Source organism: Aeromonas rivipollensis (assembly GCF_037811135.1).
Lineage (GTDB): Bacteria > Pseudomonadota > Gammaproteobacteria > Enterobacterales > Aeromonadaceae > Aeromonas > Aeromonas rivipollensis.
Genome location: NZ_CP149130.1, coordinates 3,738,983 through 3,830,000 on the forward strand (window position 1 = coordinate 3,738,983; position 91,018 = coordinate 3,830,000).

A 91,018-nucleotide genomic window follows, 5' to 3' on the forward strand; every position below is an offset into this window, starting at 1 on the left:
AGACCAGCAGACTCTCGCTGCCGTTGTCGAACACCCAGCGATCTTCGCCAAGCGACTCAATCAGATAACCTTCCATCTCCACTCTGGACTCGGCTTGCCAGGACGGCGCAACGGAATCACGGCTCTCGATGAAATCCCCCTGAACACCAAAACTGGCCAGCCCCCACAGAATGGAGAGCCCGACGATGGATGACTGCATCTCTCTCTCCTCTCATGAAACTGTGGGGCCAGTATGGAAAGGGAAGCATGAGTGCACCATGAACAAGGCCGCAAAGTGCAGGCGAGATCGCGAAAAAAACCGGCCAAGGGGCCGGCTGTGTCATTTTATGGCGTCTGGATCACACTATTTGGCAGCTTCCTCTGCCATTCGAACCGCCCTTGGCTTATTCGTCCACATGGCCAGGCCGCGGTGATCCGCGCAGATCCCCTCGTCAGTGGCGGCCCGAACCCGGACCCCGTCCTTGCAGAGGGCCTGCCAGGCATCGGCATCGTCGATCTGCAGTTCGGAGCGGGGATAGGAGGTGTCGGCGCAGCCACTTAGCAGCAGAACAAGCAAGGGTAACCAGGGTTTCATCGGATGGCTCCAGGCAAGAAGGGAGAGAGATCAGCGCCCGAGCTGGGTCGCCACGCGATCGCAGAGTCGCTTGAGCTCGGCCAGCTCGGCATCGGCCAGATCCACCTGGTTGCGCAAGTTGTCCGCCAGACAACACTCCCTGACCCCCTGCTGCAACTGGCGCCCCGCCTCGGTCAGGCGGATGCATTTTTGCCGCTCGTCTTCGCTGGAGACGGTGCGGGTCAGCCAGCCCTTGCTCTCCAGCCGCTTGACGATGGGGGTCAGGGTGCCCGCATCCAGGCCGGTCTCCTGACCAATCTCCTTGAGACTGACCTCGTCCCGCGCCCAGAGCGACAGCATCACCAGGTACTGGGTGTAGGTCAGATCCAGCTTGTCCAAGAGCGGCCGATAGGCACGCATCACCGCATTGGAGGCGCTGTAGAGGGCAAAACAGACCTGCTTTTTCAATTCACTCATGGGGCACCTCGCTGACGACTGGGGCCAGTATACCCCAGGACAACTGAGGTCTGAATAATTTGCACACAAAACAGTTGTCACCCCGTCTTTTCGGGATTAACCTGATTTTATTTTGCACACAAACAGAATGCCCGAGCCGCCACCTCAGCCCACTGGCTGGCGCGGCGCCGACGGCCCCCTACCCCGCTGGAGAACGACCATGACCCCGATCAGCCATCAGATTCAACTGCTCCGTCGCCCGACCGGCCTGCCCACCCAGAGCGACTTCATCTTGAAGGAGGTGCCTTTGCCCGCGCTTCAGGAGGGAGAGGTGCAGGTGGCCAACCAGTGGCTGTCAGTGGACCCTTACATGCGTGGTCGCATGAGCGAGGCCAAGAGCTATGTGCCCCCCTTCCCCCTGAACGGCCCCCTCGACGGCGGTGCCATCGGCACAGTGCAGGCCTCCCGTCACCCCGACTTCAAGGTGGGTGACCAGGTGAGCAGCATGCTGGGCTGGCGGGATGCCTTCGTCGCCAAGGGGGAGCAGCTGACCCGGTTGCCCGCCACGACGCTGCCGTCCCAACTCTTCCTCGGCGCCCTCGGCATGCCGGGCATGACCGCCTGGGCGGGCTTGCACAAGGTCGCCCGCCTGCAGGCCGGTGAGACCCTGCTGGTCTCGGCCGCCTCAGGCGCGGTCGGCACCATGGCGGTGCAGCTCGCCAAGCGGGCCGGTGCCAGGGTGATCGGCTCCACCGGCTCAACCGACAAGGTCGCCTATCTCAAGACCCTGGGCGCCGATGCGGTGATCAACTACAGGGAGACGCCGGATCTCGACGCCGAGCTGGCCCGCCTCGCTCCGGAGGGCATTCAGGTCTATTTCGAGAACGTGGGAGGCGCCATGCTGGACGCGGCCCTCAACAACATGGCGCTGCACGGGCGCATCGTCCTGTGCGGCCTCATCGAGCAGTACAACAGCAATGGCGAGGCAAAGGGCCCGCGCAACCTCTCCCAGATGATCCGCAAGCGCATCCTGATGCAGGGGCTGCTGGTCTCCGATCACTGGCAGCACTACGGGGACTTCCTGGCCGAGACCATCCCCGCCTTCGAGGCTGGCGCCCTGCAGGCCGAGGAGACCATCAGCGAGGGGCTGGCCAGCATGCCGCAGGCCTTTATCGGGCTGTTCGAGGGCCGCAACACCGGCAAGATGCTGGTCAAGCTGAACTGACAAGCGGCCGGCACCGGCCTTTATCGACAGTGGCAAGCCGAGGGGCATAGCGCCGGCAAGAGGCCGGTCAAGCTGGACTGACGGCCTGCCAGCCACAGTGGGGCCCCTGGCTGGGTATTTACCATCTGCCCGGCAGATGTGATATCGCGATAGCCATCTGATTGGCAGATAGATAAACGGCAAGATCCTGTCTCCCCGGGATCATCCAGCGGCAACTTGCGAAACGGGCCCATCCGTCCTAAGGTGGGCCCGTTTTTATAGTGTCATCCCGTTTCGGCAAGGAGCTCTTCTTATGTCCACTCCCTATCCTCGCGTCGGGGTCGGTGTCATCCTCGTCAACCATCAGGGCCAGGTGCTGCTTGGCAAGCGCCAGGGGAGCCACGCCCCCTACTGGTCCATCGCCGGTGGCCACCTGGAGCTTGGCGAGAGCTTCGAGTCGGCGGCCATCCGGGAGGTGGCAGAGGAGACAGGTTTTCTCATCACCAACCCCAGCGTCATTGCCGTCACCAACAACCTGGAGACCTGGCGCGAGAGCGGGCTGCACTACATCTCTGTCACCCTGCTGGCCGAGGTGGAGGGCGAGCCGCAACTGCTGGAGCCGGACAAGTGCGAGGGCTGGGTCTGGTGCGATCCCCGCGCGCTGCCCGAACCCCACTTCGATGCCAGCCGCCAGTCCATCGCCTGCTGGCTGGCCGGACGCTGCTATCTTCCACAGCCGGGCCAGCCGACAGAGTGACCATCCCCTGCTGGCTGGCCGGACGCTGCTATCTGCCGCAACCGGGCCAGCCGACCTAATCCCCATCGCCTGCTGGCTGGCCAGGCGCTGCTATCTGCCGCAGCCGGGCCAGCCGACCTAATCCCCATAGTCCACTGGCTGGCGGGGCACTGCTATCTGCCACAGCCGGGCCAGCCGACCTAATCCCCATCCCCTGCGGGCCGGACACTGTTACCTGCCGCAGTCGGTCGCATAAACACCGCCCCCCGCCGTAGCCAGCAACCCAGCCAGAATTGTCATAAAAAAGTCATCACTCTGTCATATCATCCCTGTCCATCTGCGATGACGACAGGGAGTAAGTGGTGGGACAGGTATTCCTTCAATTTCTGTGGCTGGGCTGCATCAGCTTCGGCGGGCCGGCCGCCCATATCGGCTACTTCCAGCGCACCTTTGTCCAGCGTCTGGGCTGGCTCAGCCAGGCCGAGTATGCCCAGCTGCTGGCCCTGTGCCAGCTGTTGCCAGGTCCCGCCTCCAGCCAGCTCGGTTTTGCCATCGGCCGCCACCGGGCCGGCCTTGGGGGAGCGCTCGCCGCCTTCATCGGCTTCACCCTGCCCTCCTTCCTGCTGTTGCTGGTTGCCGCCATCGGCGTGGGCCAGCTAGGCAATAACCTCTGGCTGGATGGGGCCCTGCACGGCCTCAAGCTGCTGGCACTGGTGGTAGTGGCCGATGCCGTGCTCACCATGAGCCGCCAGTTCTGCAAGACGGTGTTGCAACAGGGAGTCATGGTGGCGACCGCCGCCGCCCTCTGGTGGCAGCCCGGCCTGCTGACCCAGCTGGGAATGCTTTTGGGGGCGGCCCTGCTCTGCGCCCAGCGGGAGGCGGTCGGCGCCCCTCCTGCAGCGCCACAAGCCCGCAGCGCCCCCCACTGGCCGACCCTGCTGCTGTTTGCCCTGCTGTTTGTCGGCCTGCCGCTGCTGGCCCAGGGCCCCGCCAGCCAGCTGATCGCCGACTTCTATCGGGCGGGCAGTCTGGTGTTCGGCGGCGGCCACGTGGTGCTGCCCCTGCTGCAGGAGAGCGTCGGCCACAGCCTCAGCCAGCAACAATTCCTGACCGGCTACGGCCTGGCTCAGCTGGTGCCCGGCCCCATGTTCACACTGGCCTGCTACCTCGGCGCCCAGCTGTTGCCCGCCGCGCCGCTGGCGGGCGCCCTGCTGGCAACCCTCGCACTATTCTTGCCGGGCTTTTTGCTGCTGTGGGCCCTGGGCCCCTGCTGGCAAAGCTGGCTGGCCCACCCCAGGCTGGCGGGGGCCGTGGCCGGCATCAACGCCGCCGTGGTGGGGCTGCTGCTGGCTGCCCTCTATCAGCCGGTGTGGCAGAGCGCCGTGCTGGCACCGACCGATCTGGCGCTGGCCGCCGTCGCCTTCTATCTGCTGCGCGTCATCAGGCTGCCCATACTGGCGCTCGCCGCCCTGCTGGTGGGAGCCAGCCTGCTGCTGATCTGAGGGCCAACCAGGACCCTATAAAAAATGGCGCCTCCGCAAGCGGAGGCGCCATTTTTCATTTCTAACGCTTTCAGGCGTCGGTATCGGGCTCGAAGTCCAGGCTCAGGCTGTTGACGCAGTAGCGCTGGCCTGTTTCGGTCGGCCCGTCCGGGAAGACGTGCCCCAGGTGGGAGCCGCACTGGCTGCAGGTGATCTCCACCCTTGCCATGCCGTGGCTGCGATCTTCTGTGTAGGTCACTGTCCCCGCGATGGCCCGATCGAAGGAGGGCCAGCCGCAGCCGGAGTCAAACTTGGCATCCGCATGGAACAGTACGCTCTTGCAGCAGACGCAGAGGTAGTCACCGCTCTTGCGATTGTGCAGCAGGGCGCCGCTGTAAGGGCGCTCTGTGCCCTTCTCCCAGCAAACGTGAAACTGTTCGGCACTCAATTTGCTGCGCCATTGCTCGGGATTGTTGCCCTTCATACCGACTCCTTGCCTTTTATCACGGCGCCCAGCATACCCACTCGGACGCCCCGACTCTACCCCGCCAGCGGGAACTGTGATCCCGTTGGCAACACGGCGGCAACATCCGGCGTGGCGACCACCCCTTCCTTGGCCAGCGCCACCGCCGGCAGCGAAACCCGCTCCAGCAATTTGAGGGAGTGGGCACGCCCCACCGCCACCTGCCGCTTGATGTCGTCCGGCAGGAAGGGCAGGCCGTCGTTGGTGGCGGTGTCTATGGTCTGGATCCACTCCAGCCCTTCCCCCGGCGGCGGCAGGCGGAACTGGATGTCGTAGTCGCTGGCATTGAACAGCACGTACCAGCGCTCCCCGCCGCACGCCAGCATGCCGATGTCCATGGCGAACGCCTGCCCCATGGGAGCGTGCCAGTCCTGATCGGTGAGCTGATGGCCATCGGGGTGATACCAGTTGACCCTGTGACAGCTGGTTGCCTTGCCATTCCATTCATCGTCACTGAGTTGCAGGTTGGCGAAGACCCCCGACTCCGCCCGCAGCGCCATCATCTGGCGGGTGAAGGCGAGCAGCCGTTCATCCTCGGGGCGCAACTGCCAGTTGACCCAGCTTATCTGGTTGTCCTGGCAGTAGGCGTTGTTGTTGCCAAGCTGGCTGCGGCCCATCTCGTCCCCGGCCAGGAAGTGCGGCGTACCCTGGGAGAGCAGCAGGGTGGCAATGAGGTTGCGCTTCTGCTGCTGACGCAGGTTGTTCACTCTGGGGTCCAGGGTCGGCCCCTCCACCCCGTGGTTGTAGGAGAGGTTGTTGCCGTGGCCGTCTCTGTTGTCCTCGCCGTTGGCCTGGTTGTGGCGCTGGTTGTAGGAGACCAGATCCTCCAGGGTGAAGCCGTCGTGATAGCAGAGGTAGTTGACGCTGGTGTGGGGGGAGCGCCAGTTTTTCGGGAAGAGATCCCGCGACCCCGCCAGCCGGGTGGCGAAGTCCCCCATCTTGCCCGCATCGCCGCGCCAGAAGGCGCGTACAGTGTCGCGATAGCGGTCGTTGATCTCCAGCCACTGGCTCGGGAACTGGCCGAGGCGATAGCCGAAGGGGCCTATGTCCCAGGGCTCGGCAATCAGCCTCACCCGCGCCAGCACGGGATCCGCCAGCAGGGCCTTGAAGAAGGCGCTCATGGGATCGAACTCCCCCGCCTCCCGCGCCAGGGTGACCGCGAGATCGAAGCGGAAACCGTCTACCTGCATCTCGGTGACCCAGTAGCGCAGGGCATCGAGCACCAGTCGCAGGCTGTTGGGGTGATCCAGGTTGACGCTGTTGCCGCAGCCGGTGACGTTGGCGTGGCGCTGATAGTCAGGGCCATGGGCCCCGGTCTCGAAGGCGTAGTAACCCGCGTTGTCGAACCCCTTGAGGGACAGCATGGGGCCGTCGACACCGGATTCGGCGGTGTGGTTGTAGACCACGTCCAGTATCACCTCGAGCCCGACCCGGTGCAGCTCGCGCACCATGGTCTTGAACTCGGTCACCGCCTCCCCCGCGCCGTAGCGCGGCTCGGGGGCGAAGAAGGCGATGGGGTTGTAGCCCCAGTAGTTGGTGAGGCCAAGCTGCTCCAGGCGGGGCTCCGACATGAAGGCGGCCACCGGCATCAGCTGCACCGAGGTGACCCCGAGAGAGAGCAGGTGTTCGATCATCAGCGGGTGACTGACCCCCAGATAGGTGCCCCGCAGCGCCTCGGGCACCCCGGGATGCTGGCGGGTGAAGCCCTTGACGTGGGTCTCGTAGAGCACGACCCGCTCGGGCGGGATCCCGGGCTTGCCGACCCCCTGCCAGTCGAAGGCATCGTCCACCACCACCGACTTGGCCACCATGGCCGCGCTGTCCCCCTGATAGAGGTCGTCATCCCAGCGGGTCGCCCGGCTGAGCGCCCTGGCATAGGGGTCGATCAGCAGCTTGTCGGGGTCGAACAGCATGCCCTCCTGGGGCATGCCATGAACCCGGTAGCCGTAACGCTGACCGGCCCGCACCCCGCGCACATAGCCGAATCTGTATTGGCCACGCCGGCCGGGCAGGGCCAGCCGGACCAGCTCCTGCTCCTGCTCGTCGAACAGACAGAGCTCCACCTTGTCCGATTGGGGGGCCCAGACACAGAAGTGGCAGCCTGCCTCGTCGAGCCGGGCCCCCAGTGGGTAGTCCACCCCATTTTCCATTACAAACATCAGGACTCCTGTTTGATGAACAAGGTCGCGAGCGGCGGCAAGTCCAGCACTATGCTGTGCGCCATCCCCTGCCAGGGGGTCGGCTCGGCGACGAAGGTCAGACCCACATCATAATTGCTGCCCCAGTAATGCTCGCTATCTGTGTTGAGCACCACGGCATAGCGGCCCGCCTCCGGCACCCCGAGGCGATAGGCGAGGCGCGGCACCGGGGTGAAGTTGGAGGCGATCACCACAGTATTGGCCCCCTGCTTGTCGGCGCGCAGCCAGGCGAAGATGCTGTTGTCGGCGTCGTTGTGATCCAGCCAGCGGAAACCACCGCGCTCATAATCCGCCTGATACAAAGCAGCTTCATGACGATAGAGCTGGTTGAGATCGCGGATCAGCCGTTGCTGGCCGCCGTGCTTGGGGTATTGCAACAGGTGCCAGGGCAGCTGGGCATCGTGATTCCACTCGTTGCTCTGGGCGATTTCGGTGCCCATGAAGTTGAGCTTCTTGCCCGGATGGCCATACATGAAGCCCATGTAGGCACGCAGGTTCGCGGCCTGCTGCCACTCGTCACCCGGCATCTTGTAAAGCAGGGAGTGCTTGCCGTGCACCACCTCGTCGTGGGACAGGGCCAGGATGAAGTTCTCGTCATAGTGATAGACCATGGAGAAGGTCATCTCGTTGTGGTGATAACGGCGGTGGATCGGCTCCTTCTGCATGTAGCTCAGGGTGTCGTGCATCCAACCCATATTCCACTTGAAGCCAAACCCTAGGCCACCCAGGAAGGTGGGTCTGGAGACACCGGCAAAGGCGGTGGACTCCTCGGCGATGGTCATGGTGTGGGGATACTTGCCGTATACCTCCTCGTTGGTCCACTTCAGCAGGCTAATCGCCTCGTAGTTGTGGTTGCCCCCGTCGACGTTCGGCACCCACTCACCGGCGTTGCGGGAATAATCCAGATAGAGCATGGAGGCCACCGCATCCACCCGCAGGCCGTCGATGTGGAACTTGTCGAGCCAGAACAGGGCGCTCGCCACCAGGAACTGGCGCACGTTGTTACGACCGAAATCGTAGATGTAGGAGTTCCAGTCCGGGTGCCAGCCACGACGCGGATCCTCGTACTCGTAGAGCGGAGTGCCGTCGAAGCGGGCGAGACCATGGGCGTCGGCCGGGAAGTGTGCCGGCACCCAGTCGAGGATGACGCCGATGCCGGCCTGGTGGCAAGCGTCGACGAAATGCTTGAAATCATCGGCACTGCCGTAGCGACTGGTGGGGGAGAACATGCCCACCGGCTGATAGCCCCAGGAGCCGCTGAAGGGGTGCTCGGAGACCGGCATCAGCTCGATGTGGGTGTAGCCCATCTCGGTGACGTAGTTGACCAGTTCCACCGCCAGCTCGCGCCAGTTCAGGCTGTCACCGTTGGGGTGACGCTTCCAGGAGCCCACGTGCAGCTCGTAGATGGAGAGCGGCTGCTCCCGCTTGTCATTGCGCTGGCTCTCGCGCCAGGCGGCATCCTGCCACTGGTACTGCTCGTGGTCGTGGATGACGGAGGCGAACGACGGGTACTGCTCGCAGTAGAAGCCGACCGGATCGCTCTTGTGGGGCAGGCGATGGCCGGCCGGATCTTTCAGCTCGAACTTGTAGCGATCCCCGGCCTTGAGGCCCGGCACGAACAGCACCCAGTGACCGCACTGGCTGCGCTGCATGGGGTGGCGACGGCCATCCCAGAAGTTGAAATCACCGATCAGGCTCACCGCTGTGGCGCTCGGCGCATAGACGGCGAAGCGCACCCCCTCCACCCGCTGGCCGAGGTGCTCCACGGTGCGCAGCTGTGCGCCCAGGGTGTGGTAGAGGTTTTCCGGCTGGAAGCCGAGCTCAGCCAATCCTTCCCAGGCGGCAGCCTGGAATTGGTAAGGGTCGATGGATTCGGCACTGGCATCGGGGTAGCTGGCGATCAGCTGATAGGGGAAGGGATTCTTGCGGCGAGTGAAAACAGTTTCAAAGAGGCCCGCTTCGTCGGCGGAGGTCAGGGTGGCAACTATCTTGCCTGACTTGAGGTCCCTGACCCGGACCTCGAGCGCATCGGGCAACCAGGCCGTCAGTTTCAGGCCTGGCCCATCCGGATTGGCCAGCAGGCCTAGATGGGAGAAGGGATCGGCACAGCGGGCGGCAACCAAACGTTCAACGGGCATCGACATTTCCTTTCATGGCTGAACATCCGCTCCGGCCTGGGCCGAAGCGGATGAAAGTGAGTCACATGTTGGCAGCAGGGGCTCAACGACTGGCCTCGTCACGGGCCTGGCTCATCTTGCCCGCCAGCGCCTTGAGCGCCTCATCGGCAAAAATATCTTCCAGATCCTTTGAAAGCTTGCGACGCCAGTTCGGGTATTCGTAACTGGTGCCCGGCACGTTGACCGGCTTGTCCATCTCCAGCCAGTCTTCCAGCTGGGTGCTGAACAGGGCACAGCTGCCGCGGGACATGTGCAGTTGCAGGCCATGGTTGAGTTCGGTGTTCATCCCGACCCAGTTCACGTCATGGCTGATGTTGCCAGAGATGACCCCATGGGCATGCAGGCTGTCAAGGATCCGCTGCTTGGCCTGGTGGCGATCAGCATACAGGGTCTTGAGAACCTCTTCATCCGGGTACAGGCCCAGCTCGCGGCCCAGCGCCAGATCGTCGCAATGCCAGAAGCCCTTCAGGGTCGGCATGTCGTGGGTGGTCAGGGCCGACATCGCCTGCTCGGTGTAGTGCGCCGGGGAGATGAAGCCGCCGTCCCCCTTGGAGCGCTCGAAGAAGAACACCTTGTAGGAGTGAACGCCGTTCTCTTTGAGGGTCACGTCTATGCCTTCCGGCACTGTGCCGAGATCTTCACCGATCAGCAGGCACTGGTTGCGGTGGGATTCGAGGGCCAGGATCCCCAGCAGGTCGTTGACCGGATAGTAGATGTAGGCGCCCTTGGCGGCGGACGCTCCGGGCGGTACCCACCACAGGCGCAGCAAGGCCATCACGTGATCGATGCGCAGCGCGCCGCAGGCACGCATGTTGGCGCGGAACAGATCCACCATGGGCTGATAGGCCGCCTCGAACAGCTGGTTCGGGTTCATGGGGGGCAGGCCCCAGTTCTGACCGAGGGGGCCGAGGATGTCGGGCGGCGCACCGACCGAGGCTTTCGGGCAGTAGAGATCCCGGTTGGCCCAGATCTCGGTGGAGCCTTCGGAGACACCCACCGCCAGATCCCGGTAGATCCCCATCACCATGCCGGCCGCCTTGGCGCGGGCATCGGCTTGCGCCAGCTGCTCATCGGCCAGGAACTGCAGATAGAGGTAGAAATTCACATCCTGGCTGTGATCCTGCATCCAGGCAGCAACTTCTGGGTTGTGGTAATCGCGGAAGGCATCCGGCCAGACCGGCCAGCCCCAGGCGTTCTCACCCTTGCCATAGAAATGGGCCTGCAAGGCATCGAAGGCAGCCTGCTGTTGCAGGCTGTCGCCACCGGCGGCCACGAAGGCATCGAAGGCGGCCTGACGCTCGGCGCTGAACCTGGCCTCATCGAACACCTGGCGCAGCATGCCGATCTTGGTCTGGATGACGCCGGTGTAATCCACGTTCTCCTTGGCCCGCAGGGAGGCAAGATGCTGCTGGAAGGCCGGGCTCGCCACATCGGCCTTGAGCCGCTCGTTGGCGAGAAACTCGGGCACGGCTTCCACGTTGATGTAGGCCACGTTGAGCCAGCGACGGGAAGAGGGGCTGTAGGGGCTGGCACTCTCGGGATTTGCAGGATAGAGGGCATGGATGGGGTTCAGCCCCACGAAATGGGCTCCCCAGGCGGCGGCCTTCTCGACCAGCTGGCCGAGATCGCTGAAATCACCGATGCCCCAGTTGTGGCGGCTGCGCAGGCAGTAGAGCTGCACGCTCGGGCCCCACACCTTGCGGCCGTTGGCGATGGGTGCCTGCTTGTAGCAGGACTTGGGCGCGACTATGAGGCGCATGGTGGCGAGCGGCTCGTCGTTGCCCTCTTCCAGCAGCACCAACTGGTGATAGCCGAGCTCCGGCTGCACATCCAGCGCGACCCTATAGGCCTGACACTCCATCTCCTCGAATTCGGCGACGCCGACCAGTTCCCCTTCGATGGGTGTCAGCTGGCCGGACAACAGGGCACCCTGCTCCAGCACTATCTGCCAGTGGAGGGCGTCGTTGACGAACTCTATGGGCAGACGAACCTCGAGGCTGAGGGGATCGCCACTGCGCACTACCATCACGGGATCCAGAGGCCGCAACCAGTGCTGACGGTGCTCCTGCTCCAGCTGCTCGGTCAGGGCTGCCTCGTCGTCGACGCGGTAGCCCATGGCGCCCAGCATGGCGGCCTTGCTCTCTTCGGATACCTGGGCCGGGTGGCCCCAGGCATCAACATACTCACTGGCGATACCTTTGGCGGCAGCCAGCTGTTCAATCAGGGTGGTCATAGTTTGAGAATTCCCGCTGTGGATTCTATCTACACTATTTGTGATTAATTTTTATGGGTGGTACTTGAACAGTGGCTCTTTGGCCATGCTAAACCGCGCACATTTTTACATATCTCCCCGGCCGGATGTGTGACCGGGCAGGCACTATTGTTGATCTCTGCGACCAGATCCGCTGATGATGCATTCGACAAAAGTTGGTAGCCAGTTACATAAAACGAAAATAAATTTCACAGTTTTTCATGATATAGCGCAATTTCGCGCAGATTGTTGGTTGACTCACAGGTGAGTTCTAGTAAATTTACAAACGGAATTTTCTTTGACTACTGAACAGTTAGGTAACCAATTATGACTATCAAAGTAGGTATTAACGGTTTTGGCCGTATCGGTCGTTTCGTTTTCCGTCTGGCCGCTGAGCGTGCTGACATCGAAGTGGTTGGTATCAACGATCTGATCGACGTTGACTACATGGCTTACATGCTGAAGTACGACTCCACCCACGGCCGCTTCAAGGGCACCGTTGAAGTCAAAGACGGCAACCTGATCGTCAACGGCAAAACCGTACGTGTTACCGCTGAGCGTGACCCGGCAAACCTGAAATGGGATGCAATCGGTGTTGACGTTGTTGCCGAAGCTACCGGTCTGTTCCTGGACGACGCCACTGCTCGCAAGCACATTGCTGCCGGTGCCAAGAAAGTCGTACTGACCGGCCCGTCCAAAGACGCTACCCCTATGTTCGTCATGGGTGTTAACGACGCCACCTATGCTGGCCAGGACATCGTTTCCAACGCTTCCTGCACCACCAACTGCTTGGCCCCGATCGCCAAGGTTCTGAACGATACCTTCGGTATCGAATCCGGCCTGATGACCACTGTCCACGCTACCACTGCTACCCAGAAGACCGTTGATGGTCCGTCTGCCAAAGACTGGCGCGGTGGCCGCGGTGCGGCTCAGAACATCATCCCGTCCTCTACCGGTGCTGCCAAGGCTGTTGGCGTTGTTATCCCGGAACTGAACGGCAAACTGACCGGTATGGCTTTCCGCGTACCGACTCCGGACGTGTCCGTTGTTGACCTGACCGTCAACCTGAAGAAAGCTGCCACCTACGCAGAAATCTGCGCAGCCATGAAAGCAGCCTCCGAAGGCTCCATGAAGGGCGTACTGGGCTACACCGAAGATCAAGTGGTTTCCACCGACTTCCTGGGTGAGCGTCAGACCTCCGTGTTCGATGCCAAGGCTGGTATCGCACTGAACGACAAATTCGTTAAAGTCGTATCCTGGTACGACAACGAAATGGGCTACTCCAGCAAGGTTCTGGACCTGATCGCTCACATCTCCAAGTAATTTGGGATGCGCAATCGCGTAGCTTGAAAAAAGGCGGCCATTGGCCGCCTTTTTGTATTCTGGATCTGCCGACCTCTTTCTTGAATGTGCGCGAGCACAGGAGTCTCCATGCAACCGACACGTACTCTGACAGCCCACTGTACCCTCAGCCACCCTGCTGGTGGCCAGCCTCTGCTGACCATCGACAACGAGCACGCCAGGGCGGAGATCTGCCTGTTTGGCGCCCATGTACTGCGCTACCAGCGCCATGGCGAACCCGCCTCTCTCTGGCTCAGCGACAAGGCAGTGCTGGATGGCAGCAAGCCTATCCGGGGCGGCATCCCCCTGTGCTGGCCCTGGTTCGGCCCCTCCCCCGCTCGCGTCGGCAGCGGCAAACCGGCCCACGGCTTCGCCCGCACCAGCCTGTGGACCCTGGATGGTGTCTCCGATCACGGGGATGGCACCCTGGTCCATCTGTCTCTGCGTGACACCGACGCCAGCCGTGCCCTCTGGCCCCACGCCTTCGAGCTGGAGCTGGATGTGCTGGTAGGCAAGGAGCTCTCCCTGGTGCTGACCACCCGCAACACAGGCAAGACGCCCCTCACCTACAATGCGGCCCTGCACACCTATCTGCAGATAAGCCGCCCAGAGGCCGTCAGCGTGACCGGCCTGGGTGAGCCTTATGCCGACAAGCTGACGGGTCAGGATGGGCAGCAGCAGGGCGCTCTGACGCTCACAGCTGCCATTGATCGGGTCTACCACCAAGCCGAGGCCATGGTGATGGTCAAGGACGGCGATCGCACCACTCAGGTGGTGAGCGGCAACAACGACAGCGTCGTGGTCTGGACCCCTTGGCTGGAAGGGGCCACCGCCATGGCCGACATGAGCGACGATGGCTACCGCACCATGCTCTGTGTCGAGGCGGCCATCACGGCCGAGGCTGGCGTCGTTATCGCGCCGGATGAGGAGCACAGCTTCTCTACCGTGATCATCTGATCTTTGTCTTCGCGAAACCCATAACGAAAGAGGGCACCCCAACGGGTGCCCTCTTCTATTCAGCCTTTCTATTCAACTCTTCGCACACTCAGGCGTTGCCCTGGGTCTTGAGCTTGAGCTCGGCGGCGAAGTTCAGCATGCGATCCAGCGGGATCAGCGCCTTCACCCGCAACTCCTCGTCCACCAGGATCTCGTGACGCTCCGCGCCATCGGTCAGCGCTTCCTTGATCGCCACCAGGCCGTTCATCGCCATCCAGGGACAGTGGGCGCAGCTGCGGCAGGTGGCGCCATCGCCACCGGTCGGTGCCTCCACCATCTCCTTGTCCGGGCAGGCCTGCTGCATCTTGTAGAAGATACCGCGATCGGTCGCCACGATCAGCTTCTGCTGGGGCAGCTCACGGGCCGCCTTGATGAGTTGGCTGGTAGAACCCACCGCATCCGCCAGTTCGATGACGGAAGCCGGGGACTCCGGGTGCACCAGCACGGCCGCGTCCGGGTTCTGGGCCTTGAGCTCGCGCAGGGCCTTGGCCTTGAACTCGTCGTGGACTATGCAGTGACCCTGCCAGCGCAGCATCTCGGCGCCCGTCTTCTTCTCGATGTAGGCACCCAGGTGTCTGTCCGGCCCCCAGATGATCTTGTGGCCCTGGCTGTCTAGGTGCTCGACTATCTCGAGCGCTATGCTGGAGGTGACCACCCAGTCGGCCCGCGCCTTCACCGCCGCAGAGGTATTGGCATAGACCACGACTATATGGTCGGGATGGGCATCGCAGAAGGCGGAGAACTGGTCGATGGGGCAGCCCAGATCCAGGGAGCACTCCGCCTCCAGGGTCGGCATCAGCACCCGCTTGTGCGGGCTCAGGATCTTGGAGGTCTCCCCCATGAAGCGCACACCGGCCACGATCAGGGTCTGGGCGGCGTGATCACGACCGAAGCGAGCCATCTCGAGGGAGTCGCCGACGAAACCGCCGGTGGCCTCGGCCAGCGCCTGGATCTCGGGATCCGTGTAATAGTGGGCAACCAGCACGGCCTGACGCGCCTCGAGCAGCGCCTTGATCTCGATGATCAGGGAAGCTTTCTGTTCGGCAGTCAGGGGAGCCGGTTTGACCGGAAAGGGATAGTCCATCTCGATGACCGGAGGGACACTGCTCAGTGCATTGCTCATTGCGACTGTTCCATCAACGCTTGGAAAGGCCAAAATTATAACCAGAAGCCGCGCACAAACCCATCAACAAATCCAGTACAGTAAAACAGTCAGAACCCGCCCGGATTTATCGTTGTCATTCTTGCCAAAAGGAGTTGTCGAATGAAACAACGCTCGCTCAAAACCAAATTGTTGCTGCTCACCCTGGGTCTCTTTCTCGCCAGTGGTGTCGCCATGACGCTGATGCAGTCTGCCTCCCTGAACACCCTGCGCAATGACATCATGACCCAGACTAGCGGCGCCCTGGAGCAGGAGGTATCGCGCACCCTGCAGTTCCAGGCCGAGCGCTATGCCGTGCAGATCGCCGACCTGTTGCAGCAGTCTTACCAGATACCGCTGGGGATGGCCGCACAGCTCGAAGGCAGCATGGCACAGCCGGACCTGATGCCGAGCCGCCCTCAGGTGGAGCTGCTGCTCGGCAGCCGCCTTCGTCAGGCTGACGGGATCAGCTCCATCTATGCCCAGTTCGAACCCGATGGCTATGACGGGCAGGATGCCAGCTGGCAGACGGGGGCAACGCACTCGGTCGCGGGCAAGGGCAGCCTGGAGGTGTACTTCACCCGTGAGCAGAATGGCCAGATTGCGCAGCAGCAGATAGATGCGGCAACCAGCGAGGCCAAGTTTGACACCTCGCGCAACGAGTTCGGCATTCGCAACAGCGAGTGGTATCTCTGTGGCCGTGACAGCCTGCGCCCCTGCCTGATGGAGCCCTACCTCTACGAGATAAGCCCGGGCAAGCAGATGCTGATGACCAGCCTGACGGTTCCCATCCTCAAGGAGGGCAAGTTTGTCGGGATCACCGGGGTCGACATGAACCTGCCCATCTTCCAGCAACTGGCCGAGCGTCTCGGCAAGAGCCTGTATGACAATCAGGCCGAGGTGACCCTGGTCAGCAAGATGGGCTTTATCGTCGGCAGCAACCGCCATGCCGACAAGCTGGGCCGTCCGCTGACGGAGGCCGGGCTGGTGGCGCCAGACGGCAAGCCCAGGGATAGCGACAGCGACTTCATCCTGCAGCAACCCATCAAGATCGACGCCGCCGACAGCCAGTGGTGGCTGATGATCAAGGTGCCCAAGGCACTCGCCCTCAGTCAGGCCAACACCATCAGCAACCAGCTCGGCAGCCTGCTGCAGGCCACCCAGCAACAGCAGCTGATGACCATGGTCGTCATCACCCTGGTGGCACTGGGTCTGCTCGTCTGGTTCATTCAGAGCATCACCGCCCCCCTCTCCCTCATCAGCCGCCACGTCTCACACCTCGCCAGCAATGAGGGGGATCTGACCCAGCAGATGCGCATCGACACCCACCAGGAGCTCATCGAGCTAGGCAGACACCTCAATGCCTTCCTCGGCAAACTGAGGGCCATGGTGCAGGGCAGCAAGCAGGTTGGCCAGCAGGTACACCAGCAGGCGCGGGGCATGAAGCAGACGGCCAATGCCATGCGCAGCAGCCTGGACGAGCAGAGTCTGGAGCTGGAGAGCGTGGTCAGTGCCATGCACGAGATGAGCACCACGGCGGTCAGCGTGGCGGGTTACGCCGAGCAGGCGGCGCAAGAGTCGGAAGCGGCCACCCATCATATCCAGACGGCCCAGCAAAGCTTGAGCCGGGCCCGCGGCGAGATCCACACCCTGGTCGAGGACATGCACCAGGCGGACAAGGCGGTGGCGCAGGTGGCACAACGCAGTACCAACATCAGCCACATTCTCGACGTGATCCGGGCCATCGCCGAACAGACCAACCTGCTGGCACTCAATGCGGCCATAGAGGCGGCGCGGGCTGGCGACATGGGCAGAGGCTTTGCCGTGGTGGCAGATGAAGTGAGAGCCCTTGCCAACAAGACCCGGGCCTCCACCGACGAGATAGGCCAGCTTATCGGCAGCCTGCAAGCCGAGGTGAGCAGCAGCCAGCAACTGATGAGCACGGGCATCACCCGATCCGTCAGCACGGTCGAGGGGACAGAGCAGGCCTTCGAGGCGCTCAATCAGGTGGTGAGCCAGATCCAGCAGATCCATGATCACATCAGCCAGGTGGCGACCGCCGCCGAGCAGCAGAGTGCCGTCAGCGATACCATCAACCAGAATCTGATGCGCATTGGGGATACCGCCACCTCCCTGGGGCAGGAGGCGAGTGCCAGCCACCTCTTAAGCGAGGAACTGGAGCAGGCGGCCACCACGCTGGCCAGCGAACTCGAGCGACTGCGCACCTGACAAGCGAATACAAAAAAGCCCGCATTGCAGCGGGCTTTTTTTCAATCTGGTGGTCGTTACTGGGCTCGAACCAGTGACCCCCTCCTTGTAAGGGAGGTGCTCTCCCAGCTGAGCTAAACGACCTGGGATAAAGCTGAATGATGGTGGGTCGTGCTGGATTCGAACCAGCGACCAATTGATTAAAAGTCAACTGCTCTACCGACTGAGCTAACGACCCATCTGTATCATTTTTTCTTTCTATTTCAAGAAAGTGGTGGTCGTTACTGGGCTCGAACCAGTGACCCCCTCCTTGTAAGGGAGGTGCTCTCCCAGCTGAGCTAAACGACCTGGGATAAGGCTGAATGATGGTGGGTCGTGCTGGATTCGAACCAGCGACCAATTGATTAAAAGTCAACTGCTCTACCGACTGAGCTAACGACCCATCTGTATCATTTTTTCAAAGCATGGTGGTCGTTACTGGGCTCGAACCAGTGACCCCCTCCTTGTAAGGGAGGTGCTCTCCCAGCTGAGCTAAACGACCTGGGATAAGGCTGAATGATGGTGGGTCGTGCTGGATTCGAACCAGCGACCAATTGATTAAAAGTCAACTGCTCTACCGACTGAGCTAACGACCCATCTGTATCATTTTTTCAAAACATGGTGGTCGTTACTGGGCTCGAACCAGTGACCCCCTCCTTGTAAGGGAGGTGCTCTCCCAGCTGAGCTAAACGACCTGGGATAAAGCTGAATGATGGTGGGTCGTGCTGGATTCGAACCAGCGACCAATTGATTAAAAGTCAACTGCTCTACCGACTGAGCTAACGACCCATCTGTATCATTTTTTCAAAGCATGGTGGTCGTTACTGGGCTCGAACCAGTGACCCCCTCCTTGTAAGGGAGGTGCTCTCCCAGCTGAGCTAAACGACCTGGGGTATTCTGTGGTCAAGATTGGTGGGTCGTGTAGGGATCGAACCTACGACCAATTGATTAAGAGTCAACTGCTCTACCGACTGAGCTAACGACCCACACCTTGAACCTGTCACCGCCTGCCGTGGCAGACCGTGTTAAAACTGGTGGTCGTTACTGGGCTCGAACCAGTGACCCCCTCCTTGTAAGGGAGGTGCTCTCCCAGCTGAGCTAAACGACCTGGGGTATTCTGTGGTCAAGATTGGTGGGTCGTGCTGGGTTCGAACCAGCGACCAATTGATTAAGAGTCAACTGCTCTACCAACTGAGCTAACGACCCACACCTTGAACCTGTCACCGCCTGCCGTGGCAGACCGCGTTAAAACTGGTGGTCGTTACTGGGCTCGAACCAGTGACCCCCTCCTTGTAAGGGAGGTGCTCTCCCAGCTGAGCTAAACGACCTGGGAATTCTGTCTTCACCCGTTGTGAAGAAATGGTGGGTCGTGCTGGATTCGAACCAGCGACCAATTGATTAAAAGTCAACTGCTCTACCGACTGAGCTAACGACCCTCACCACGACCAGCTCCGAGCGCACTGCTGCACCGGCTCTGACGGCGGCCTATATTACGGATTTATCATCCTGGCGCAATAGAAAAATCTTAAATTAAATCTGTTTGTTCACTGCGCATACAAAGCAGAGCCGTATTTACAAGACTGTTACGAAAACAGTGACCTACAGCAATACTACAGCTTGCCGAGGCTCTGCTTGGCCAACTGGGCCGGCGAGGTATTGGGGTAACCCTTGATCACCTGCTCATAGAAGGTCTTGGCTTCCGCTTTCTTGCCATCGAGCTGCGCCAGCATGCCGAGTTTCAGCAGGGCATCGGCCCGCTTGGGCGACTTGCTGTACTTGTTCGCCACAGTGGAGAACTGGCTGGCGGCACCGGCTCTGTCACCCTTGTTGAACATCAGCTGGCCGAGCCAGTAGTGCGCATTGGGAACATAGCTGGAGCTCGGGAACTGTTTGATGAACCCCTCGAAGGCAGGAATGGCCTTGTCGTAGTTCTTCTCCTTGAGCACCATGTTCACGGCTGCGTCATAGGCCTGGTTCTCGTCCTGATTGGTCGAGTAGTTGGCCGCTGCGGCAGGCGTCGTAGCACCGGCTGCCGGGGTCGCAGGCGCGGCGGCGGCAGGCTGGCTGTTGGCCACCTTGTCGAGCTCCTGATAGAGCTGGCGCTGACGCTCTTGCGACTGCTCCATCTGGTAGGTCTGCTGCTCCAGCTGACCACGCAGTTCGGAGACTTCACCTTGCAGGGAGTCGACCTGTTGCTGCAGCTCGGCCTGCAGGCGCAGACGAGCGTTCAGGGTGCGCTCCAGCAGGGCGACTCTGTCTTCCAGGCTGCCCGTGGGCACTATGGCACCGTTGTTGCCGCTCAGCACCACACCGCTGCCGGAATCACCGCCCAGATCGCTGACCGGAGCCGCGGCATGAGCACTGACTGCAAATAAAACGGCCATCGAAATGGCCGCTTGCTTAGACACGAATTTCATTCGGATCAAACCTTAGTAAACCAGGACCGCACGGCGGTTTTTGGCAAAGGCATCCTCGGTGTGGGACAGATCCAGCGGCTTCTCTTCGCCATAGCTGACGATGGAGAGCTGCTCAGCCTGCACACCCAGGGTTTGCAGATACTTGGCAACGGCCTTGGCACGACGCTCACCCAGAGCGATGTTGTATTCCGGAGTACCGCGCTCATCGGCGTGGCCTTCGATCAATACCTTGACGCTCGGACGCTCACGCAGGTAGCTGGCATGGGCATCCAGCAGGTCGGCGTACTGACCCTGGATGTCGTAACCATCGTACGGGAAGTAGATCACGTTATCGCGCTGCAGAGCTTCGAACTTCTGACGCATCTGCTCTTCCGGGGACAACATGCCGTTGGCGCCACCGGTTTGTACACCGCCCATGCCGTCGGTCATGCCAGACTCGGCGCCTGCGGCGTCGGAGTCGGAAGAAGAACTACAGGCAGCCAGGGTGAACAGTGGCAGTGCGATGGCCAGACCCTTGAGCAGTTTATTGAGTTGCATGCTATTTCCTTAAACCTTTATAACAAAACAAAAAACAATCGATTTTTTTATCAATTCAAGAAGGGCGACCAAGCTGGTGCACGAATTTCACCGCTACTGGTCGGAAGCACTGCCTTGAAACGACCATCGGTCGACACCAAAGCGAGACTCTTACGACCCTGATAGATGGTGGCATAAATGATCATGCTGCCATTGGGTGCCACACTTGGCGACTCATCCAGAGCACTCTGGGTCAGTACCAACATGGCTCCGTTCTCCATATCCTGGCGAGCGATGCGATATTGTCCCTGAACCCGGGTCACCATCACCATGGACTTGCCGTCCGGCGTGATGGATGCCCCCTGGTTGGAATCCCCTTCCCAGGTCATCCGGCGAGTGACGCCAGTCGCCAAATTTACGCTATAAATCTGGGGTTTGCCACCACGTTCAGAGGTGAACAGCAAAGTTTGCCCGTCCGGCATCCAGGAGGGTTCGGTGTCTATGGTACGGTTATTTGTGACTCGAGTGAGTTGCTTGCTAGCAACATCAACAACATAGAGATCAGGCTGCCCATCTTTGGACAAAACAATAGCCAAACGGCGACCATCTGGTGACCACTCGGGGGCACCGTTGATGCCGCGGAAACTGGTGATCAGACTGCGTTGCTGGGTATAGATGTCCTGCACATAGATCTCGGACTTCTGGTTCTCGAAGCTCACATAGGCCAGCTTGCTGCCATCCGGCGACCAGGCCGGCGACATCAGCGGCTCGCGGGAGCGCAGCAGGGTCTTCTCGTTGTAGCCATCGTAATCGGAGATACGCAGCTGGTACGGGAACTGGGTACCCTGCTGGACGGAGACATAGGCCAGACGGGTCAGGAAGGCACCACGCTCACCGGTCAGACGTTCGTAGACGATGTCGGAGATACGGTGGGCGAACTGGCGCATCTGGGCACCCGGTATGGTCGCCATGCGGCTGTCGAGGATGTAACCGTTCGCTTCCCCGCCCTGGGTCTTGGCCAGCTGGCCCTTCAGCACGTCGACCAGCTCGAAGTTGATCTTGTAGGTGCCATCACCCACAGCCGCGATGGAGCCGACCACCACGGCCTCCACACCCTGGGACGCCCAGGGGGCGAAGTTGATCTCGCCACTGGTGCTCGGAGTCTGCGGCATCTGGCCACGGGCCAGCGGCTTGAACTTGCCGCTGCGCATCAGGTCGTTGGAGACCACCTCGGCGATGTCCTGTGGCAGTTGACCATTGCCCTCCCACTTGAAGGGGGCGATGGCGATGGGGCGCGCACTGTCAATACCGCCGGTGATGACGATGTCCAAGGCCGCCTGAGCGCTCTGGCCTAGCAGAAGGCAGCCAACCAAAGCAAAAAACACTTTTCTTATCATGGCTTAAATACTCTGTTCCAATAAAAATGAGAGGTGAAATTCCTTTATCAGCAGATGCTGCCAACCACGGTCAATGACCCCGTTTTATCACGTCTAGATGCTAGGTTCTAACTTGAGGTTAAACTCCTTCAACATCTCGAACGCCGCCGGATCCTTCGGCACCGGCAACTGATTCGCCTTCAGCACGGCAGCCTTGCCGGAGCGGCAGACCGCCGGGTCACCCTGGCCGTTGTCCACCGAAATGACGAAGCCGGTACTGGCCAATTTGACACCGATAGTACAGGTTTTGCCCCGCATGGTGGGATCCAAAATCATATAGCGCTCGACCGTTGCCTTGATGAGAGCGGCGTACTTGTCGACCTCCCCCTTGGCGGCAGCCGATGCGGCCTGGCTGCGGGAATTGGCTTCAGCCTCCAGCTGCTGCTGCATCATGGCTTCCATCTCTTTCTGCAACTTGGCCTCTTCGGCCGCCTTGCGCTTGCGCTCCGCCTCTATCTTGGCCTTCTTGTCAGCCTCGGCCTTCGCCTTCTTCTCTGCGTCAGCTTTTGCCTTCTTGGCGGCTTCATCTGCAGCCTTTTTCTCTGCCTCAGCCTTGGCCTTCTTCTCGGCTTCCGCCTTGGCTTTCTTCTCAGCCTCGGCCTTGGCCTTCTTGTCGGCTTCAGCCTTCTTGGCCGCATCCGCCTTTGCCTTGGCTTTCTCTTCGGCCTGCTTCTTCTCCAGCTCTTCTTTCTTTTTCTTGAGCGCCAACGCCTTGGCGAGTTCTTCTTCCTGGCGCTTGGCGTCAGCCTGCTTGGCCTTCTGCGCCTCCAGCTTGCGGGCTTCCTCGGCCTTCTGGGCCTTCTCTTCCGCCTGCTTCTGTTCGGCTACCTTCTTCTGCTTCTCGGTCTCGGCCTTGCGGGTGGCCTCCTCGGCCTCCTTGCGCTTGGTCTCGGCGATGCGCAGACGCTCCTGCTCCTTCGCCAGCTCGCGCCGGGCCTGATCGGCGTCTTCCTTGTCCTTCTCTTTCTGCTGCTGGGCAGCCTTGGGCTGAGCTTTCTGCTGCTGGATCTGCTGTGCCTGTTGCTCCAGGAACTCGCTGTCCAGCATCACTGCATTGACGATCTGTCCCTTCGACTCGGGGCGCTTGGGCTTGCTGAAGTCGACGCCGACCAGCAGTATGATGCCGATGATCAGATGCAGCAGCAGCGACGCGACGAGATAACCGGAAATACCACGCTTCACATCCATCTCCGTCAGTTCACCGGATCCGTCATCAGGCCAACCTGAGGCACACCGGCTTTCTTGAGGGCCACCATCAGCAGGATCACCTCTTCGTAACGCACGGACTTGTCACCCGCCACCACCACGGGAGCGTTCTGGTTGATGGCCAGATAGCCCATGGCCTTCTCGGTGATGTATTGCTGCATCGCCTCGGGTGTGCCGCTTGGCACTGGCTCGTCATCCGCCTCACCGGCCTTGATGACGTACTCACCTTCGGTGTTGACGCTGACGATGAAGGGGGGCTTGGCGTCCTCGGGCAGTTGCTCGGACTCCGCCTGGGGCAGATCCACCTTGACCCCCTGGGTGATCACCGGCGTCACCGCCATGAAGATGATGAGCAGCACCAGCATGACGTCGATATAGGGCACCACGTTGATCTCGGCGACCTTCTTGCGCCGGATCCGCTGATAGGTTTGCATTTACTTGTCACCCTGCTGCTGTGCAATCTGACGGTTCAGTATGGTGGTGAACTCGTCCATGAAGTTGGCGTAGGCGTTCTCCAGCTTCTCTACCTTGTTGGTGAATCTGTTATAGAAAATAACAGCGGGAATGGCCGCGAACAGACCCATGGCGGTGGCGATCAGCGCCTCCGCGATGCCCGGTGCCACCATCTGCAGGGTCGCCTGCTGCACCTGACCCAAGGCAATAAAGGCGTTCATTATGCCCCATACGGTACCAAACAGACCGATATAGGGGCTGATGGAGCCAACGGTTGCCAGCACTGGCAGGTTGGATTCCAGCTCGTCCACCGCACGGGACAGGGAGACGCGCATGGCGCGATAGGTACCGTCCATCACCGCATCCTGGCCACGGGCGCCAGCCTTGAGCAGGCGGGCATACTCCTTGAAGCCGGAATAGAAGATGTCTTCCATGCCTTCGATGTCATCGCGGCGGGAGGAGGACTCCTGATAGAGACGGTTGAGGTCGACGCCGGACCAGAATCTGTCTTCAAACTGCTCCGAGGCGAGGTTGGCCGCCTTGATGACCTTGGAACGCTGGATGATCAGCGCCCAGGAGACGACCGACATGCCCATAAGGGTCATCATGACCAGTTTCACCAGCAGACTGGCTTGCCAGAACAGACCAATAAACGAAATTTCAGCGTGCACTTAACAGCACTCCCTTGATTTTTTCAGGTATTGCAACAGGTTTCATTTGCGGATGACTGACACAGGCAATCTGTACCATGGCCTGGGTGATCAGTCGTCCATCAGCCGCCAGGATCTGCTGTGAAAAGCGCATGGAAGCACGTTTCACTTCAGTCACTTGCGTCAATACGGTCAGCAGTTCATTGAAGCGGGCCGCGGAGCGGAAATCGATCTCGGTGCGACTCACCACGAAGGCGATCCCCGCCTGCAACAGCACATCTTGCTCGATGTCGCCGGCGCGCAGGAACTCGGTGCGAGCCCGTTCCATAAACTTGAGATAATTGGCGTTGTAGACGATGCCTCCGGCGTCTGTGTCTTCGTAGTAGACACGTACCGGAAACTCAGAGACTTCCCCCATAAAAATCTGTGATCCATTCGACAGTCAGATGGGGGGCTATCATAGCGCAGGGCTGAATAGGAAAGAAGCAGGGGGAGACAGGGAAATCCCATCTCCCCCTGTTTTTTATGGCAGGCAATAACGACCGATCCGCCGGGGGCAAAACCACGGCCGCACTGCGGGGTACAAAAGCAGAGGGAGGCAGAGCATGTCTGGCCTCCCTCTGTGTTTATGGCAGGTAATAACCGCTGGTCAGCCAGAGCCCGTACAACAGGCTTGGCAAGGCGAGCCAGGGGAAAAACAGCACGCGGCCAACCAGGCTGCGGGGGTGGAACCCCAGTCCGTGCATGACGCCGCAGCAGACCGCCCACATCAGCCAGGGGGCCAGCCAGAGACCGTGGTCACTGGTGTTGGCGGCCACCAGATTCGGTGCCTGCAAGATGGCGACGCCCAGCAGGGCCGCCGCCAGCAACATCAGACCTTGCCATGGCTGGCGCTCCAGGGGAGCGGCCAGCCGGGCGAGCCTGTCACTTGTCTTCATCGATCTGACGATCCAGGTTCTCGGTGTGCTCCAGCCAGAGCGCATTGATGATCCCAAACGCACAGGCCAGCAACAGCCCCAGGATCCAGGTGAAATACCACATATCAGGGCACCTTCTTAGTAGAGCGATTGTTGGTTGTCTTCGATGTGCTTGTTACTCACCCGGCCAAACATCTTGATGTAGGTCCAGATGGTGTAAGCCAGCACTGTCGGTACGAAGACGACTGCGACTACCGTCATCACCTTGAGGGTGTTGAAGGAGGCGGTGGCATCCCACATGGTCAGGCTCTGGGACGGCTCCAGGCTGGAGGGCATCACGAACGGGAACATGGAGAAGCCCGCGGTCAATATGATGCCGGCAATGGCCAGGGAGGAGAACAGGAACGCCATCCAGCCCTTGCCCAGCTTGGCCGCAAGCGCGGTCAGCAGGCTCATCACCAGACCCAGCACGGGGGCGGCAATCATCCAGGGGTAGAGGTTGTAGTTCTGCATCCAGGCACCGGCCTGCACCACCACTTCCTTGTGAAGCGGGTTGGTGACGGCGTCGGTGGCGACGGCGCCCACGATCACATAGCCATCCATGCCGCTCACCCAGACACCGGCCAGGGCAAACAGCACCAGGGTCAGCAGGGAGAAGATCATGGCGGCGGTGCGGGAGCGGGCCAGCACTTCACCTTCGGTCTTCATCATCAGCCAGGCAGCGCCCTGGGTCACTATCATGAACAGGCTCACCAGACCGGCCAGCAGGCCGAACGGGTTGAGCAGGCCGAAGAAGTTGCCGTGGTAGGTCAGCATCAGGAACTGGTTGAAGCTGAAGGGAACCCCTTGCAGCAGGTTGCCGAAGGCCACCCCGAAGATGACGGGGGGAATGGCACTACCGGCGAACAGCGCCCAGTCCCAGTTGGTGCGCCACTGGGCGCCTTCCTGCAGGGAGCGGTACTTGAAGCCGACCGGACGGAAGAAGAGCGCCATCAGGGTCAGGATCATGGCGATGTAGAAGCCGGAGAAGGCTGCCGCATAGACCATGGGCCAGGCCGCGAACAGGGCACCGCCCGCGGTCACCAGCCAGACCTGGTTGCCTTCCCAGTGCGGCCCCATGGTGTTGAGCATCACCCGACGCTCCACATCCTTCTTGCCGACGAAGGGGAGCAGGGCACCGACCCCCATATCGAAGCCGTCGGTGATGGCGAAGCCGATCAGCAGCACGCCGACCAACACCCACCAGACCAGACGCAACATTTCGTAATCAAACATGGGTTACTCTCCTTATGCCTTGCTCTGTTCGAAGTGGTACTTGCCCGTCTTCAGGCTGCTTGGGCCCAGACGCGCATACTTGAACATCAGGTACATCTCGATGATCAGCAGTACGGTGTAGAACAGGCAGATCCCGATCAGGGAGAACCAGATCTCGGACGCAGGGATATTGGATGCGGAGACTGAGGTCGGCAGCATCTCGGCTATGGTCCAGGGTTGGCGACCGTACTCGGCGACAAACCAGCCCGCCTCGATGGCGATCCAGGGCAGCGGGATGCCGTACAACAGCGCCTTGAGCAACCACTTGCGCTCACCGATCTTGTGGCGAGTGCTGTCATAGAAGGCCAGACCGATCAGCACCAGCATCAACATGCCGCAGGCAACCATGATGCGGAAGGCGAAGAACAGCGGCAGCACCTGCGGGATGGAATCATCCACGGCGGCCTTGATCTGATCGTCTGTCGCGTCGGTCACGTTAGGGGTGTAACGCTTGAGCAGCAGACCGTAGCCCAGATCCTGCTTCACTTCGTCGAAGCGAGCGCGGGTCTCGTCTGACTTGTCGCCGGATTGCAGCTTGGTCAGCAGATCGTAGGCGGTCATGCCGCTGCGCACGCGCACTTCATGCTCGCTCTTCAGATCCTTGAGACCTGTCACCTGACCGTCCAGGGAACGGGTCGCTATGATGCCAAGGGCATAAGGAATCTTGATGGCGTAGTCGGTGCGCATCTCTTCCTGGTTCGGAATGCCGAACAGGGTGAAGGATGCCGGAGCAGGTTCTGTGTTCCACTCGGCCTCGATGGCCGCCAGTTTCACCTTCTGCACTTCCCCGGTCTCGTAGCCGGACTCGTCACCCAGCACCAGCACGGAGAGGATGGAGGCCATGCCGAATGCGGCCGCGATGGCGAAGGAGCGACGGGCGAAGGCCACATCACGATTCTTCAGCAGGTAGTAGGAGGAGATGCCCAGCACGAACATGGCGCCCGTGGTGTAGCCCGCCGCCACTGTGTGGACGAACTTGACCTGAGCAACCGGGTTGAACACCAGATCGGCGAAACTCACCATCTCCATCCGCATGGACTCGAAGTTGAATTCGGCACCGACCGGGTTCTGCATCCAGCCGTTGGCGACCAGGATCCAGAGGGCGGAGAGGTTGGTCCCGAGTGCCATCAGCCAGGTTGCCGCCAGATGCTGGCGCTTGGTGAGGCGATCCCAACCGAAGAAGAACATGCCGACGAAGGTGGACTCCAGGAAGAAGGCCATCAAGCCTTCGATGGCCAGCGGGGCCCCGAAGATATCGCCGACATAGTGGGAGTAGTAAGCCCAGTTGGTACCGAACTGAAACTCCATGGTGAGCCCGGTGGTAACCCCAAGGGCGAAGTTGATACCAAACAACTTGCCCCAGAACTTGGTCATGTCCCGGTACACTGTGTTGTTGGTCATCACATAGACAGACTCCATGATCGCCAGAATGAAGGCCATTCCCAGCGTCAGGGGTACAAACAGGAAGTGATAAAGGGCCGTCGCAGCGAATTGGAACCGCGATAGGTCTACCACATGCTCAGCAATCATGATGTTTCCTCACCGATTATTGGCACGGCTATTTTAAGTTTTAAGGACAAAGCTTCCATTGGAAGTCCCCGAATGGTCGATCACCCCTCGCGGACTGACCGGATTCGACTGCCACCACATTAACAACAAGGCAATATAGAGGAACAAAAAAAGCTAATGTTTAACATCTGGTAAACATTAACTGCAGTTCTATTCTCGCCTATAATGATGGCTGTTTTATATCATCTTTATTTGATTGAAATCAATGTAAACCCATCATCAATACATGCCTTTTCAAGGCACCTTACAAGCCATTTCCCATTAATATTGGGAGCTTGCTCACAAAAAACATCAAACCGTAAATACTTGATTTAAATCAATTTTAACTCTCGTAAAAATAGTTTCAATTCTGTTAAGCAAATAGACAAGGTGAGCAGGCTCGCCCTTATCAATCCGGTATTTCGAGAATGACGCAGGCCATCATGAAATCAATTTAAAACCAACAAAAACACATGTTTATGCGGATTGATTCGCCTCGCAAAATCATTAATTTATCTAATCCGAAACACATAGATTTTCTTGTTTGTCCGGCCCGGCAAGAGCTCCTACAATGCGCCTCGCAGTGAGGGCACACCTCTGGATACAGGCCGGTCATTCCGGGTTCCCGGTACGTATTCGATGAACATTTCGAACCTGTTTGTTGGGATTAATGATGAAAAAGTTTGTTGCCAAGACCATCCGTTACTACAAGCTTTCGTTCGTTCAACTCTATCAAATGAACCGACTCTGAGGCCTCGCGACGGCTCCTTTGTTTTTTCCCGACCGGTCTGCAGACGCACTCACTGTCTGTGAACATCCATCCTGAATTGTCTTTGCCCACCGCATCCGCCGTGGGCTTTTTTTTGCCCGGATAATAAAAAACCGCCCTTGGGGGCGGTTTGTCGTTCAAAGGCTGCTTTTACTGCTCATCTGGCCGTTGCAGGCCAAAGTGCGCATAAGCTCTCGGTGTCGCGATCCGCCCTCTGGGTGTACGTTGCAGATAGCCTTGCTGGATCAGATAAGGCTCCAGCACGTCTTCTATGGTGTCCTTCTCTTCCCCTATGGCGGCGGCCAGGTTGTCGAGCCCCACGGGCCCCCCCATAAACTTGTCGATGACGGCCAACAATAGCTTGCGGTCCATGAAGTCGAACCCCTCGTTGTCCACGTCCAGCATGTCCATGGCGCGGGCCGCTATGGGTCCATCAATGCGACCATCGGATTTCACCTGGGCGAAATCCCGCACCCGTCTTAACAGACGGTTAGCAATCCGCGGGGTTCCCCGGGAGCGGCGAGCCACCTCCAGCGCACCGTCTCCCGACATGTCGAGCCCGAGGCAGCGGGCGCTGCGGGAGACGATGTCGGTGAGATCCTTGACGTTGTAGAACTCGAGACGTTGGACTATCCCGAAACGGTCACGCAGGGGGCTGGTCAGGGAGCCGGCCCGGGTGGTGGCCCCGATCAGGGTGAAGGGAGGCAGATCGAGCTTGATGGAGCGGGCGGCAGGCCCCTCTCCTATCATGATGTCGAGCTGGTAATCCTCCATGGCCGGATAGAGCACCTCCTCCACTACTGGGCTGAGGCGGTGGATTTCGTCGATGAAGAGCACATCGTTCGGTTCGAGGTTGGTGAGCAGCGCGGCGAGATCCCCCGCCTTCTCCAGCACGGGCCCCGAGGTGGTCTTGATGTTGACCCCCATCTCGTTGGCCACTATGTTGGCCAGCGTGGTCTTGCCGAGCCCCGGCGGGCCGAAGATCAGCAGATGATCGAGGGCCTCCCCGCGCTGGCGGGCGGCCTCTATGAAGATCTCCATCTGGTCGCAGACGTGATCCTGCCCGGTGTAATCCGCCAGCTTCTTGGGCCGGATGGCCCTGTCGATGACCTCGTCCTCGCGGGCGGCACCGGCCGAGATGAGACGATCAGCTTCAATCATGCACTACCTCACGCTCTGCATCCCCGCGGTCACAGTAGAGTGATGCAGGATGGTCCGCTTGCTTCATTGTCATCCTCACACCAGGCTGCGCAGGGATTCACGGATGATGGCTTCCACCGACATGCCCTCGCTGGCCACCTTGGCCACGATCTGGCTGGCCTGCTGCGGCTTGTAACCGAGCGCCACCAGGGCACTGGCCGCCTCCTCACTGGCATCGGGGGCCCGCAGCTGGCTCTCCTGGGCGGGCAGGCTGATGGCGGCAGGGGAGAAGAGATCGTGGCTGACCCAGCCCTTGAGGCGGTCCTTCATCTCCACCACCAGCCGCTCGGCGGTCTTTTTGCCCACGCCGGGCAGCTTGACCAGAGAGCTTATCTCCTCGCGCTCGACGCTCATCACGAACTGGGTGGCCGTCATGCCGGAGAGAATGGCCAGCGCCAGTTTGGGGCCGACGCCGTTGGTCTTGATCAGCTCGCGAAACAGCGCCCGTTCCTGCTTGTGGTTGAAGCCATAGAGCAGCTGGGCATCTTCGCGCACCACGAAGTGGGTGTGAATGGCAGCTTCCTTCCCGAGCTCGGGCAGGTCGTAGAAGCAGCTCATGGGCATATGCACTTCATAACCCACGCCTCCCACCTCGAGCAACACCTCGGGGGGATTCTTCTCAATCACAATGCCTCTCAAGCGACCGATCACGGCTTATCTCCTCAACCAACACAGCTAGCAATAAAGTGGCTCCTAGCATAAAGAATAACTGGATAAGTATCCAGCATAGGGCCGCGGAGGACAGCAAGGGAGACTGGCTACCCTGATACACTTGGCGCAGATCTGAGCAGTCACTTTATTTTCCAGCGGGAATGGCGCATCTTGGCCATTGAGCGAACACTCAGTGGGCTTGTTCGGAACCAAGGAAGGTCCTGCATCATGAAAATTGTCACGACATCGAATCTTGGGCTCACTATCCTGCTCGGCTGCACACTGGGCATGGGGGTGATCGGCTGGTATGGCAGCCAGCGGCTGGCCGATTTGCTCTCCTATGTATTGGGTGCCGCCTGGCAAACGGCCGATGGCGCCATGGAGGGATCCATCGAGCTGGGCAATCAGTCGCTCTATATCCAGAAAATGCTCAGAGGCATGCCCCTTGACGAGCCCGAGCTGCACCGGGCCAAACAGGCGGGCACCGACGCCTTGCGACGGGTAGAGCAAGGCAAGCTCATCGATGCGACGGCGCTCGGCACCCTGAACCGGCATGAAGAGGGCTATCAGCAACAGCAGGAAAAACTGCTGAGGCTCTACCGCACCTTTACCGATGTTGATCAGGCGCTGCGCGCCACTTCGGAGCGCATGTCACGCCTCTCGACCCAGCTGGAAGTGATCGGTGATGGCGCGGTCGAGAGCCTCACCCGGTCACCGGATCAGGCCATCAGCTGGAATGGCGGCCTCGCCACCCGCTGGCAGGCGGCCGACGGCGGTATGGAGGCCAACATAGGTTTCCTGCGTCAGCTCTATGCCCTGGAGAAGATGCAGAGTGAAGGCCCCACTCCCGCCATCCAGGCCGAACTGGCCGAGGCCACCCGCTTCTACCAGGAGGCGGTCGACGGCATGCTGGCGACCGGCCTGTTCGATGTGCCCGGTGAAGGGGAGTTCGCCGGCCAGTCGCTCGCCACCCAGTATCGTGCCCTGCAGGCCGACAACACCCGCCTGATCCGTGAGTGGATCTCCGCCCTGACCGATTACCAGAGCCAGCTGACTCGTTACGACGGCAGTGCCGAACAGCTCAAGCAGGCACTGGTCGAGGTCGAGGCCAAGGGGGATGCCACTGTCGAGGATCAGGTGAATCAGCTCAATACCATCATCGGCCATACCAGGAACCTGATCCTGGGCGCCCTGGTGTTGAGCCTGCTGATTGTCGCCCTCTGCGGCATCTGGCTGGTGCGCACCATAGTCCGCCCCCTGTTGCAGGTTGACCGGCGCATGCAGGACATAGCCGCGGGCGACGGGGATCTCAATGCCCGCATCAACCTCAAGCGAAACGACGAGCTGGGCTCGCTGGCCGGCAGCGTGGATCGCTTCATCGAGAAACTGCAGCAGATGATCCGCGCCACCATGGACAACAACCAGCACATCAACCAGCACGTGCACACCTCGGTCAACCGGGTCGAGGCCATCAGCCAGAGCAGCCGTCAAACCGCCATGCATGCCCAGGCGCTGCACCACGACAGCGAGCAGATGGTGCAGGTTGCCACCTCCATCTCTGACAACTGCGGCCTGGCCGCGCACAATGCCAACGAGGTCCGCCAACTGACCACACAGAGCAGCCAGTATGTGACCTCTGCCAGCGCAGGCATGCAGCGCGTGGTGGTGGAAGTGGGCGAGTGCGCCACCGCCATCAATGCCCTCAAGGAGCAGGCGGGACAAATTGGCCAGATCATCTCCACTATCAGCAGCATCTCGGAGCAGACCAACCTGCTGGCCCTCAACGCCGCCATCGAGGCCGCCCGGGCGGGTGAGATGGGTTGCGGTTTTGCCGTGGTGGCCGATGAAGTGCGCACCCTGGCCAACCGCACCGCCGCCTCCAGCGCCGAGATAACCGAGGTGATCAGCAGCATCCAGCAGCAGACCGGGCAGGCCTATCTGATGATGCAACGCAACCTGAAAACCGTGGAATCAGGCATGGCGGATTCCGACAACACCAAGCAGATCCTGTTCAAGGTAGAGGAGGCCATCGACCAGTTGGCAGACATGGTGCAACAGGTAGCGGATGCCACCAGCCAGCTCTCCCACACCCTGAGCCACACCACCGACAAGGTCTCGGACATCAGCCTGCAGGCCCAGACCGGTGAGCAGGAGGCGCAGGAGTGCCTGCAGCTGGCCTCCTCCCTCCATCAGGCCAGCTTGCAGCAGCAGCGACTGCTGTCGCAGTTTCGGGTCTAACGTAAGCGGGGGTCCGCCCCCGCTTTCTCCCGCTGTGCAAATTTAGCCCTTGGGCAGCAACGCCCGGCCTGTTAAAATTCCGCACTTGAAATTTTCCAGGGCCCAGCGGCCCGTCTCACGTTAAGGTTCATCGCGATGCGTACCAGCCAATATCTGCTTTCCACTCTCAAGGAAACCCCCTCCGACGCTGAGGTCATCAGCCACCAGCTGATGCTGCGTGCCGGGATGATCCGTAAACTGGCCTCCGGCATGTACGCCTGGCTGCCAACCGGTCTGCGGGTACTGAAAAAGATCGAGAACATTGTTCGCGAAGAGATGAACAATGCTGGTGCCATCGAAGTCTCCATGCCGGTGGTGCAACCCGCCGAGCTGTGGCAGGAGTCCGGCCGCTGGGATGACTACGGTCCCGAGCTGTGCCGCCTGACCGACCGCCACAACCGCCCCTTCGTGCTGGGCCCGACCCACGAAGAGGTGATCACTGCGCTGGTGCGTTACGAAGTGAACAGCTACAAGCAGCTGCCGCTCAACCTCTACCAGATCCAGACCAAGTTCCGTGACGAGGTGCGTCCCCGTTTCGGCGTGATGCGCGGCCGCGAGTTCCTGATGAAGGATGCCTACTCCTTCCACATCGACAAGGCCTCGCTGATCGAGACCTACGAGAAGATGCACGCCGCCTACTGCGCCGCCTTCACCCGCATGGGGCTGAACTTCCGTCCGGTGCAGGCCGATACCGGCTCCATCGGCGGTACTGGCTCCCACGAATTCCAGGTGCTGGCCGAGAGCGGTGAAGACTTGATCGCCTTCTCCGATACATCAGATTACGCCGCCAACATCGAGATGGCCGAAGCCCTGGCACCGGCTGGCGAGCGCGCTGCTGCAACCAAAGCCCTGACCAAGGTTGCCACCCCGAATGTCCATACCATCGACGAAGTGGCCGCCTTCCTGAACGTGGCCCCGACCGCCATCGCCAAGACCCTGCTGGTACTGGCGGAAGCGGACGAGCACGGCAAGCAGGCCGTCATCGCCCTGGTGCTGCGTGGCGACCACGAGCTGAACGAAATCAAGGCCGAGAAGCTCCCTGGCGTGGCCAACCCGCTGACCTTCGCAGGCGACGAGCAGATCAAGGCTGCCGCCGGTTGCGACGCAGGCTCCATCGGCCCGGTCGGCTTTGCCGGTCGCATCATCGTCGATCGCAGCGCCGCCCACCTGGCGGACTTCGTCTGCGGTGCCAACGAGACCGGCTTCCACCTGACCGGTGCCAACTGGGATCGCGACATCGCCACCTATGACGTTGCCGACCTGCGCAACGTGGTGGAAGGCGACCCCAGCCCCTGCGGCCAGGGCAAGCTGCTGCTCAAGCGCGGTATCGAAGTGGGCCACATCTTCCAGCTGGGTACCAAGTACTCCGAAGCCATGAAGGCGAGCGTGCTGAACGAGGGCGGCAAGTCCGTCACCATGGAGATGGGTTGCTACGGCATAGGTGTGTCCCGTCTGGTGGCGGCCGCCATCGAGCAGAACAACGACCAGTACGGCATCATCTGGCCGGAAGCCATAGCCCCGTTCGAAGTGGCCATAGTGCCAATGAACATGCACAAGTCCGAGCGCGTCGCCGAGCAGGCGCAGCAGTTCTACGCCGAGCTGAAAGCCGCCGGTGTGGACGTCTTGTTCGACGACCGTAAAGAGCGCCCGGGCGTGATGTTCGCCGACATGGAGCTGATCGGTGTGCCGCACGCCATCGTCATCGGCGACCGGGGTCTGGACAACGGCGTGGTGGAGTACAAGTGCCGCCGCACCGGCGAGAAGCAGGAAGTGGCGATCAGCGAGATCGTTGCCATGCTCAAGGCCAAGCTGGGCCGCTAATAGCGCCTGCTAACTCTGCTTTTCGTTTTCGATAAAAAGGCCCCGGGTGTGAATTTCACTCGGGGCTTTTTATATGTTGCCTGTCTCTGCTGCTCATCACAAAAGCAAGGGTCCAGCAGCATCTCGATATTGCGCTGTACATGAAGTAGCAGATTTTCTAGACTGACGTTCTTTATCCAGATTGCCCGAGAGATTATGTCCACTGCCTTAGCCAATACCGTCGTCGTGCTCGATTTCGAGACTACCGGGCTCTCACCAGGACAAGGTGATAGAGCGATCGAAATTGGCGCCGTCCGGATTGAAAACGGTCACATCAGTGAACGTTTTTCGGCGTTGATGAATCCTGGCTTTAACGTAAGCAGCTTTATTGAGCAATATACCGGGATCAGTAATGCCATGCTGAAACAGGCGCCACCTTGCGGCGAGGTGATGGCGGACTTCGTCAAGTTTATCGGTGATGATAATCTGGTCGCCCATAATGCCTCCTTCGACAAGCGCTTTCTGGATGCTGAAATAGAGCGGCTGTCGACGCACTATCCTGGGCAGTTCGCCTGCTCCTTGCTGCTGTCGAGACGGTTATTCCCCGAGGCGCCGAACCATAAGTTGGCTACCTTGGTGCAATACCAGAATTTACCCAATGACGGGGTATTTCACCGCGCCTTGGCCGATGCCGAAGTGACGGCGCATCTGTGGCTCGCTCTGTTAAAGGAATTAGAGTGCCGGCATGGCATTTTCAACCCTGATTTTGAATTGCTGCTAACCCTTGGCAAAAAATCAAAGCATGCAGTTCAGTCTTTCCTGCAGGGATATGCGACTAAAAAATGAGTCACTCAGATACAATTAACCCCCACCAGAATTTAAATATGATTCCGTATGGGACTGGATATACATTCGTTATATTCTAAAAATGAAACGCTGGAGTGGTAAGTTGCGATAACACATTATAAAAATAGGTGCTTTTGTCATTTCACTCTAAACTTTTATTTTTACACATTGATAATGCCAACCTTAATTAATACATTGCATTGTCGGCCTTAAAATATATCAATCATTCCCACATCCCATTGCACAACATATTACCCATATCCCGCTGGCGATGCCCCAGAGCATCGGCGACCGGGGTCTGGACAACGGCGTGGTGGAGTACAAGTGCCGCCGCACCGGCGAGAAGCAGGAAGTGGCGATCAGCGAGATCGTTGCCATGCTCAAGGCCAAGCTGGGCCGCTAATTCCGCCCCTTGCCACCATAAAAAAGCGCGCCTGATGGCGCGCTTTTTGTTTCTGCTTTCGTGAACGACGGGAGCAGGATGGCAGAACACCGCCTCAGGCGTTGCGACCGATAAAGAGATCGGTCACGTGGCAGCTGCTTCTCGCCTCCAGTGCATCCAGCATGTAGGCCGCCGCGTCTTCCGGAGTCATGAAGCTGCTCGGGTCCACATGATCCGAGTTGTCCCAGAATTCGCTGCGGATGCCGCTCGGGTAGAGGTTCACCAGCCGCAGGGGCGAGCCCTTGAGCTCGGCCCGCAGGGACTCCAGAAAGCCGCGCATCCCCCATTTGGAGGCGCAGTAGAGGCTCTCGTTGGCCTTGCCGGTCTGGGCAGCGGAGGAGAGCACATTGGCCAGCACCCCGCCTTGTTCGCCGATGAGGCGCACCGTCTGCTGGGCCACCAGTATGGTAGAGACGAGATTGCTCTCCACCACCCGGCGCACCTGCTCGGCGGTGTAGACACCGACAGGGCCGAATTCCCCGACGCCGGCGCAATGGATCACAAGGGAAGGCAAGCCGCCCCAGGCCACGGCGGCACCGAAGGCCATATCCACCTCTTCGTGGTGCGCCAGATCGGCGGCGATGCCGACCACGGCGCTGCCGAGCCGCTGCTCCTGCTCCTGCAACTTGTGATAACGGCGCCCCATCATGGAGACGCTATGACCGCGCTCAACCAGTCCGATTGTCAGAGCGCGCCCAAGGCCGGAGCCCGCGCCAGTCACTATGATATGGCCCATTATCTCTCCTCCTCACCCTTGCCCGTCAAACACGCCCGGGGGGCGCATAGCCACCCTTCGTCAGATTAGAAGGTGAATTCGCCACCGATGAACCAGCCGTCGATGGTCTGGTCGACGCGGTCGAAGTCCAACTCGGCTTCACGCCAGCCGGCACGGATCTTGAGCGGCACTGTGGAGAACTTGTAGGAACCACCCAGGCGGTAGTCATAGTTGTCGGCATCCTGCACCCGCAGATCACCAAAGGCGGCAAAGCCGGTACCCGGGATGCGCACTTCACCACCGGTGTAGGCCATCAGCACATCCTTGTCGTAGGAGTAGTGCTGGGTGTTGAAATCGCCATCGTAGCGACGACCGGTCAGACCCAGATCGAGCTGGAACAGGTCGTTGTTCATCAGGCGGTAGTAGAGGCTCAGATCATAGGCCAGCAGATCGTTGCTGAAGGAACCGCCGCTGGTGCTGAAATCGGACATCTCGAACTTGGCGTTCGGCAGCAGGAAGATGCCGTGCTCCAGCTGCAGGTAGCCGCTCCAGTTGTAGTTGTCGTCGTAGCTGCCATCGGCACCGACGCCGCTGACCTGGCCGCTCCCCTGGGAGTTCCACATATCGGCACCCGCCGCGAAACGCCAGTCATCGGCGGCCATGGCTGCATGGCTGAACAGGGCAATCAGGCTGCCGGCAATCAGGGTCTTCTTCATTACATAGCTCCATTATGGACTGGAAAGACCATCATTTTACCCGGTGAGCAAGGAATACCTAGAGTAAAAAGCTGAACAAGCGTCCATTAATGTCAGTGCTGCATGCCCTTCATCGGCTCGACCGGCTTCACCGGCAGACTCAGGCTCAGGGTTTGGCCATCGTCCAGGGTCAGGGTCAGGGGGAAGGGCCTCTCCTCCGAGAGATCCCGCACCTCGAACAGCATGATGTGGAGGCTGCCGGGTTTGAGGACGCCTTCCCCCCTGGCCGGGATTTCTATGCTCTCCACCTGGCGCATCTTCATGACGCCGTTCTCGTGCAGATGGGTGTGCAGCTCGGCACGGCCCGCGTCAGGGGAGGCCACCGCAGTCAGGGCCACCGGTTTGTCCGCATCATTCTTGAGCACCATGAAGGCCGCCGTGTTGGGCGAACCCGGGGGGAGCAGGCGCACATAACCGTCGACGGCCTCGACCTTGGCCAGTGCGGGGGCGACCAGGAGCAGGGCAAGGCTTGAATAAAACGCACGTTTAAACATGGTTGAAATCCTTTTATGATGTTGTTAAACGAAGCAAAGCTTACCCCTGTGGCAAGCTTTTGGCAGCCCCCGAACACAAGGATTCAGACATGGCCCTCACAATTCTGGCCGAGCAGCAGGATGGCTTGCTCCTCCTGACCCTCAACCGGCCGGACAAGCGCAATGCCCTCAACACCGAGATGTACCTGGCCCTCACCGAGGCCTTTCGGCAGGCCGCCCTGGACGAGAGCGTGCATGTGGTGTTGCTGCAAGGGCAGCAGGAGTGCTTCACCGCGGGCAATGATCTCGCGGACTTCATGGGCAAGAGCTGCCTGGAAGCGGATGACCCCATCTTGCAGTTCCTCCACACCCTGGCCGACTTCCCCAAACCGGTGATCGCCGCCGTGGGCGGCCCGGCGGTGGGCATAGGCACCACCCTGCTGCTGCACTGCGATCTGGTCTATCTGGGGGAGAACGCCCGGCTGCAACTGCCCTTCGTCGAGCTGGGGCTGGTGCCGGAATTTGCCTCAAGCCTCTTGCTGCCCCGCGCCGTGGGCCACCTGAAGGCGGCGGAGCTGCTGTTGCTGGCCGAGGCCATAGACGCCGGGGAGGCGCTGCGGCTCGGGCTGGCCAACCGGGTGCTGGCGGTGGAGGAGCTGCTCCCCTTCGCCCGGGCCCAGGGAGTGAAGCTCGCGGCCAAGCCGCCCAAGGCACTGCAAAAGAGCAAGGCGCTGCTCAAGCAGGAGCTCAGGCAGGCGGTGCATTTCGTCATCGATCTGGAGGCCCGCGCCTTCTCCCTCGCCCTGCAAGGGGAGGAAGCCCAGAGCCGCATCGCACGGCGGCTCGGGCGCACAACCGCTAGTTGAGGCGAAAGCGGCCTATCAACTCGCAGCCCTGCACCTTGTCCTGCACCTGGATCAGCCTGGCGATCTCGGGGTTGGGGTGGCGCTTCAAGAAGGAGAGCAGGGCGGCGCGGCAGCAGCCCAGCTCGCTGATGAGGGACTCGCACTCCCGGTTCGGACACTGGGGCACCAGGGCGGTGACCAGCTCGGAGGCGAGCTTGAGGTAGCGCAGCTCATAGGCGGGCTCCTCCATGGCACGCCAGAAGTCGGCCATACGGTGACAGGTGGCGACCCGCATGCTGGCCAGTTCGTCCAGATCCCCGGACGCCAGCTCATACACCTCACCCAGGGCCTGCTGATAGAGGCAGATGGCCGTGCCCAGTGCCCCCTTGCCAAGGGCATTCTCCGCCTCCAGCATGTAACGCTGCCAGTTCTGATTCGTCATTGTCCTCTCTCCTGCCGATACGAGTGGAGCCTGTATCATGGCTAATCGAGAATAAATATCAACCAGACCCTTTGTGCAGGTTTTGACCAACCCCTCCCCCTGCGCCTTGGCATCGCCCTCCCCATCCCTTACCATCCAGCTTCTTCTGTCGGGAGCCCTTCCTCATGCAACGACCCCGTTTACCCCAGGCGCTGGGCTGCTCCACCCTGTGCGTGCCCCGCCTGCTGGTCTGGATCTATTAGCTGCGCCAATCCGCACATCCAATACCGATCCATTCAACGAGGAACACAGCCATGCCCATCTGCCAACATTGGTCGCAGGTCGAGTACCTGCACCTGACGGTGACCAATCCCAACATCTGCCTCAAGGGGCGACACAGCTACTACTCTGGCGCCTGGGACGGCCCCTTCGAAGAGGAAGCCGTGCGCTATTTGTACGGCGACAGCTTCAGCCGCAGCCCGGAGACCGGCTGGGAGCCGCTCTGGCACATCGACCGGCTCCATCTCGGCGACTACGTGCAGATAGCCGCCGGGGTGAAGATCATCATGGGGGGCAACCACACCCACAACACCGACTTCATCAGCACCTATCCGTTCGCCGAGATGGCGGCGCTCAAGCGCAGCTACAGACCCGCGGGCGATACCCGCATCGGCAATGACGTCTGGATCGGCATGGAAGCCATGATCATGCCGGGTGTCACCATAGGGAATGGCGCCATCATAGCTGCCCGGGCCCTGGTCAATCAGGATGTGCCGCCCTATGCCATGGTGGCGGGTACCCCGGCCAGGGTGGTGCGGATGCGCTTTGGCGAAAACGAGATTGCCCGGCTGCAGGCGATCGCCTGGTGGGATTGGCCGGATGACAAGGTGCAGGCCCTGCTGCCGCTGATCCAGCAAGGAGAGGTGGCCCTGCTGGAACAGGCCGCCGCCCGCTGGCAAGGTGCCAGTCAGGGATTGTGACGAGGGGGCGCCTGGGCGCCCCTTCCTGATCCCGCGTCAGCTGCCGCTGCGTGGCGGGTTGAGGCGACACTGCTTGCCGGGATAGCCAGGCAAGGCACTGGCCTTGCTATTGCAGGCCAGGCGCTTGGCCTCGGCGAGGCGATCCGCCAGATTGGCGGCATTGACCGGCTGCCAGGCCATCTGCTGACCGAGCCAGCTGGCCCAGGCGAACTCGACGAAGTAGACCTGATCCTGCTTGCTGAAGTAGCCCGCATCCTGCAGCAGGCCCGCCAGGGTACGGTAGGGATAATCCGGCAGCTCGCCGATATGGCCGGGCAGCTGTTCCGGGGTGAGCGGCTGGCCCCGCTCATCCTTGAGCCAGGCCCAGTGATTGTTCTGCATCTGGCTCCAGAAGCTGGCCCTGTCCTGCAAGCGAGCGATCACCTTGACCCTCACCGTCTTCACCCCCTGTTGCCACAGCGCCTTGGTCAGGTGATGCCTGTCCACCAGCCAGTAGCCGCCATCGGGGGCTATGACCACGGGTATCTCTTTCTTTTTCATCAGCTTGTCGAGTTGCTTCTCGCTCTTGTCCGCCAGTTCAGCCACTGTGGTGTCGACCTGCAACTGCCCCACCCCGCCCTGAGTCGGATGCAGTTGATCTATGCTCACCTCGCACCAGCTCCCCACCTGGCTGCCCTTCTCGCAAGGGACCAGTGCCCAGGCACCCTGGCTCAGCACACAGGCCAATAAGATCCATACTCTCATCGTTTACTCCTCTTGCCCGCGCTCAGGGCGGGTGCACATAGGGTTGCAGCCCCGGATATAATGGGACTCACTCTGGCGGTCTGACCAGCAAAGGGGATATCATGATTCCCCGTCTGCCGGCGATGAATTCTCGCCGAGTTTTCTCCTCGCTTCACACAATTTGAAGGATTCGCCATGAAAGGATGGAGCCCCCTGCTGGCCCTGCTGGGCTGTGTCTGTGTCCAGGCCGCCGACGTGCCGGCTGGCACCCAACTCGCCGCCGAACAGGCCGTCGTGCGTCATCTCAAGGACGAACCGACCAGCCTGAGCCCCCTCAAACTGGTCGGCCTGCCCGAACTGCAGGTATTGCGGGATCTCTATGAGGGGCTCTTGACCCAGGGGGCGGACGGCAAGGTACTACCCGGTGTGGCCGCGAGCTGGGAGAGCAAGGACAACCGGCAGTTCACCTTCCATCTGCGGCCGGATGCCCGCTGGTCCAACGGGGATCCGGTGCGCGCCAGCGACTTCGTCTACGGTTGGCGCAAGCTGGTGGACCCCAAAGAGGCGGCCACCTTCGCCTGGTTTGCCCAGCTGGCCCACTTCGACAAGGTGGACGAGATAGTCGAGGGCAAGCTGCCTCCCGAGGCGCTCGGGGTGCAAGCCCTGGATGAGCACACCCTGCAGGTGACCCTCTCACAGCCGGTGCCCTACTTCCTGAGCCTGCTGACCCATCCCAGCCTCTCCCCCCTGCACAGGGCCAGCATGGAGCAATATGGCAACCAGTGGACCCAGCCGGGCAAGCTGGTTGGCAACGGCGCCTTCGTCCTGAGCCACAGGGTGGTGAACGAGAAGCTGGAGTTGACCCCCAACCCCTATTACTGGGATCGCGCCCATACGGTACTGACCAAGGTCACCTTCGTCCCCATCAATCAGGAGAGTGCCGCCACCAACCGCTATCTGGCGGGGGATCTGCACATCACCGAATCCTTCCCCAAGGAGCAGTACCACAAGCTGATGAAGCAGATCCCGGGGGAGGTTTATACCCCGGAGCAGCTTGGCACCTATTACTACGCCTTCAACACCCAGCGGGCTCCCCTGAACGACGTGCGGGTGCGTCAGGCGCTCTCCTACACCATCGATCGAGCGCTCATCGCCGACAAGGTGCTGGGCACCGGGGAAAAACCCGCCTATCACTTCACCCCGGACGTGACCGCCGGCTTCGTCCCCAAGCCCAACCTGCTCTCCACCAGCAGCCAGCAGGCGCTGGACGAGAAGGCCAGGGCGCTGCTGACAGAGGCGGGCTATGGTCCAGGCAACCCCCTCAAGCTCACCCTGCTCTACAACACGGCTGAAATTCACAAGAAGATGGCGCTGGCCATCGCCAACCTGTGGAAGCAGAAGCTGGGGGCCCGGGTCGAGCTCACCAATCAGGAGTGGAAAACCTACCTCGACAGCCGCCAGAGCGGCCAGTTCGAGGTGATCCGCTCCTCCTGGGTCGCCGATTACAACGACCCTTCCGCCTTCCTCGGTCTGTGGGGATCCCACCACAGCGGCAACATGGCCCGCTTCGCCAACCCCGGTTACGACGCCCTGCTGACCCGGGCGGCCAGCAGCCAGGATCCCGCCGAGCGGGCACGCCTGTTCGACGAGGCCGAGGCCATCTTGCAGGAGGAGGCGCCCATCGCTCCCATCTACCAGTACACCAACGCCCGTCTGATCAAGCCCTGGCTCAAGGGCTATCCCATCAACAACCCGGAAGACGTGGCCTACAGCCGCCAGCTCTACCTCGTCAAGCACTGATCCCTCGGGGGCCAGCCCGGCTGGCCCCCTCTTCGCACTGTACCCATTCAAGTTCCCGGCATAAAATGCCGCCTCTCTTCGTCCATCAGTCCGTCAGATAGATCTCCCTATGCGTTGTCTGCTCCTGCTTGCCCTGTTGTTTGCCCTCCCCGCCAAGGCCGCCGATGAAAGCCAATGCCGCCAGGCCTTCCTCGAATGGATGCTGAGCCAGCAGAAGCAGTTCAGCGATCGCAAGGCCAGCAAGATGGAGCGCCGCAATGCCGAGCGGGCCATCGATCAGGCCCGTGACGAGTTCGCCAAGCAGGAGAGCTTCTGCCAGGCCATGGCCTGGGTCTCCCGCGATCAGAGCCAGGATCCCCGCTTCAAGCCCCGGACGGGGGAGATCCACGACTTCACCCCCCGCAGTTGACCCCGCCCTGAAGTCGCCCTTCATCTACTACTTTTTTCAGTCGTCATAGTGTTGGTTTATTGACCCAAGCCAAGATGGCCACTTGGGTCGTCCCTACAATGAAGCCGTAACAACAACACACAATAAAAACAAACTTATCAGTTACTTGGCTCATTCAGGATGCGCACATGACCATCACCCGACAAGAAGGGGAGATCCGTTTCCCCGATCACATTTCATTGATTTCGACCACGGACCCCGCCAGCCAAATCACCTATGCCAACCAGCATTTCTGCGACGTGGCTGGCTACAGCGCCGCCGAGATGGAAGGGGTTCCCCACAACCTGGTGCGCCACCCCGACATGCCCAGGGCCGCCTTCGCCGACATGTGGCAGCGGCTGCAGCAAGGCAAGAGCTGGATGGGACTGGTGAAGAACCGTGCCAAGAGCGGCCAGTTCTACTGGGTCAATGCCTACGTCACCCCCATCCTCAACGAACGTCAGCAGATCATCGAATACCAGTCGGTGCGCACCCGCCCCCAGGATCACGACATCGCCTGGGCGGAGCGACTCTATGCCAGGATCCGGGCGGGCAAGGCACTGCCCTGGCAGAGTCGCTTCACCCTGGAGCCGGGGCAACTCAGCCTGCTGCTCTCGGGCACCGCCCTGGTCGGCATGGGGGTCAGCCTGATGACGGGTCAGGCCGGATGGGGCGGGCTCACCCTGCTCTGCCTGCTGGCCCAGATGGGGCATGGCTGGCACCTGCAACAGCGGCTGGCCCGGCTGCTGGCCATGGCGGGGGAGGATCTGGGCACGCCCCTCTGTCAGGTGCTCTATGCCAGACGACGGGACAGCCTGGCGGCCCTCGAACTCTTGCTGCGCATGAAGAAGGCCGAGCTCAGGGCCGTGGTGGGGCGCAGTGCCGATACCAACCAGCAGATCCTGCAGGCGGCGGAAGATGACAGGGGACATATCCAGACCATAGACACCCACCTGCAGCAGCAGCGGGCCCAGAGCGAGCAGCTGGCCGCCGCCATCACCCAGATGAGCCAGTCGATCCGCGACGTGGCCAACAACGCCCATCAGGCCAACGCCCTGGTGAGCGAGGTGCAGCAGGTGTCAGCCAGCGGCCAGCAGGCGCTGGCCACCACCCGCGCCTCGGTCAACCAGCTCCACCAGGAGCTGGATGCCAGCCAGGGGGTATTGGCGCGCCTGACCCAGGACAGCCAGAAGATCAGCGGGATCCTGGAGGTGATCGGGCAGATCGCGGATCAGACCAACCTGCTCTCCCTCAACGCGGCCATAGAGGCGGCCCGGGCCGGCGAGCAGGGGCGCGGCTTTGCGGTGGTGGCGGACGAGATCCGGGCGCTGGCCCAGAAGACCCGCAGCTCCACCGGCGAGATCAGCGACATGATAGGGGCGCTGCAGCAGAGTACCCGGCAGCTCTCCGACGGCATGACCCAGGGGGCCCAGACCTCTGTCCTCTGCCAGCAGCACATGGGCGCCACCGCCGAGGTACTCGACCAGATCAACCAGATGCTGGCCCAGGTGACCCACACCAGCGACGAGATAGCCCAGGCGGTCAGCCAGCAGGCGGATGTGACCAGCACCCTGGATCAGGGCATTCACCAGATCCACCAGCTGGCCAGCCACACCGCCGACAACAGCAGGCAGGCCCTCGATGGCATCACCCTGCTGGTGGAGCGGCTGCAGAACCTCTCCCGCCTGATCAACCAGTTCCACGACTGAGCTTGCCCCCCCTGTAGCCCGGCGCGTCTCTGGACGCGCTGCCCTTTCCCTTCCGACACGCCGCTGACCCCTTCATCTCCTTGTCACGAAAATCTGGGTGAATGGATCCCGTTCCCCTGCTCCCGGCGAGCCTCGACAAGGATCCCATGATGCCCAAGCCTCTCGGTTATGCCGCCCTGTTGAGTATGCTGTTGCTGCTCCATCTGGCCTGGCAGGAGCCCTCTCCCGGCGGGATATGGCAAGGGTGGGAAGAGGCGATGCGGGGAAGCCTGAGCCGCCACTTCCCGCAGGCCGAGGGCAGCATGGCGCTGTGGCTGCCAGCGGAGCAAGGTGCCCGCTATCAGCAACGGCTGGCCGAACTGGAGCAGCAGCTGACGGCGAGCCGGGGTGCCATGGGCGGCGAGCGCTGGCAGCAACACAGGGAGGAGGTATTGAGCCAGTGGCGGCGTGACTTCTTCGCTCAGGAGCAGGCTCAGCGCTAGACCAACCACCGAGCGGCGCCATGCGGTGCCAACTATTAGCCAGAAAGAAGGGCCCATGTGCGGGCCCTTCTCTTGTCACACAAAGCCATCAGGCCAGGGGATAGCTGGCATCCAGCGCGTTCTCACAGCGCCAGTTGGCCCAGAGCTTGCCATCGCTGCCCATCTGCAGGGTGGCGAAGTTGCGGGTGCGCAGATAGACGGGGGCGCCAAACGGCTTGATGAGCTCGGTGCGGATCAGCCGGCTCTCGTCGAGGTATTCGGGGTTGTCGTTGGTCATGGCGAGGATCCCCGTCCACTGGAACTGGGTCGGGCAAGGATGCACTATGCCGGAGGAGACCAGCTGGTGCACATTCAGCCCTCCCTTCACCCGCCTGTCCTGGATGACGCCGAGACAGCCCACATGCACATCGCCGGACAGGATCAGGGTCTTCGACTCGACCTTGCCAACCTTGTCGTTCTTGCGCCGCAAGCGGGCATTGTCCAGCAGCCGCATGATGAGGCGAGCCCGCTCCCCCTCGTGGGCCTTGGCGCGCCAGTGATCCTTGAGATCGTCGGTCAACTCCTCTTCCCAGGGGGTGGCATCCATCGCCGCCTCGGTGAAGGAGAAGTCCCGATAGACCACGGGCACCCCTGTCATCACCAGCAGGTGCCCCGAGTCGCAAGCGGCCAGCGCTGCATTCACCTGATCCCACTGCTCCCGGCTCATAACCTGGGTCAGGGTACGGGTCGCCCTGCTATCCAGGGCCAGGATCTGGTAGCCCCTAAAGCTCAGCCGCCAGGAGTGATTGCCCAGGCTGGCATCGAGCAGTGAAGCATTGGCGCCGGAGCGTAGCTGGAACAGCCGGAAGTATTTGGCCGCGGCGGCGTAGATGGCCTGATAGACCTCGCAGCCCTGCAGGTCGGCGGGGTAGCTGCCCCAGCCATCGAAGATGTCGTGATCGTCCCACATCATGGCGCTGGGAATGGAGGCCAGCATGCGCGCCACCTCGGGGCGGCCCCACTGCTTGCAGTAGAGCTCGCAATAGAAGCGGTCGAGCTGCTCCGCCATGGTCCGGGTCGCCTTGCGTTTGACCTTGTCCGCCCGATCCAGCTCGTTCCAGGTCTTGAGGGTCGGCACCGTGGTCCAGAGGGAATCGGCATAGACCTGATCCCCGCCCATCAGCAGCAGAGCGAAGGGGTTGTCCCCGTGCTCGGCGGCCAGCCTGTCCCACATGGCGTAGGGCCTGGGGGTGGAGGTGAGCAGCTTGAAGTCGGAGAAACCGTTGCAGGAGGCATAGCCGATGTGCACCTTGTCCTGTTTCCCCGGCAGATGAAACTGCCACTGGCTGGCCCCCGCCAGATCCTGGGCAGGTTCCCCATCCAGCAGGATCTCGTAGCCAACGGTGCTGCCCTCGGCCTTCAGGGGCGCCTTCCAGACCGCTCGCCAGAAGCCCCCCTTGGGGGTGTCCGCCTGCTTGCTGGCGGCCAGCGACTTGCCATTGACCCTGACGCTGGCCTCCTTGCAGCTCGCCTCCGCCAGAAAACAGAGACTGTATTGCGTCTCCGACTCTAACCCCAACAGGGGGCCCATTACCAAAGCTGCCATCCGCTATCTCTCCATGATTGAACCCATGGAGCATAGTGAAATCGGTGCCTTTTGATACTGCCCAGCCGGGCAGCCGGGCCGAAAACCAGCCTGGAGGGCTAGGGAAGCGTCAGACCTTGCCCTTGAACTGCTTGACGCTGCGCTTGTTGGCGGTACGGCGGTTCGCCTGCTTGTCCCGAGGGGCCCGTTTGCCCTCCCCGCTCGCAGGCTGGTCGGTGACCGGGAAGCCTTCAAGCTCGGCCAGCGGCAGCGCACGACCGGTCAGGGTGCGGATGGCCGCGAGCGTCTCGGCCTCGCCGTGGCAGACCAGCGACATGGCCAGCCCCTTGCGACCGGCGCGGGCGGTGCGGCCGATGCGATGCACATAGACGGGGGCATTGGCGGGCAAGTCCAGGTTGATCACCACCGGCAACGCCTCCACATGGATGCCGCGCGCCATCAGATCCGTGGCCACCAGCACCCGCACCTTGCCCGCCTTGAAATCGGCAAGCGCCTGCTCCCGCACCACCTGATCCTTCTCCCCGTGCAGGGCCGCCACCGCTATGCCCGCCTTGGCGAGCTTTCTGGCCACGGCGTCGGCATCGTCCCTGGCGCTGATAAACACCAGCACCTGGGACCACTCCTGCCCCTTGAGCAAGGCGATCAGCGCCGGCACCTTGCTGCTCTTGTTGACCAGATGGAGCCGCTCCTCGATGTCGTCGGCCACGCTGTTGCGAGGATCCGCCTCCACCCGCACCGGCTCGTTCAGCAGGCTGCTGGCCAGGGTTTCGAGCTCGGGGGGCAGAGTGGCGGAGAACAGCAGGGTCTGCCGCTCGGGCGGCATGGTATTCATCAGCCACTGGATGTCGGGCCAGAAGCCCATCTCCAGCAGGCGATCCGCCTCATCCAGCACCAGAGCACGGAGGTTGCTCAGTCCCAGCAGCCGCTGGGCCAGCAAGTCCCGCAGTCGCCCCGGGGTCGCCACCAGCAGTTGCGGCCCCAGGGCCAGCTCGGCCTGTTGCTGCTCCTGGGACACCCCGCCACACAGGGTCAGGAGACGCAGCCCCAGCGCCTCGGCCACCCCTTGCAGCGCCGCGCTCACCTGGGTCGCCAGCTCCCGGGTCGGTACCAGCACCAGCCCCTGCACCCGGTCGGATGCCGCGTCCAGCCCTTGCAGCAGCGGCAGGCCGAATGCCAGTGTCTTGCCGCTGCCGGTCCTGGCCAGCGCCAGCAGATCCCGCCCTGCCAGAGCGGCAGGAATGGCCAGCTGCTGGATGCGGGTCGGGGTATGCAATTCGGCAGGCAGGGCGGCCAGCAAGGCGGGATCGAGGTGGAGTTCGTTAAAAGTCATGGGGCTACGCGGCAGGAAGAAGTGGGAGGCGAAGTCTAGCCAGCCTGACCCCATAAGTAAAAGGTCGGTGAGAAGAAGTGGGGGGTATAAGGGCCAGTCAGTCTGAACACCTCAACCTCGAGGGCCACTGCGCCCGCAATAAAAACGGCCTGCATCGGCAGGCCGTCGGCAATCAGGGCAAGACGAAACTTACAGAGCGGCCAGGGCGGCGGCGTAGTTCGGCTCGTCGGCCACTTCGGCCACCAGCTCGCTGTGCAGCACCTTGTCGTTTTCATCCAGCACCACGATGGCACGGGCAGCCAGACCCACCAGCGGGCCGGAGGAGAAGGCCACGCCGTAGTCCTGCAGGAAGGAGACGCCACGCAGGGTGGAGAGGTTCACCACCTTGTCCAGACCCTCGGCGCCGCAGAAACGAGCCTGGGCGAACGGCAGATCCGCGGAGATGCAGAGCACCACTGTGTTGTTCAGGGCGCTGGCCTGCTCGTTGAACTTGCGCACGGAAGTGGCGCAGGTCGGGGTGTCGACACTCGGGAAGATGTTCAGGATCTTGCGCTTGCCGGCGAAGGTCGCCAGGGTCGCATCGGACAGATCGCCAGCAACCAGGGAGAAGGGCTTGGCCTGCTCACCGGCAACGGGGAAGTGGCCGGAGACGGAGACGGGGTTGCCTTGCAGGGTGACGGTATTGCTCATGTTAGGTCCTTGATTATCGATGGGGGATCCAGGGTTCCCAGTATAGGCCCAGCGGCAGGGGACAAACACCCGCTAACAAGAGGGATTTGTTGTCGTACTCGCTTACCCGTCCCGAAGAGATGGAGAGGATAAGGGCTTGACCTTGGACTTAACACCAATGTTTACACTGGGCTCAGACACAAGGGATCCCGCAGGGGCGGGATCCACTCAAGAGGGACTCATCATGAGCAAATCCTGCTGCAGCCATTCCCATGCCGCTCCCATCAAGGCGGTCAGCAAGGCAGCCGCGCCTCAAGCCGAGCACAGCCACGACAGCCACTGCTGCGACAATGTCGCCTCTGCCAGTTGTTGCGCCAGCCCGGCGCCCCAGGATCACCAGGCGCACGGGGTAGACGAGGGGCCCGGGGATGAAGACCCCCCCATAGGCCATGACGCCGGGGACAAGCCTTCTCATCCTCACGACCATGATCATCGCGCCCATGGAGCGGCGGCCGAGGGCCCCCTGCCCGCACCGACCCGCGACAGTCGCCGCCACAGCTGGCAGGTGCTGGGGATGGACTGCCCCAGCTGCGCCCGCAAGATAGAGACAGCCGTCAGCCGCGTCGAGGGCGTCACCCAGGCGCGAGTGCTGTTCGCCACCGAGAAGCTGGTGGTGGATCTCGCCCCGGGGCTCTCCCCCGACCCCGTCACCGCCGCCGTGCTGGCCGCGGGCTTCCGGCTCAAGGGCGAGGCCAGTGCCAAGGCCGCCGATGACAAGCATCGCAGCCCCTGGCTGGCGACACTGGGCAACTTGTTCGGCAAATATGGGCAGCCCCTGTCACTCGCAACCCTGATGGGGGTGGCCGCCCTGCTGCCGGCCCAGTTCGGCCAGCCGCTCTTTACCCTGGCGACCCTTTGGGGGCTCTGGCCAGTGGCTCGCAAGGCCTGGGCATTGACCAAGAGCGGCTCCCCCTTCGCCATCGAGACCCTGATGACGGTGGCGGCGCTCGGCGCCCTCTTCCTCGGGGAGACCGCCGAGGCGGCCATGGTGCTGCTGCTCTTCATGCTGGGGGAACATCTGGAAGCCTACGCCGCCGGCCGTGCCCGCGCCGGTGTCACCGCCCTGATGGCCCTGGTGCCCGACAAGGCGCTGCGCATTAGTACCACCGCAGAAGGTGAAATACGGGAAGAGGTGGCCGCCGATGAACTGCGCCCGGGCGACATCATCGAAATCGCCCCCGGCGCCCGCTTAGCCGCAGACGCCCGCCTGATCGATGCCCTCGGCGCCTTTGACGAGAGCGCCCTGACCGGCGAGTCCATCCCGGTGGAACGCCGCCAAGGTGACAAGGTGCCCGCCGGCAGTCTGGCCGCGGATCGGGTGCTGCGCCTCGAGGTGGTCTCCGAGCCCGGCAACAACGCCATCGACCGCATCCTGCACCTCATCGAGGAGGCCGAGAGCCAGCGCGCCCCCATAGAGCGCTTCATCGACCGCTTCAGCCGCTGGTACACCCCGGCCATGATGCTGGTCGCCCTGCTGGTGATGCTGGTCCCCCCGCTGGCCTTCGGTCAGGGCTGGGATGAGTGGATCTACCGCGCCCTGGCGCTGCTGCTCATCGGCTGCCCCTGCGCCCTGGTGATCTCCACCCCGGCGGCGGTGACCTCGGCCCTGGCGGCGGCAACCCGGCAAGGAGCCCTGATCAAGGGCGGTGCGGCCCTGGAGCGACTGGCCCATATAGACACAGTCGCCTTTGACAAGACAGGCACCCTGACCCTGGGCAAGCCGCAGCTGACCGAGCTGACAAGCCTCGATGGCCGACCGGAGGCCGAACTGCTGGCCCTGGCCGCCGCCATAGAGCAGGGTTCCCACCACCCCCTGGCCCGCGCCGTGGTGGCTGCCGCGAGCGAGCAGGGACTGACCCTGGCCAACGCCCGGGATCTGCGCGCCCTGCCCGGCATGGGGGTGGAGGGGCGCATCGACGGCACCCTCTGGCAACTGCTGGCCCCGAGCCGGGTTCCCGCTCTGGGCGAGGCAATCGAGGGGCAGATCGCCGCCCTGGAGCGTCAGGGCAAGACGGTGATTTTACTCTGCCGGATGGGAGAGGCGCCCAGTGCCCTGCTGGCGTTGCGGGACCAGATCCGGCCAGAGGCCGCGGCGGCTCTGCGGGAACTCAAGGCGCTGGGGCTTGGCAGCATGATGCTGACCGGGGACAACCCGCGCGCCGCCGAGGCCATTGCCGGTGAGCTCGACATGGAGTGGCGGGCCAGCCTGTTGCCCCAGGACAAGGTGGAGGAGATAGCCAGACTCGCAAAGACCCGCAAGGTGGCCATGATAGGGGATGGCATCAACGACGCCCCCGCCATGAAGCGGGCCAGCATCGGCATCGCCATGGGGGGCGGCACCGACGTGGCGCTGGAGACCGCCGATGCGGCCCTGACCCACAACCAGCTCGGCGGACTGGCCGCCATGATCCGGCTCTCCCGCGCGGCGCTCGCCAACATCCACCAGAACATAGCCCTGGCGCTGGGGCTCAAGGCCATCTTCCTGGTCACCAGCCTGCTCGGCATCACGGGTCTGTGGATAGCCGTGCTGGCGGATACCGGCGCCACCGCCCTGGTCACCGCCAACGCCCTGCGACTGCTGCGCAAGCGCTGAGGCACTTGGCCCGGACAGGCGCAAACAAAAAGCCGCAACCCTGGGTTGCGGCTTTTCTTTATGCGGGCGCCGAGGCTTTGCCCAAAAAATCAAAGCGCGGCTGATGATGGCAGTCCGCGCCTTGTTCTTACTCTCTCGGTTTATCCCACCCTTGGCGAGGTGGAATTCAACCCGGGGCTGCCGAGCCAGCCCCGGACTCGATGGGAAGGCTTACTTGGCACTGCACTCCTGGATCACGGCAGTGCCCGGCTTGGCTGCAGCCGGATCCACCTTCACCAGCACGCTCCACAGACCCTGCGGCAGGGTGATCTTGTTGTTGGCGCTGGCCGGCTGGGAGAAGGCAAACGGATAGCCTGTCTCGGCCTGGACTTCACCACCGCCATTGATCAGGTACTCCTTGCTCCAGTCCTCGTTGGCCACCTTGAACTCTGTGGTGCCGGTGTAGTTGAACGCGACCTGATAGAGGGCGAGATCCCCCTCCATCCCCTTGTAGCTCAGCTGGTACTGAGGCTGGGGATTCCAGCCGGACAGCTCACCCTTGACGAACAGGTTGTAGCCGAGCGGGTTGCCGGCGACCGTGTCCAGTACCTTGCAGCCCTGCACCGGCTCGGTGTAGCTGACGCTCAAGGTCGGCTTGTCCTTGTTCATGGCGGTGAAGACGAACTTGTAGGTACCGGCCTTGGCCAGATCGAGCCCGATATTGCCGGTATCTCCCCCCTTGCACAAGGTCAGCGGCGTGCCCACCACCAGCTTGTCAGCGGCGTTGCAGCTGCCGTAGTTGACCGGCCCCCAGCTGGCGTCGGCGATCTTCACTTCCGTCGTGCCCAGCTTGTCGGTTGCCACTTCGGTGGTGAACTCGTACATGAAGTTGGTGGTGAAGCTCATCGGGTTCGCTTCGCCCCACTCCCCGAGGAAGCCTTTCAGATAGACAGCGGTGTCACCGAAGGGAGGCAGGGTGCTCAGGTCCGTCTTCTTGCCCACCGGCAGACCCGCGCCCTGGGCGCCACTCTGCGGCTTGACGAAGACGGCAGCAGACCAGGCACCGAGCGTCAGCTGGCCGTTGTCATAACCGGCACCACTGGCGATGCTGTCGGCGCCACGATGGGCACCGCTCAGCACCATGCCGGAGAGATCGATGGGCTGGTCATTGCCATCGCGGAAGTCGCCGATGCTCTGGGCAGCATTGGTGGCGTTGATCATCACCACCAGGCCGTCGATGGCGGGATCCAGATCCGCACCCGCGCTCGCACCGTCGTCCACGCTCATCACGATGAGACCCGGCACCTGATCCGGCCCGGTGTTGCGGAAGTCGACCCGCTTGATCACCTCAGCACCGCTGCCAAGACGCAGCAGACGGGAGGATTGACGCAGCTCGGAGAGCTCCTGGTAGAAGCTCACCATCTGCGCCATCTCGGCCGAGCCCGGTTTGGCGTGCTGGCCGAGCACCTGCTCGATCAGCGCGTAGTTGGCCTCGTCCTTGTCCTTGCGCGGCAACCCCTTGTCGAAGTTGTTGTCGCCGAGGGTGTAATCGACCCTGTTGTACCAGTCACCGGAGTCGTAGCTGTCCCGCTCCATGGACTTGGATCGCAACAGTTCTACCCCGGCGTGGGTGAAGGGGATCCCCTGACCCAGCATGGCGGTGGCCAGCGACACCCCCTGCATCCGCACCAGATCGGCCCCTGCGGCTGCCTTGTAGACCAGGTTGTCGAACAGGGTCTGGTTGTCGTGCTTGTCGACATAGTTCTGAACTTCGGTCGGGTCCTGGGCATAGCCCGCCGGTTGACCGTTGTAGTCGATGTCGGCCCCCTTCTTCGGCACGCCGTCCTTGTCGGTCAGCACGAACTCCTTGAGGTTGCCAGCCATGCCGAGGCGCACCAGGTCGGACTGATGCAGGGCGGTGGCGAGATCCACGCCGTCCAGCTCGTTGGCATCCACCAGGGCGCCGTTGCCGAAGCCCTGGGTCTTGCGAATGGCCTCGCCGCCGTCGAACGGGCTGCCGCCGCGCACCGCATCCCGCAGCCGATCGGAGAAGGAGCCGATGCCGGTGCCGGCCAGGTGTTTCTGGGTCGCCTGCACGAAGCGCTTGTCATCCTGCACTTCGCCGAAGTTCCAGCCCTCGCCGTAGAAGTACATCTCGGGGTTGACCTTCTTCACCTCGGCCAGGGCCTGCACCATCTGATCTTTCGGGTGGTGACCCATGAGATCGAAGCGGAAGGCATCGATCTTGTAGTCCCGTGCCCAGGTCACCAGGGAGTCGTCCATCAGCTTGGCGAACATGGCATGTTCAGGCGCCGTGTTGGAGCAGCAGGTGGAGTTCTCGACCGAGCCGGTCTCGGGATTGAGGCGCTGGTAGTACCAGGGCACTATCTTGTCGAGCACGGACTTGGGCCCCAGGCCGGCCTCGTTGGTGTGGTTGTAGACCACGTCCATCACCACGTTCATGCCGATGTTCTGCTTGATGGCCTTGACCATCTCGCGGAACTCCTTGATCCGGGTCGTCCCCTCCGCATCGGTGGCGTAGGAGCCTTCCGGGGTGCTGTAGTGGTAAGGGTCATAACCCCAGTTGAAGGAGTCCACCCCGCGCAGATAGCCGTACAGCTCCTGCACCACAGGATTATCCTTGCTGTCGCTGGCTTGCAGATCTGCCAGCACGGCCTCGATGGTCTGGCCGCCGCCGCAGTGGCTCGCAAACTTGGAGTTCTTGACCTCGGCATTGACCTCGCACAGCTTGCTGAAGTCGTCGCCGATGTTGGCCACCTTGGCCGGATCCTCGTTGACGGTGGCGATGTCGAACACCGGCAGCAGGTGCAGGTGGCTGACGCCGCTCTTGGCCAGGGACTTGAGGTGGGTGACGGGGACGCTGTCGGGCTGGGTCAGGCCGAGGAACTTGCCGCGCTTCTCTGCATCGGTCGAGGCGTCGTTGCCGGTCAAGTCCCGGACATGGGCCTCATAGATGGTGATGTCGGCGGGATTGGCCTGGCTGTGGGGCGCCTTGAGGCTGTCCCAGCCCTCGGGTTTGAGGGCAGGATCGTCGAGATCCACCACCTGACTGAACTCGGAGTTCATGGCCAGGCTCAGGGAGTAGGGGTCGGTCACCTGGTAGGATTCCAGCTTGCGGCTGACCGGATGATAGACCTCGACGGCATAGCGATAGTACTTGCCCACCAGGTCGCTGCCGCCCTGCAGGCTCCAGCTGCCGCTGGCTTCGTCCAGGGTCATGGCGCGTTCGCCGAGGGCCTTGTGCTGCTCGTCAAAGAGCGCCAGCTTGACCGACCTGGCGGTCGGTGCCCAGAGCCGGAAGGTGACGTTGCCCCCCTCGACGATGGCGCCATAGGCCAGCTTGGTGGCGGCATCGGCATAGAGGGCATCGAGGGCACCGGCGCTCTGCACCAGGGTAGCCCCCTGCAACACCCCCTCGTCATCGGTGCCTATGGCCACCAGCTCCCCCTTGAGCAGGGGTTTGAGATCCGCGCCCGATGGCAGGGCAAAGGCAGCGGCATCCTTGAGGTGCGGGTACTTGGCCTGCTGCTCGGCACTGAGGCTGGTCGGGGTCAGCTTGATATAGGGGAAGTCGAATACCCCTTCGGCATTGGCGGTGATGGTGCCTGATTCGGTGTGGTAGAGGCGCACATAGGGCTTGTCCTTGCCTCCTTGCCAGATCAGGGTGTTACCGTCGATGAGGTGGGCACTGGCCCCCGCCACGCCAAAGGCGGCGGTGAAGGCCTCGGCCCGGCTGCCGAAGATCTCGTTCTTGCCCGCGACTATGGCCACAGTGCGATCCGGGTGATCGCTGAAGATCACCTTCATGTCGCTGCCGGTCAGGTTGGCCAGATCGCCGTTGCGCGCGATGAAGTTGATGCAGCCTTCCATCTTGGCCAGCGGCACCACCCAGGCCGGGCCGAAGCTGTCCGCCGCCGCCGGGGTCTTGCTGGCGTCATCCCAACCTGTGTTGAGTCCGCTCTCCGCCGTCCCGCTGCAGGCGTCGTTGTTCCACAGGTGCAGGCTGTGGCTGGCGAAGGGGCCGGTGATCCCGCGCGCCGCGCTGCTCTGGGTATCCACCAGGGCAATCACCGCCTGATCGGGACCGGCCACCAGCAGCTCGGCCGGGGGCTGGACGTTGGGAAGACGAGCGACAGGCTCATCCTGAGGGGTGGGGGTAGGAGTCGAAGAACTGTTGTCGTTACAGCCTGACAAAAGCGCGAGCAGTGAGGCTGTTACCAGCGCCACTTTGGTCTTTTTCATATCCATTTTTTTATAATTCCCGCTGTAGTTGGTCTCGATACTCGAGGTACCCGGTCGTAACCGGGCGATGCCATATTAATCAGCGGAGATTGTTGTAAATGTGAGCGACCGGGCAAAAAAAACCAACCCGTTTCAACAAGATAACGTTTTCATAACGAAAATTGGATCGCGCTCACAGACCCGCCCCCCGCTTTGGGCCCATACCAGCAGAGAGAGGGGTTCATGGCGGAAAAATCAATTTCCGTTCAAATGGATAGCAAGGAGTCATGGCCTATGAAACGGATCGAGGAGCAGGCAAAACGGCTGGATCAGGAGTATCAGGGGATTGCCCAGCTGTTCCACCAATTTTGCCAGCAGGCCGGGGGGCTCGCCGAGCAGTATCACTTCTTCAGCTGGCCCGATTACGAAGAGACGCCGCCCCTCTGCCGGGCCTTCACCCTGCTGGGTGAGCCGCGCGAGCTGCGGCTGCGCTGTCAACCCGGTGAGCGAGGAACCCTGGTCGGCATCATCCAGATCCTGGACGACGAGGGAAAGACCCACGCCAGCCTGGGCTTTCGCGCCGACGGCCACCTGCTGCTGGAGCCGGGTCGACTGCTGGATGATCCCCCTGGGTTGCTGCTCAAGCTGATGCTGGGCTCGCTCTGGCAGGATCAGGCCAAGGGGGAAAACGAGCGCCCGCCACACTGAAGCCAGGCCCCGGGGCCCCGGCTGGCCAGCCTCATCCCTGCGCAATCTCTATGGTCAGGTGCACCAGCTCCTCGTGGATGGCGAGCCGTTCGCGGATCGCCTGGGCCGGGATCGGGACCGCCATTCGCAGCGACAGCACGGCCGCATACTGCACCTGCCCCACCCGCCAGACGTGCAGATCGCGGATCTCGGCGTCAGGCAGTTCGGCTATCACCTCGCGGATCTCCGCCACCAAGGGAGCGTCCATCTCCGCATCCAGCAACACCCGCCCCGTGTCCCGCAGCAACCCCCGGGCCCAGACCGCCACCAGCACGGCCCCCACTATGCCCATCAGGGGATCCAGCCAGTCGGCTCCCCACAGCATGCCCCCCACCAGGGCCAGGATGGCCAGCACAGAGGTCGCCGCATCCGCCAGCACATGGAGGTAGGCGGCACGCAGGTTCAGATCCTGATGGCCGTGACCCTGGGTGTGAGCATGGGAGTGAGCATGATGGTCGTGACCCTGGTGATGATCGTGATGATCGTGATGATCGTGATGATCGTGATGATCGTGATGATCGTGATGATGAGCATGACCGTGGTGATGGCCCTGATCATCCTTGAGCAGCCAGGCGCAGGCCAGGTTCACCAGCAGGCCGACAGTGGCGATGCCGATCGCCTGCTGATAGTGGATAGGGCTGGGATCCAGCAGCCGGGCCACCGACTCGAACAGCATCAGGCCCGCCACCCCCACCAGCAGCAGGGCGCTGCTGAAGCCCCCCAGCACCTCTATCTTCCAGGTGCCGAAGCTGAATCTGTGATCCCGGGCGAAGTGGCGGGCGGCGCGATAGGCCACGACGGAGAGGCCGAGGGCCAGGGCATGGGAGCTCATGTGCCAGCCATCCGCCAGCAGCGCCATGGAGTTGTAGAACCAGCCGCCACCTATCTCCGCCACCATCATGACGAGGGTGAGCAGCACGGCCCAGCGGGTTTTCTGTTCCGCCAGCGGATTCCCTTCATGAACGACGGGTTGCTGGCAGTGGGATGAAGCGAGGGATGACATGGATTTCTCCTGGGCGCGGCAATGATTTATACTATACCCCAGTATAGTTTTATAGCGCGAGAGGATCCTGCATGTCACACACTGTTCATGACAAGAAGAAGCTGCTGGCCAGGGTCAGACGCATCAAGGGACAAGCCGGTGCCCTGGAAAACGCCCTGGAGCAGGAGACAGACTGCGCCGCCATCTTGCAGCAGATCGCCGCCATTCGCGGCGCCGTCAACGGCCTGATGCTGGAGGTGCTGGAAGGCCATATGCGCGAGCACCTGGGGGCACCGGAAGCGACCCCGGCCGAGCGGCTGGAGGATCTGGATCAGGTGGTGAGGGTGCTGCGCTCCTACCTGAAATGAGTGCGCCCGGGCAAGCCGGGCGCAGGAGTCAGTCGAAGTCCGCGTAGGGGGTCAACGGCCGGGGTGGCATGTCGAGATCCCCCTGCCAGGGCTTGAAGGTGTAGCGCAGGAAGAGGGTGGCATGGCTGGGGGCATAGTCATCCGCCTGCTGGATGTCGATCCGCCCGCCGATGCGCCAGTGCTCGGTCAGGCGATGCTCCACCACGGCATTCAGGGTATAGCCGAAGCCGCTGCTGCTGCCGCCCTGCACCGGCTCGTTGCGGTCCGGCAAACCGGCTGGCAGCAGGCCTTCCAGGGGGTAGCGACGGCTGTCGTCGGTGCGGGAGCGGGACCAGGATCCCGAGCCCCCCAGCTCCCATGACCAGTCGGGGGTGCGCTGCCGGTAGCTGACCGGCACCGAGATCGAGAAGTACCCTTGCGGGCTGTAATAGCCCCCCTGACCCAGGGTATAGCCGCTCAGATCCTGCTGGTAATGCCACAGCATGCTGCTCAGCCCCACGCTGGCCCGGCGGTTCGTCTCGTTGATGAGCTTGTAGTAGCCGCCCCCCATGAGCCGGGTACGCCAGTTGTCCGGCACGTTCTTGCCCGTCAGCAGGTGTTGCTGGGCGCTGCCCCAGAAGCCGACGGCGCCCCCCAGATCATGGCTGAGATCGAGGCGAACCCCGTTCGCTCGCACTCCGCCCCAGCTGATGCCGGTCCCCGGATCCACCGTCCCCGCATAGGAGAGCAGCGAGCTGCTGACGGGCCGCCTAGAGAGGGTGAGCCCCCACCCCAGCTCGCGCCAGTCTCCCGTGACAGTCGCACCGCCGACCCAGTCCACCACCTCGAAGCCGAGGGGCGTGGTGCCCAGATCGAAGGCCCAGGCCCCCTTGTGCCAGCCCGCCGCCAGGGTGGTGCCCCGGCTCTGCTGGTGCTCCCCTCCCCGGCAGTCGCGGGCGGCGCAGGTGCCGAACTTCTCCCGGTAGGGGGAGTCCGGCAGCTGGCCCGCATCCATGTCCACCAGCTCGAGGCGGCCAAAGGCGGTACCGCCAGCCAGGGGGGTATCCAGTTGCATCATCTGGGTCAGGGCCCGCAGATCGGAGACGCCGCCGGTGCCGCTGGATCCCCAGTAATCGCTGTCGAGGGAGACAGTGGTCTGGCTCTGCCGGTAATGCCTGTCGAGATCGCTGCGCAGCCCGGAGGCCAGCCACTCCTCGCCGTCGCGACTGCGGGCGAACGCGGTCAGGGCGCCCCCATCCAGATCCTCCCTGGGGGCCAGACCTGCCGCTACCAGTCCCTTGCGATCCCGCGCCAGGGCGCCCTCGGCGTCGCCGGTGGCGAAACGCTGGCGGGCGGCGTCACGCCAGAACAGGGCCGTCTGCCGGGAGGCGGGCTGCGTCGACACCAGGGGTTCGTAGCCGGTGAAGATGGCCTGGGCCGTCTCCCCCTCCCCCAGTGCCTGATAGAGGTTTGCCACCTGGCGGTAGTAGTTGAACTCGTCCGGGGGCAAGGGGCTGACCGGCCAGACCGGCAGCCAGTGGCGAGCCGCGGCCAGATCCCCCCTGGCCTGCGCCAGTTCGGCCATGCCGAGCCTGGCCTCGGGGTGCTGAGGCGCGTGCGCCAGCACCTCTCGGTAATGGCGCTCGGCCCCGGTGGCATCCCCCCGCTCGGCGGCCCAGCCCGCCAGCATCAGGGTCACCTCATCATCGGGCTGCAACGGTTGCAGCAGGCGCTCGGCGCCCGCCTCATCCCCTTCCTGGTGCAATTGCCTGGCGTTGGCCAGCAGCTCGCCACGGGCGAGGCGGCGATCCAGCTCCTGCATGTCAGTCGACCAGCGCGCAGCCGGCACCTCGGCCAGCACGGCGCGGGCCTGGGACGACTGATCCTGCCCCGACAGGTAGAGGGCTGTGGCGTAGCGCAGGCTGTCGTTCTGTGGCTGCGCCGCCAAGCGCCCCCGCAGCAGCCGCTCCCCGCCGGCCGCATCCCCGAGACGGGCCTGGGTGGCGGCGACCCGGTAGGTCAGCCAGACATCATCCGGCATCAGCCCCAGCGCCTCCTGGCGCTGGGCCAGGGCCTGGGGCAGCTTGCCGGCCTGGTCGAGCTGATCGGCCCGCTCCTGCAACAGCTCGGCCCTGAGCCGCTTGCCCTCGGCCTGCATGGCCGGGGTGCCGTGCCGATCCAGCAGGGCCAGTGCCCGCGCCGGATCCTGCCCCTTGTAGAGATCGAACAGCCGGGCCAGGGCCCGATCACGGGCTCCCGGCATGGCGAATGCCTTGCGATAGGCGGCCTCGGCCTCGCCGTCGCGATGACGGCCCCGCTCGCTGTCTCCCAATCCGAGCCAGGCCTCCGGCTCCTTGCCATCCAGAGCGATGGCGCTGTGATAGCGGGTCGCCGCCGTCTCCCACTGCTGCTGCTCCATGGCCTGGGAGCCCTGGTTGACCAGCAGCCAGTAGCGGTTGGTGGCCAGCAGGCTGGCCCACTTCTCCTTGTCGGTCACATCGGGATGGCGCAGCACCCGCTCGAACTGGGCGATGGCGAGGGCGCGCTGATCGTTGCGGGAATAGGCCTGACCCAGGGCCCCCATGAGTTCGGGATCCCCGGGATTGGCGGCGAGGGCCCGCTGCAGCTCGGCGATGGTGGCCCCGCCGCCGCCGGTACGGGCCAGCGCCAGCTGACGGGAGCGATAGGCCGGAGAAGCCCACTGCGCCTGCTGGGTGGCGAGCAGCGCCTCGGCCTTGTCAGCCTCCATCTCGGTACTGAAGAGGGCTATGTATTGCTTCAATTCGTCGATGCTCTGGGGCCCGACAGCCATGACCTCGATGTCCGCCAGCCAGATCTCGGCCGCCTCCCCGCGGCTGTTGTCATCCTGCGCCATCTCCCGCAGCAGCCTCAGGGCCTGCTGGCGCCGCCCCTCGGCCAGGTAGTGGCGGGCCAGCCCGCTGCGCACCCGTGGCTCACCCGGATATTGCCGGTTCAGGCTCTCCAGCGAGGCCATGCCCCTGGCTCTCAGGGCGGGCATGCGCATCTGCAGCAGGGCATATTCCACCGCCACCTCGAGATTGGGGGCCAGCTCCCCCACGAACAGGGAGCGATAGAGGTGCTCGGCCTCCTCCAGCCGGCCGGCATTGGTCAGCAGCCGCGCCTGTTGCAGTTGCTGGCGCTGGGCCGAGTCGCTCAGGGCAAGATTGGCCATGCCCTGGCGGTAAATCGGGGAGTCCGGCGCCAGCTTGCCGAGCCGGGCGAGCAGCGCCTTCGCCTCCCTGGTCTTACCCTGACGCAGGGCCTGGCGCGCCTGGGCCGCCAGCAGTTCGGGATGATTGGGCTCCACCAGGGAGAGGGAGTAGAGGCTGTTGCTGACGAGATCCTCACGCCCCCTGGCCTCCCCTATCCTGACCTGCTCGAGCAGCCAGTCCACCGGCTGCACAGCCCCCAGCGCCAGGTTGCCGCTCATCAGGCAGGCGAGCAGGCAACCCAGGGTCAATCTGCTTGGCATGACTCGCTCCAGCCTGGCTGCAGGGTGCCGTCCGCGGCGAAGCGATAGCGCCCCTGATCCCAACCTGCGCCAAACAGGGTCAGGACGCTGCCGTAATAGGCGTCGGCCTGCTCACCCTGCTGTTTCACCTGCTCACGCAGGCTGGCCAGCATCGGCTGCCCCTGGGAGAGGGGCAGCAGGGCGGCGGCAAAGCCGACCGGTCCCCGCCCCTGGGTCTGGCCGCTCTGGGTGTCGACCCGCTCGGGGACGGCGCCAAGGGCCGCCGTGCTCTCCAGCATGGGGGCGAAGTGTGCCACCAGGGGCGCCTTGGCGGGATCCTCGTCGTTCAGCATGCCGAGCCAGAGATAGACCCGGATGGCGTCATAGCTGCCCTGGGGCCCCTTGTCGGCGGTCACCTGCCAGCCCTTCTCCCCCTGCCAGTCCACCCAGTCGGGGGCAAAGCCACGGGGGGCGCTGTCGCGCAGCAGCCTCGGCAGTTGCCCACGCATCTCGCGCCAGGGCCCCTGCTGCGCCGCGAAGCGGGCCAGCAGCTGGGGCGGCAGATAACTCGGGTTCAGGGTCCAGCGCCCCTCCCCCGTATAGCCGTGGGCGCCGGGCAGCAGCACCGGGCCCAGACCGGGGACTGTGGCGACCTCCTCCCGGGCGATGCGCCGCAGCAGCAGGGTGCCGATGGACTCGTAGCTGTGGTTGTCCCACAGGCGCCCCGCCTCCAGCAGGCTGTAGGCTATCCAGAGATCCGAGTCGGACGCGCTGTTCTCATCCAGCACGCCCCAGCTGCCATCCTCCTGTTGGCCCCAGAGCCAGGATGGCAGGAAGCCGGTGAGATCCCCCCGGGCGAGCCGCCGCTCCGTCCAGTCGAGCAGGCGGGCGAAGGTCTCCCTGTCGTTGTTGACCAGGGCGAAGAAGAGGCCGTAGCTCTGGCCTTCCGAGGTGGTGATCCGCCGACCGTCGGCCGGATCTATGACCCTCCCCTCCTCGCTGATGTAGTGCTGGCGGAAATGCTGCCACGCCGGCCAGTCACAGGCCGCCAGGGCAGGCAGGCTACACAGGGCCCAGAGCAGCAGGGCACCACAGGCTTTTTTCATCTGAGTCATCTCTTAATCTTCCTTCAGGCGGCTACGGCTGGCACCGGCCAGCAGCACCCGCAGGCCCCAGCCCAGCACCAGCATGCAGAGCAGCGTCAGTCCGGCGAGGCGCAGCGGGTACTCGGCAAACAGCTGCCAGACTCGCTCCCACCAGGGCAGATAGCCCACCTCATAACGCTCCCCGACCTCCAGGCTCTTCACCCCGGACTCCCGGATGATGGCCACCGAGCCCGCGACCTGGCCGCGCAGGGTGGCATTTTGCAGGGTGTTGTTGAGCAAGGTGACCCCGTCCGGACCGTCGGCCAGCAGGGCCACCAGGCTGCGCTGCTCGTGGGTCGGCGATTGCAGGCCCAGGATGACCGCGATGGCGCGGTTGCCCGTCATGCCGACCCTGGCCTGGGGCTGGCGATCGGCCATGCTGTGCAGCAGATCCCCCTGATGCTGGCGAGTCGGCTCATTGACCCAGCTGCGGGTGGCCTGCAGCAGGGCGTCTGGCGCCAGATCCCCCTGAAACTCCTCGGGCAGGGTGCCGATGAGCAGGGTATCCAGATCGGCGGTGCGGGCCTGCTCCCAGTCATCAAGGACTCGCAGGGAGAGGGCCGGATAACCAGTCTCGGCCCCGATGGCCCCCACGGCATCGAGCAGGGTGGTGATCTGTGCCGGGTGCGCCCTGGCGGGCATGACCACCTGGCTGTCGGCGAGATCCGCCATCCGGCTGAACGGGAAGCCCGCATAGGCGAAGGCCTTGAGGTTCGGCATCTCGATGAAGTGGCGATAACCGCTGAAGTCGATGGTGGAGCCATCGTCGATGCGCACCTGATGGGCAGGGGGCAGCACCAGATCGCAGCGGCCGTTCTCATTGCCCCCCTTCATCTCCCTGGCATATTCAAACGAGAAGCTCAGGCTGTTGGACTGGGTGGTCTTGAGTCCGGGCATCCGCAGCGCAGTGGCTGCGTCATCGGCAGCAAACCAGAGCGGCAGGGTGAGCAACTGCTCACTCTTGCCCTCACCCGGTTCGAGCGGGAACGACTTCATGAACTGACCGTTGACCGCCACGTCCAGGCGGGAGCCGTCCCGCTGGGTCGGCGCCGTGTGGTGGTACTTGAGATCCGTCTTGATGCCGTTGGATCCCAGCAGATAGAGATCCGGCGGCAACCGCAGCGTCAGGCTCATGGGCCAGAGCCGGTTGCCCGTGGCCTGCAGCTGGCCCGGATAATCGGTCAGTTCGTCGAACCGCATCTTGCGATCGAGTCGCACCCAGTTGGGGGCGTCATAAGGCTGGCGCGGGGCCAGGGGTTTCACCTCGTCCACCAGCACGCTCTGGCCGCGCAGCAGCACCTCACCCTGAGCCAGCCCCTTGGCCGCGGTCAGCAGATCCTGCTGATCCCGCCCCAGGATCAGCAGCAGCTTCACATAGGGGTTGTCGGGGGAGCTGATCATGTCGATGGTCGGTCCCTTCACCTTGGGGTAGTCGACCAGGAAATCGGGGCGGGCGTCATTGGTGGCGAAGATCACGGCGTTGCGATCCGGCAACTGGTTGATGAGCACAGGGAAGTGCTGACCCCGCCACTGGGCCTTGGTACCGAACCAGGACGCCAGCACGGCCGCCGCCTGCTGTTGCAGGAGCGGGACTGTGCCGCTGAACACCATGGGCAGGATCAGCTTGCCATTGTCCCGCACGTCGAGGAACGGCATGGGGAAGAAGGAGAGCTCGTTGCGCACCGGCAGGGTCTGCAGTTGCAGGCTCAGCTTGCTGTCCCGGTTGACGTTGAGCCACAGGGTGTCGCTCGCCGGGTTCTCGCACACCTTCTGGTAGTGGCCGACGAAGCTCACCTTGATCCGGTTGAAGTCCTTGGCGTAGCGCGGATCCAGCTCGATGCGGGCATGGGTACGCTCCCCCATCTGCTCCTTGGTGAGGGCGGTGACCCCCATCAGCTCGTCATTGAGGTAGACCTTGATCTGGGAGAGCAGCGGCAGCAAGGAGGGGGACGGAGTGAAGTCGAGATCCAGGCTGGCCCGAGTGACCACCTCGTCCCGCCGCACCGTGAAGTCCGCCTGACCGTCAGGCGCATTGCCACGCAGGGAGAGGGTGCCAGGAGACGAGGACATCTGTTCGAAACTCAGGTCCTGGCTGCGCACCGGTGCGGGTACCGGCGGCAAGGGACCGCTGGCCTCGGCGGCCAACGCACTCTGCGTCATCAGCAGGAGAGGGATAAGGTAGCGTTGTGGTTTCATCATCCTTTCACTGTCTGTGTGGTCGGAGCCCCTGACCGGAAATCCGGCGAGACGCGACGAGGAACGAAAGAGAGCAGCCAGCGAGCCAGCTTCTCAAACAGGATACAAACAAAGCCGATGGGTGAGGTGCGCGCCAGGCGCCAGTAGGCCCCCCAGCCGAGCAGCGTGATGTCGAGCAGACTGTGGAGCGGGCGATCCTTGCCGAGGCGCTGCTGCCACAGGGACCAGGTGTCGGCCCGGGCGAAGGTGCACTGGATGAAGGCGATGTGCTGGGCCTGCGCCATGGGCTCCAGCTCCAGCCCCAGCTTGCGGCCGAACACCCGCTGCACCTTGGCGGCGAAGGCCTGCTCCCGCTGGCCGTGGCGCAGCAGCAGCCAGACCCTCTCCTTGTCGGCCAGGGGCAGGGCGTCCTCGAGCAGGACGCCGACCCCGCCATTGGAGTAGTCCTTGAGGGTGCAGGGGTAGAGGTGGCCGTTGGCCAGCTTGATGGCCGCCGGCATCACCATCTCCACCCTGGGATTGGTGCGCACCTGGCGCGACTCGAACGCCACCGCCAGCGCACCGCCCAGTATGGTCATGTTGTAGAGGGTCCACAGCATGCCGAGGATCAGGGTCAGCACCTCGTCGGCCGGGCCGGTGCAGATGCGCCAGATGCCAAAGCCCAGCCCGCACAGGTTGAGCAGGATCAGGATCAGATAGGGCCTGGAGACCGACAGATCCAGATACAGCTCCTCCGTCATGCCCCCCTTGGCGGTGACGTTGAACTTGCCCTTGTGGGGGGCAAACAGCGCCACCGTGGTCGGCCGGGCTATGTACCAGGCCAGCACCGTCTCGTAGACCTCCCCCCAGAAGGAGTGGCGCACCTTGCCCTGCAGCCGGGAGTTGGTCAGGGCGCTGTGGAAGATGTGCGGCAACATGTAGAGGGCGATGGCCGCCGCCGGGGCATAGATGATGTAGGCGTGCAGGATCAGGAAGGCGAGCGGCGCCGTCAGGAAGATGAGGCGCGGTATGCCCGACAGGAAGTGCAGCATGGCGTTGAAGTAGCAGAGCCGCTGCCCCAGATTGAGCCCCTTGCCAAACAGGGGGTTGTCCAGGCGCAGGATCTGCACCATGCCGCGCGCCCAGCGGATGCGCTGCCCTATGTGGGCGGAGAGACTCTCGGTGGCCAGCCCCGCCGCCAGGGGGATGCGGATATAGGCGGAGGTGTAGCCAAGGCGGTGCAGCCGCAACGAGGTGTGGGCATCCTCGGTGACCGTCTCCACCGCTATGCCGCCGATCTCGTCCAGGGCAGAGCGCTTGATGACGGCGCAGGAGCCGCAGAAGAAGCTGGCGTCCCACATGTCGTTGCCATCCTGCACCAGGCCGTAGAAGAGGGCCCCCTCGTTGGGCATCTTGCGAAACCGCTGCAGGTTGTGCTCGAACGGATCGGCGGAGAAGAAGTGATGGGGGGTCTGCACCACTCCGAGTTTGGGATCCCGGTAGAACCAGCCCACCGTCATCTGCAGGAAGGATCGGGTCGGCAGGTGATCGCAGTCGAAGATGGCGACCAGATCCCCGCTCGCCTGCTTGAGGGCGTGATTGATGTTGCCCGCCTTGGCGTGCTCGTGGGTCGGCCGCGCCACGTAGCGGATCCCCGCCTCTTCGGCGAAGGCGCGAAACGGCGCCCTATCCCCGTCATCGAGCAGCCAGATGGTCAGCTTGTCGGCGGGCCAGTCGAGGGCCAGGGCCGCGTAGACAGTGCCCTTGACGATGGCGAGATCCTCGTTGTAGGTGGGGATCATCAGATCCACGCTGGGCCACTGTGCCGGGTCCGCCGGCAAGGGCGCCGGGGGGCGATTCAGCGGCCAGGCCGTCTGCCAGTAGCCGAGCAGCAGCACTATCCAGGCATAGGTTTCGGCGGCCAGCAACAGCAGGCCGCAGGTGAGACTGACGGGATCGAACCAGTCCAGGGTGGAGGTGTAGCGCCACCAGATGTAGCGGCAGGAGACGGTGAGGGAGAGCACCATCATCATCAGCATGGGGTAACGGCCCGGCACGGCGCGCAGTATGAAGGCCATCCCCATCAGCATGATGACGAACACCAGCTGGGCCTCCAGGGTGAATGGCTGGGTAATGCAGAGCAGGGAGAGGGTGCCTGCCACCGCGCAGAGCAGCACGCTCTTCCAGCGCGCCTCCCGGGGGGTGGCCCTGGCCGCCGCCAGCCCCCTCTCTTCCTGCCGGATCAGGAAGCGGCCGAGGGCCTGGGTGCCCCATTGCCAGGCCCGCTGCCAGGAGGCGGGCCAGCGCAGGGGGATAGGCTTGGGGCGGCGCACTATGATCCAGACACTCTGCAGCAGGATCCGCAGGGGATCCCCGACCCGGGGCCGGGCCAGGTGGGGATAGAGCCCCTGGGCGTGGCCCAGCACCCACTGCCAGCCATGGCGCTCCAGAGGGAAGAGGGTCCAGGCCAGCAGCCACACCAGGGTCAGACCGGCGGACCCCAGCCGGGAGCCGCCCTGGCGGCGCAGCGCCTGGTAACGCCGGGAGCACCAGAGGCTCGCCGTCGGCGTCAACAGCCGGGCTAGCATGGCTCGTTGCCCCCGGCGCCCAGACACCAGCTGGCCAGGGAGGCCAGTTCGTGGGCGATCAGGCTGGTGGGGGCATAGCGGCCCACCGGCTGCTTGGCGGCCATGGCTTCGGCCATCGCCTCGTCCCGGTGCAGACGCAGGCCGAGCAGGGGCAGGCCGGCCGCCTGCCAGAGATCCAGCAGATCCTGCTGCAGGGCCCGGCGACTGCTGAACTGGGTCACCAGCAATCGCTCCCCGGCTGCCCAGGCATGGCGATGGAGCCGCACATGGCAGTTGGCATCGGCATTGACTATGGTCAGCAGTCGGCAAGGGAGCGCGTGAACCGGGCCCAGGGGCAAGTCCAGCAGCACCAGATCATAGCCTTCGAGGGCCTGCAGCCAGTCCCCTGCGGATGCCCCCTGCTGGCCGCCATGGGGCAGCAGATCCAGCCCCTCCTCATAGTGATGGAGCGCCGATCGCCACTCCAGTGCCGGATCCGCCAGCCGGCTCCAGCCCCTGGCATCGGCATGGGGCAACCCCAGATGGATGCCAAGCAGGTTGTCATGGCACAGATCCACCGCCAGCACCCGGGCCCCCTGCTCCCGGGCCGCCAGCGCCAGGCCGGCGACCAGGGAGCTGGTGCCCACGCCGCCACGGATCCCTTGCAGGGCAACGTAATTCATTCAGGCCCCCTCATCTCCAGCTCCGCCAGCAGGGGGAAGCGCTCGCGCAAGGCGACGAGCCGCTCCCTGAAGGCGATGTCCTGATAGGAGAGACTCACGCCGAAGGCCTGCTGCACCATGGCCACGTCGCTCATCATGCCGCCTTCGACCGGCACACCGAAGGGGGTTGGCGTCAGGGGTCGTCGTTCACTCTGCATGTCAGCCTCCGGTGTCATTGGGGATAGGGGACCCAGTCCCCCTGCCCCAGCTTGATGTGGAACTTGTTCTGGTACTCGATCACGACCGAGCCCTGGTTCTCCGAGACCGAGGGGGTCTCGGGCAGGCCGCCCAGCAGCGCATCCCAGTCGATGGTGTCAGTGCCAAAAATGTTGCCCCCCACCAGCCGGGACACCAGCTCGGACACAGCCAGGAAACTGCTGGGGGTGTCGATGTTGCGGGTCGCCTCGTGCTTCGCCTTGGTCCCGAGCAGGGCTACCCCCACCGGTACCTGGGTGATGCTCGGGCTCGGAATGTCCCGCAGCCCGGGCATCTGCATCTTGTCGCCGGCCAGCGCGGCCCCGTGCTCCGGCACCATCACCACGGCCACCTTGCGACCGGATTGCTCCAGCGTCGTCATGAAGTCGTCCAGTTGATCCAGCAGCACCTTGAGCCTGGCCTTGTAGGGGGCAATCTGACGGCTGGCCGCGTAGCGGTTGCCGTCGTGCAGGGCGATAAGGTTGAAGAAGGTCATGTTGCGCGCCGCCTGACTCTTCTTCCGCTCGCTCAGCCAGCGTCCGAACAGGGCATCATCCCGATAGATGGGCTCCCCGTCGAAGGAGGCGAGATCGTGGGCCAGCCCCTCCTTGCTCATCGGCGTGATGTCCAGCCCGGCGTACTGCTGCAGGCCCGTCAGGTAGTTGCCAAAGGCCCCCGAGTGATCCATGGCGACCTGCTTGTCGAAACCGAGCTGGGCCAGGTTCTCGAACAGCAGGCACTGGCTGGGGGCCGTCACATAAAGCCCCTGGTGGCTGGTCTGTCCGCAGCTGGCCCGCAGTAACCGGATGGAGCTCGGGCCGCTGTAGGAGGTCGCGGAGTTGAAGTGGTTGAAGCGAATGTCGAAATGGCGCCAAACCGGGTGCCCGGTCAGGCCGCTGGCCTCCACATCGCTCCAGGCCAGGGAGCAGACGTTGATGATCAGCACATCGAAGGGCGTCGCATCCGCCGGCAGGGTGCTCGGGAAGCGCACCAGGCGCTCCTGCTCCTCCCGGTAGAAGTCATCGAGATAGGCGTTGAGGTTCTCGTTGGTCGGCGGGGCGCTCTGATCCAGCTGCTCTTCCATCGACCCCTGCCGCGCTGTGGACTCGGCTTGCGGGGATGTGATCGTGCCGGAGGCCACCGCATCACGGGAAGCAAAGGGATCTCCCACCAGGGGAGAGAGCCATAACCAGAGCAGGGCAAGCAGGACCCAGGGGGTGAAGCGCAGCCACTGGGCGATGAACAGATAGAGGGTCAGCATCACGAAGCCGGCCCCGACCATTTCCCAGTTGATGAAACGCCCGAGCAGCTCCAGCCAGTAATCCAGGGTGAAGGAGAAGACCTGCCCCCCCTGGGCGCGGATGCTCTCTATCCCCGGCAACCAGGTGTCGTGATAGAGGATCCCCGCCCCGACAGGCAGTGCCAGCCAGTGCCGGATCCGCCGCAACCCCGCCCAAGGAAGGGGAAAGATCAGGAAGGCGGCAAACACCAGATTGATCAGCGGATGAAAATTGAGGTAGCCCGCCCAGAGCAGGGCAAACTTGGCAAGGAAATAGATATTCCAGCCACCCAGGCCGTGCCAGTCCAGCCAGGGGGAAGCGGCATCAGAAAAGTGTCGAGTCATCGGTGATGGGTCACCCGTTATGGTGGGGCCCTCAGCAGGACCCAGGCACACTGCAATGGTTGTCAGAAAATACGCAGTTTATTATGCAACTAAATACCTGTCTCAGGTGGCCCCGCATGACATCCGGGTAACCGGTTGACCCTCATGACCGAGCGCCATATGTGCGATTATGTTATCCAAGTGACACTATAAAAGGCACCCTCAACAACCAAAATGGGGGGGACTGATGCCATGACCGGCATTTTCTATCTCGACACCGGTGTCCGCTTGCTACGACAACAGCTGTCACCCTTGCCGCCATGCCGAACAACTTGAGGCCACATCCAGATTACGCCATGATAACGGCCCCGGCCTTGGGCCGGCGAAATTGGACAGTCAACCTCAAGGACCCCCCATGTTTGAACACGTCGATGCCTATGCTGGCGACCCCATACTCACGCTCGTCGAGACCTTCCACAAAGACACCCGCGAGCAGAAGGTGAACCTGGGGATCGGCCTCTATTACGACGAGCAGGGCCGCATTCCGCTGCTGGCCTCGGTACAGCAGGCCGAAGCCCAGCGCGCCGCCGCGCCGGCCCCGCGTCCCTACCAGCCGATGGAAGGCGCCGCCAACTACCGCACCGCGGTGCAGCACCTGCTGTTCGGTGCCGATCACGAGGCGGTCAAGGCGGGTCGCATCGCCACCATCCAGACCATCGGCGGCTCAGGCGCCCTGAAGATCGGCGCCGATCTGCTCAAGCGCTACTTCCCGGCCTCAGAGGTGTGGGTCAGCAATCCCACCTGGGACAACCACAAGGCGATGTTCGAGGGCGCCGGCATCAGGGTGCACGACTACCCCTACTACGATGCGGCCACCGGCGGCGTACTGTTTGACGCCATGATCGACTGCCTGAGCAGCCTGCCGACCAGGAGCATAGTGCTGCTGCATCCCTGCTGCCACAACCCGACCGGGGTGGATCTCTCCCGCGCCCAGTGGGACCAGGTGATCGCGCTGGTAGTCGAGAAGAACCTGATCCCCTTCATGGATATCGCCTATCAGGGCTTCGGCGACGGGCTGGAAGAGGATGCCTACGCCATTCGCGCCATGGTGGCCGCCGGCGTCAGCTTCTTCGTCAGCAACTCCTTCTCCAAGAACCTCTCCTTCTACGGCGAGCGCTGTGGCGGCCTGTCGGTCATCTGCAAAGATGCCGAAGAGGCGAGCCGGGTGCTGGGCCAGATGAAGGCCACCGTGCGCCGCAACTACTCCAGCCCGCCCACCCACGGCGGCCAGATCACCGCGGCCGTGATGAACGATGCCAGCCTGCACGCCCTCTGGGTCGGTGAGGTGACCGAGATGCGCACCCGCATCAAGGCGATGCGCGAGAAGCTGTTCGAGGTGCTGAGCGCCAAGGTGCCGGGCCGCGACTTCAGCTACTTCATCAACCAGCGCGGCATGTTCAGCTACACCGGCTTCACCCCGGAGCAGGTGGACCGTCTGCGCGAAGAGTTCGCTGTCTATCTGGTGCGCTCCGGCCGCATGTGCGTGGCGGGCCTCAACAGCCGCAACGTCGACTATGTGGCCGACGCCATGGCCGCCGTGCTCAAGGGCTGATCCCCGCAAGCCCCGCTTCGGCGGGGCTTTTTGTTTGCTCCGTCTGGAGGGGCAATCCCGGCTGCCAGACGCTCCCCTCATCCTCGCCCGCACGGGCTTAATCCCGGGAGGTTTTATGGATCTCATCGCGCTTTCCCGCCTGGGCGGTCGTCATCTGGTCACCCTGCACCTGCTGCTGGACACCCAAAGCGTCACCCGCAGCGCCGAGCGCCTCTGCACCACCCCCTCCTCCGTCAGCAAGACCCTCAACCAGCTACGGGATCTGCTGGGGGATCAGCTGCTCTACCGTCAGGGCAACCAGCTGTTGCTGACCCCCTTTGCCGAGCGGCTCGGTCCCAGCCTGCGCCGGCTGCTGAGCGAGCTCAACGGCCTCACCAGTCCGGAGGGCTTCAACCCCGCCAGCTGGCAGGGGGAGCTGAATCTGGCGATGCGCGAGAGCAGCATGATCTGGCCCATGGGGCCCGTGCTGGGAAAATTGATGCAGGAGGTACCCGGACTGGTGCCCGTCATCTGGAACAAGGATCAGCAGGGACTGGCGGCACTGGCGGCGGGCAAGCTCGACTTCGTGATCCTGCCCCACGATCAGAGCCAGCCCCTGCCCAGCCAGCCTGGCCTGATATGGGAGACCCTGCGGGAAGACAAGCTGGTCTGCCTGCTGCGCGCGGAGCATCCGGCGCAGGATCAGCCCTGGGATCTGGATGCCTATTTAAGCTGGCGCCATATCGTCATTCGTGACAGCGAGCTGGCCGACCCCTTCTTCGAGCAGAGCCTGGCCCAGCGCCAGGTAAGGCGCCAGATAGGAGCCACCCTGCCGGACTTTGGCAGTGCGGCCGCCCTGCTGCGCCAGAGCGATCTCATCCTCACCGCCATCGACGGCTGGGCCGGGCAGGCCAGGCCATCCGGGCTGGTGAGCCGACCCGTCCCGTTCGACTATGGTGCCGTGACCCACAGCCTGGTGTGGTACGGCCCCCTGGGGGAAGATCCCGCCCTGCACTGGTTCCGCCAGCGGATCCTGCAGCTGGCCCGGGAGCTGGGTGCCTGAGAGTACCCGGGGGCTCAGGGTTTCTTGGTGTAGATGGGGCTCGGGAAGGAGGCGACGTTGTTGCCCAGCTCAGTGATGCGGGCCGCCCCCTGCTTGCGCACCTGATCGATGCGCAGCACCTGGTGCATGGGGATCAGGGTGCGGTTGACGTCGGCAAACTCACTCTTGAGCTTCTCGTGGCTGGGATCGACGATGAGCGCCGTGTGGTTGTCCCACACGAAGTTCGCGATCTCGATGAAGCCAAACAGCTGGCCCTGATTCACGTCCCTGACATAGACCTCGTAACGCTCGTTGTGACAAATAAACTGCACTCGATATAAGGCGTTGGCTTCACTCATGGGTATCTGTTGATGATGGGCGGTTTTCCCATTCTAGCCGCCACTTTCCGCGCACCAAATAGACAGACATCACAGTTGCGTCATATCGGGTCTCAGGAAACAGAACATTCGGTGCCCGTCACAGTGGTGGCAGGGCAACAGGGCCAAATCCTTTCACCTTCAATGCGTTGGACAACCTCTCAAGCTCCTCCATGGCGGCCTCCTGCCAGCCCATCGCCTCCCCGCGCACCCCGTGATGGCGAAAACCGTTGAGACGAATGGGCACGGGTCCCAGGGTCTGCAAGAAGGTGGCCAGCCCGGCGTCCAGCTCCCCTCCGGCGTCCAGAAAATCGCTGTGCCCCGGCACCTGGAGCAGCCGTAACTCCGCCAGCTTGCCCGCCCGCGCAAGCAGTTGCAGCGAGGCCAGCACCCGCTCCCGCCCCTGGCCGGTGAGCGCATGGTGCACCGACTCGCGCCACCCCTTGAGATCGATCATGGCGCCGTCCAGCACCGGCAGCAGCCGCTGCCAGCCCGTTTCACCAAGGGATCCGTTGCTGTCCAGCAGGCAGCTCAGGTGGGCCAGGTCGGGCGCGGCCTTGATGGCCGCAAAGAGTGCCACCACGAAGGGGAGCTGGGTGGTCGCCTCGCCGCCGGAGACGGTAATGCCGGTAAGCAACGGGCCGTAGCGACGCAGCAGGGCCAGCCCCTCGGCCACCGACATCTGGTGGGTCTTGGGGCTGGCGCTGCGGGGACAGGCATCCAGGCAGCGATCACAGTGGGTACAGAGAGACGCCTGCCAACGCACCCTGCCATCAATGAGAGTCAGGGCGCCGCTCGGGCAGCCGGGCACGCAGTCGCCACAGTGATCGCACAGCCCTATGGTGTGGGGGTTATGGCAGCCCGGGCAGCGAAAGTTGCACCCTTGCAGGAAGAGCACCAGCCGATTGCCCGGCCCGTCCACGCAGGAGAAGGGCAACCAGCGGCTGACCGTCGCGGTGCGCCCTCCCTTGTCGTCCTCAGTCATCACACAGGGTTGCCTCGAGGGCAACCACCCGCGGCGCCCGCTGGCGGATCCCGGTCAGCTCGCTCGCCTCGGCGCCGAGGCTGGTGGTCTGCAACCGCGAGCCTTCGGCGGCGAAGCGGGCCACGTCGCTCTTGCGGATCATGTAGCCGGTCACCCGCACCAGATCGCTGTCCGCCACGTTGGCACTGAATTCGCGCATGCCTAGGGCGAAAGCCCCCTTGCAGAGCTGTAGCAGCGCCTGCGGGTTCTGACGGATGGTGGGATCCAGGGTCAGGATCTCGCTGATCCCGGAGTGGTAGTAGCAGTGATGCGGGGCCAGGGCCAGCAGGTGGCTGGCGGGATCCGGCTCCTCCCCATAAGGGATGCGCACCCCGGGGGTGACTCCCTTGTCCAGGCTGAGCCCGCCCTGGGAGTGCAGCAGGGCACGCCCGCCCCAGGCGTGGTGCTGGGGCCGGACAGTCACCCAGGCCGAGAGCCGGGCCGAGATGCGATGGCCGAGCTGGTTCGCCCCCTCGTCGTGGCCATAGCGCCCGGGCAGCCCCTCTTTATCCATCAGCAGGTTCACCGCCTCCGCCATGCCATGGATGCCGAACATGGGCACGAAACGCCCCTCCTCGATCAACCCCTCCTCCACCAGGAAGCAGGCGAAGAAACCGGACTCTTCGTGCAGGAAGGCGGCCCTTGCCTCGATGAGGCGGGAGGCCTGCTCGCAATAGTGGGGGAGCCAGCGCGTCATGAACGCCTCAAGGTCGGCGCTCTGCTCGGCCATCCCCTTGAGGGAGAGGCGCACCAGGGTGTTGGCACCGCCTCCTAGGGGCAGGGCGTTGTAGCAGCTGACGATGCCAAAGCCCCGCTCATCGAAGGTCTCCCTGTGGATCGGGTAGTTGACTATGTGAGGCTTGCCGCACAGGGCTATGTTCTGCACCCCCTGCATCAGCAGGCTGTCCGGGGTCGATGCGGGATCGTGAAACAGGCTGAGGTTCGGTGCCACCTGCTTGAGTTCGCCGTCGATGCGCAGGATCAGGCGGCAGATCCTGTTGTCATCCGGGCCTATGTTGACGTGCATGAAGGCATCCGGCAGCACCCTGTCCAGGTAGATCCAGAAGCCTTTCAGCTTGCGATACAGCGCCTCGTCATCCAGATCCCCGACGAAGGGCAGCAGCAGGTGATCGAGGCGCCCCAGCCAGACCGGCATGCCGGTGACCGAGGGCACATGGTGATAGAGGATGCGCAGGGCATCAAGGGCCTCGTCGAAATCCCGTGGCGGCGCCAGCTCCAGCCAGGGGGAGCCCTGGCGCAGGAACTTCTCATAGTCCGGCAGCACGTAACGCGGCTTGTAGGGAGCATGTCCCTCGAACATGTCGCAGAGCACCCCTTGTGCCATCGCCTCGGCCACCTCGGCAGGCAGCGCGGGATAGGGCAGCGCATTCTCGGCGGCGAGCGCCAGGGCATGGCTCTTCTGAGCCGGGGAGAGCAGGGGGTCGCGCACTATGCGCTGGCAGCTGGCGGTGAGGGACATGGGAAACTCCTTGGCGGATGATTCCTAAATCCTCACACTCGAGAGGCCTTTTTTGAAGTGACATTCATAACATAACGGATGTCCGATAAAGACATCCGTTAGGCGGGATCACGGCTCAAACCAACCAGGGCAGCAGCGCCGCCAATCCCCCCTGCCAGCGCAGCAGGAAGAAGCCCCCCATGCCGACCACCACCACCACCAGGGTCGGCAGCCGCAGCAGGGTCAGGGCGGTCACCAGCAGAGTGGCAGCCAGGTAGTCCGGATCCCACGCCAGCCCCTTGCCCGGCTCATAGCTGAAGACGATGGGCAGCCAGATGGCGGTCAGCACCGACTGGGCCGAGAAGCTGAGGAAGGCCCCCATCTCGGCACCGGGCTGATAGCGGGTCAGCCGCGAGAAGAAGGCGAAGCGGTTGAAGAAGGTGATCAGGGCCAGCAGGCCAATCATCAGCCAGCCCATGGTCATCTCCTCATCCGGTGCAAGACATAGCCCACCACCATGCCGGCCAGGGCCGAGATGATGATATGGATCTCCGCCAGCAGCGGCTTGGTGAGCAGCGCAGTGCCGCCGCTCACCAGAGTCGCCGCCACCATGGGCAGGTTCTTCATGGCCGGTATGGTCATGGCGATGAAGGTGGCGGCGATGGCAAAGTCCAGCCCCATCTTGTCCAGCCCCTCGATGTACTGGCCGGCGGCGATGCCGAGCAGGGTCGCCAGGTTCCAGAACAGGTAGAACACGAAGCCCGCGATCAGGGCATAGGCGGGGTTGAAGACGCCGTGGCGCTCCCTGTCTTTCAGCGCCACCGCGAACATCTCGTCGGTCAGGAAGAAGGCGAGGCTGGCACGCCAGCGCAGGGAGAGCGGCAGCACGTCCCGGCGAAAGGTGAAGCCGTAGAGCAGGTGCTGGGAGGTGATGACCATGGTAGAACCCATGATGGGCAGCAAGGGGGTACCCGCCCCGAACAAGGTGGTGGCCGAGAGCTGGGCGGCGCCGGCATAGACCAGCAGCGACATCAGCTGGGCCTGCACCGGGCTCAAGCCCGCCTGCAACGCCAGGGCGCCGCACAATATCCCCCAGGGGATGACGGAAATGGAGAGGGGGAGAATATCCAGGGTGGCGCGCCACCAGAGCACACCCGTGCGCTCGGGCGCGGCGATGCGGGTTCCTGACATCATGGGATCATCCTTGTGACTTCCAACGCGAGCCGGAAAAACTAGCACGGCGCGGGATGGGCTGTCACGCCATCCAGGGAGGAAACAAAACGCCCGCTGGGCAGCGGGCGTGAACGGCGAGGATCAGGGCTCGATGATGATGGGGGTGCCAGGCTCGACGGCGTTCCAGATCTCGTCCATCTCGTGGTTGAGCACGGCGATGCAGCCATTGGTCCAGTTGGACGGCTGTACCCTGCGATCCCCCATGCGGTTGAGCTGACCATGGATCATGATCATGCCGCCCGGGCGCACTCCCAGCTCATTGGCACGCTTGATGTCGTCCAGATTCGGGTAGTTGATGTGGATCGCCTTGTAGAAGCCGGAATTGCTCTTCTTGTAGTCGAGGGTGTAGCGCCCTTCCGGGGTACGCTGATCCCCTTCCTGCTGCTTGTGTCCCTTGGGAGCAGGCCCCAGGGCGACCCAGTAGCGCTTGACTGGCTTGCCGTCCTTCATCAGGGTCAGGCTATAACTCGACTTCTTGACCACCACCATATCGGCGGACAGGGTGGCAAAACTCAATGCGGGCCACAGCCCCAGCAAACACAACAATACGGCTCTCAATTTCCATCCCTCGACAAGCCTTCAGGGCTTTGTATTTAGCTAATCATCTGAATGTCGCCACTCTCTGGCGGCGAGCGAGCGCCATGATATGGGATCGCCGTGAATACTCAATATATCCAGAGAAACATATCTGTGGCCCGCCTCGCCAGCGCTCAGCCAACGCATCTGTGCCTCACCATAATAAATAGTCAAAACAGATAGATGGCGCAAAAAACAGGCGCATCTTGCGCCCCGGCTCACACCGCGGCAAAGATCCCGTCCCGCCTCGGCAACCTTGCTTCCCGCTGAAATGAGCAAACCCTGCCGATGGGCAGGGCTTGCTGGTCGAGGAGCACCTCACCGGGCGGTGGCGGGCTCGCGCTGATAATGCTGGCGGATCCAGGCCTCGAAGTCGGCCAGCATGCTGGCCTCCGACTCGCTGTTGTCGGCAATCAGCTCGGCGCCGTGCATCACCCGGATCTGGGCGTCGAGCGGAACCCCCTCTCCTGCCGGCGGGCGCTGGCTCGCCGCCACCATGCAGGCTTCGGCCGTCGCCCACGCCTGCGCCACGCTCTGGTTGCACGCCTCGGCCAATGGCACTGCACTGAAGCCTTCGCCAGTGAGGCTGCGTAGCGTCTCATCGTGGGTCATGCCATTGCCCGGCCCCCAGTAGTGGGCGGCCAGATCCGGCCCTATGCGCGGGTTGTCGGTGAGGTAGCCGTCGCGCGCAAGGAAGTAGGCGCGGGTCTGTTCCACCGCCATCAGCGCCAGCAGGTAGCCGTGATAGGCACAGGCCGACTCCTGGTTGAGCAGGTGCGGAATGGCCAGCAGCGGGCGCGGGCTCTCCACCCCGAGGATGCTGCGCTCCCAGCGGCGGGCCAGCGCCAGCACGGCGTCCGGGGTGCGCTCGGCCTCCGCCATGGCGTAGAGATCCCGCTCGAAGTAGGCCACCAGCGCTATCTGGCGCTCGTTGAAGGCACGAAACGGCTGGCGTGCCTCTATCATGGCCTTGATGAGCCCGTCGGGGATGGGCTCCCCTGCCGCATTCTTGGCGTAGCCCTTGAGCCAGTCCGCGTCCTCCAGCAGGCTGTCGCAGAACATCGACTGGGTCTCGGCATAGGCCATGGAGGTCGGCGGGAACTCCTGGGAGAAGCAGGGGGCGTTGCCGGTGACATTGGCAAAGTGTGCCGCGTGACCGCCTTCGTGGAACAGGGTGTTGAGCCCGCTCCAGCCACTGCCCACCTGGGCCGGGTTGGCCAGGCTGGTGAAGTTGACCACCGCCGGTACCCACTCCCCCTCCTGCCAGAAGCTCGGCACCGGGCCGTGGCAGAAGCCGTTCTCGTATTTTCCCTCCCGGATCAGCAGATCCAGGGTGAGGGTGGCGCCGCGGTACTGGATGCCGAGGCGACGGAAGCTCTCGACCCAATCCTTCAGCGCCCGGGAGAAGGGCACATAAGGGTCGAGCTGGCGGGTCACGTCGCCGCTCACGCTGTAACGCAGGTTGTGGGGCAGCAGGGCCTCCTCTCCCTTGGCACCCTTCAGCTCGACCAGACTCTGGTGCAGCCGGGCATCGGTGCGGGCGATGAAGTCGTCGAGCACGGCGAACAACTGCTCCGGGCTCATCTGCTCGTTCTTGTGCACCTTGTAGTCGAAGTAGTCGCGATAGCCCATGGCCCGGGCGAAGCGGTTGCGCAGGGCCACCACCTCGAGAAAGCCGTTGCCGACCACCCACTGCTCCAGGCTGTGGAACATGGCGAGCGCACTCTGGCGCACCGCCTCGTCGCTACTGGCTGCCAGCGCCGTGCTGGCTGCGGGCAGACTGCCGGGGACCCGACGACCCTGCTCGTCCAGTAAAGTCAGCTTCAGCCCCTTGCGACGGGCGAAGAGATCCGCCTCGGCAGCCACCAGCTCCTCCATCAGGGCTGAGGCCCTTGGGTCTTCGATGACGTTGCACTCGAAGAAGGCGATCCAGCCTGCCAGACCGCGCTTGAGCTCTGCCTCTTCGGCTCGGGCCAGCATCTCCCGCAGCACCGGCAGACGGGCAGGATCGGCACAGAACGCCTTGTAGGCCTGCTCTGCGGCGGTGAAGCCAGCCTGATCGTCGCTGGTGCCCATGTAGGTGGACCAGAACAGGTCCTCCTTGCGCCTGTGCACCTGCAGGTAGTCGGCGTTGAGCCGGTTGAGATAATTCCTGGCAATGGAATTCATAAATTCCCTCTTGTTATGGGGCGGCCACGAGGGCGCCCACTCCTTATTGGTGAAATGCCAACCCATTCACACTTCTTGCAAATAGAGCAGACAGATTGTGCGCCGGGATGCGCGCCATCACGCTATCAAAAGCGACGGTTTCTGTCTGCTGGCTATACTGGTTGTCAAACTGCTCAATTGCCTGTTTTTCATCGCAAGCCATTGAAAGTTAATTGAATGTTAAAAACAACAACAATCAGGTCCGGCCGGCAGATCGGCCACAACCAGATCCGCATGGGAAAGTAAGGAAAAGACTATGTTCAAGCTCGGTGATATCGCCGTGAGCCGCAAGCTGATGTTGCTGCTCTCACTGGCACTGATCGGCTTCATCGCACTGCTGCTCATCTCGGCCAGTGCCCTGCACCGCAACCTGATGAGTGAACGGGAAGCCAGGCTGCAGGCAGTGCTGGATCTGGCCATGAGCCGGATCCAGACCCTGGCCGCCACCCTCCCCGCCCGGCAGGCCCAGGCCGAAGCCAAGGCCATGCTCGACAGCATGCGCTTCGATGGAGACAACTACCTGTTCGTGCTGGACGAGGATCGCCGGGTGGTGGTGCACCCTGCCAAGCCCGAGCTGGTCGGCCAGCAGATGGGCGGGACGCCCGCCGAATCCCACTGGCAGCGCATGGTGGATCTCGGCAAGGGCGGCCAACAGGGCCGCCTGGAGTACCAGTGGGTCTCCCCCTCCGGCGAAGCGGCCCAGAAGATGTCCCTGGTGGCAGGCTACCAGCCCTGGGGCTGGATCCTGGGCTCAGGCGTGCTGCTGCAGGACATTGAGGCCACCATGTGGTCGCAATATGAGTGGATGGGCGGTGCCACCTTGCTGGCGATCCTGTTGATGGGGTGGCTGGGGGTGGCCATCAGCCGCTCCATCGTCAACCCGCTGGCGGAGATCAACAGGGCCATGGCCCAGGTGGCGGCCGGGGATCTGGTGGTCAGCATACCCGTGCATGGCAAGGATGAGCTGGGGGCCGTCGCCCACTGTACCAATCAGGGGCTGGACGCCATTCGCCGCGCCCTGCTGGAGGCGAGCCAGGGGGCCCGCAACGTGGCGGATGCCGCCCTGCGCATCGCCGCCTCCGCCGAGCAGACCAACCAGGCGGTCAACAGCCAGCGGGATCAGCTGGCCCAGCTCGCCACCGCCATGAACGAGATGAGCGCCACCATCTCGGATGTGGCGGGCCATGCCGAGAACACGGCCCGCGACACCCAGGACGCCACCAGCGAAGCCGGGCTCGGCAACGAGGATGTCCACGCCAGCGTGCACGGCATCCAGGCGCTCGCCACCGAAGTGGAGCAGGCCACCCATCAGGTCAATCGACTCAAGGAGGGGGTGATGCAGATCGGCGAGGTGACCGCCGTCATCAGCGCCATCTCGGATCAGACCAACCTGCTGGCCCTCAACGCCGCCATAGAGGCGGCCCGCGCCGGCGAGCAGGGCCGCGGTTTCGCCGTGGTGGCCGACGAGGTGCGCCAGCTGGCGAGCCGTACCCGTCACTCCACAGAGGAGATCCAGAGTACCATCACCCAGTTGCAGCAGCGGGCGGTGACCGCCGCCAGCGCCATGGATGCCAGCCGCAAGCTGGCGGAGAGCAGCGTCGGCCAGTCCGAGAAGGCGGGACAGGACCTCTCCCTCATCGTCAACCATATCCAGCACGTGAGCGACATGGCGACCCAGATAGCCACAGCGGCGGAACAGCAGAGCATGGTGGCAGAGGACATGAACCGCAACGTCAGCGGCATCAATGACTCGGCCCTGGAGATGTCGCAGGCCGCCTCCCAGCTGGCACAGGAGAGCGAGCTGCTGGCCGGGCTCTCCCGCAGCCTGGACGAGCGGCTGGCGGTCTTCAGGCTCGGCAATGCCCTCCCCCGCGACCTGGCGCCTGGTCAGGCCCACCGCCCTTCGCCCTCCCGCAGCGCAGACCAGTACCCGCACCACTGACCGTCTGACACAGTCCCATCCCCTGGCGGCCTCGCCGACAGGGGATTTTTTCATTGATGAAAAATGTCGCGATTTTGCATCTTTTGACGGAGCGGGCGAAGCCAAACCCAACTTGATGAATTAAATATAATTTTAAAAACAGAGCGTTAAGTGATTGCTCTACTCCGATGAGATCAAGCTGTAAAGATTTACACTTAATAATTTAATCAAAAAAAGCCATCATGGTGGTGCCGTCCTCAAGGGCGGCACCCTGACCCTTTATGTAGTCATTTGGCAAACTGGTTGAAAGGCCAGGACGCAAAGCCTCCGGTCTAAAGACATGTCGTCCAGGATAGCGGGGTTGCCACACCCAGGTGTGTCACGGGGAATTCCCCTGCCAACTTGACTGCCCACATCACCGAACAGAGGAATGTATGGCAGCAAAAATCAAACTCAATCATGTGGCCGCCGCGCTGGCGCTGCTGGCCAGCGGCGGCGTGCTCGCCCACGGTTATATCAGCCAGCCGGAAGGGCGCAACTATCTGTGCAAGACCGGCGGCAACAGTCAGTGTGGCGCCATTCAGTGGGAGCCACAGAGCCTGGAGGCGCCATCCGGCTTCCCCAATGGCGGCCCCGTCGACGGCCAGATCGCCTCGGCCGGCCACCCGCAATTTGGTGAGCTCAACGCCCAGACCAGCGATCGCTGGACCAAGCGCCAGGTGCAGAGCGGCCCCTTCGCCATCAGCTGGACCTTCACCGCCAACCACGTGACCCGCAACTGGCGCTACTACCTCACCAAGCAGGAGTGGAACCCGAACCAGCCCCTGACCAGGGACTCCTTCGATCTCAATCCGTTCTGCGTCATCGACGGGGGCATGGTGCAGCCGCCCAAGCAGGTCACCCATCAGTGCACCCTGCCGGCGCGCACCGGCTATCAGGTTATCCTCGGAGTCTGGGAGGTGGGCGATACCGCCAACAGCTTCTACAACCTGATCGACGCCCAGTTCGATGGCGGCACCCAGCCACCGCTGACCTGGAGCCAGGGTGGGACCATCTACCCCTCCACCGATCTGGTGGCCGGCGACAAGGCCAGAACCCGGGTATTCGACGCCAATGGCGAGCGCACCGATCTGCAGACAGTGCTGACCATCGGCTCTGCCGAGCAGGGTCAGAAGAACAACTGGGCTCACGATCTGGCCGCCAGGATCAACGCCGAACAGAGCCAGATCCGCGCAGGCCAGCAAGGCACCGATGGCCAGTTCAACCCTGTTTATGGCCAGAACCCCATCTACCTGAAGGCGGGCAGCAACCTGCAGCGGGTCGAGGTCCAGCTCGAGCAGCAGCAACCCCCGGTAAACGACGGCATCAGCGTGAGCGGGCTGGAGAACGAATACCTGCTCGACAACGGCAAGGTCACCCTGAACTTCACGGTCACGGCCGAGGGGGATCTCGCGGTCACCAACACCCTGTATGACCACGGTGGCGCCGCCAAGGGCCAGACCGGTGCCGACATCAAGGACAGCAGCCATAGCTTCACCATGGAGGTCAGCGGCCTGAGCGCCGGCCACCACCAACTGGTGATCGAGGGCAAGCCGAAGGCGGGCGGCGCCCCCCTGCAGCAGACCATGGATCTGATGTTCAAGGATCCGGCCAGCGGCGGTGACTACCAGTACAGCTTCCCGGAGGGACTCAAATCCTATGCGGCAGGCACCAAGGTACTTCAGCCGAAAGATGGCAAGATCTATCAGTGCAAGCCCTACCCCTACAGCGGCTGGTGCACCATCTGGACGAGCACCGCGACCCAGTATGAGCCCGGAGTGGGCACCAACTGGCAGGATGCCTGGACCCTGGTGAACTGATCCCCCGCAAGCAGAAGAGGCCCGAGCGGCCTCTTTTTTGTGCCTGTCATCCGGGCTCCCGGTGCCTCTCGGCACCCTGGGCCCCAGTCGGAAAAATCCCATGACGAAAGACTACTATGACCCCCTGAGCCGCCTGCTGCACTGGCTGATGGCCGCCGTCATCCTCTACGCCACCCTGGCAGGCTACCTGATGCACCTGGTGATCGACAGCCATCCCAAGCTGTTTCAATTTCTGTCGGTGCTGAACATGTCGATGGCGACCCTGATCTCCCCGCTCTTCCTGCTGCGCTGGGGCTGGCGGCACTGGCGGCCTCCCCTGTCCGAAGAGCAGGCCCAGCCTCACCATCCCGCCGCCAGGCTGGCTCACGCCCTGCTCTACGGCCTGATGTGCATAGTGCTGTTGAGCGGCTTCCTGATGCTGGAGCAGGGTTATGCCCTGTTCTGGCTCTACCCGATCGCCAACCCCATCGATGTACCTGAGGTCAACGCCTTCTTCTTTGGCGTGCATCGCCTCGGCTGTCTGTTGCTGGCTGCGCTGGTCCTGCTGCACGTGGCCGCCGCCCTCTACCACCACAGGATCAAGGGGGATCGCACCCTGTATCGCATGCTGGGTCCCCAGAGCGGGCGCTAGCCAATGAGCGAGGCCCTGGGTCTGGCTGAAGCGTCGATTAAGCAAACAGGGAGCCATGGGCTCCCTGTTTTCTCAGACGATGCGGGGCATTCAGATCTGGTAATCGAGCAGGGGCTCGTTGCTCATGGCCCTGGCCTGGATCTCCGCCAGCGCCAGCTCGGGGTTGCAGAGCTGGATGAACTGCCAGGTGAAGTTGTGCTGGAACTGACCCTGCTTGAGACCTATCCAGGCGGTGTGCGGCGCAAACAGCCGGCTGCCGTCGAGCTGCACCAGCCCCTTGTCCCGTTGGGGATCGAACGCCATGTCCGCCAGTATGCCCACCCCCATCTCCAGCTCGACATAGGTCTTGATGACGTCGGAATCCTGGGCGGTCAGCAGGATCTGCGGATGTATCCCCGCCTCGGCAAAGGCCTCATCCACCCGCACCCGGCCCGTCAGGCCCGCCTGATAGGTGACTATGGGCCAGTGGGCCAGCGCCGCCAGGGTCAGTTCCCGCTCGGCGGTGAGCGGGTGCTGCTCCGGCACCACTATGTTGTGGTGCCAGCGATAGTAGGGAAACGCGACCACCCCTTCGCTCTTGTCGAGCTGCTCGCTGCTGATGCCGATATCCACCTCGCCGGTCTGTACCAGCCGCACTATCTCTTCCGGACTGCCCTGGCGCAGCTCCAGCTGCACCAGGGGGAACTGCTCGCGAAACGCCTTCACCACACGGGGCAGGGCATAGCGCGCCTGGGTGTGAGTGGTCGCTACCAGCAGTCGCCCGGAATCCCTGTTGGCAAAGGTGCTGGCCAATTTGCGGATATTGTCGGCGTCCCCCAGGATACGCTCGGCGATCACCAGCAGCTCCTTGCCCGGCTCCGTCATGCCAAGCAGCCGTTTGCCGTAACGGATGAAGAGCGCGAGCCCGAGCTCCTCCTCCAGCTCGCGGATATGGCGGCTGACCCCGGACTGGGAGGTAAAGAGGGCATTGGCCACTTCGGTCAGGTTGTAATCCCGCCGCGCCGCTTCCCGGATAATGCGTAATTGCTGAAAATTCACCTCATCGCCTCCTGCGCTGAGTGGCGGTGGATGCTGCCACCGTCCTCTTGTTATTGGGCGACCGGATCAGGATCCGGCTGCAAGCCTGAAAAAGGGTCTCGCCCTGGGGGCTCGTCTTCAAATCTGATAGTCGGGATAGAGCTGCGCATGCCGGGCCACCAGGCGCACCCCCTGGCCGGGGGCGAAGGCACGGGCGGCCTCCTTGCTCAGCTCGGCCTCGTAGTGAGCGCCCCTGGTCTCGCCATCCCCGCGCAACTCCACCCGGATCCGCGGCCCCATGGGCAACAAGCGGGTGATGGTGGCGCTGATGCCACCCGGTGCATCCGCCGGCAGTATCTCCAGCTCGTGGGGGCGCACATAGGCAATGGCCGCACTGCCCTGTGCCAGCTGGGAGCTGATGGGGCCCCCCAGCTGCTGCTCACCTATGCCGAGCCCCTGCCCGGCCACCCGGCCACGGAACAGGTTCACGCTGCCGAGGAAGCTGTGCACGAAGGCGGTGGCGGGCTGGTCATAGACCTCGGCCGGGGTGCCGATCTGCTCGACCCGCCCTGCGTTCATCAGCACCACCCGATCCGCCACCTCCAGCGCCTCCTCCTGATCGTGGGTCACGAACAGGCTGGTGACGTGCAGCTCGTCGTGCAGCTCCCGCAGCCAGCGGCGCAGCTCCTTGCGCACCTGGGCGTCGAGGGCGCCGAAAGGCTCGTCCAGCAGCAGCACCTTGGGCTGTACCGCCAGGGCGCGCGCCAGGGCGACCCGCTGGCGCTGACCGCCGGAGAGCTGGGTCGGATAGCGTCCGGCCACGTGGCTGAGCTGCACCAGATCCAGCAGCTCCTTGACCCGGGCTCGGATGGCCTCCTCGGCCGGTCGCTCGGCGCGCGGCTTGACCCTCAGGCCAAACGCCACGTTCTCGAACACCGTCATGTGCCTGAACAGGGCGTAGTGCTGGAACACGAAACCGACGTTGCGCTCGCGCACGTGGAGATCAGAGGCATCCTCGCCACGGATGATGACGTTGCCGCTGTCGGCCTGCTCCAACCCGGCGATGATCCGCAGCAGTGTGGTCTTGCCGCAGCCGGAGGGGCCGAGCAGCGCCACCAGTTCACCGTCGTGAAAATCGAGGTTGATGTCGGCCAGGGCCGCGTACTGATTGAAATGCTTGTTGAGTCGTTGAACCTGAATGCTCATGGCTGCCTCTCTAAACCGTTAAACCGGATTCATGGTTATCCGGGCTGACCTGCCGGCAGGCAGGCCAGGCCATATCAATGGGACTGGGTGGGCTGAGCGCGCAGCCGGGCCAGCAGGGTCTCCCCCAGCAGGGTGAAGATCCCGAACAGGGCCAGCAGGCTCGCCACCGCGAAGGCGGCGCCGGTCTGGTACTCGTTGTAGAGGATCTCGATGTGCAGCGGCAGTGTGTTGGTCTGGCCGCGAATATGGCCGGAGACCACGGAGACGGCACCGAACTCCCCCACAGCACGGGCGGTACAGAGCAGCAGGCCATACATCAGGCTCCAGCGGATGCCGGGCAGGGTGACCCGCCAGAACATCTGCAGGCCGCTCGCCCCCAGCATGATGGCGGCTTCCTCCTCTTCCGGCCCACGGGCCTCCATCTGGGGCAGCAGCTCGCGCACCACGAAGGGCACAGTGATAAAGGTGGTCGCCAATATGATCCCCGGAGTGGCGAAGATGATCTTGATGTCATGCTCGCTAAGCCAGTCGCCGAACCAGCCGCGGCTGCCGAACATCAGCACGAACATCAGCCCCGCTATCACGGGCGACACCGAGAACGGCAGATCGATGATGGTAATGAGCAGTTGTCGGCCCGGGAAACGGAAGCGGGCTATGGCCCAGGCGGCGGCCAGCCCGAACAGCAGATTGAGGGGCACGGAGCAGAGGGTCACCAGGGCGGTCAGGCCGAGGGCGCTCAGGGCATCCGGCTCGCTGATGGCATGCCAGAAGAAGGCGAGGCCCGGGCTCAGTGCCTGGATAAAGACGGTCGCGAGCGGCAGCAGCAGCAGGGCGGCGAACCAGCCGAGTCCGACGCTGATCAGCAGCCACTTGACCCAGACGGGCTCACGGGTCACGGCAGGCTGGCGCACCTGAGTGACAGGGGCCCCATCGAGGGCCAGGTCCAGGCTTGCGTTGGATGCATTCATATGCGGCTTCCTCCGATGCGTGCCCAGCTCCAGGCCTGCAACTTGTTGATGATCAACAGCAAGACAAACGAAATCAGCAGCATGACGGAGGCGATAGCCGAGGCCCCGGCATAGTCATACTCCTCCAGATGACTCATGATCATCAGCGGCGCGATTTCCGAAACCATCGGCAAATTTCCGGCGATAAAGATGACGGAGCCGTACTCCCCTACCCCGCGGGCAAAGGCCAGGGCGAAGCCGGTGAGCAGCGCCGGGATCAGGGTAGGCCACAACACTCGCGCGAAGGTTTGCCAGCGATTGGCCCCCAGGCTGGCGGCGGCCTCTTCCTGTTCGGTCTCCGCCTCCCGCAGCACGGGCTGCAGGGTGCGCACCACGAAGGGCAGCCCGATGAAGGTGAGGGCGATCACCACCCCTATGGGGTTGTAGGCGAGCTCTATACCAAAGGGAGCAACCCACTGACCTATCCAGCCGTTGGGGGCGAAGATGGCACACAGGGCAATGCCGGAGACGGCGGTGGGCATGGCGAACGGCAGGTCGATCAGCGCATCCACCAACCGGCGACCGGGGAAGCTGTATCGAACCAGCACCCAGGCCAGGATCAGCCCGAACAGGCTGTTGAGCAGGGCGGCGATAAAGGCAGCCCCGAAGCTGAGGCGAAAGGAGGCGAGCACCCGGGGGGAGCCTATCACCTGCCAGAACTCGGCGGCCGTCAGGTTGTTTACCGCGAACAGCACCAGCGCCGAGAGTGGCAACAGCACCAGTATGCTCAGGTAGAGCAGGCTGAAGCCCAGGGTCGGCCCCAGGCCAGGGAGGACGGAATAAGAACTTAATCGCATAACACATCCATTTGTTATAAAAACTTTCGATACGCTGATTCTGCTCACGAGCGCCAGGGACAACAAACACCAATAACGCCTTTGCTAAGCACTTTTTTGTCTAACAACGGCAAATCAGGGCTTTTAGAGCGATAAATATAAAAAAAGGTCTTTTATATAAATAAAAGACCTAACAAACGGAGCGGTGAAACCTGAGCTGCAAAGACAGTCACTATGGGATCAGGGTGGCGAGCCTGTCTGATATCTTGCGGGAACTCTCCTTGTCATATGGGTCGAGGATCAGCGGAAGCTGAGGGCCGCCCGCCTATCCCATTCGGTCGAGACGGGATCCACCACCATCTCGGCCCTGTGATGAAGGGTGTTCAGCAGGTTGAGCCCCTGACTCCACTCCCCATGACCGGACTGGGCATTGATGTGGCCCACCTCGCCGGCATCGAACAGCGGCACCTGCCACTGACGACTCCAATACTCGGCACGTTCGAAGCTCATCCAGGGATCGTTGCGGCTGGCGATGAGCTGGGCGGACACCTTGATGGATCCCGCCAGCACCTCGTCCGGGATGCCGAAGCGGGCCGGATCAGCGGGAGCCACTATCAGGATGGAAGAGACCTTGTCCGGTTGCAGCCGGGCGGCGGCAATCGCCGTCAGGGCGCCGAAGGAGTGGGCCACCAGGTGGACCCGGCTGCGGCGGCTTCTAAGCTTGCTCGCCAGCTTGGCACTCCAGACGGTGAGGTCCGGCTTGTCCCAGGGCAGACCCAGCATCCGCTGCCACTGGGGAAATTGCTGGTGCCAGCGACTCTGCCAGTGATCCGGCCCACTGTTGTGCAGACCGGGAACCAGAAGGACCTTGTTCATCATGGTGCTCCTATCTGTTGTCACAGGGGCCAGTCACTGTCAGCGGCCCGGTTGGTAGATCTGGTCGAACAGCCCACCCTGGGCGAAGTGTTTCTTCTGTGCCTTGTCCCAATCCCCTTCCAGATCCTTGACGGTAAAGAGCGCCAGCTGCGGGAACTGGGCCGCCGTCTCCTTGAGGATCGCCGGGTTGCTCGGGCGATAGTGGTACTTGGCGATGATCCGCTGTCCCTCGTCGGAATAGAGGTAGTCAAGGTAGCCCTTGGCGACCGCTTCGGTGCCGTGCTTCTTGGCTACCTTGTCCACCACGGCAACGGGGGGTTCGGCCAGGATGGAGACCGAGGGCACCACGAGCTCGAACTTGTCGCTGGTCCCCGGCTGATTCAGCACCAGCAGGGCTTCGTTCTCCCAGGCCAGCAAGACGTCGCCGAGGCCTCGCTCGATGAAGCTGGTGGTGGCGCCCCGGGCGCCGGAATCCAGCACCTTCACGTTCTTGAACAGATCGCCGACAAACTGCCTGGCCCCCTCTTCAGTGCCGCTCTTCTTCAGGGCATAGCCCCAGGCAGCCAGGTAATTCCAGCGCGCACCGCCGGAGGTCTTGGGGTTGGGAGTCACGATGGCGACATCCTTGCGAACCAGATCGCCCCAGTCCTTGATCTGCTTGGGGTTACCCTTGCGCACCAGGAAGACGATGGTGGAGGTATAGGGAGACGCATTGTTGGCAAGGCGCCCCTCCCAATCGCTGGCGGTAAGACCCGCCTTGGCCACGGCATCGACATCATAGGCCAGCGCCAGGGACACCACGTCAGCCTCCAGGCCGTCCACCACGGCACGCGCCTGCTTGCCGGAGCCACCGTGTGACTGGCTTACCACCACATCATCGCCCGTCTTGGCCTTCCACTCCTTGGCAAAGGCGCTGTTGTATTCCTGGAACAGCTCGCGGGTCGGATCATAAGAGACGTTGAGCAGGCGCACCTCGGCCGCATTGGCCTGGCCGAGTGCCAGCAGAGAGAGCAGGGTCAGGGCGGTCATTCGCAATTTCATGGTGATACTCCATATCGTTGGGTTGAGTACAGAATGCCGCTTTCCACATATATCAGGAAGAAAGAAAAAGCGCTTTGCTTATCTCTTTTACGCATATTAGGCTAGCCGCCATTGCATACTCGCTGCCGCGAACCATCACCCCGGTCCCCCTGGTCGCCCCATTCTCCACTCATCACCGTCAGATTGCAGACACGAAAAAAGCCCAGTCTTTCGACTGGGCTTGCTGACTTGCATGCTGAAGGTGCATAGCAAAAAGGCCTTCCCGTGAGGGAAGGCCTTTCAAATTAGTGGCGGAGCGGACGGGACTCGAACCCGCGACCCCCGGCGTGACAGGCCGGTATTCTAACCGACTGAACTACCGCTCCGCATTCGGTTAGCTTGCGCTAAATCTTTTGCCGCTTCTATGAGGTGTCATCCTCTCGGCCAATCATGCAATGTGTGCACAACTGTTTAATTGGGTGCCTGGCAGTGTCCTACTCTCGCATGGCGAATGCCACACTACCATCGGCGCTACCGCGTTTCACTTCTGAGTTCGGCATGGGATCAGGTGGTTCCACGGCGCTATGGCCGCCAGGCAAATTCTTCAATCTCGGAAAGCTGACGTGAGTAACGACTGATTGGCTGTTGCCTCGTCGCTATCACTGAATTTGAGTAGTTCGTTCATTCGCTACAAGGCCCAGAACACTTCTTGGGTGTTGTATGGTTAAGCCTCACGGGTAATTAGTATGGGTTAGCTCAACACGTCGCCGCGCTTACACACCCCACCTATCAACGTTGTGGTCTCCAACGGCCCTTTAGGACCCTCAAGGGGTCAGGGATGACTCATCTCAGGGCTCGCTTCCCGCTTAGATGCTTTCAGCGGTTATCGATTCCGAACTTAGCTACCGGGCAGTGCCACTGGCGTGACAACCCGAACACCAGAGGTTCGTTCACTCCGGTCCTCTCGTACTAGGAGCAACTCCCTTCAATCATCCAACGCCCACGGCAGATAGGGACCGAACTGTCTCACGACGTTCTGAACCCAGCTCGCGTACCACTTTAAATGGCGAACAGCCATACCCTTGGGACCGACTTCAGCCCCAGGATGTGATGAGCCGACATCGAGGTGCCAAACACCGCCGTCGATATGAACTCTTGGGCGGTATCAGCCTGTTATCCCCGGAGTACCTTTTATCCGTTGAGCGATGGCCCTTCCATTCAGAACCACCGGATCACTATGACCTACTTTCGTACCTGCTCGACCTGTCCGTCTCGCAGTTAAGCTGGCTTATGCCATTGCACTAACCTCCTGATGTCCGACCAGGATTAGCCAACCTTCGTGCTCCTCCGTTACTCTTTGGGAGGAGACCGCCCCAGTCAAACTACCCACCAGGCACTGTCCGCGAGCCCGATTCAGGGCCCTGCGTTAGAACATCAAACATACAAGGGTGGTATTTCAAGGACGGCTCCAGCGCAACTGGCGTCACGCCTTCAAAGCCTCCCACCTATCCTACACATGTAGGTTCAATGTTCAGTGCCAAGCTGTAGTAAAGGTTCACGGGGTCTTTCCGTCTAGCCGCGGGTACACCGCATCTTCACGGCGAATTCGATTTCACTGAGTCTCGGGTGGAGACAGCATGGCCATGGTTACACCATTCGTGCAGGTCGGAACTTACCCGACAAGGAATTTCGCTACCTTAGGACCG

At 62.7% G+C, this 91,018-nt stretch carries 74 protein-coding genes, 15 tRNA genes, 2 rRNA genes, 1 pseudogene and 1 riboswitch (2 of these 93 cut by a window edge); of the genes and pseudogenes, 24 read left to right on the forward strand and 68 right to left on the reverse strand.

Annotated features, from left to right (window positions below):
- The 3 genes from WIR04_RS16895 to WIR04_RS16905 all read right to left on the reverse strand — a co-directional run.
- On the reverse strand, positions 1–199 hold the 5' portion of the coding sequence (locus WIR04_RS16895) for a hypothetical protein (protein WP_005324594.1). Its footprint begins 119 nt before the window's first position; 199 of the gene's 318 nt are visible here — the first part of the coding sequence; its start codon is at positions 197–199; its stop codon lies off the left edge, out of view.
- Between the two features lie 144 nt (positions 200–343).
- A complete protein-coding gene (locus tag WIR04_RS16900; protein ID WP_338888479.1) occupies positions 344–574 on the reverse strand; it encodes a hypothetical protein in 231 nt (76 codons plus the stop codon).
- A 30-nt stretch (positions 575–604) separates the two neighbouring features.
- The gene (locus tag WIR04_RS16905) at positions 605–1,030 is read right to left on the reverse strand and encodes a MarR family winged helix-turn-helix transcriptional regulator (protein WP_162627388.1); all 426 of its coding nucleotides are present in this window, start codon (positions 1,028–1,030) and stop codon (positions 605–607) included.
- A gap of 199 nt (positions 1,031–1,229) precedes the next feature.
- Here WIR04_RS16905 and WIR04_RS16910 point away from each other — a divergent pair, with 199 nt between their 5' ends.
- From WIR04_RS16910 to chrA, 3 genes are all read left to right on the forward strand, one after another.
- A complete protein-coding gene (locus WIR04_RS16910) occupies positions 1,230–2,234 on the forward strand; it encodes an NADP-dependent oxidoreductase (RefSeq protein WP_338888481.1) in 1,005 nt (334 codons plus the stop codon).
- A gap of 292 nt (positions 2,235–2,526) precedes the next feature.
- Positions 2,527–2,970 (forward strand): nucleotide triphosphate diphosphatase NUDT15, encoded by a 444-nt coding sequence (locus WIR04_RS16915; RefSeq protein WP_338888483.1) that lies wholly within the window; start codon positions 2,527–2,529, stop codon positions 2,968–2,970.
- Positions 2,971–3,311: 341 nt separating this feature from the next.
- Positions 3,312–4,451, forward strand: a complete 1,140-nt coding sequence (chrA, locus tag WIR04_RS16920) for a chromate efflux transporter (RefSeq protein WP_338888485.1) — start codon at positions 3,312–3,314, stop codon at positions 4,449–4,451.
- Positions 4,452–4,521: 70 nt separating this feature from the next.
- On the opposite strand, the gene msrB is transcribed toward chrA, so the two are convergent.
- The 4 genes from msrB to malQ form a co-directional block, all read right to left on the reverse strand.
- Positions 4,522–4,914 carry a peptide-methionine (R)-S-oxide reductase MsrB gene (gene msrB / locus WIR04_RS16925; protein WP_338888487.1) on the reverse strand — a complete coding sequence of 131 codons (393 nt, stop codon included), beginning with the start codon at positions 4,912–4,914 and terminating at the stop codon, positions 4,522–4,524.
- 56 nt (positions 4,915–4,970) lie between these two features.
- Positions 4,971–7,112: a glycogen debranching protein GlgX gene (gene glgX, locus WIR04_RS16930; protein WP_338888489.1), complete on the reverse strand. Its 2,142-nt coding sequence runs from the start codon at positions 7,110–7,112 to the stop codon at positions 4,971–4,973.
- On the reverse strand, positions 7,112–9,289 hold the full coding sequence (gene glgB, locus WIR04_RS16935; RefSeq protein ID WP_338888491.1) for a 1,4-alpha-glucan branching protein GlgB: 2,178 nt from the start codon (positions 9,287–9,289) through the stop codon (positions 7,112–7,114). The genes glgX and glgB overlap by 1 nt, the downstream gene beginning before the upstream one ends.
- Positions 9,290–9,371: 82 nt before the next feature.
- Entirely contained in the window at positions 9,372–11,561 is a 2,190-nt protein-coding gene (malQ, locus tag WIR04_RS16940; RefSeq protein ID WP_307766380.1) for a 4-alpha-glucanotransferase, read from the reverse strand.
- 345 nt (positions 11,562–11,906) lie between these two features.
- On the opposite strand from malQ, the gene gap reads away from it, so the two are divergent.
- Both gap and WIR04_RS16950 read left to right on the forward strand, forming a co-directional pair.
- Complete coding sequence (gene gap, locus WIR04_RS16945; RefSeq protein ID WP_338888494.1) at positions 11,907–12,902, forward strand: type I glyceraldehyde-3-phosphate dehydrogenase; 996 nt, start codon at positions 11,907–11,909, stop codon at positions 12,900–12,902.
- Between the two features lie 108 nt (positions 12,903–13,010).
- On the forward strand, positions 13,011–13,877 hold the full coding sequence (locus WIR04_RS16950) for a D-hexose-6-phosphate mutarotase (protein ID WP_338888496.1): 867 nt from the start codon (positions 13,011–13,013) through the stop codon (positions 13,875–13,877).
- 88 nt (positions 13,878–13,965) lie between these two features.
- Here the strand turns inward: WIR04_RS16950 and nadA are convergent, their stop codons facing one another.
- On the reverse strand, positions 13,966–15,039 hold the full coding sequence (gene nadA / locus WIR04_RS16955) for a quinolinate synthase NadA (RefSeq protein WP_025325807.1): 1,074 nt from the start codon (positions 15,037–15,039) through the stop codon (positions 13,966–13,968).
- A gap of 141 nt (positions 15,040–15,180) precedes the next feature.
- On the opposite strand from nadA, the gene WIR04_RS16960 reads away from it, so the two are divergent.
- Positions 15,181–17,286: a methyl-accepting chemotaxis protein gene (locus WIR04_RS16960; RefSeq protein WP_338888499.1), complete on the forward strand. Its 2,106-nt coding sequence runs from the start codon at positions 15,181–15,183 to the stop codon at positions 17,284–17,286.
- 47 nt (positions 17,287–17,333) lie between these two features.
- On the opposite strand, the gene WIR04_RS16965 is transcribed toward WIR04_RS16960, so the two are convergent.
- From WIR04_RS16965 to ruvA, 27 genes are all read right to left on the reverse strand, one after another.
- A tRNA-Val gene (locus tag WIR04_RS16965) sits at positions 17,334–17,409 on the reverse strand.
- A gap of 18 nt (positions 17,410–17,427) precedes the next feature.
- Positions 17,428–17,503: transfer RNA gene (locus tag WIR04_RS16970), tRNA-Lys, on the reverse strand.
- A 34-nt stretch (positions 17,504–17,537) separates the two neighbouring features.
- Positions 17,538–17,613 (reverse strand) — tRNA-Val (locus WIR04_RS16975).
- 18 nt (positions 17,614–17,631) lie between these two features.
- Positions 17,632–17,707 (reverse strand) — tRNA-Lys (locus WIR04_RS16980).
- Between the two features lie 23 nt (positions 17,708–17,730).
- Positions 17,731–17,806, reverse strand: a tRNA-Val gene (locus WIR04_RS16985).
- Between the two features lie 18 nt (positions 17,807–17,824).
- Positions 17,825–17,900: transfer RNA gene (locus WIR04_RS16990), tRNA-Lys, on the reverse strand.
- A 23-nt stretch (positions 17,901–17,923) separates the two neighbouring features.
- Positions 17,924–17,999, reverse strand: a tRNA-Val gene (locus WIR04_RS16995).
- 18 nt (positions 18,000–18,017) lie between these two features.
- Positions 18,018–18,093: transfer RNA gene (locus WIR04_RS17000), tRNA-Lys, on the reverse strand.
- Between the two features lie 23 nt (positions 18,094–18,116).
- Positions 18,117–18,192: transfer RNA gene (locus tag WIR04_RS17005), tRNA-Val, on the reverse strand.
- 22 nt (positions 18,193–18,214) lie between these two features.
- Positions 18,215–18,290 (reverse strand) — tRNA-Lys (locus WIR04_RS17010).
- A 46-nt stretch (positions 18,291–18,336) separates the two neighbouring features.
- Positions 18,337–18,412: transfer RNA gene (locus WIR04_RS17015), tRNA-Val, on the reverse strand.
- A gap of 22 nt (positions 18,413–18,434) precedes the next feature.
- A tRNA-Lys gene (locus WIR04_RS17020) sits at positions 18,435–18,510 on the reverse strand.
- A gap of 46 nt (positions 18,511–18,556) precedes the next feature.
- Positions 18,557–18,632: transfer RNA gene (locus tag WIR04_RS17025), tRNA-Val, on the reverse strand.
- A gap of 32 nt (positions 18,633–18,664) precedes the next feature.
- Positions 18,665–18,740, reverse strand: a tRNA-Lys gene (locus tag WIR04_RS17030).
- A 174-nt stretch (positions 18,741–18,914) separates the two neighbouring features.
- Positions 18,915–19,721: a tol-pal system protein YbgF gene (ybgF, locus tag WIR04_RS17035; RefSeq protein WP_025325805.1), complete on the reverse strand. Its 807-nt coding sequence runs from the start codon at positions 19,719–19,721 to the stop codon at positions 18,915–18,917.
- A gap of 12 nt (positions 19,722–19,733) precedes the next feature.
- On the reverse strand, positions 19,734–20,258 hold the full coding sequence (gene pal, locus WIR04_RS17040; protein ID WP_005331552.1) for a peptidoglycan-associated lipoprotein Pal: 525 nt from the start codon (positions 20,256–20,258) through the stop codon (positions 19,734–19,736).
- Positions 20,259–20,308: 50 nt separating this feature from the next.
- Positions 20,309–21,634, reverse strand: coding sequence for a Tol-Pal system beta propeller repeat protein TolB (gene tolB / locus WIR04_RS17045; RefSeq protein WP_025325804.1), 1,326 nt, complete (start codon positions 21,632–21,634; stop codon positions 20,309–20,311).
- A 93-nt stretch (positions 21,635–21,727) separates the two neighbouring features.
- Positions 21,728–22,861 carry a cell envelope integrity protein TolA gene (gene tolA / locus WIR04_RS17050; RefSeq protein ID WP_025325803.1) on the reverse strand — a complete coding sequence of 378 codons (1,134 nt, stop codon included), beginning with the start codon at positions 22,859–22,861 and terminating at the stop codon, positions 21,728–21,730.
- Between the two features lie 5 nt (positions 22,862–22,866).
- Positions 22,867–23,313 (reverse strand): protein TolR, encoded by a 447-nt coding sequence (gene tolR / locus WIR04_RS17055; protein ID WP_005331545.1) that lies wholly within the window; start codon positions 23,311–23,313, stop codon positions 22,867–22,869.
- Positions 23,314–23,991, reverse strand: a complete 678-nt coding sequence (tolQ, locus tag WIR04_RS17060) for a protein TolQ (protein WP_213345242.1) — start codon at positions 23,989–23,991, stop codon at positions 23,314–23,316.
- A 1-nt stretch (position 23,992) separates the two neighbouring features.
- Positions 23,993–24,400 (reverse strand): tol-pal system-associated acyl-CoA thioesterase, encoded by a 408-nt coding sequence (gene ybgC / locus WIR04_RS17065; RefSeq protein ID WP_005331541.1) that lies wholly within the window; start codon positions 24,398–24,400, stop codon positions 23,993–23,995.
- A gap of 208 nt (positions 24,401–24,608) precedes the next feature.
- Positions 24,609–24,920 (reverse strand): cyd operon YbgE family protein, encoded by a 312-nt coding sequence (locus WIR04_RS17070; RefSeq protein ID WP_041204185.1) that lies wholly within the window; start codon positions 24,918–24,920, stop codon positions 24,609–24,611.
- On the reverse strand, positions 24,907–25,023 hold the full coding sequence (gene cydX / locus WIR04_RS17075; RefSeq protein ID WP_005331536.1) for a cytochrome bd-I oxidase subunit CydX: 117 nt from the start codon (positions 25,021–25,023) through the stop codon (positions 24,907–24,909). Before cydX ends, WIR04_RS17070 begins: the two co-directional genes overlap by 14 nt.
- A 14-nt stretch (positions 25,024–25,037) precedes the next feature.
- Positions 25,038–26,174 carry a cytochrome d ubiquinol oxidase subunit II gene (gene cydB, locus WIR04_RS17080; protein ID WP_025325800.1) on the reverse strand — a complete coding sequence of 379 codons (1,137 nt, stop codon included), beginning with the start codon at positions 26,172–26,174 and terminating at the stop codon, positions 25,038–25,040.
- Between the two features lie 12 nt (positions 26,175–26,186).
- The gene (cydA, locus tag WIR04_RS17085) at positions 26,187–27,743 is read right to left on the reverse strand and encodes a cytochrome ubiquinol oxidase subunit I (RefSeq protein ID WP_106884919.1); all 1,557 of its coding nucleotides are present in this window, start codon (positions 27,741–27,743) and stop codon (positions 26,187–26,189) included.
- A 937-nt stretch (positions 27,744–28,680) separates the two neighbouring features.
- On the reverse strand, positions 28,681–29,691 hold the full coding sequence (gene ruvB, locus WIR04_RS17090) for a Holliday junction branch migration DNA helicase RuvB (RefSeq protein WP_025325798.1): 1,011 nt from the start codon (positions 29,689–29,691) through the stop codon (positions 28,681–28,683).
- A 75-nt stretch (positions 29,692–29,766) separates the two neighbouring features.
- The gene (gene ruvA / locus WIR04_RS17095; RefSeq protein WP_025325797.1) at positions 29,767–30,381 is read right to left on the reverse strand and encodes a Holliday junction branch migration protein RuvA; all 615 of its coding nucleotides are present in this window, start codon (positions 30,379–30,381) and stop codon (positions 29,767–29,769) included.
- A 228-nt stretch (positions 30,382–30,609) separates the two neighbouring features.
- On the opposite strand from ruvA, the gene WIR04_RS17100 reads away from it, so the two are divergent.
- The 4 genes and pseudogenes from WIR04_RS17100 to WIR04_RS17115 all read left to right on the forward strand — a co-directional run.
- Positions 30,610–32,619: a methyl-accepting chemotaxis protein gene (locus WIR04_RS17100; RefSeq protein ID WP_338888509.1), complete on the forward strand. Its 2,010-nt coding sequence runs from the start codon at positions 30,610–30,612 to the stop codon at positions 32,617–32,619.
- A gap of 135 nt (positions 32,620–32,754) precedes the next feature.
- Positions 32,755–34,479 (forward strand): proline--tRNA ligase, encoded by a 1,725-nt coding sequence (locus WIR04_RS17105; RefSeq protein WP_338888511.1) that lies wholly within the window; start codon positions 32,755–32,757, stop codon positions 34,477–34,479.
- A 195-nt stretch (positions 34,480–34,674) separates the two neighbouring features.
- The gene (locus WIR04_RS17110) at positions 34,675–35,304 is read left to right on the forward strand and encodes a 3'-5' exonuclease (RefSeq protein WP_338888513.1); all 630 of its coding nucleotides are present in this window, start codon (positions 34,675–34,677) and stop codon (positions 35,302–35,304) included.
- A 283-nt stretch (positions 35,305–35,587) separates the two neighbouring features.
- Positions 35,588–35,707, forward strand: a pseudogene (locus tag WIR04_RS17115) (His/Gly/Thr/Pro-type tRNA ligase C-terminal domain-containing protein); the annotation flags it as partial.
- 94 nt (positions 35,708–35,801) lie between these two features.
- Here the strand turns inward: WIR04_RS17115 and WIR04_RS17120 are convergent.
- The 3 genes from WIR04_RS17120 to WIR04_RS17130 form a co-directional block, all read right to left on the reverse strand.
- Positions 35,802–36,482 carry an SDR family oxidoreductase gene (locus WIR04_RS17120; protein WP_338888517.1) on the reverse strand — a complete coding sequence of 227 codons (681 nt, stop codon included), beginning with the start codon at positions 36,480–36,482 and terminating at the stop codon, positions 35,802–35,804.
- Positions 36,483–36,547: 65 nt separating this feature from the next.
- Positions 36,548–37,177, reverse strand: a complete 630-nt coding sequence (locus WIR04_RS17125; RefSeq protein WP_338888519.1) for a TIGR04219 family outer membrane beta-barrel protein — start codon at positions 37,175–37,177, stop codon at positions 36,548–36,550.
- Positions 37,178–37,269: 92 nt separating this feature from the next.
- Positions 37,270–37,710, reverse strand: a complete 441-nt coding sequence (locus WIR04_RS17130) for a copper chaperone PCu(A)C (protein WP_338888521.1) — start codon at positions 37,708–37,710, stop codon at positions 37,270–37,272.
- A gap of 89 nt (positions 37,711–37,799) precedes the next feature.
- Between WIR04_RS17130 and WIR04_RS17135 the strand changes: the two genes are divergently transcribed.
- On the forward strand, positions 37,800–38,555 hold the full coding sequence (locus WIR04_RS17135; protein WP_338888523.1) for an enoyl-CoA hydratase-related protein: 756 nt from the start codon (positions 37,800–37,802) through the stop codon (positions 38,553–38,555).
- On the opposite strand, the gene WIR04_RS17140 is transcribed toward WIR04_RS17135, so the two are convergent.
- Positions 38,548–38,976: a DUF2753 family protein gene (locus WIR04_RS17140; protein WP_338888525.1), complete on the reverse strand. Its 429-nt coding sequence runs from the start codon at positions 38,974–38,976 to the stop codon at positions 38,548–38,550. The genes WIR04_RS17135 and WIR04_RS17140 overlap by 8 nt on opposite strands.
- 293 nt (positions 38,977–39,269) lie before the next feature.
- Here WIR04_RS17140 and WIR04_RS17145 point away from each other — a divergent pair, with 293 nt between their 5' ends.
- Positions 39,270–39,935, forward strand: a complete 666-nt coding sequence (locus WIR04_RS17145; protein ID WP_338888527.1) for a CatB-related O-acetyltransferase — start codon at positions 39,270–39,272, stop codon at positions 39,933–39,935.
- 36 nt (positions 39,936–39,971) lie between these two features.
- Here the strand turns inward: WIR04_RS17145 and WIR04_RS17150 are convergent, their stop codons facing one another.
- The gene (locus tag WIR04_RS17150) at positions 39,972–40,679 is read right to left on the reverse strand and encodes a ParB-like protein (protein WP_338888529.1); all 708 of its coding nucleotides are present in this window, start codon (positions 40,677–40,679) and stop codon (positions 39,972–39,974) included.
- Positions 40,680–40,853: 174 nt separating this feature from the next.
- Here WIR04_RS17150 and WIR04_RS17155 point away from each other — a divergent pair, with 174 nt between their 5' ends.
- From WIR04_RS17155 to WIR04_RS17170, 4 genes are all read left to right on the forward strand, one after another.
- Positions 40,854–42,458, forward strand: a complete 1,605-nt coding sequence (locus WIR04_RS17155; RefSeq protein ID WP_338888531.1) for a peptide ABC transporter substrate-binding protein — start codon at positions 40,854–40,856, stop codon at positions 42,456–42,458.
- Positions 42,459–42,567: 109 nt separating this feature from the next.
- Entirely contained in the window at positions 42,568–42,867 is a 300-nt protein-coding gene (locus WIR04_RS17160) for a hypothetical protein (RefSeq protein ID WP_025325786.1), read from the forward strand.
- Between the two features lie 167 nt (positions 42,868–43,034).
- Entirely contained in the window at positions 43,035–44,594 is a 1,560-nt protein-coding gene (locus WIR04_RS17165) for a PAS domain-containing methyl-accepting chemotaxis protein (protein ID WP_338888533.1), read from the forward strand.
- A gap of 101 nt (positions 44,595–44,695) precedes the next feature.
- Complete coding sequence (locus WIR04_RS17170; protein WP_338888535.1) at positions 44,696–45,076, forward strand: hypothetical protein; 381 nt, start codon at positions 44,696–44,698, stop codon at positions 45,074–45,076.
- An 88-nt stretch (positions 45,077–45,164) separates the two neighbouring features.
- Here the strand turns inward: WIR04_RS17170 and WIR04_RS17175 are convergent, their stop codons facing one another.
- The 3 genes from WIR04_RS17175 to tpx all read right to left on the reverse strand — a co-directional run bounded on the left by WIR04_RS17175 (position 45,165) and on the right by tpx (position 48,681).
- On the reverse strand, positions 45,165–46,661 hold the full coding sequence (locus WIR04_RS17175) for an alkaline phosphatase D family protein (RefSeq protein ID WP_338888537.1): 1,497 nt from the start codon (positions 46,659–46,661) through the stop codon (positions 45,165–45,167).
- 109 nt (positions 46,662–46,770) lie between these two features.
- The gene (locus WIR04_RS17180) at positions 46,771–47,991 is read right to left on the reverse strand and encodes a DEAD/DEAH box helicase (RefSeq protein WP_338888539.1); all 1,221 of its coding nucleotides are present in this window, start codon (positions 47,989–47,991) and stop codon (positions 46,771–46,773) included.
- A gap of 189 nt (positions 47,992–48,180) precedes the next feature.
- The gene (gene tpx, locus WIR04_RS17185) at positions 48,181–48,681 is read right to left on the reverse strand and encodes a thiol peroxidase (RefSeq protein WP_042044238.1); all 501 of its coding nucleotides are present in this window, start codon (positions 48,679–48,681) and stop codon (positions 48,181–48,183) included.
- Positions 48,682–48,904: 223 nt separating this feature from the next.
- Here tpx and WIR04_RS17190 point away from each other — a divergent pair, with 223 nt between their 5' ends.
- Positions 48,905–51,313: a zinc/cadmium/mercury/lead-transporting ATPase gene (locus tag WIR04_RS17190; protein ID WP_338888542.1), complete on the forward strand. Its 2,409-nt coding sequence runs from the start codon at positions 48,905–48,907 to the stop codon at positions 51,311–51,313.
- A gap of 210 nt (positions 51,314–51,523) precedes the next feature.
- Here WIR04_RS17190 and pulA read toward each other — a convergent pair whose 3' ends face one another.
- Positions 51,524–55,561: a pullulanase-type alpha-1,6-glucosidase gene (gene pulA, locus WIR04_RS17195; RefSeq protein ID WP_338888544.1), complete on the reverse strand. Its 4,038-nt coding sequence runs from the start codon at positions 55,559–55,561 to the stop codon at positions 51,524–51,526.
- 267 nt (positions 55,562–55,828) lie between these two features.
- On the opposite strand from pulA, the gene WIR04_RS17200 reads away from it, so the two are divergent.
- Entirely contained in the window at positions 55,829–56,242 is a 414-nt protein-coding gene (locus WIR04_RS17200; protein WP_111913645.1) for a hypothetical protein, read from the forward strand.
- A gap of 31 nt (positions 56,243–56,273) precedes the next feature.
- On the opposite strand, the gene WIR04_RS17205 is transcribed toward WIR04_RS17200, so the two are convergent.
- Positions 56,274–57,284 (reverse strand): cation diffusion facilitator family transporter, encoded by a 1,011-nt coding sequence (locus tag WIR04_RS17205; protein ID WP_338888547.1) that lies wholly within the window; start codon positions 57,282–57,284, stop codon positions 56,274–56,276.
- A gap of 71 nt (positions 57,285–57,355) precedes the next feature.
- Here WIR04_RS17205 and WIR04_RS17210 point away from each other — a divergent pair, with 71 nt between their 5' ends.
- Entirely contained in the window at positions 57,356–57,631 is a 276-nt protein-coding gene (locus tag WIR04_RS17210) for a metal/formaldehyde-sensitive transcriptional repressor (protein WP_025325776.1), read from the forward strand.
- 28 nt (positions 57,632–57,659) lie between these two features.
- Here WIR04_RS17210 and bcsC read toward each other — a convergent pair whose 3' ends face one another.
- From bcsC to bcsG, 7 genes are read right to left on the reverse strand one after another with little or no spacing between them, the layout of a single operon-like run.
- Positions 57,660–61,103 (reverse strand): cellulose synthase complex outer membrane protein BcsC, encoded by a 3,444-nt coding sequence (gene bcsC, locus WIR04_RS17215; protein WP_338888549.1) that lies wholly within the window; start codon positions 61,101–61,103, stop codon positions 57,660–57,662.
- The gene (gene bcsZ, locus WIR04_RS17220; RefSeq protein WP_338888551.1) at positions 61,088–62,197 is read right to left on the reverse strand and encodes a cellulose synthase complex periplasmic endoglucanase BcsZ; all 1,110 of its coding nucleotides are present in this window, start codon (positions 62,195–62,197) and stop codon (positions 61,088–61,090) included. Before bcsZ ends, bcsC begins: the two co-directional genes overlap by 16 nt.
- Positions 62,198–62,200: 3 nt before the next feature.
- Complete coding sequence (gene bcsB, locus WIR04_RS17225; protein WP_338888553.1) at positions 62,201–64,426, reverse strand: cellulose biosynthesis cyclic di-GMP-binding regulatory protein BcsB; 2,226 nt, start codon at positions 64,424–64,426, stop codon at positions 62,201–62,203.
- Positions 64,423–66,990 (reverse strand): UDP-forming cellulose synthase catalytic subunit, encoded by a 2,568-nt coding sequence (gene bcsA, locus WIR04_RS17230; protein WP_338888555.1) that lies wholly within the window; start codon positions 66,988–66,990, stop codon positions 64,423–64,425. The genes bcsB and bcsA overlap by 4 nt, the downstream gene beginning before the upstream one ends.
- Positions 66,984–67,652 carry a cellulose biosynthesis protein BcsQ gene (bcsQ, locus tag WIR04_RS17235; RefSeq protein WP_338888557.1) on the reverse strand — a complete coding sequence of 223 codons (669 nt, stop codon included), beginning with the start codon at positions 67,650–67,652 and terminating at the stop codon, positions 66,984–66,986. The genes bcsA and bcsQ overlap by 7 nt, the downstream gene beginning before the upstream one ends.
- The gene (gene bcsR / locus WIR04_RS17240; protein WP_338888559.1) at positions 67,649–67,849 is read right to left on the reverse strand and encodes a cellulose biosynthesis protein BcsR; all 201 of its coding nucleotides are present in this window, start codon (positions 67,847–67,849) and stop codon (positions 67,649–67,651) included. Before bcsR ends, bcsQ begins: the two co-directional genes overlap by 4 nt.
- Before the next feature lie 14 nt (positions 67,850–67,863).
- Positions 67,864–69,510 carry a cellulose biosynthesis protein BcsG gene (gene bcsG, locus WIR04_RS17245; RefSeq protein ID WP_338888561.1) on the reverse strand — a complete coding sequence of 549 codons (1,647 nt, stop codon included), beginning with the start codon at positions 69,508–69,510 and terminating at the stop codon, positions 67,864–67,866.
- Between the two features lie 394 nt (positions 69,511–69,904).
- On the opposite strand from bcsG, the gene WIR04_RS17250 reads away from it, so the two are divergent.
- Together WIR04_RS17250 and WIR04_RS17255 are read left to right on the forward strand one after the other, a co-directional pair.
- Positions 69,905–71,101, forward strand: a complete 1,197-nt coding sequence (locus tag WIR04_RS17250; RefSeq protein ID WP_338888563.1) for an amino acid aminotransferase — start codon at positions 69,905–69,907, stop codon at positions 71,099–71,101.
- Between the two features lie 115 nt (positions 71,102–71,216).
- A complete protein-coding gene (locus WIR04_RS17255; RefSeq protein WP_025325767.1) occupies positions 71,217–72,143 on the forward strand; it encodes a LysR family transcriptional regulator in 927 nt (308 codons plus the stop codon).
- Between the two features lie 14 nt (positions 72,144–72,157).
- Here the strand turns inward: WIR04_RS17255 and WIR04_RS17260 are convergent, their stop codons facing one another.
- The 7 genes from WIR04_RS17260 to WIR04_RS17290 all read right to left on the reverse strand — a co-directional run bounded on the left by WIR04_RS17260 (position 72,158) and on the right by WIR04_RS17290 (position 78,960).
- The gene (locus tag WIR04_RS17260; protein ID WP_106884945.1) at positions 72,158–72,481 is read right to left on the reverse strand and encodes a DUF1820 family protein; all 324 of its coding nucleotides are present in this window, start codon (positions 72,479–72,481) and stop codon (positions 72,158–72,160) included.
- Positions 72,482–72,599: 118 nt separating this feature from the next.
- A complete protein-coding gene (locus WIR04_RS17265) occupies positions 72,600–73,484 on the reverse strand; it encodes a YjjW family glycine radical enzyme activase (RefSeq protein ID WP_338892620.1) in 885 nt (294 codons plus the stop codon).
- A complete protein-coding gene (locus WIR04_RS17270; RefSeq protein ID WP_338888568.1) occupies positions 73,477–75,003 on the reverse strand; it encodes a YjjI family glycine radical enzyme in 1,527 nt (508 codons plus the stop codon). The genes WIR04_RS17265 and WIR04_RS17270 overlap by 8 nt, the downstream gene beginning before the upstream one ends.
- A gap of 115 nt (positions 75,004–75,118) precedes the next feature.
- Positions 75,119–75,460, reverse strand: coding sequence for an AzlD domain-containing protein (locus tag WIR04_RS17275; RefSeq protein WP_307766552.1), 342 nt, complete (start codon positions 75,458–75,460; stop codon positions 75,119–75,121).
- A 2-nt stretch (positions 75,461–75,462) separates the two neighbouring features.
- The gene (locus WIR04_RS17280) at positions 75,463–76,176 is read right to left on the reverse strand and encodes an AzlC family ABC transporter permease (RefSeq protein ID WP_338888571.1); all 714 of its coding nucleotides are present in this window, start codon (positions 76,174–76,176) and stop codon (positions 75,463–75,465) included.
- A 120-nt stretch (positions 76,177–76,296) separates the two neighbouring features.
- Positions 76,297–76,752 (reverse strand): L,D-transpeptidase family protein, encoded by a 456-nt coding sequence (locus tag WIR04_RS17285; RefSeq protein WP_049828098.1) that lies wholly within the window; start codon positions 76,750–76,752, stop codon positions 76,297–76,299.
- Positions 76,753–77,109: 357 nt separating this feature from the next.
- Complete coding sequence (locus tag WIR04_RS17290; RefSeq protein WP_338888573.1) at positions 77,110–78,960, reverse strand: M3 family metallopeptidase; 1,851 nt, start codon at positions 78,958–78,960, stop codon at positions 77,110–77,112.
- 295 nt (positions 78,961–79,255) lie between these two features.
- Here WIR04_RS17290 and WIR04_RS17295 point away from each other — a divergent pair, with 295 nt between their 5' ends.
- From WIR04_RS17295 to WIR04_RS17305, 3 genes are all read left to right on the forward strand, one after another.
- On the forward strand, positions 79,256–80,941 hold the full coding sequence (locus WIR04_RS17295; protein ID WP_338888575.1) for a methyl-accepting chemotaxis protein: 1,686 nt from the start codon (positions 79,256–79,258) through the stop codon (positions 80,939–80,941).
- A gap of 262 nt (positions 80,942–81,203) precedes the next feature.
- Positions 81,204–81,289, forward strand: a riboswitch (cyclic di-GMP riboswitch).
- A gap of 65 nt (positions 81,290–81,354) precedes the next feature.
- On the forward strand, positions 81,355–82,779 hold the full coding sequence (gbpA, locus tag WIR04_RS17300; protein ID WP_338888577.1) for an N-acetylglucosamine-binding protein GbpA: 1,425 nt from the start codon (positions 81,355–81,357) through the stop codon (positions 82,777–82,779).
- 100 nt (positions 82,780–82,879) lie between these two features.
- Entirely contained in the window at positions 82,880–83,410 is a 531-nt protein-coding gene (locus WIR04_RS17305) for a cytochrome b (RefSeq protein WP_338888579.1), read from the forward strand.
- Between the two features lie 90 nt (positions 83,411–83,500).
- Here the strand turns inward: WIR04_RS17305 and cbl are convergent, their stop codons facing one another.
- From cbl to WIR04_RS17350, 9 genes are all read right to left on the reverse strand, one after another.
- On the reverse strand, positions 83,501–84,448 hold the full coding sequence (cbl, locus tag WIR04_RS17310) for an HTH-type transcriptional regulator Cbl (protein ID WP_025325756.1): 948 nt from the start codon (positions 84,446–84,448) through the stop codon (positions 83,501–83,503).
- 117 nt (positions 84,449–84,565) lie between these two features.
- A complete protein-coding gene (locus WIR04_RS17315) occupies positions 84,566–85,633 on the reverse strand; it encodes a sulfate/molybdate ABC transporter ATP-binding protein (protein ID WP_307766519.1) in 1,068 nt (355 codons plus the stop codon).
- 74 nt (positions 85,634–85,707) lie between these two features.
- Entirely contained in the window at positions 85,708–86,601 is an 894-nt protein-coding gene (gene cysW / locus WIR04_RS17320; RefSeq protein ID WP_205641013.1) for a sulfate ABC transporter permease subunit CysW, read from the reverse strand.
- The gene (gene cysT / locus WIR04_RS17325; protein ID WP_025325753.1) at positions 86,598–87,437 is read right to left on the reverse strand and encodes a sulfate ABC transporter permease subunit CysT; all 840 of its coding nucleotides are present in this window, start codon (positions 87,435–87,437) and stop codon (positions 86,598–86,600) included. Before cysT ends, cysW begins: the two co-directional genes overlap by 4 nt.
- 279 nt (positions 87,438–87,716) lie before the next feature.
- Positions 87,717–88,292 carry an alpha/beta hydrolase gene (locus WIR04_RS17330; protein WP_338888585.1) on the reverse strand — a complete coding sequence of 192 codons (576 nt, stop codon included), beginning with the start codon at positions 88,290–88,292 and terminating at the stop codon, positions 87,717–87,719.
- A gap of 39 nt (positions 88,293–88,331) precedes the next feature.
- Positions 88,332–89,333 (reverse strand): sulfate ABC transporter substrate-binding protein, encoded by a 1,002-nt coding sequence (locus WIR04_RS17335; RefSeq protein ID WP_139439621.1) that lies wholly within the window; start codon positions 89,331–89,333, stop codon positions 88,332–88,334.
- A 288-nt stretch (positions 89,334–89,621) separates the two neighbouring features.
- Positions 89,622–89,698: transfer RNA gene (locus WIR04_RS17340), tRNA-Asp, on the reverse strand.
- Between the two features lie 95 nt (positions 89,699–89,793).
- Positions 89,794–89,908 (reverse strand): 5S ribosomal RNA (gene rrf / locus WIR04_RS17345).
- A gap of 124 nt (positions 89,909–90,032) precedes the next feature.
- Positions 90,033–91,018: ribosomal RNA gene (locus WIR04_RS17350) — 23S ribosomal RNA — on the reverse strand (it continues 1,904 nt past the right edge of the window).

What these genes read in the sequence shown, in the direction of transcription:
- WIR04_RS16900 (WP_338888479.1), bottom strand. Translation starts at nt 574, where the DNA reads ATGAAACCCTGGTTACCCTTGCTTGTTCTGCTGCTAAGTGGCTGCGCC.
- WIR04_RS16905 (WP_162627388.1), bottom strand. Translation starts at nt 1,030, where the DNA reads ATGAGTGAATTGAAAAAGCAGGTCTGTTTTGCCCTCTACAGCGCCTCC.
- WIR04_RS16910 (WP_338888481.1), top strand. Translation starts at nt 1,230, where the DNA reads ATGACCCCGATCAGCCATCAGATTCAACTGCTCCGTCGCCCGACCGGC.
- WIR04_RS16915 (WP_338888483.1), top strand. Translation starts at nt 2,527, where the DNA reads ATGTCCACTCCCTATCCTCGCGTCGGGGTCGGTGTCATCCTCGTCAAC.
- msrB (WP_338888487.1), bottom strand. Translation starts at nt 4,914, where the DNA reads ATGAAGGGCAACAATCCCGAGCAATGGCGCAGCAAATTGAGTGCCGAA.
- glgX (WP_338888489.1), bottom strand. Translation starts at nt 7,112, where the DNA reads ATGTTTGTAATGGAAAATGGGGTGGACTACCCACTGGGGGCCCGGCTC.
- glgB (WP_338888491.1), bottom strand. Translation starts at nt 9,289, where the DNA reads ATGCCCGTTGAACGTTTGGTTGCCGCCCGCTGTGCCGATCCCTTCTCC.
- malQ (WP_307766380.1), bottom strand. Translation starts at nt 11,561, where the DNA reads ATGACCACCCTGATTGAACAGCTGGCTGCCGCCAAAGGTATCGCCAGT.
- gap (WP_338888494.1), top strand. Translation starts at nt 11,907, where the DNA reads ATGACTATCAAAGTAGGTATTAACGGTTTTGGCCGTATCGGTCGTTTC.
- WIR04_RS16950 (WP_338888496.1), top strand. Translation starts at nt 13,011, where the DNA reads ATGCAACCGACACGTACTCTGACAGCCCACTGTACCCTCAGCCACCCT.
- nadA (WP_025325807.1), bottom strand. Translation starts at nt 15,039, where the DNA reads ATGAGCAATGCACTGAGCAGTGTCCCTCCGGTCATCGAGATGGACTAT.
- WIR04_RS16960 (WP_338888499.1), top strand. Translation starts at nt 15,181, where the DNA reads ATGAAACAACGCTCGCTCAAAACCAAATTGTTGCTGCTCACCCTGGGT.
- ybgF (WP_025325805.1), bottom strand. Translation starts at nt 19,721, where the DNA reads ATGAAATTCGTGTCTAAGCAAGCGGCCATTTCGATGGCCGTTTTATTT.
- pal (WP_005331552.1), bottom strand. Translation starts at nt 20,258, where the DNA reads ATGCAACTCAATAAACTGCTCAAGGGTCTGGCCATCGCACTGCCACTG.
- tolB (WP_025325804.1), bottom strand. Translation starts at nt 21,634, where the DNA reads ATGATAAGAAAAGTGTTTTTTGCTTTGGTTGGCTGCCTTCTGCTAGGC.
- tolA (WP_025325803.1), bottom strand. Translation starts at nt 22,861, where the DNA reads ATGGATGTGAAGCGTGGTATTTCCGGTTATCTCGTCGCGTCGCTGCTG.
- tolR (WP_005331545.1), bottom strand. Translation starts at nt 23,313, where the DNA reads ATGCAAACCTATCAGCGGATCCGGCGCAAGAAGGTCGCCGAGATCAAC.
- ybgC (WP_005331541.1), bottom strand. Translation starts at nt 24,400, where the DNA reads ATGGGGGAAGTCTCTGAGTTTCCGGTACGTGTCTACTACGAAGACACA.
- WIR04_RS17070 (WP_041204185.1), bottom strand. Translation starts at nt 24,920, where the DNA reads ATGAAGACAAGTGACAGGCTCGCCCGGCTGGCCGCTCCCCTGGAGCGC.
- cydX (WP_005331536.1), bottom strand. Translation starts at nt 25,023, where the DNA reads ATGTGGTATTTCACCTGGATCCTGGGGCTGTTGCTGGCCTGTGCGTTT.
- cydB (WP_025325800.1), bottom strand. Translation starts at nt 26,174, where the DNA reads ATGTTTGATTACGAAATGTTGCGTCTGGTCTGGTGGGTGTTGGTCGGC.
- cydA (WP_106884919.1), bottom strand. Translation starts at nt 27,743, where the DNA reads ATGATTGCTGAGCATGTGGTAGACCTATCGCGGTTCCAATTCGCTGCG.
- ruvB (WP_025325798.1), bottom strand. Translation starts at nt 29,691, where the DNA reads ATGATTGAAGCTGATCGTCTCATCTCGGCCGGTGCCGCCCGCGAGGAC.
- WIR04_RS17100 (WP_338888509.1), top strand. Translation starts at nt 30,610, where the DNA reads ATGAAAATTGTCACGACATCGAATCTTGGGCTCACTATCCTGCTCGGC.
- WIR04_RS17105 (WP_338888511.1), top strand. Translation starts at nt 32,755, where the DNA reads ATGCGTACCAGCCAATATCTGCTTTCCACTCTCAAGGAAACCCCCTCC.
- WIR04_RS17110 (WP_338888513.1), top strand. Translation starts at nt 34,675, where the DNA reads ATGTCCACTGCCTTAGCCAATACCGTCGTCGTGCTCGATTTCGAGACT.
- WIR04_RS17120 (WP_338888517.1), bottom strand. Translation starts at nt 36,482, where the DNA reads ATGGGCCATATCATAGTGACTGGCGCGGGCTCCGGCCTTGGGCGCGCT.
- WIR04_RS17125 (WP_338888519.1), bottom strand. Translation starts at nt 37,177, where the DNA reads ATGAAGAAGACCCTGATTGCCGGCAGCCTGATTGCCCTGTTCAGCCAT.
- WIR04_RS17130 (WP_338888521.1), bottom strand. Translation starts at nt 37,710, where the DNA reads ATGTTTAAACGTGCGTTTTATTCAAGCCTTGCCCTGCTCCTGGTCGCC.
- WIR04_RS17135 (WP_338888523.1), top strand. Translation starts at nt 37,800, where the DNA reads ATGGCCCTCACAATTCTGGCCGAGCAGCAGGATGGCTTGCTCCTCCTG.
- WIR04_RS17140 (WP_338888525.1), bottom strand. Translation starts at nt 38,976, where the DNA reads ATGACGAATCAGAACTGGCAGCGTTACATGCTGGAGGCGGAGAATGCC.
- WIR04_RS17145 (WP_338888527.1), top strand. Translation starts at nt 39,270, where the DNA reads ATGCCCATCTGCCAACATTGGTCGCAGGTCGAGTACCTGCACCTGACG.
- WIR04_RS17150 (WP_338888529.1), bottom strand. Translation starts at nt 40,679, where the DNA reads ATGAGAGTATGGATCTTATTGGCCTGTGTGCTGAGCCAGGGTGCCTGG.
- WIR04_RS17155 (WP_338888531.1), top strand. Translation starts at nt 40,854, where the DNA reads ATGAAAGGATGGAGCCCCCTGCTGGCCCTGCTGGGCTGTGTCTGTGTC.
- WIR04_RS17160 (WP_025325786.1), top strand. Translation starts at nt 42,568, where the DNA reads ATGCGTTGTCTGCTCCTGCTTGCCCTGTTGTTTGCCCTCCCCGCCAAG.
- WIR04_RS17165 (WP_338888533.1), top strand. Translation starts at nt 43,035, where the DNA reads ATGACCATCACCCGACAAGAAGGGGAGATCCGTTTCCCCGATCACATT.
- WIR04_RS17170 (WP_338888535.1), top strand. Translation starts at nt 44,696, where the DNA reads ATGGATCCCGTTCCCCTGCTCCCGGCGAGCCTCGACAAGGATCCCATG.
- WIR04_RS17175 (WP_338888537.1), bottom strand. Translation starts at nt 46,661, where the DNA reads ATGGCAGCTTTGGTAATGGGCCCCCTGTTGGGGTTAGAGTCGGAGACG.
- WIR04_RS17180 (WP_338888539.1), bottom strand. Translation starts at nt 47,991, where the DNA reads ATGACTTTTAACGAACTCCACCTCGATCCCGCCTTGCTGGCCGCCCTG.
- tpx (WP_042044238.1), bottom strand. Translation starts at nt 48,681, where the DNA reads ATGAGCAATACCGTCACCCTGCAAGGCAACCCCGTCTCCGTCTCCGGC.
- WIR04_RS17190 (WP_338888542.1), top strand. Translation starts at nt 48,905, where the DNA reads ATGAGCAAATCCTGCTGCAGCCATTCCCATGCCGCTCCCATCAAGGCG.
- pulA (WP_338888544.1), bottom strand. Translation starts at nt 55,561, where the DNA reads ATGGATATGAAAAAGACCAAAGTGGCGCTGGTAACAGCCTCACTGCTC.
- WIR04_RS17200 (WP_111913645.1), top strand. Translation starts at nt 55,829, where the DNA reads ATGAAACGGATCGAGGAGCAGGCAAAACGGCTGGATCAGGAGTATCAG.
- WIR04_RS17205 (WP_338888547.1), bottom strand. Translation starts at nt 57,284, where the DNA reads ATGTCATCCCTCGCTTCATCCCACTGCCAGCAACCCGTCGTTCATGAA.
- WIR04_RS17210 (WP_025325776.1), top strand. Translation starts at nt 57,356, where the DNA reads ATGTCACACACTGTTCATGACAAGAAGAAGCTGCTGGCCAGGGTCAGA.
- bcsC (WP_338888549.1), bottom strand. Translation starts at nt 61,103, where the DNA reads ATGCCAAGCAGATTGACCCTGGGTTGCCTGCTCGCCTGCCTGATGAGC.
- bcsZ (WP_338888551.1), bottom strand. Translation starts at nt 62,197, where the DNA reads ATGACTCAGATGAAAAAAGCCTGTGGTGCCCTGCTGCTCTGGGCCCTG.
- bcsB (WP_338888553.1), bottom strand. Translation starts at nt 64,426, where the DNA reads ATGATGAAACCACAACGCTACCTTATCCCTCTCCTGCTGATGACGCAG.
- bcsA (WP_338888555.1), bottom strand. Translation starts at nt 66,990, where the DNA reads ATGCTAGCCCGGCTGTTGACGCCGACGGCGAGCCTCTGGTGCTCCCGG.
- bcsQ (WP_338888557.1), bottom strand. Translation starts at nt 67,652, where the DNA reads ATGAATTACGTTGCCCTGCAAGGGATCCGTGGCGGCGTGGGCACCAGC.
- bcsR (WP_338888559.1), bottom strand. Translation starts at nt 67,849, where the DNA reads ATGCAGAGTGAACGACGACCCCTGACGCCAACCCCCTTCGGTGTGCCG.
- bcsG (WP_338888561.1), bottom strand. Translation starts at nt 69,510, where the DNA reads ATGACTCGACACTTTTCTGATGCCGCTTCCCCCTGGCTGGACTGGCAC.
- WIR04_RS17250 (WP_338888563.1), top strand. Translation starts at nt 69,905, where the DNA reads ATGTTTGAACACGTCGATGCCTATGCTGGCGACCCCATACTCACGCTC.
- WIR04_RS17255 (WP_025325767.1), top strand. Translation starts at nt 71,217, where the DNA reads ATGGATCTCATCGCGCTTTCCCGCCTGGGCGGTCGTCATCTGGTCACC.
- WIR04_RS17260 (WP_106884945.1), bottom strand. Translation starts at nt 72,481, where the DNA reads ATGAGTGAAGCCAACGCCTTATATCGAGTGCAGTTTATTTGTCACAAC.
- WIR04_RS17265 (WP_338892620.1), bottom strand. Translation starts at nt 73,484, where the DNA reads ATGACTGAGGACGACAAGGGAGGGCGCACCGCGACGGTCAGCCGCTGG.
- WIR04_RS17270 (WP_338888568.1), bottom strand. Translation starts at nt 75,003, where the DNA reads ATGTCCCTCACCGCCAGCTGCCAGCGCATAGTGCGCGACCCCCTGCTC.
- WIR04_RS17275 (WP_307766552.1), bottom strand. Translation starts at nt 75,460, where the DNA reads ATGGGCTGGCTGATGATTGGCCTGCTGGCCCTGATCACCTTCTTCAAC.
- WIR04_RS17280 (WP_338888571.1), bottom strand. Translation starts at nt 76,176, where the DNA reads ATGATGTCAGGAACCCGCATCGCCGCGCCCGAGCGCACGGGTGTGCTC.
- WIR04_RS17290 (WP_338888573.1), bottom strand. Translation starts at nt 78,960, where the DNA reads ATGAATTCCATTGCCAGGAATTATCTCAACCGGCTCAACGCCGACTAC.
- WIR04_RS17295 (WP_338888575.1), top strand. Translation starts at nt 79,256, where the DNA reads ATGTTCAAGCTCGGTGATATCGCCGTGAGCCGCAAGCTGATGTTGCTG.
- gbpA (WP_338888577.1), top strand. Translation starts at nt 81,355, where the DNA reads ATGGCAGCAAAAATCAAACTCAATCATGTGGCCGCCGCGCTGGCGCTG.
- WIR04_RS17305 (WP_338888579.1), top strand. Translation starts at nt 82,880, where the DNA reads ATGACGAAAGACTACTATGACCCCCTGAGCCGCCTGCTGCACTGGCTG.
- WIR04_RS17315 (WP_307766519.1), bottom strand. Translation starts at nt 85,633, where the DNA reads ATGAGCATTCAGGTTCAACGACTCAACAAGCATTTCAATCAGTACGCG.
- cysW (WP_205641013.1), bottom strand. Translation starts at nt 86,601, where the DNA reads ATGAATGCATCCAACGCAAGCCTGGACCTGGCCCTCGATGGGGCCCCT.
- cysT (WP_025325753.1), bottom strand. Translation starts at nt 87,437, where the DNA reads ATGCGATTAAGTTCTTATTCCGTCCTCCCTGGCCTGGGGCCGACCCTG.
- WIR04_RS17330 (WP_338888585.1), bottom strand. Translation starts at nt 88,292, where the DNA reads ATGAACAAGGTCCTTCTGGTTCCCGGTCTGCACAACAGTGGGCCGGAT.
- WIR04_RS17335 (WP_139439621.1), bottom strand. Translation starts at nt 89,333, where the DNA reads ATGAAATTGCGAATGACCGCCCTGACCCTGCTCTCTCTGCTGGCACTC.